The organism is Vibrio sp. 10N.286.48.F5 (assembly GCF_041469785.1).
In the GTDB taxonomy this organism is placed as follows: Bacteria; Pseudomonadota; Gammaproteobacteria; order Enterobacterales; family Vibrionaceae; genus Vibrio; species Vibrio crassostreae_C.
The window spans coordinates 1-115,343 of the sequence record NZ_JBFRLG010000013.1 but is presented as its reverse complement, the minus strand read 5'-3'; the positions used below and the strand labels follow the sequence as shown (position 1 = coordinate 115,343).

96 protein-coding genes, 5 tRNA genes and 1 pseudogene (1 of these 102 running past the window's edge) are annotated in these 115,343 nt (G+C 45.7%); 41 read left to right on the top strand and 61 right to left on the bottom strand.

All coding sequences use genetic code 11. From position 1 onward, the window contains the following. A protein-coding gene (gene lpxL, locus AB4185_RS09965; RefSeq protein ID WP_017063085.1) for an LpxL/LpxP family Kdo(2)-lipid IV(A) lauroyl/palmitoleoyl acyltransferase crosses the window boundary here: on the top strand, positions 1-903 show its 3' portion. 78 nt of this gene lie to the left of the window's left edge; the window shows 903 of its 981 coding nt (coding positions 79-981); its start codon lies off the left edge, out of view; it ends in the stop codon at positions 901-903. 91 nt (positions 904-994) lie between these two features. On the opposite strand, the gene pyrE is transcribed toward lpxL, so the two are convergent. Together pyrE and rph are read right to left on the bottom strand one after the other, a co-directional pair. Beyond that, positions 995-1,636 (bottom strand): orotate phosphoribosyltransferase, encoded by a 642-nt coding sequence (gene pyrE / locus AB4185_RS09960; RefSeq protein ID WP_017059267.1) that lies wholly within the window; start codon positions 1,634-1,636, stop codon positions 995-997. 107 nt (positions 1,637-1,743) lie between these two features. Further along, complete coding sequence (rph, locus tag AB4185_RS09955; protein WP_009847983.1) at positions 1,744-2,460, bottom strand: ribonuclease PH; 717 nt, start codon at positions 2,458-2,460, stop codon at positions 1,744-1,746. Between the two features lie 248 nt (positions 2,461-2,708). Between rph and AB4185_RS09950 the strand changes: the two genes are divergently transcribed. Continuing rightward, positions 2,709-3,575, top strand: a complete 867-nt coding sequence (locus AB4185_RS09950; protein ID WP_017059268.1) for a YicC/YloC family endoribonuclease — start codon at positions 2,709-2,711, stop codon at positions 3,573-3,575. Between the two features lie 404 nt (positions 3,576-3,979). On the opposite strand, the gene AB4185_RS09945 is transcribed toward AB4185_RS09950, so the two are convergent. The 3 genes from AB4185_RS09945 to AB4185_RS09935 form a co-directional block, all read right to left on the bottom strand. Further along, positions 3,980-4,192 (bottom strand): cold-shock protein, encoded by a 213-nt coding sequence (locus tag AB4185_RS09945; protein WP_004735656.1) that lies wholly within the window; start codon positions 4,190-4,192, stop codon positions 3,980-3,982. A gap of 310 nt (positions 4,193-4,502) precedes the next feature. Beyond that, on the bottom strand, positions 4,503-4,928 hold the full coding sequence (locus AB4185_RS09940) for a phosphate-starvation-inducible protein PsiE (protein WP_017062464.1): 426 nt from the start codon (positions 4,926-4,928) through the stop codon (positions 4,503-4,505). A gap of 221 nt (positions 4,929-5,149) precedes the next feature. After that, a complete protein-coding gene (locus AB4185_RS09935; protein WP_017062465.1) occupies positions 5,150-6,520 on the bottom strand; it encodes an NCS2 family permease in 1,371 nt (456 codons plus the stop codon). A gap of 766 nt (positions 6,521-7,286) precedes the next feature. On the opposite strand from AB4185_RS09935, the gene gmk reads away from it, so the two are divergent. The 4 genes from gmk (at position 7,287) to recG (ending at position 12,724) form a co-directional block, all read left to right on the top strand. Beyond that, the gene (gene gmk, locus AB4185_RS09930; RefSeq protein WP_017062466.1) at positions 7,287-7,910 is read left to right on the top strand and encodes a guanylate kinase; all 624 of its coding nucleotides are present in this window, start codon (positions 7,287-7,289) and stop codon (positions 7,908-7,910) included. 119 nt (positions 7,911-8,029) lie between these two features. Next, entirely contained in the window at positions 8,030-8,302 is a 273-nt protein-coding gene (gene rpoZ / locus AB4185_RS09925) for a DNA-directed RNA polymerase subunit omega (protein WP_009848003.1), read from the top strand. Positions 8,303-8,341: 39 nt separating this feature from the next. Then, positions 8,342-10,468, top strand: a complete 2,127-nt coding sequence (spoT, locus tag AB4185_RS09920; RefSeq protein ID WP_017062467.1) for a bifunctional GTP diphosphokinase/guanosine-3',5'-bis pyrophosphate 3'-pyrophosphohydrolase — start codon at positions 8,342-8,344, stop codon at positions 10,466-10,468. 177 nt (positions 10,469-10,645) lie between these two features. After that, on the top strand, positions 10,646-12,724 hold the full coding sequence (gene recG, locus AB4185_RS09915) for an ATP-dependent DNA helicase RecG (protein ID WP_372105872.1): 2,079 nt from the start codon (positions 10,646-10,648) through the stop codon (positions 12,722-12,724). Between the two features lie 293 nt (positions 12,725-13,017). Here the strand turns inward: recG and envZ are convergent, their stop codons facing one another. Both envZ and ompR read right to left on the bottom strand, forming a co-directional pair. Continuing rightward, positions 13,018-14,313: a two-component system sensor histidine kinase EnvZ gene (envZ, locus tag AB4185_RS09910; RefSeq protein ID WP_102332605.1), complete on the bottom strand. Its 1,296-nt coding sequence runs from the start codon at positions 14,311-14,313 to the stop codon at positions 13,018-13,020. A gap of 153 nt (positions 14,314-14,466) precedes the next feature. Continuing rightward, on the bottom strand, positions 14,467-15,186 hold the full coding sequence (ompR, locus tag AB4185_RS09905; protein WP_008218409.1) for a two-component system response regulator OmpR: 720 nt from the start codon (positions 15,184-15,186) through the stop codon (positions 14,467-14,469). Positions 15,187-15,364: 178 nt separating this feature from the next. Here ompR and greB point away from each other — a divergent pair, with 178 nt between their 5' ends. Beyond that, complete coding sequence (gene greB / locus AB4185_RS09900; RefSeq protein ID WP_017062470.1) at positions 15,365-15,847, top strand: transcription elongation factor GreB; 483 nt, start codon at positions 15,365-15,367, stop codon at positions 15,845-15,847. A gap of 663 nt (positions 15,848-16,510) precedes the next feature. Continuing rightward, complete coding sequence (locus tag AB4185_RS09895) at positions 16,511-18,841, top strand: Tex family protein (RefSeq protein ID WP_136974386.1); 2,331 nt, start codon at positions 16,511-16,513, stop codon at positions 18,839-18,841. Between the two features lie 127 nt (positions 18,842-18,968). Here AB4185_RS09895 and AB4185_RS09890 read toward each other — a convergent pair whose 3' ends face one another. Together AB4185_RS09890 and bioH are read right to left on the bottom strand one after the other, a co-directional pair. Beyond that, a complete protein-coding gene (locus AB4185_RS09890; RefSeq protein WP_017066129.1) occupies positions 18,969-19,442 on the bottom strand; it encodes a hypothetical protein in 474 nt (157 codons plus the stop codon). A gap of 353 nt (positions 19,443-19,795) precedes the next feature. Next, positions 19,796-20,572 carry a pimeloyl-ACP methyl ester esterase BioH gene (bioH, locus tag AB4185_RS09885; RefSeq protein ID WP_280574020.1) on the bottom strand — a complete coding sequence of 259 codons (777 nt, stop codon included), beginning with the start codon at positions 20,570-20,572 and terminating at the stop codon, positions 19,796-19,798. 93 nt (positions 20,573-20,665) lie between these two features. On the opposite strand from bioH, the gene AB4185_RS09880 reads away from it, so the two are divergent. The 4 genes from AB4185_RS09880 to cysQ all read left to right on the top strand — a co-directional run bounded on the left by AB4185_RS09880 (position 20,666) and on the right by cysQ (position 23,778). After that, positions 20,666-21,379, top strand: a complete 714-nt coding sequence (locus AB4185_RS09880) for a ComF family protein (protein ID WP_170791827.1) — start codon at positions 20,666-20,668, stop codon at positions 21,377-21,379. Between the two features lie 109 nt (positions 21,380-21,488). After that, a complete protein-coding gene (gene nfuA / locus AB4185_RS09875) occupies positions 21,489-22,073 on the top strand; it encodes a Fe-S biogenesis protein NfuA (protein ID WP_004741449.1) in 585 nt (194 codons plus the stop codon). Between the two features lie 289 nt (positions 22,074-22,362). After that, positions 22,363-22,914 carry an ADP compounds hydrolase NudE gene (gene nudE / locus AB4185_RS09870; RefSeq protein ID WP_017062476.1) on the top strand — a complete coding sequence of 184 codons (552 nt, stop codon included), beginning with the start codon at positions 22,363-22,365 and terminating at the stop codon, positions 22,912-22,914. A 36-nt stretch (positions 22,915-22,950) separates the two neighbouring features. Beyond that, on the top strand, positions 22,951-23,778 hold the full coding sequence (gene cysQ, locus AB4185_RS09865; protein ID WP_017062477.1) for a 3'(2'),5'-bisphosphate nucleotidase CysQ: 828 nt from the start codon (positions 22,951-22,953) through the stop codon (positions 23,776-23,778). 118 nt (positions 23,779-23,896) lie between these two features. Here the strand turns inward: cysQ and AB4185_RS09860 are convergent, their stop codons facing one another. The 12 genes from AB4185_RS09860 to gspC form a co-directional block, all read right to left on the bottom strand. Then, positions 23,897-24,676 carry a type II secretion system protein N gene (locus AB4185_RS09860; protein WP_048607634.1) on the bottom strand — a complete coding sequence of 260 codons (780 nt, stop codon included), beginning with the start codon at positions 24,674-24,676 and terminating at the stop codon, positions 23,897-23,899. Between the two features lies 1 nt (position 24,677). Further along, positions 24,678-25,166 (bottom strand): type II secretion system protein M, encoded by a 489-nt coding sequence (locus AB4185_RS09855; protein ID WP_065585037.1) that lies wholly within the window; start codon positions 25,164-25,166, stop codon positions 24,678-24,680. 20 nt (positions 25,167-25,186) lie between these two features. Further along, entirely contained in the window at positions 25,187-26,416 is a 1,230-nt protein-coding gene (gene gspL, locus AB4185_RS09850; protein WP_019826468.1) for a type II secretion system protein GspL, read from the bottom strand. After that, positions 26,385-27,434, bottom strand: coding sequence for a type II secretion system minor pseudopilin GspK (gspK, locus tag AB4185_RS09845; RefSeq protein WP_065585036.1), 1,050 nt, complete (start codon positions 27,432-27,434; stop codon positions 26,385-26,387). Before gspK ends, gspL begins: the two co-directional genes overlap by 32 nt. Next, on the bottom strand, positions 27,418-28,185 hold the full coding sequence (gene gspJ, locus AB4185_RS09840) for a type II secretion system minor pseudopilin GspJ (protein ID WP_065585035.1): 768 nt from the start codon (positions 28,183-28,185) through the stop codon (positions 27,418-27,420). The genes gspK and gspJ overlap by 17 nt, the downstream gene beginning before the upstream one ends. Beyond that, positions 28,172-28,567 carry a type II secretion system minor pseudopilin GspI gene (gene gspI, locus AB4185_RS09835; RefSeq protein WP_048612449.1) on the bottom strand — a complete coding sequence of 132 codons (396 nt, stop codon included), beginning with the start codon at positions 28,565-28,567 and terminating at the stop codon, positions 28,172-28,174. The genes gspJ and gspI overlap by 14 nt, the downstream gene beginning before the upstream one ends. Next, the gene (gene gspH, locus AB4185_RS09830) at positions 28,554-29,147 is read right to left on the bottom strand and encodes a type II secretion system minor pseudopilin GspH (protein ID WP_017062484.1); all 594 of its coding nucleotides are present in this window, start codon (positions 29,145-29,147) and stop codon (positions 28,554-28,556) included. The genes gspI and gspH overlap by 14 nt, the downstream gene beginning before the upstream one ends. Positions 29,148-29,225: 78 nt before the next feature. Next, positions 29,226-29,669: a type II secretion system major pseudopilin GspG gene (gene gspG, locus AB4185_RS09825; protein ID WP_004741459.1), complete on the bottom strand. Its 444-nt coding sequence runs from the start codon at positions 29,667-29,669 to the stop codon at positions 29,226-29,228. An 88-nt stretch (positions 29,670-29,757) separates the two neighbouring features. Continuing rightward, entirely contained in the window at positions 29,758-30,978 is a 1,221-nt protein-coding gene (gspF, locus tag AB4185_RS09820; RefSeq protein WP_017070113.1) for a type II secretion system inner membrane protein GspF, read from the bottom strand. Position 30,979: 1 nt separating this feature from the next. Further along, complete coding sequence (gene gspE, locus AB4185_RS09815; RefSeq protein ID WP_372105870.1) at positions 30,980-32,482, bottom strand: type II secretion system ATPase GspE; 1,503 nt, start codon at positions 32,480-32,482, stop codon at positions 30,980-30,982. Then, entirely contained in the window at positions 32,482-34,506 is a 2,025-nt protein-coding gene (gspD, locus tag AB4185_RS09810; RefSeq protein WP_372110065.1) for a type II secretion system secretin GspD, read from the bottom strand. Before gspD ends, gspE begins: the two co-directional genes overlap by 1 nt. A 41-nt stretch (positions 34,507-34,547) precedes the next feature. Then, complete coding sequence (gene gspC, locus AB4185_RS09805) at positions 34,548-35,429, bottom strand: type II secretion system protein GspC (RefSeq protein WP_017062489.1); 882 nt, start codon at positions 35,427-35,429, stop codon at positions 34,548-34,550. A gap of 331 nt (positions 35,430-35,760) precedes the next feature. On the opposite strand from gspC, the gene hslR reads away from it, so the two are divergent. From hslR to AB4185_RS09785, 4 genes are all read left to right on the top strand, one after another. After that, a complete protein-coding gene (gene hslR / locus AB4185_RS09800) occupies positions 35,761-36,147 on the top strand; it encodes a ribosome-associated heat shock protein Hsp15 (protein ID WP_017062490.1) in 387 nt (128 codons plus the stop codon). An 18-nt stretch (positions 36,148-36,165) separates the two neighbouring features. Continuing rightward, the gene (hslO, locus tag AB4185_RS09795) at positions 36,166-37,059 is read left to right on the top strand and encodes an Hsp33 family molecular chaperone HslO (RefSeq protein WP_017063067.1); all 894 of its coding nucleotides are present in this window, start codon (positions 36,166-36,168) and stop codon (positions 37,057-37,059) included. 337 nt (positions 37,060-37,396) lie between these two features. Beyond that, entirely contained in the window at positions 37,397-39,022 is a 1,626-nt protein-coding gene (pckA, locus tag AB4185_RS09790) for a phosphoenolpyruvate carboxykinase (ATP) (RefSeq protein ID WP_017062492.1), read from the top strand. 154 nt (positions 39,023-39,176) lie between these two features. Further along, a complete protein-coding gene (locus AB4185_RS09785) occupies positions 39,177-41,147 on the top strand; it encodes an AsmA family protein (RefSeq protein WP_372135391.1) in 1,971 nt (656 codons plus the stop codon). Positions 41,148-41,191: 44 nt separating this feature from the next. Here AB4185_RS09785 and AB4185_RS09780 read toward each other — a convergent pair whose 3' ends face one another. Genes AB4185_RS09780 through AB4185_RS09770 form a run of 3 tightly spaced genes read right to left on the bottom strand, consistent with a single transcriptional unit; the run spans position 41,192 to position 43,491 of the window. After that, the gene (locus tag AB4185_RS09780) at positions 41,192-42,127 is read right to left on the bottom strand and encodes a bifunctional GNAT family N-acetyltransferase/hotdog fold thioesterase (RefSeq protein ID WP_102332597.1); all 936 of its coding nucleotides are present in this window, start codon (positions 42,125-42,127) and stop codon (positions 41,192-41,194) included. A 16-nt stretch (positions 42,128-42,143) separates the two neighbouring features. After that, complete coding sequence (gene dtd / locus AB4185_RS09775; RefSeq protein ID WP_004735590.1) at positions 42,144-42,578, bottom strand: D-aminoacyl-tRNA deacylase; 435 nt, start codon at positions 42,576-42,578, stop codon at positions 42,144-42,146. Continuing rightward, positions 42,550-43,491, bottom strand: coding sequence for a virulence factor BrkB family protein (locus AB4185_RS09770; protein WP_032546762.1), 942 nt, complete (start codon positions 43,489-43,491; stop codon positions 42,550-42,552). The genes dtd and AB4185_RS09770 overlap by 29 nt, the downstream gene beginning before the upstream one ends. 204 nt (positions 43,492-43,695) lie before the next feature. Here AB4185_RS09770 and AB4185_RS09765 point away from each other — a divergent pair. Further along, positions 43,696-44,336 (top strand): annotated as a pseudogene (locus AB4185_RS09765) (DUF2959 domain-containing protein). 31 nt (positions 44,337-44,367) lie between these two features. Further along, positions 44,368-44,898 (top strand): AAA family ATPase, encoded by a 531-nt coding sequence (locus AB4185_RS09760; protein WP_372135390.1) that lies wholly within the window; start codon positions 44,368-44,370, stop codon positions 44,896-44,898. Between the two features lie 162 nt (positions 44,899-45,060). Here AB4185_RS09760 and typA read toward each other — a convergent pair whose 3' ends face one another. Beyond that, entirely contained in the window at positions 45,061-46,896 is a 1,836-nt protein-coding gene (typA, locus tag AB4185_RS09755; RefSeq protein WP_017059220.1) for a translational GTPase TypA, read from the bottom strand. 562 nt (positions 46,897-47,458) lie between these two features. On the opposite strand from typA, the gene glnA reads away from it, so the two are divergent. The 5 genes from glnA (at position 47,459) to AB4185_RS09730 (ending at position 55,113) form a co-directional block, all read left to right on the top strand. Further along, entirely contained in the window at positions 47,459-48,868 is a 1,410-nt protein-coding gene (gene glnA / locus AB4185_RS09750) for a glutamate--ammonia ligase (RefSeq protein ID WP_017059221.1), read from the top strand. Between the two features lie 214 nt (positions 48,869-49,082). Beyond that, positions 49,083-49,652 (top strand): DUF4124 domain-containing protein, encoded by a 570-nt coding sequence (locus AB4185_RS09745; RefSeq protein ID WP_017059222.1) that lies wholly within the window; start codon positions 49,083-49,085, stop codon positions 49,650-49,652. A gap of 168 nt (positions 49,653-49,820) precedes the next feature. Continuing rightward, complete coding sequence (glnL, locus tag AB4185_RS09740) at positions 49,821-50,897, top strand: nitrogen regulation protein NR(II) (RefSeq protein ID WP_017079339.1); 1,077 nt, start codon at positions 49,821-49,823, stop codon at positions 50,895-50,897. Positions 50,898-51,018: 121 nt separating this feature from the next. Then, entirely contained in the window at positions 51,019-52,422 is a 1,404-nt protein-coding gene (gene glnG / locus AB4185_RS09735; protein WP_004735581.1) for a nitrogen regulation protein NR(I), read from the top strand. A gap of 108 nt (positions 52,423-52,530) precedes the next feature. Then, positions 52,531-55,113: an EAL domain-containing protein gene (locus tag AB4185_RS09730; protein ID WP_372105863.1), complete on the top strand. Its 2,583-nt coding sequence runs from the start codon at positions 52,531-52,533 to the stop codon at positions 55,111-55,113. 83 nt (positions 55,114-55,196) lie between these two features. Here AB4185_RS09730 and hemN read toward each other — a convergent pair whose 3' ends face one another. The 5 genes from hemN to AB4185_RS09705 form a co-directional block, all read right to left on the bottom strand. Continuing rightward, positions 55,197-56,588, bottom strand: coding sequence for an oxygen-independent coproporphyrinogen III oxidase (gene hemN, locus AB4185_RS09725; protein WP_017065810.1), 1,392 nt, complete (start codon positions 56,586-56,588; stop codon positions 55,197-55,199). 284 nt (positions 56,589-56,872) lie between these two features. Then, positions 56,873-57,361: a DUF2489 domain-containing protein gene (locus tag AB4185_RS09720; protein WP_017060164.1), complete on the bottom strand. Its 489-nt coding sequence runs from the start codon at positions 57,359-57,361 to the stop codon at positions 56,873-56,875. A gap of 6 nt (positions 57,362-57,367) precedes the next feature. Further along, positions 57,368-57,925 carry a Der GTPase-activating protein YihI gene (yihI, locus tag AB4185_RS09715; RefSeq protein ID WP_017060163.1) on the bottom strand — a complete coding sequence of 186 codons (558 nt, stop codon included), beginning with the start codon at positions 57,923-57,925 and terminating at the stop codon, positions 57,368-57,370. Continuing rightward, positions 57,925-58,563 (bottom strand): class I SAM-dependent methyltransferase, encoded by a 639-nt coding sequence (locus AB4185_RS09710; protein WP_010433503.1) that lies wholly within the window; start codon positions 58,561-58,563, stop codon positions 57,925-57,927. The genes yihI and AB4185_RS09710 overlap by 1 nt, the downstream gene beginning before the upstream one ends. A gap of 557 nt (positions 58,564-59,120) precedes the next feature. After that, positions 59,121-59,738 (bottom strand): cytochrome c, encoded by a 618-nt coding sequence (locus tag AB4185_RS09705; RefSeq protein ID WP_012602993.1) that lies wholly within the window; start codon positions 59,736-59,738, stop codon positions 59,121-59,123. A gap of 148 nt (positions 59,739-59,886) precedes the next feature. On the opposite strand from AB4185_RS09705, the gene yihA reads away from it, so the two are divergent. Both yihA and AB4185_RS09695 read left to right on the top strand, forming a co-directional pair. Beyond that, a complete protein-coding gene (gene yihA / locus AB4185_RS09700; protein WP_017060162.1) occupies positions 59,887-60,546 on the top strand; it encodes a ribosome biogenesis GTP-binding protein YihA/YsxC in 660 nt (219 codons plus the stop codon). 218 nt (positions 60,547-60,764) lie between these two features. Beyond that, entirely contained in the window at positions 60,765-61,370 is a 606-nt protein-coding gene (locus tag AB4185_RS09695; RefSeq protein WP_102428481.1) for a GTP-binding protein, read from the top strand. 507 nt (positions 61,371-61,877) lie between these two features. On the opposite strand, the gene polA is transcribed toward AB4185_RS09695, so the two are convergent. The 3 genes from polA to hemB all read right to left on the bottom strand — a co-directional run bounded on the left by polA (position 61,878) and on the right by hemB (position 66,911). Next, positions 61,878-64,676, bottom strand: a complete 2,799-nt coding sequence (gene polA, locus AB4185_RS09690) for a DNA polymerase I (RefSeq protein ID WP_372135389.1) — start codon at positions 64,674-64,676, stop codon at positions 61,878-61,880. 680 nt (positions 64,677-65,356) lie between these two features. Beyond that, positions 65,357-65,791, bottom strand: coding sequence for a GNAT family N-acetyltransferase (locus AB4185_RS09685; protein WP_017063054.1), 435 nt, complete (start codon positions 65,789-65,791; stop codon positions 65,357-65,359). Positions 65,792-65,867: 76 nt separating this feature from the next. Then, positions 65,868-66,911: a porphobilinogen synthase gene (gene hemB, locus AB4185_RS09680; protein ID WP_017060158.1), complete on the bottom strand. Its 1,044-nt coding sequence runs from the start codon at positions 66,909-66,911 to the stop codon at positions 65,868-65,870. 208 nt (positions 66,912-67,119) lie between these two features. Here hemB and AB4185_RS09675 point away from each other — a divergent pair, with 208 nt between their 5' ends. Beyond that, positions 67,120-67,881, top strand: a complete 762-nt coding sequence (locus AB4185_RS09675; RefSeq protein WP_017063053.1) for a TatD family hydrolase — start codon at positions 67,120-67,122, stop codon at positions 67,879-67,881. Positions 67,882-68,169: 288 nt separating this feature from the next. Here the strand turns inward: AB4185_RS09675 and tatC are convergent, their stop codons facing one another. The 7 genes from tatC to rmuC form a co-directional block, all read right to left on the bottom strand. Then, positions 68,170-68,925, bottom strand: coding sequence for a twin-arginine translocase subunit TatC (gene tatC, locus AB4185_RS09670; RefSeq protein WP_017060156.1), 756 nt, complete (start codon positions 68,923-68,925; stop codon positions 68,170-68,172). A 148-nt stretch (positions 68,926-69,073) separates the two neighbouring features. Continuing rightward, complete coding sequence (gene tatB / locus AB4185_RS09665) at positions 69,074-69,481, bottom strand: Sec-independent protein translocase protein TatB (RefSeq protein ID WP_017060155.1); 408 nt, start codon at positions 69,479-69,481, stop codon at positions 69,074-69,076. 3 nt (positions 69,482-69,484) lie between these two features. After that, a complete protein-coding gene (tatA, locus tag AB4185_RS09660) occupies positions 69,485-69,739 on the bottom strand; it encodes a Sec-independent protein translocase subunit TatA (RefSeq protein ID WP_017060154.1) in 255 nt (84 codons plus the stop codon). 53 nt (positions 69,740-69,792) lie between these two features. Next, the gene (gene ubiB, locus AB4185_RS09655; RefSeq protein ID WP_372135388.1) at positions 69,793-71,427 is read right to left on the bottom strand and encodes a ubiquinone biosynthesis regulatory protein kinase UbiB; all 1,635 of its coding nucleotides are present in this window, start codon (positions 71,425-71,427) and stop codon (positions 69,793-69,795) included. Then, positions 71,424-72,029 carry an SCP2 domain-containing protein gene (locus tag AB4185_RS09650; RefSeq protein WP_019350537.1) on the bottom strand — a complete coding sequence of 202 codons (606 nt, stop codon included), beginning with the start codon at positions 72,027-72,029 and terminating at the stop codon, positions 71,424-71,426. The genes ubiB and AB4185_RS09650 overlap by 4 nt, the downstream gene beginning before the upstream one ends. Positions 72,030-72,127: 98 nt before the next feature. After that, a complete protein-coding gene (gene ubiE, locus AB4185_RS09645; protein WP_029235100.1) occupies positions 72,128-72,907 on the bottom strand; it encodes a bifunctional demethylmenaquinone methyltransferase/2-methoxy-6-polyprenyl-1,4-benzoquinol methylase UbiE in 780 nt (259 codons plus the stop codon). A gap of 65 nt (positions 72,908-72,972) precedes the next feature. After that, a complete protein-coding gene (gene rmuC / locus AB4185_RS09640) occupies positions 72,973-74,505 on the bottom strand; it encodes a DNA recombination protein RmuC (protein ID WP_171732309.1) in 1,533 nt (510 codons plus the stop codon). 138 nt (positions 74,506-74,643) lie between these two features. Here rmuC and AB4185_RS09635 point away from each other — a divergent pair, with 138 nt between their 5' ends. The 3 genes from AB4185_RS09635 (at position 74,644) to AB4185_RS09625 (ending at position 78,642) form a co-directional block, all read left to right on the top strand. After that, the gene (locus tag AB4185_RS09635; RefSeq protein WP_372135387.1) at positions 74,644-75,552 is read left to right on the top strand and encodes a DMT family transporter; all 909 of its coding nucleotides are present in this window, start codon (positions 74,644-74,646) and stop codon (positions 75,550-75,552) included. A gap of 328 nt (positions 75,553-75,880) precedes the next feature. Continuing rightward, entirely contained in the window at positions 75,881-77,053 is a 1,173-nt protein-coding gene (locus tag AB4185_RS09630; RefSeq protein WP_372135386.1) for an amidohydrolase, read from the top strand. Between the two features lie 56 nt (positions 77,054-77,109). Next, positions 77,110-78,642 (top strand): AbgT family transporter, encoded by a 1,533-nt coding sequence (locus tag AB4185_RS09625; protein ID WP_372135385.1) that lies wholly within the window; start codon positions 77,110-77,112, stop codon positions 78,640-78,642. Positions 78,643-78,652: 10 nt separating this feature from the next. Here the strand turns inward: AB4185_RS09625 and AB4185_RS09620 are convergent, their stop codons facing one another. The 4 genes from AB4185_RS09620 to ftnA all read right to left on the bottom strand — a co-directional run bounded on the left by AB4185_RS09620 (position 78,653) and on the right by ftnA (position 82,432). Further along, entirely contained in the window at positions 78,653-79,543 is an 891-nt protein-coding gene (locus tag AB4185_RS09620) for a LysR family transcriptional regulator (protein WP_017079352.1), read from the bottom strand. Between the two features lie 526 nt (positions 79,544-80,069). Then, complete coding sequence (locus AB4185_RS09615) at positions 80,070-81,263, bottom strand: NAD(P)/FAD-dependent oxidoreductase (protein WP_372135384.1); 1,194 nt, start codon at positions 81,261-81,263, stop codon at positions 80,070-80,072. Between the two features lie 249 nt (positions 81,264-81,512). Next, on the bottom strand, positions 81,513-81,836 hold the full coding sequence (gene uspB / locus AB4185_RS09610) for a universal stress protein UspB (protein ID WP_009848060.1): 324 nt from the start codon (positions 81,834-81,836) through the stop codon (positions 81,513-81,515). A 68-nt stretch (positions 81,837-81,904) separates the two neighbouring features. After that, on the bottom strand, positions 81,905-82,432 hold the full coding sequence (gene ftnA, locus AB4185_RS09605; protein WP_004735556.1) for a non-heme ferritin: 528 nt from the start codon (positions 82,430-82,432) through the stop codon (positions 81,905-81,907). 189 nt (positions 82,433-82,621) lie between these two features. On the opposite strand from ftnA, the gene uspA reads away from it, so the two are divergent. Both uspA and AB4185_RS09595 read left to right on the top strand, forming a co-directional pair. Beyond that, complete coding sequence (gene uspA / locus AB4185_RS09600; RefSeq protein WP_004735555.1) at positions 82,622-83,056, top strand: universal stress protein UspA; 435 nt, start codon at positions 82,622-82,624, stop codon at positions 83,054-83,056. A gap of 52 nt (positions 83,057-83,108) precedes the next feature. Continuing rightward, positions 83,109-83,987 (top strand): carboxylate/amino acid/amine transporter, encoded by an 879-nt coding sequence (locus AB4185_RS09595; RefSeq protein WP_372135383.1) that lies wholly within the window; start codon positions 83,109-83,111, stop codon positions 83,985-83,987. Positions 83,988-84,099: 112 nt separating this feature from the next. On the opposite strand, the gene AB4185_RS09590 is transcribed toward AB4185_RS09595, so the two are convergent. The 3 genes from AB4185_RS09590 to AB4185_RS09580 form a co-directional block, all read right to left on the bottom strand. Continuing rightward, positions 84,100-84,690 carry a hypothetical protein gene (locus AB4185_RS09590; protein ID WP_372135382.1) on the bottom strand — a complete coding sequence of 197 codons (591 nt, stop codon included), beginning with the start codon at positions 84,688-84,690 and terminating at the stop codon, positions 84,100-84,102. A 141-nt stretch (positions 84,691-84,831) separates the two neighbouring features. Then, positions 84,832-85,611 carry a class I SAM-dependent methyltransferase gene (locus tag AB4185_RS09585; protein ID WP_017063046.1) on the bottom strand — a complete coding sequence of 260 codons (780 nt, stop codon included), beginning with the start codon at positions 85,609-85,611 and terminating at the stop codon, positions 84,832-84,834. A gap of 112 nt (positions 85,612-85,723) precedes the next feature. Next, positions 85,724-88,846 (bottom strand): EAL domain-containing protein, encoded by a 3,123-nt coding sequence (locus tag AB4185_RS09580; protein ID WP_372135418.1) that lies wholly within the window; start codon positions 88,844-88,846, stop codon positions 85,724-85,726. A 126-nt stretch (positions 88,847-88,972) separates the two neighbouring features. Here AB4185_RS09580 and asnC point away from each other — a divergent pair, with 126 nt between their 5' ends. Beyond that, positions 88,973-89,437: a transcriptional regulator AsnC gene (asnC, locus tag AB4185_RS09575; RefSeq protein WP_008218581.1), complete on the top strand. Its 465-nt coding sequence runs from the start codon at positions 88,973-88,975 to the stop codon at positions 89,435-89,437. A gap of 91 nt (positions 89,438-89,528) precedes the next feature. On the opposite strand, the gene prlC is transcribed toward asnC, so the two are convergent. Beyond that, the gene (gene prlC / locus AB4185_RS09570; RefSeq protein WP_017071475.1) at positions 89,529-91,571 is read right to left on the bottom strand and encodes an oligopeptidase A; all 2,043 of its coding nucleotides are present in this window, start codon (positions 91,569-91,571) and stop codon (positions 89,529-89,531) included. Between the two features lie 279 nt (positions 91,572-91,850). Here prlC and AB4185_RS09565 point away from each other — a divergent pair, with 279 nt between their 5' ends. From AB4185_RS09565 to AB4185_RS09555, 3 genes are all read left to right on the top strand, one after another. Then, positions 91,851-92,690 carry a 23S rRNA (adenine(2030)-N(6))-methyltransferase RlmJ gene (locus AB4185_RS09565; RefSeq protein WP_017060143.1) on the top strand — a complete coding sequence of 280 codons (840 nt, stop codon included), beginning with the start codon at positions 91,851-91,853 and terminating at the stop codon, positions 92,688-92,690. A 188-nt stretch (positions 92,691-92,878) separates the two neighbouring features. After that, on the top strand, positions 92,879-94,234 hold the full coding sequence (gorA, locus tag AB4185_RS09560; protein WP_372135381.1) for a glutathione-disulfide reductase: 1,356 nt from the start codon (positions 92,879-92,881) through the stop codon (positions 94,232-94,234). Positions 94,235-94,364: 130 nt separating this feature from the next. Continuing rightward, positions 94,365-94,616: a DUF6482 family protein gene (locus AB4185_RS09555; RefSeq protein ID WP_102332574.1), complete on the top strand. Its 252-nt coding sequence runs from the start codon at positions 94,365-94,367 to the stop codon at positions 94,614-94,616. A gap of 92 nt (positions 94,617-94,708) precedes the next feature. Here AB4185_RS09555 and AB4185_RS09550 read toward each other — a convergent pair whose 3' ends face one another. The 11 genes from AB4185_RS09550 to AB4185_RS09500 all read right to left on the bottom strand — a co-directional run bounded on the left by AB4185_RS09550 (position 94,709) and on the right by AB4185_RS09500 (position 104,270). Beyond that, positions 94,709-95,950, bottom strand: coding sequence for an NADH:ubiquinone reductase (Na(+)-transporting) subunit B (locus AB4185_RS09550; RefSeq protein ID WP_372104130.1), 1,242 nt, complete (start codon positions 95,948-95,950; stop codon positions 94,709-94,711). A gap of 198 nt (positions 95,951-96,148) precedes the next feature. After that, positions 96,149-97,111, bottom strand: coding sequence for an SPOR domain-containing protein (locus tag AB4185_RS09545; protein ID WP_372135380.1), 963 nt, complete (start codon positions 97,109-97,111; stop codon positions 96,149-96,151). A gap of 187 nt (positions 97,112-97,298) precedes the next feature. After that, positions 97,299-98,237, bottom strand: coding sequence for an ABC transporter permease (locus AB4185_RS09540; protein ID WP_017060135.1), 939 nt, complete (start codon positions 98,235-98,237; stop codon positions 97,299-97,301). A gap of 2 nt (positions 98,238-98,239) precedes the next feature. Continuing rightward, a complete protein-coding gene (locus AB4185_RS09535) occupies positions 98,240-99,217 on the bottom strand; it encodes an ABC transporter permease (protein ID WP_008218600.1) in 978 nt (325 codons plus the stop codon). 178 nt (positions 99,218-99,395) lie between these two features. Beyond that, positions 99,396-100,949 carry an ABC transporter substrate-binding protein gene (locus AB4185_RS09530; protein ID WP_017060133.1) on the bottom strand — a complete coding sequence of 518 codons (1,554 nt, stop codon included), beginning with the start codon at positions 100,947-100,949 and terminating at the stop codon, positions 99,396-99,398. A gap of 94 nt (positions 100,950-101,043) precedes the next feature. Beyond that, positions 101,044-102,771, bottom strand: a complete 1,728-nt coding sequence (locus tag AB4185_RS09525; RefSeq protein ID WP_017060132.1) for an ABC transporter ATP-binding protein — start codon at positions 102,769-102,771, stop codon at positions 101,044-101,046. 890 nt (positions 102,772-103,661) lie between these two features. Further along, positions 103,662-103,738: transfer RNA gene (locus AB4185_RS09520), tRNA-Pro, on the bottom strand. A gap of 55 nt (positions 103,739-103,793) precedes the next feature. Then, positions 103,794-103,869 (bottom strand) — tRNA-His (locus AB4185_RS09515). Between the two features lie 45 nt (positions 103,870-103,914). Further along, positions 103,915-103,991, bottom strand: a tRNA-Pro gene (locus tag AB4185_RS09510). A gap of 77 nt (positions 103,992-104,068) precedes the next feature. Then, a tRNA-His gene (locus tag AB4185_RS09505) sits at positions 104,069-104,144 on the bottom strand. A 49-nt stretch (positions 104,145-104,193) separates the two neighbouring features. Beyond that, positions 104,194-104,270 (bottom strand) — tRNA-Arg (locus AB4185_RS09500). A gap of 298 nt (positions 104,271-104,568) precedes the next feature. Here AB4185_RS09500 and AB4185_RS09495 point away from each other — a divergent pair. Next, positions 104,569-104,982: a cytochrome c5 family protein gene (locus AB4185_RS09495; protein WP_017063036.1), complete on the top strand. Its 414-nt coding sequence runs from the start codon at positions 104,569-104,571 to the stop codon at positions 104,980-104,982. Between the two features lie 81 nt (positions 104,983-105,063). Here the strand turns inward: AB4185_RS09495 and rep are convergent, their stop codons facing one another. Then, a complete protein-coding gene (gene rep, locus AB4185_RS09490; RefSeq protein WP_017061960.1) occupies positions 105,064-107,082 on the bottom strand; it encodes a DNA helicase Rep in 2,019 nt (672 codons plus the stop codon). 180 nt (positions 107,083-107,262) lie between these two features. On the opposite strand from rep, the gene AB4185_RS09485 reads away from it, so the two are divergent. The 4 genes from AB4185_RS09485 to ubiK all read left to right on the top strand — a co-directional run bounded on the left by AB4185_RS09485 (position 107,263) and on the right by ubiK (position 112,474). Continuing rightward, entirely contained in the window at positions 107,263-107,844 is a 582-nt protein-coding gene (locus AB4185_RS09485) for a TetR/AcrR family transcriptional regulator (RefSeq protein ID WP_017061961.1), read from the top strand. 18 nt (positions 107,845-107,862) lie between these two features. Beyond that, the gene (locus tag AB4185_RS09480) at positions 107,863-108,969 is read left to right on the top strand and encodes an efflux RND transporter periplasmic adaptor subunit (protein WP_372135379.1); all 1,107 of its coding nucleotides are present in this window, start codon (positions 107,863-107,865) and stop codon (positions 108,967-108,969) included. Positions 108,970-108,980: 11 nt separating this feature from the next. Next, positions 108,981-112,103 (top strand): multidrug efflux RND transporter permease subunit, encoded by a 3,123-nt coding sequence (locus tag AB4185_RS09475; protein WP_372135378.1) that lies wholly within the window; start codon positions 108,981-108,983, stop codon positions 112,101-112,103. A gap of 119 nt (positions 112,104-112,222) precedes the next feature. Next, positions 112,223-112,474, top strand: coding sequence for a ubiquinone biosynthesis accessory factor UbiK (gene ubiK, locus AB4185_RS09470; protein WP_009848085.1), 252 nt, complete (start codon positions 112,223-112,225; stop codon positions 112,472-112,474). 274 nt (positions 112,475-112,748) lie between these two features. Here the strand turns inward: ubiK and ilvC are convergent, their stop codons facing one another. Then, a complete protein-coding gene (gene ilvC / locus AB4185_RS09465; RefSeq protein WP_017055697.1) occupies positions 112,749-114,233 on the bottom strand; it encodes a ketol-acid reductoisomerase in 1,485 nt (494 codons plus the stop codon). 146 nt (positions 114,234-114,379) lie between these two features. On the opposite strand from ilvC, the gene ilvY reads away from it, so the two are divergent. Continuing rightward, positions 114,380-115,270: an HTH-type transcriptional activator IlvY gene (ilvY, locus tag AB4185_RS09460; RefSeq protein WP_017061966.1), complete on the top strand. Its 891-nt coding sequence runs from the start codon at positions 114,380-114,382 to the stop codon at positions 115,268-115,270. Positions 115,271-115,343: the final 73 nt, after the last annotated feature.

Sequence of the window (115,343 nt, the reverse complement as noted above, 5' to 3'; positions counted from 1 at the left end):
CACCCTAAATATTGGGGTGTATGGTTTGGTTTTGGGTTATTGGCGCTTATTGTTAACGTTCTCCCTTATCGCCTCTTACTGCTGTTAGGCCGATCGTTAGGCTCTTTGGGTGCTCGCTATGGTAAAAAGCGCGTCGCGGTAGCAACACGTAACTTGGAGCTCGCCTTCCCAGACAAGCCAGCAGATGAAGTCGCGGCAATGGTCAGTGAGAACTTTAAGAACACAGGTATGGCACTCATCGAAACCGGCATTACCTGGTTTTGGCCTACGTGGCGCTTCAAGCGCATCCTAGTAGATAAAGACACCCAAACACTGCGTACGCACAAAGCTAACGGTAAAGGTGTTCTTCTATGCTGTGTGCATGCCTTAAATCTAGAGATCACTGCGCGAGCAATGGCTGTTCTCGGTATTTCAGGTTTAGGTGTTTATCGCCCGCACAACAATCCGGCTTATGAATTCATTCAATACCGTGGTCGTACTCAAAACGGCAACCGCCTGATTCACCGTAAAGACGTGAAGCGTATGATTCGAATCCTGCGTCAGGGTGAGATCCTTTTCTACCTACCGGATCATGATTACGGTCGTAACAAGTCTGTGTTTGTGCCTTTCTTCGCTGTAGAAGATGCATGTACTACAACAGGCACTAGTATTCTGGCTTATACGAGCCGATGCGCACTTGTTCCGGGTTCTGGTTTTAGAAATGCCGATGGCAAGTATGAGATCATGGCCGATGAATCGATCGAAGATGACTATCCACAGAAAGATGAGAAAGCGGCTGCCGCCTACATGAACCGCTACCTTGAGAAGATTATCTTAAGAGCACCAGAACAGTGGATGTGGCTGCACAAGCGCTTTAAGACCATGGAAGACCCAGAAGTGGAGCGCGGCATTCGTTATAAATAATGAATACTGAATACTGAATACTGAACCAAAAGAAAAGGGGCTGATGAATCATCAGCCCCTTGTGCATTCTATAGTCTAATTACGAGTAGTATTAGATGCCGTATTGAGCGCGGTACGCTTTTACTGACTCTAGGTGTGCTGCGTCTGTGCCTTTCTCTTCAAGGAAAGTCACCAAGTCAGTCAGGCTAACGATTGAGATAATCGCACAACCGAAGTCACGCTCAACTTCTTGAATCGCAGACAGTTCGCCTTTGCCCTTCTCTTGACGGTCGATAGCAACAAGCACGCCCGCTAAATCAGCGCCATTTGCTTGGATGATTTCCATCGACTCACGAATCGCAGTACCTGCAGTGATCACGTCGTCCACTAACATGATGCGACCTTCAAGCGCGCTACCGACAAGGTTGCCACCTTCACCGTGGTTTTTCGCTTCTTTACGGTTGAAGCAGTAAGGCGTGTCTACATCGTGGTGATCCGCTAGTGCAACCGCTGTCGTCGTTGCAATTGGGATACCTTTGTATGCAGGACCAAATAGTACATCAAACTCAATGCCAGAATCAGCCAATGCTGCTGCGTAGAAGCGACCTAAGCGCGCTAGGTCACGACCTGTATTAAACAATCCAGCATTGAAGAAGTAAGGGCTCTTGCGGCCAGACTTTAAAGTAAACTCACCAAACTTAAGTACTTCTTTCTCTAGTGCAAATTCAATAAATTCACGTTGATATGCTTTCATGCTCATCCTCTATGTTTACTCAATAAAACTTAACTTACGCCCTGTACCACCCTTTCAGGTTTTACAGACAAAAAAATAGCCCCCAAATTGGGAGCTATTAAAAATGACTAGTCGGCCAACGCAGCTTTCTGCGCTTCGACGATATCGGCAATGCCCTTATTAGCCAGGGCTAAAAGCTGCATCAGCTCTTCGTGGCTGAACGGTTCGCCTTCTGCGGTACCTTGAATCTCAATCATCTTACCGTCTTCCGTCATTACAACGTTCATGTCGGTATCGGCTGCTGAGTCTTCAACGTACTCAAGGTCACACAGTGCTTGTGCACCAACGATGCCCACTGAAACTGCCGCTACGTGGCCTTTCATTGGGTTCTTTTTCAGTTTGCCGCTTGCTAGTAGGCTGTTGATAGCATCAGCCATTGCAACGCTTGCACCTGAGATAGAAGCAGTACGAGTACCGCCGTCTGCTTGGATAACATCACAATCGACAGTGATCATAATTTCACCCATTACTTTCAGGTCAACAACAGCACGTAGGCTACGAGCGATCAGACGTTGGATTTCCATCGTACGACCACCTTGCTTGCCGCTCGCCGCTTCACGACGGTTACGAGTGTGCGTTGCACGTGGCAGCATGCCGTATTCAGCCGTTACCCAACCCTTTCCTTGGCCTTTTAACCAACGCGGTACGTTTTCTTCTACCGTCGCATTACATAGAACTTTAGTGTTGCCGAACTCAACTAATACAGAACCTTCAGCATAAGCTGTGTAGTTACGAGTAATTTTAATTGGACGAATTTGATCTACAGCGCGGTCATTTGGACGCATTGGTATCTACCTTATTAACAGTCTGAAGTGATTTACTATCGAAAGAGTGCATCACCTAAGAAAGGGGTGAGACAGTTTTGATTGGGGCAAGATTATATAGCAGTTTATCGTGCAAATCTATTTACCGTTCAAAGCTATTTATCACGAAAGGCTATTTACAGTGAAAAGCGACAGGCTTCGAGAGCACACCATATCGTGATACTATGCGTGCGCGTTATTTTCAGAATGATAAAAGACAGGAAAATTCGATGATTTATAGTATGACCGCGTACGCACGCAAAGAAGTAAAAGGCGATTGGGGCAGCGCAGTATGGGAAATCCGTAGTGTAAACCAACGCTACCTAGAAACTTACTTCCGTATGCCTGAACAGTTCCGTGGTTTAGAGCCAATCTTGCGTGAGCGTTTCCGTAAGCGTCTTGCACGCGGTAAGGTTGAATGTAACCTACGCTTTGAAGCAAACCCTGCTGCAAAGGGCGAACTAAGCATTAACGAAGGTTTGGCTCAGCAAGTAATCAATGCTGCGAACCAAGTAATGACGATGACAGGTGAAGACAGCCGTTTGAACCCATTCCAAGTCATGAATTGGCCTGGTGTGATGGAAACGCCAGAGCAAGACATGGATGCCATCAACAAAGACCTACTTGAAGCATTCAACGATGCTATCGCAGAGTTCATTGATGCTCGTGCTCGTGAAGGTGAGAACATGAAGGCGCTAATCGTACAGCGCTTAGATGCAATCACTGAAGAAGTAGTGAAAGTTCGTGCACGCATGCCTGAGATCCTAGAGTGGCAACGTGAGCGTCTTCTTACCAAATTTGAAGATGCGAAAATCGAACTGGAAGGTTCTCGTGTTGAGCAAGAGCTTATCCTACTTGCGCAGAAGTCAGACGTAGCAGAAGAGCTAGACCGTCTAGATTCTCACGTGAAAGAAGCAAATGCAGTACTGAAGAAAGGTGGCGCTTGTGGCCGTAAGCTAGACTTCATGATGCAAGAGTTCAACCGTGAGTCAAACACGCTAGCGTCTAAGTCTATCAGCACAGACATCACAGCATCAGGCGTAGAGCTTAAGGTTCTTATCGAACAGATGCGTGAGCAAATTCAGAATATTGAATAACAGTTTGTCAGTAACACGCTGAATAGCCATTAACTGAATCAGTGTTGATTAACTAACAGTGTTGATTAGATCAAGATAAGCTCCTAGTTTTAGGGGCTTTTTTTGTGGATACAATAATGCCAATCACCGTAAGTAAATGAGCAAAAATCGGAGATCAGAGAGTTGAACCGGAAAAGTAACTTAGAACGAAGTATAGATTGTGGATTGCGATAAGGGGGTAACGAAGTAGTGGGTATAACGAAATAATGGGATAACGAGAGTAAAAAGGTATTAAGGGTATTTCAGAGGGAAATAAAAATTTCTAAACAGGAGATAAGAAGTTAAAGCAGAAGAGGTATAGAAAGTGAAGATTAAGCTGGGAAAGTGACGCAAGTTGCTGTTGCAACTTGCGCCGACTTAAAATCTTATAGAGCTACAACGTTTGCAGCTTGAAGACCTTTTTGGCCTTGCTCTACTTCGAAAGACACTTGTTGGCCTTCTTTAAGAGTCTTGAAACCTTCAGAAGCGATTGCACGGAAGTGTACGAATACGTCAGCGCCGCCGTTGTCTTGAGTTAGGAAACCGAAACCTTTCTCTTCGTTAAACCATTTTACTACGCCGTTTGTTTTGTTAGACATGATGTGTCCCTTATATAAAAATAAAAAATTAATCGCCAAAAGTGCGATGCGCTGAAAGCTTGAATTATTTAATGTATCTATGAAGCCAAGGGAAACACTGAGAATAACAATGAAGCAATACTAAGGGTTTTACTTTACAACTGATGTTTCATTTAATAACTCTGAAAACAGAGCGACGCCATTCTTGGTGATCTGGGTCGGGTTGTAAAGCTTTATTTGAAAATAATTGATGTTTTTTTGTTCGGTTGGCTTGAATTCAAGCCCAGCTAGGTCGCCGGGCTTGATTTGTAAGACTTTGATCTCAAAAAATTTACTCGTCCGGCTGCTTAGTTCTGAGATCGACATATGGCCAGTAATGGTGACCGACTCGAATCAACAGAGTTGCTGCTGCTAAGATAAATGCCGCTAAAGATAACCAAACGATCAATACCGCATCGAGTTCTTTCATGCCCAAAGTGATGTAACGAGCAATCGCCATCATCGCGATATAGATTGGGTATCGCACTGGGATCTTACCGTTCATCACAAACTGCTGAACCATCGCCAACACTTCTAAATAGATAAACATCAGCAGAATGTCGGTCAATTGCACTCGGCGTTCAGCGAAGACATGCATGAACTCTTCGACCATCGCAAACAAGGTCGCGAGCGTGATCGCCACCAGCAATACCGCTTCCATAATGTGGAATACTTTTAAAAACGGCTTACTAAAAGATTTAGGTAAGTGAGAAGGCATAGTCACTCTTCAAAAAATAATTAATCCAGTCTCTACAATAGCATGCATCAATATAAGTCGCGTACTGTCAAAGCACCGACTTTAGGCTAACGCCATCAACTCATCGGTAACCAACATTAAGAAGCAACGGTAAAAAGCAACAAATACAAAAATGGCCCCGCATTCACTGCAGAGCCATCTGTTTGTCTTTTACTTAGCGACTTCTTAGTGACTAATTAGCCTTAAAGCAGAATCAGGTAAGTTAAGAACACCACACACAGTCCGTAGATAAGCGGGTGTACTTCTTTGCGCTTACCTGCCACAACCATTGTGAATGCGTAGCTGATGAAGCCCATCGCCATACCGTTCGCTGGAGAGAAGCTTAGCACTGTGAACATGATGGTAAAGAAGGCTGCAATGCGTGACTCTTTCTTTTCCCAGTTGATCTGACCAAGACGACCTACCATGTAGATGCCGACTACTACCATCGCCGGTGCAACCATTGCAGCCGAGAAGATAGAGAAGATTGGGTATAGGAATAGCGAGATTAGGAACAGACCAGCCACCATGACTGCTGCCAAACCCGTTTTTGCACCTTGAGAAGAAGCGATGCCAGACTCAGAGAAAGCAGTGATCGATGTGGTACCAAGAATTGAACCAATCACAGTACCGCCCGCATCTGCTACTAGAGCCGATTTCGCGTTTGGCACCTTGCCGTCTTTATCGATGATACCCGCATCACGGCCAACGCCGACAATGGTGCTCAAGCCATCAAAGAAATCGACAATCAAGAAGATAAGTACGATGAACAGTAAGTCGAACATTTTCTCTGGCGTGAAAGCAGAGAAATCGAAGATAGCGCCGAAGCTGCCAGCCATACTTGGTGGCATAGCAATGAACTGCTCTGGGATTGGTGCGTTTGAAGTGCCCATGAAGACGTCAGCAAGAATCGTCAACACGATAGCAGAAACGAATGAGATGAACGTTGCTAGCTTGATGTCACGAACCATACAACCCAGTGCGATGAAGATGCTCACATAAGCAATGATCACTTTTGGATCGGAAATGTCGCCTAAGCCAACCAATACGAATGGGTTAGAAACGATGATGCCCGCATTCTTAAGACCTAAGAAAGCAATGAACAGTCCGAGAGACACGGTAATCGCCAACTTCAAATCTTCAGGAATCGATTCAATCATCGATTTACGGATATTGGTCAACGAGAACGCGAGGTACAGGATACCTGACAGGAAGATGCCGAACAGCGCCTCATTCCAAAGTACCGCGACTGAACCGCTTAATAGTAAGCCTTTGAAGAAGCCGTTCATGCTCATGCCCGGCGCAAGCATCACTGGGTAGTTACCCCAAATGCCCATGATTAGGGTTGCGATAGCCGCAGACAGAGCGGTTGCAGTAAACACGGCACCTTTGTCCATGCCTGGAATATCACCCAAAATTGCTGGGTTAACCGCCAGAATGTAACTCATCGCCAAGAAAGTAATGAAACCCGCATACAGCTCAGTGCCAATCGTGGTTTTTCTTTCAGTGATTTTAAACATCGAATCAAGCGAGCCAGAGGTGTTCTGGGCTTTCAGGGTGGAATCGGTACTCACAACAAAACCTATGCAATAAATTAAGAATTTGGTGATTCAAATGCTGTGAGAATAGAGAGGTCTCTACACTAAAAACTGTAGTCACCAAGGTAGGCTCGGTAGTAGAAACATCTAGTCTAGTAGGGTCTGTTGGCCCTTCGAGATGATTTTTGCAGCGAGTTGTTGGGGATTTCTACAAGGCAGAGACTTTGAAGTGTAGCTAGCCTACATAAGAAGTCGATAACGCAGTAGAAATCACCAACAAACGCTGCCCGAAGGGTTCGGCTAAAATCGTTTTATGCTTTGTTAAGGAGTCTTTACTTAGAATACTAGGCTACAAACTCCTTGCCGCGCCTAAAACGATTTTTTCTCGAACAAAACTCCATCGCGAAAGGTCAACAGACCCTAGATATATACAGCATTTAATCGTTTGCGCGGATTGTAAGGATTGAGATTAAAACTTCAACAAATTTTGTCCAGATCACATAAAAAAGTACCGATGACGAGTCATTACATTTATACAAAGATCTTTGAGAAGATCATTTGCTGATAAATAACGATCAAGCCAGTTGTTCTCAATCATCTAAATATGCTACTCTTCGCCTCCATTTTTCTGACCTAATTTTCACCAGTTGCTTCTATTAGTTTTACTCGTTATCTCTTTATAGACGTAACCAACGGCACAATTAGTAGATGCGCCATCGGAACAAAAATTAGAGTCAGTGCTATCTTTTAAAGTGTAGGTTTATTGCCTCCACTCAATCCAACCAACAGTGGAAATATACAGATGGGCAAAGGTACTCTTTACATCGTATCTGCACCTAGTGGCGCAGGTAAGTCGAGCTTGATCTCAGCAATGCTAGAAACCAATCCAACCTACGCAATGAAGGTATCTGTTTCACACACCACTCGCGGTATGCGCCCTGGTGAAGAAAATGGTGTTCACTACCACTTCGTAGAGAAGCATCATTTTGAAGACCTTATTACTAAAGGTGAATTCCTAGAGTACGCTGAAGTGTTCGGCAACTACTACGGTACTTCACGCGTTTGGATTGAAGAAAACCTAAACCGCGGTATCGATGTGTTCCTAGATATCGACTGGCAAGGTGCTCGTCAGATCCGTGAACAAATGCCTCAAGCGAAGAGTGTATTCATTCTTCCACCATCAAATGGTGAGCTAGAGCGTCGTTTGAATGTTCGCGGTCAAGACAGCGACGAAGTTATTGCGAAACGCATGAGCGAAGCAAAATCAGAGATTTCTCACTATGCAGAATATGATTATGTGATCGTGAATGACGACTTTGATGCAGCCCTAATGGACTTCAGAGCTATCATTCGTGCGGAGCGCTTAAAAGAAGATAAGCAAGCAGCGAAATACAGCGGCATGCTTACTGCTTTATTAGCGGAATAATCTAGATCCCCTAGATTTTCTATTGAGATAAGTATACGGTGATCTAGAAAGTATCTAGTTAAACTTGTATACTTTCTCGTCATCAAAAATTTATTAGTTAATTACTATTTGGAGTCCTCATGGCACGCGTAACTGTTCAAGACGCTGTTGAAAAAGTTGGCAACCGTTTCGACCTAGTTCTTATTGCGGCTCGCCGCGCACGTCAAATGCAAACTGGCGGTAAAGATTCACTAGTGCCTGAAGAAAACGATAAGCCAACGGTTATCGCTCTTCGCGAAATCGAAGAAGGTCTTATCACTAAAGACGTACTAGATGCTCGTGAGCGTCAAGAGCAACAAGAGCAAGAAGCAGCTGAACTTGCAGCAGTAAGCAGCATCGCTCACACTCGTTAAGAACGTCATTCGAACTAATTAACCTTCCGGGCCTTTAATTTGTATCTATTCGATAGCCTCAAAGACGTTGCCCAAGAATACCTAACAGAGCCTCAAATTGAGGCTCTGCGTCAATCTTATGTGGTAGCGAGAGACGCCCATGAAGGGCAAACCCGCTCAAGCGGTGAACCATACATTATCCACCCTGTAGCTGTTTCAAGAATCCTGGCAGAAATGCGTCTGGATATCGAAACCCTGCAAGCTGCTCTGCTTCATGATGTCATCGAAGACTGTGATGTCACTAAAGAAGATCTAGAGGAAAAATTTGGCAATACCGTTGCTGAATTGGTTGATGGTGTATCTAAGCTGGATAAGCTTAAATTTCGTGATCGCAAAGAAGCGCAAGCAGAGAACTTCCGCAAGATGGTTCTCGCCATGGTGCAAGACATCCGCGTTATCTTGATCAAATTAGCTGACCGTACTCACAACATGCGCACGCTTGGGGCACTTCGTCCTGACAAAAAGCGTCGTATTGCTCGTGAAACCCTAGAGATTTATTCTCCACTAGCTCACCGTCTTGGTATTCATAACATCAAGACCGAACTAGAAGAGCTGGGCTTTGAAGCCCTCTATCCTAACCGTTATCGCGTACTTAAAAACGTAGTGAAAGCTGCGCGTGGTAACCGTAAGGAAATGATCCAACGTATCCATAGCGAAATTGAAGGCCGCCTTGAAGAGGTCGGTTTGCCTGCTCGCGTACTTGGTCGTGAAAAAAACCTGTTCTCCATCTACAACAAGATGAAAACTAAAGAGCAGCGCTTCCACACCATTATGGACATCTACGCTTTCCGCGTCGTGGTTGATACCCCAGATACTTGTTATCGCGTACTTGGTCAGGCTCACAGCCTGTACAAGCCTCGCCCTGGCCGCATGAAAGATTACATTGCGGTACCAAAAGCCAACGGCTACCAATCTCTGCACACGTCAATGATCGGCCCTCACGGGGTGCCAGTTGAGGTTCAGATCCGTACTGAAGATATGGATCAAATGGCAGACAAAGGTGTCGCAGCGCACTGGTCTTACAAAGGCAACGGCTCACGCAGCAGTAATGGCACAACCGCACAGGTTAAAGCACAACGCTGGATGCAGAGCTTACTTGAGCTGCAACAAAGCGCGGGTAACTCATTCGAATTCATTGAAAACGTTAAGTCTGATCTGTTCCCAGATGAGATCTTCGTGTTCACGCCGAAGGGTCGCATTGTCGAGCTTCCGGCAGGCGCAACAGCGGTCGATTTTGCTTACGCGGTGCATACCGATGTCGGCAACATGTGTGTAGGTGCTCGTGTAGACATGAACCCTTACCCACTCAGCAAATCGCTGAAGAACGGTCAAACTATTGAGATCATCAGTGCTCCGGGCGCACGTCCGAATGCAGCATGGCTCAACTACGTGGTGACATCACGTGCGCGTACTAAGATCCGTCAGGTTCTGAAAACGATGCGTCGTGAAGAGTCGATCACGCTAGGCCGTCGTCTACTGAATCATGCACTTGGCGAACACTCTATTGGCGATATCGGCCAAGAGAATATCGACCACGTATTGTCTGATCTTCGCCTAGACAATGTTGAAGACTTACTGGCATCGATTGGTCTTGGTGAGCTGATGAGTATCGTTATTGCTCGTCGTCTACTGGGTGATGCTGACGAACTGACTGAAGTGGAAAACAACAGCGACACACCAAGGAAGAAATTGGCTATCCGTGGTGCTGAAGGTCTACTACTGACGTTCGCTAACTGTTGTCACCCAATTCCAGATGATCACATCATTGCCCATGTATCGCCAGGTCGTGGCCTTGTGGTTCACCGTGAAACGTGTCCAAACGTTCGTGGTTACCAGAAAGAACCAGACAAATACATGGCGGTTGAATGGTCTGACGATTACGACCAAGAGTTCACTGCTGAACTTCAGGTTGATCTGCAGAATCACCAAGGTGCACTGGCTGAGTTAACTAACGTTATCTCGAAAACAGGCTCGAACATTCACGGTATTTCAACTGAAGAACGTGATGGACGCCTGTACACAGTGACTATCTTGCTGACCACCAAAGATCGTGTTCATCTTGCAAGTATTATGAAAAAGCTACGTGTGATGCCACACGCGCTGAAAGTAAGACGTCGTAAGAACTAACGTTTAAACTTGATAATAGTTTTGCCAAGAATTTAAATCCCCTTAATGCTTTATCGCTTAAGGGGATTTTTATAACCGTAATCCTAGTATTTACCGCGCTCCCTCCCATTCCTGCCTGTACAAAAATCCAGTAAAATGCTTGAATAGATCATCTCTCTTACGTTTATGAGCCTTGTTATGTCACAGCTTTTATCTGCTATCCCTCTCAACTCTTTATCTGGAGTCGGCGCTAAAGTCGCAGAGAAACTAGAGAAGGTTGGGCTTAACAATGTACAAGACCTGCTATTTCACCTGCCTTTGCGCTATGAAGATCGAACGCGTATCTATCCAATCGTAAAACTGCATGCTGGTTTATGGGCAGCAGTGCAAGGCAAGGTAATGCACGTCGATACCATTTTCGGTAAACGTAAGATGCTCGCAGTAAAGATCAGTGATGGTAATGGCACTATTACACTGCGTTTTTTCAACTTCACTGCAGGCATGAAGAATAACTTTACCGAAGGCAAACAAGTGCATGCTTATGGTGAGATCAAGCGCGGTAATATGGGGCTTGAGATCGTCCACCCTGACTACAAATTCTTTGCGCCGAGGCAACAGCCAGACGTTGAAGCCAATCTGACTCCGGTGTACCCAACCACCGAAGGGCTAAGACAAGTCACGCTGCGTAATCTTACCGATCAAGCCTTAGAGCTAATCGACAAGGCCGCAGTTAACGAGCTTCTCCCATCAGGTTTATACGACCACCAAATTACCCTCGCACAAGCACTGCATACCATTCACAGGCCGCCCCCGGGCATTGACCTAGAGCTGTTTGATGAAGGCAAGCACCCTGCGCAACTGCGCCTAATTATGGAAGAGTTACTGGCTCAAAACCTGTCTATGTTGTCTGTTCGTAGCAAAGGGCAGCAAGACAAGGCAATGCCTTTTCCTCCAGTAAACACCCTTAAAGATAAGCTACTGGCTCAGCTGCCGTTTTCACCAACCAATGCCCAAGCACGAGTGACCAAAGAGATCGAAGCTGACTTGGAAAAGCCGCATCCTATGATGCGTTTAGTGCAAGGTGATGTGGGCTCTGGTAAAACCTTAGTCGCTGCACTGGCGGCGGTTCGCGCATTGGAACACGGTCAACAAGTAGCACTTATGGCACCCACTGAACTACTCGCAGAACAACACGCGATTAACTTTGCCAACTGGTTTGAGGCAATGGGTATTCAAGTTGGATGGCTAGCAGGTAAGCTCAAAGGCAAAGCTCGTGAAACTGAACTAACACGTATTGCCAGTGGCGAAGCGCAAATGGTGGTCGGTACTCATGCCCTGTTCCAAGAGCATGTCGAGTTCAAAAACCTTGGTTTAGTGATCATTGATGAACAGCACCGATTTGGTGTCCACCAGCGATTAGAGCTACGTGAGAAAGGCGCAAAGCAAGGCTACTACCCCCATCAGTTGGTCATGACCGCTACCCCAATCCCACGAACGTTAGCAATGACGGCCTATGCCGACCTCAAAACTTCGATTATTGATGAACTGCCACCGGGACGAACCCCAATTCAAACCGTGGCAATTCCTGATACCAAGCGCGATGACATTGTTGAACGTGTGAAAAATGCGTGTCTCAATGAAGGCAAACAAGCCTACTGGGTATGTACGCTGATTGATGAATCGGAAGTACTGGAAGCTCAAGCTGCAGCTGATACAGCAGAAGAGCTACAACGCAAACTGCCTGACGTAAAAATTGGTTTAGTCCATGGCCGTATGAAACCCGCCGAGAAACAAGCGGTGATGCGAGAGTTCAAAGAGAACAAGCTGCATCTATTGGTTGCGACAACCGTGATTGAAGTTGGTGTGGATGTTCCGAATTCGAGCTTAATGATCATCGAGAACCCAGAACGTCTTGGCCTAGCGCAACTGCACCAACTGCGTGGCCGTGTCGGCCGAGGTTCGGTCGCAAGTCATTGTGTATTGTTGTATCACTCTCCGCTGTCTAAAACCGCTCAGAAACGCCTAGGTGTGCTACGTGAAAGTAACGATGGCTTTGTGATTGCACAGCGCGACTTAGAAATCCGTGGCCCCGGTGAATTGCTCGGTACCAAACAAACTGGCTTGGCTGATTTCAAGATCGCCGATCTAATTCGTGACCAACGTTTGATACCTGAAGTGCAGCGTATTGCGCGTCATATTCACGATAGCTACCCAGACAATGCTAAGGCGATCATCAACCGTTGGTTGGGTGAACGCGATGTTTACTCTAAGGCGTAGTTAACACTAAGGCGTAGTTAACACTAAGGCATAGTTAACACTGAGACCGTATTCAAACGTAAAAAAGGCTTCCTCAAGGAAGCCTTTTTAGTGTGCGTTACTTTCATCAAGCAAGAGCGAGATTCCCTATTCGCTCGTTCCTCACGATAGGGAATGACGATCAAAGTAAACTTTCATCATCAAAGTCCATGGTTAGCAATTCGTCATCCTCGGAGAGGGAAGAATGACCGAGTCGGGGATCTCTTAACCGTTCCCCGAACCGAACTTATCGTCATCAAACGGACCGATGATAACTAGGGCTTAACCGGGAAACTGATCTGCGCTTTTAAGCCACCTTCACTGCGGTTATTGACCACAACAGCACCTTGATGCTGGCTAACGATACGTTTCACAATTGCTAAGCCCAAGCCCGTTCCTTCGCTACCACGAGCCGTGTCACCACGCGTGAAAGGTTCAAACAGCTTTCCGATCTGGTCTTGTGGAATACCCGGCCCGTTATCTTCTACCGTCACCCAAGCAAGCTTGTTATCCGCCGTCATACCAGTTGATACCTTGACCCAACCATTACCGTAACGCAGCGCATTCACCACCAAGTTGCTCACAGCACGCTTCATCGCGATCGGATTACCTAGCGCTGGCTTCATCGATTCTGGAATATCGGTTTCAATCTGAACCTCGTAGCCACCCTCAGAGCTCGATACCTCACGAGCAATATCATCGACAAACACCGCTTGGAATGAATCTCGGTCGACAGGCTTTAGGTAATCCATGAACTGGCTGATGATTTCATTACACTCTTCGGTATCACTGATAATCCCCTCAGCTAAGTAGGCATCCTCTGGTGACATCATCTCAGTCGCTAAGCGAATACGCGTTAACGGAGTACGTAAATCATGGCTGATACCCGCCATCAACAAGGCGCGGTCTTCTTCTAGCTCTTGGATGCCTTTCGACATCTGGTTAAAGGCTCGAGTTACCGAGCGAATCTCTTGTGCGCCTTGAACTGGCAATGGCGGTGGAATATCACCTCGCCCGACACCTTGCGCCGCTTTCTCTAGCGCTATCAACGGACGGTTTTGCAATCGGATAAACAGCCAACCACCTGCGACAATCAACAGCGCCATGATCAGACTGTTACGAAACAGTGGTGCAAAATCCTCTTCTTGCAGCTCTGATAACGGAATACGAATTAAAGAGTTGGGTAACTGCGCAATGTCCATCCAAAGCACATAGCTCTCTTTACCCAAGATCAGCCGCACTTCAGTTTCAGAACCCAGCTCCTTGGTCATCTCCTCACTCATCAGGTCGATTGCGACCGCATGGTAATACTCACCCGCCGCTTCGCTGTCCTTGGCGTGAACGGTTACCCCGAGCTGTTCAAGCACACGCTGACGCAATGGCGCATCGATCTCGATATCACTGCCTTGGTCCAATACCAGGTTTAGCTCGTGAGCCAAAATCTTATTAAACTGCTGCAAACTTGGCATCAACGCATAGTTAAACACCGCGTAATAAGAAAAAATTTGGCTAGCGACCAATAGCGTTAAGAAAAGCACTATCGACTGAGTAAAGGAGCTACGTATACGCATGGGGTACCCGAGATGTAGAAAGATAAAGAAAGTGTTATATGACTATAACTCTAAACCATTGTGCTGAATAGAAAACGGGCCATCGCATATTAATGAGATGACCCGTAAGATTCACAGAATCGATAAAGCTACTGTAGAGCTTATTAAGCTGAATTACACAGCTTTGCCATCTGGAACGAATACATAACCCAAGCCCCACACCGTTTGGATGTAGCGAGGTTTGCTTGGATCTTCTTCAACTAGACGACGCAGACGTGAAATCTGAACATCGATAGAACGTTCCATTGCTGAATACTCACGGCCACGAGCCATGTTCATCAGCTTATCGCGAGACATTGGCTCACGAGCATTCGTTACCAAGGACTTAAGAACCGCAAATTCACCCGAAGTAAGCGGCATTGGCTCTTCACCGCGGAACATTTCGCGAGTACCTAAGTTCAAGCGGAACTCACCAAACTCAACCACAGACTCTTCTGTGCTTGGTGCACCCGGTGCTTCAATGACTTGGCGACGCAGTACAGCTTTAATACGAGCAAGCAGTTCACGTGGATTAAATGGTTTTGGCAGGTAATCATCAGCACCCACTTCCAAGCCCACAATGCGATCCACTTCATCACCCTTTGCAGTAAGCATCAGGATTGGTAGCGAGTTGTTTGCGTTTCGTAGACGACGACAGATCGATAGACCATCTTCGCCCGGCAACATTAAATCCAATACCATCAAGTGAAAATTTTCACGGGTTAACAGGCGGTCCATCTGCTCACTGTTTGCCACGCTACGCACTTGAAAGCCCTGCTCTGACAGATAGCGCTCTAACAGTGCACGTAAACGAGCATCGTCATCGACCACTAAAATTTTGTAGTTTTCTTGCATGTAATGGTTCCACCTATTAAAGCTTAAACCTAAGGTTAAGCATTCTTGGTAAATTGTATATTGGTATAAGACATTAAAAATGTAACATTATTGGAGAAAAAGTCGCCTAAATAATTGTTAACGTATGTTGCCTTTCTATATATTCTATCTTAGATCATCATTTCATTAAGTCAGATTTATGAAAACCAAACTTATTACTCGAGAAGGTTATAACAAGCTCAAAGCAGAACATGACCACTTATGGCACGAGAAACGCCCTGAAATTACTAAGATAGTCACTTGGGCGGCAAGCCTTGGAGATCGCTCAGAAAACGCAGATTACACCTTCAATAAGCGTCTACTTCGTCAGATCGATCGCCGAGTGCGTTTTTTAAGAAAGTTCCTACCTGATGTCACGATCGTTGATTACTCGCCACAACAAGAAGGTAAGGTATTTTTCGGTGCTTGGGTCGAAATTGAGAATGATGATGGGGAAATTAAGAAGTTTCGAATTGTCGGCCCAGAAGAGATCTACGGCGATGCTAAAGGCTATATCTCTATCGACTCACCAATGGCTAGAGCTCTGCTCAAGAAAGAAGTAGATGACGAGTTTACGGTAAAAACACCGGAAGGCGACAAAGAGTGGTTCATTAACTCGATTCGCTACGCAGACAACGAATAACCAAACTTAATAAACACTTAGCGATAAACTGAGTGTTCAGCAAACCCAAACTCCAGATAAAAGAAAACCCCGCAAGGCTTTCGCCTAGCGGGGTTAAGTCTCTATCGCAGCAATCCGGCTACTGTTTATCTCTTCGAGATAAGGTGCTCCCTGCATCTTTCCTTGATAGTGGCTAAATCCTTTAACCAATTTCCTTTTTGTTCATCGCCATCCTAGCGGTGTCCATTCTAGCCTGTCATCCTGACTGGCGAATCTCATCCAGAGATTATCACTTCCTTGCTGACCACTCATCCTAAGTAATCAAATCTTCATCCTGAAGATACCTAGTCCATTAGGCTTTTTCCTGTTCCTGCCAACTCCCTGTCGACAAGTTAAATATTACGGCAAATGGCCGTGTTTCCTAGATAGTCTTAAAAAACATTTCAGGTGAGAAATACGCCCACAAACACACAATCAAATAAAATCAGCAACTTAGTGTAACATCAAGACGATTTCATCGGTCTAAAGCGACTTACTCTCACATCACTTGTAAGAGATCTCGCACAAAGCGGGTATCAGAAACGGAAATTCGACTTCTGACAGGATAATTACACAGCCAAAGCTAGAAAAAGCGTACGCTCACCCCCATGTATTTGTCATGATATTAAATAAGAGATTCATCGGATGAGCCAAGCTATCTGTCGACTGATCGCTGAAGAACTGAATGTCCGTTCTGAGCAAGTCACTGCCGCAGTAAACCTAATTGACGACGGTAATACCGTTCCCTTTATTGCCCGCTACCGTAAAGAAGTTACGGGTGGCTTAGACGATACCCAGCTACGTAACCTTGATAGTCGCCTTTCATACCTTCGTGAGCTTGATGATCGTCGCCAAACGATTCTTAAGTCGATTCAAGACCAAGGTAAACTCACGCCAGAACTCGAGCGTGATATCACTCAAGCCGACAGCAAGACTCGTCTAGAAGATTTATACCTACCTTACAAACCAAAGCGTCGCACTAAAGGCCAGATCGCGATTGAAGCGGGCTTAGAACCACTTGCCGACACACTGTGGAATGAACCGCAGCACGATCCAGAAACGGAAGCGGCGAACTTCATCAGCAACGATAAAGGCATTGCCGATACCAAAGCTGCTCTCGATGGTGCTCGTGCGATCATCATGGAACGCATTGCGGAAGACGCAAACCTACTAGAAAAGATTCGCCAACACCTAACACGCAACTCAGAGCTAGTCGCTCGTGTAGTGACAGGTAAAGAGCAAGAAGGCGAGAAGTTCAAAGACTACTTCGAGCACAACGAAACACTCAGCAAAGTGCCGTCTCACCGTGCACTTGCCATGCTGCGTGGCCGCAATGAAGGCTTCCTAACACTGGCGATGAATGCCGATCCTGAGCAAGAAGAAGGCGCTCGTGGTTCTTACTGTGAGAACATTATCTCTGATCACTACGGCATTACTCTGAGCAGTGCTCCTGCGGATGCTTGGCGTAAGCAAGTGATTAGCTGGGCATGGCGCATCAAGGTTTCTATGCACATGGAAACTGAATTGATGGGCGCAATGAAAGAGCGTGCAGAGATCGAAGCGATTGAAGTATTCGCAACCAACCTAAAAGACCTACTCATGGCAGCGCCAGCTGGTCCTCGAGCAACCTTAGGCTTGGACCCAGGTTTACGTACCGGTTCGAAAATCGCTGTCGTGGATTCAACCGGTAAGGTTTTGGCAACAGAAACTATTTACCCTCACCCACCTCAAAAGCAATACGACAAATCGGCACACGTGGTTGAGCAGATGGTTCGTCAATTCAATGTTGATTTGATTGCGATTGGTAACGGTACGGCTTCACGCGAAACCGACAGCTTTGTGGCTGACGTAATTAAACGCGGCAACCTAAAAGCGCAAAAGATCATTGTTAGCGAAGCGGGCGCATCGGTGTATTCCGCGTCTGAACTAGCTGCAAAAGAGTTCCCGAACATGGATGTATCAATTCGTGGTGCGGTGTCTATTGCTCGTCGTCTGCAAGATCCACTGGCAGAGCTAGTGAAGATTGACCCTAAATCGATCGGTGTGGGCCAATACCAACACGATGTGAGCCAAACTATGCTCGCTAAGCGCCTAGATGCGATTGTCGAAGACTGTGTAAACGCGGTTGGTGTTGATGTGAATACCGCTTCGGCTGCGCTACTGACTCGCGTAGCCGGCCTTTCTAGCACCATCGCTCAGAACATCGTGGATTTCCGTGATGAGAATGGTCGCTTCGAAGCACGTACTACGCTAAAGAAAGTCGCTCGCTTAGGGCCAAAAGCCTTTGAACAGTGTGCTGGTTTCCTACGTATTATGGATGGTAAGAACCCGTTAGATGCATCATCGGTTCACCCAGAAGCTTACCCAGTAGTGAAAACCATTGCTGAGAAAAACCACAAAGACATCAAATCTCTGGTGGGTAACACCGACTTCTTACGTGGTTTGCACGCGGTTGATTACACCAATGAAAACTTTGGTGTTCCAACGGTCACCGACATCATCAAGGAGCTGGATAAGCCGGGACGCGACCCTCGCCCTGAGTTCAAGACTGCAACCTTCGCCGATGGCGTAAACAGTGTTTCAGATCTAGAACCGGGCATGATTTTAGAAGGTGTGGTATCGAACGTGGCGAATTTTGGTGCCTTCGTTGATATTGGTGTTCACCAAGATGGCTTAGTGCATATTTCAGCGCTCACCGATCGCTTTGTCTCTGACCCACGTGAAGTGGTTAAAGCGGGCGACATCGTGAAAGTGAAGGTGATGGAAGTGGATGTTCAGCGTAAACGTATTGCACTGAGCATGCGTATGAAGGACGAGCCTGGACAAGACAACCGTGCTCAACGTTCAAGTGCACCTCGTACACAAAACCGCTCGAATCAAAACTCGCAAGGTGGCCAACGCCGTCGTGAAGAGCCGCAACAAAACGCTGCAATGGGTGGAGCATTCGCTGCCGCTTTTGCTAAAGCGAAAAAGTAATCCGTTAGCTCACCTAAAAAACGGATTAGCTTAAAAACAGAAAACCTGCATCCCTTAGGGTATGCAGGTTTTTTTATTATGTGTTCAAAAAAGACATCGAAGCTTGGTTGACTCGTAAAATTTTGATTTATAAGACCACCAACATCTCTGATGGAGCATGAGGCGCAACAGCATGACCATAATGATACTTTATGACCTTACGTCGTTTCTCCATCTGTCCTTCCTGAATCGCCGCATCTAAAACATGCTTTGGCAGGCGGAAACGCATGGTATAACCTTTGCCTTGATCAGCACTGTATGTTTTCAGTGCCAATAAGCTGAACAGCCGATCAAAAGGGTCTTGTGGCTCTTCTTGGCTAACCGAATTGGCCTCTGACTCGTTCTCCATTTCATAACCTGGATGGTCTGAAGGATCCCAAGCCGACTGCTGCCTTCGTTTATCGTCTGATTTTACCTTACGCTCTGCATTGGTTCTCGCCAATGCTACTGCGGGAGCAATAGGTTCTCGGACTCTATTATCACGCGCAACTTGCTCTGTTTGCACATTAACGGACGGGGCGATTAGTGGCACACTCACTGCAGTTGCAGGTGACACAATCATCGCGAACTCTCCTCAAGAATCGCCCATCAATATTGCCATAACACTGTTGTACCGAGAACGCACAACAGGCATAGCCCAACTTAGCGCAATCAGCTCTGGAGAGAGTTAGGTCTGAGTATCATGCAACACGTTGGTGTTATACCAATCGTAGTAAATAACTGATCATCCTAGCTTGTTAAAATGCTCGATAACGGCGTTAGATTTTTTGATTGTAGGATAACTACTTATCGAAACTACTTGTCAAAAAAAAGCTGCCTTGTTCTCAAGCCTTTTACCTACGCTATTTTTGAACACTTACTTACTGTGATTGGTATTAGGTTATATATCGACCAAGCCAGCGATAAATTTAGCGATTATTTTTGCGCGAAGCTGACCAGTTCACTGCAAAAGGCATCGGCTTCTGTCATAAACGGCGCATGGGACGACTGTGTGAAGATGTATTGCTCGGTATCGGGTAGCGCATTTCCCAGATCTTTGGCCACTTTCACTGGCACCAATCCATCTAATCGACCGTATAAACGCAGCATAGGCACTGAAATCTCAGGGAGCTGTTCACGCAGGTCGACGTCCGACAGCATCTTTAGGCCCGCCAATAAAGAATCTGGATTCGGCAACGGACGTGAAAGCACTGCTTGCTTGAGCTGTTTTACATCTTGCCTTGCTGAAGGGCTGCCCATGGCTTGCAATGCCATAAAGCGTTCGATGGTGGTCTGAAAGTCTTCCACTAACTGTTCAGTGAAAGCCGTTAATACATTGGGTTGAATACCTCGCCACAAAACAGGTTCTTTTGCAGCGGCGAATTTGGGAGAACTGGCGACCGTCACTAATTTGCTTACATAATCTGAATGATGCAGAGCCATATGCGTCGCGATCAAGCCACCGAGTGACCAACCGACCCAAATAGCTTGCTTAGGGGCATCGGCCAACAGTTGCTGAGCTATCTCTTCAAGATCTTGAGCGTGGCAGTGAGAGCTGTGTCCATAACCCGGCAGATCGACAACATGAACTCGGAAATCAGACTCTAACGCAGTGACCGTTTGTTGCCATACCGCACCGTTCATTCCCCAGCCGTGAACCAGAACCAAATCAGGACCTTGCCCTGAAACATGCCAATACAACGCGTCACTCATTCTCAATATTCCCTACTTTTTCCATCAGCGATAATCCGCGCTTTTCAGTATGGTGAGCAAAAGGAACACCCTAACCCAAAAGCATCACGAGCTATGTTATCTGATTGGCTACAAAAAAACACACCACGCCTGGTCACATCTCAGTGCCACCTATGCAAGCTAGACAAACTCCCCAATGATACTCATCCTCGATGGTGTCAGTCTTGCCTCGATCTCTTTTGCCAACAGCCACGCTGCCAACGATGTGGGTTAAAAACACTGCTCACAGTCGAGCAGTGCGGACAGTGCTTATCTCAACCTCCACCTTGGCATCGCCTCTACTGTGTCGGCGATTACACCTTCCCTACAGCAGGTTACATTCAGCAAATGAAGTACGCTGATAAGTTTTGGTTTGCACGTGATCTATCTAAGCTATTGGCATCACGTATCGAATATCCTGCTCCGCTGATCACCAGCGTGCCGCTGCATTGGCGTCGATATACTCATCGCGGCTTTAATCAAAGTAAGCTGCTAGCCGACTACACGGCTCAAGAGCTTGGCGTTGAAAGTGATGTGCTCTTTCGTCGAATTCGCTCAACGGCTTCCCAGCAGGGGCTGACTAAATCCGCACGATTACACAATCTAAAGAGCGCTTTTGCGCTGCGAAAACAAGACGTTCAAGGAACTATCCCCTCTCACGTCGCGATAATTGATGATGTTGTAACCACCGGCAGTACTGTGTATCAATTATGCCAATTACTACTTGAAGTGGACGTTAAAAGGATTGATATTTACTGCATCTGCCGCACTCCTGAGCCCTCTGGATAAAAGCTGTGAATCACTACTTGTACAGCAATCCAACAAAAAAGGGCTGAATTACAAATCTGACAGGAGTAGAATGGCGCTAATAACCTACAAATCTACTCAGGTATTCGTCGTGTCAAATATTACTATTACAGAAACAGCTCAAACTCATTTTGCCAATCTGCTGTCACAGCAGCCTGAAGGTACAAACATTCGTGTGTTCGTGGTAAACCCGGGTACACAAAACGCAGAGTGTGGTGTTTCTTACTGCCCAACAGATGCTATCGAAGCGTCTGACACAGAGCTTAAATTCGAAGCTTTCTCTGCATACGTAGATGAGCTAAGCCTACCGTTCCTAGATGAAGCTGAAATTGACTTCGTTACTGACAAAATGGGCTCTCAGCTAACGCTTAAAGCACCAAACGCTAAGATGCGTAAAGTCGCAGACGATGCACCACTTCTAGAACGTGTTGAATACGCAATTCAAACACAAGTTAACCCGCAACTTGCTGGTCACGGCGGTCACGTTAGCTTGGTAGAAATCACTGAAGACGGCGCAGCTATTGTAGCATTCGGTGGTGGTTGTAACGGTTGTTCTATGGTTGATGTAACGCTAAAAGAAGGCATCGAGAAAGAACTTCTTCAACAGTTTGAAGGTGAACTGACTGCTGTTCGTGATGCAACTGAGCACGATCGTGGTGAGCACTCTTACTACTAATCACTGATTTAGTGTTAGTTGTTATTTGAAAGGTTGATGCGCAAGCATCAACCTTTTTTGTTATGTGGATAAGCAAGTTAGGACTATCGCGTTCTCTCTATACTCTCTTGCTATACAACCATATTTTCACCTCGTTACCATCTTGAGTAAGGTATTCAAGTGATCGTAATCGATTCCTGCTTCAATAATTTTCGGATATGAAAACTCGGATCTAGGAACTCAAGGTCATTTCCCCTATATTAGAATGACTTTATAAGAAAGAATTCCAATGAGCTAAGGAGCGAGCGCAATGACGAAAAGGACCAAGCCAGAGATTTTGGCTAAACAAACTGTCGCTCAATCAAGACTATTCTCTATCGAGTCTCTCGACTTACGCTTTTCAAACGGCGAAGAGCGCACTTACGAACGCATGAAGCCCAGCGGGCGCAACGCAGTGATGATGGTTCCTATTACTGAGCAAGGCGATATTCTATTAGTACGTGAATATGCAGCGGGAACTGAACGCTACGAACTTGGCTTTCCAAAAGGGCTGATTGATCCAGGTGAGCAGCCAAACGAAGCCGCCGTTCGCGAACTCAAAGAAGAGATAGGCTTCGGTGCCAACAAGCTTACTCCGCTGAAGGAAGTGATCCTTGCACCCTCTTACTTCTCTAGCAAAATGACGCTGTTTATTGCAGAAGACCTCTACCCAGAAAAGCTAGAAGGTGATGAGCCAGAGCCTCTCGATATTGTGCGCTGGCCACTTGCTCAAGCCGAAGAACTGTTAACACATCTCGATTTCTGTGAGGCTCGGAGTATTACAGCCCTGCTTTTAAGCCTTCGTGTATTAAACAATAACTAGAACATTCAGGCTCGCTCTAAGAGTAAGAGAACATTTATGCCAATAACAAAAGATTTGTCTCACCTCCTACCCTCTGTCATTGAGATTGCTCGCTCTGCTGGTCAACTCATCTTAGAGATCTACGAGAAAAAGGATTACGAAGAGTTCATTAAGAGTGATGACACTCCAGTAACCAGTGCCGATCTTGCAGCACATAAGCTGATATTAAAAAAACTCAGTGAATTGACGCCTGATATTCCCGTATTATCCGAAGAAGACGCCGACATCAGCCTAGAGCAACGCTCTCAATGGGATCGCTACTGGTTAGTTGACCCACTGGACGGCACCCAGGAGTTCATCGCACGAAGTGGTGATTTCGCGACAATTATCGCCCTAATCGAGCATAACAAGCCAGTGATGGGCGTGGTATACGCACCCGTTTCAGGTGTGAGCTATTACGCTTACAGTGGCAAAGGCGCTTGGAAGATCCCAGACCTTAATGACAGCGTGAAAATCAAAACGCATCGTCACGAGCTGCCAAACCAGTCAATCGCCATGGCGATCAGCCGTCGCCAGGACATCAATCGCATCACTAGCCGTATGAGCTCAGCATGGAATTATGATTTGGTTCCTCTAGGCTCAGCAGCGCTTAAGGCCTGTTTAGTCGCAGAAGGCGCTGTGGATTGTTATCTGCGCCTTGGACCAACCGGAGAGTGGGATACCGCCGCAACGCAGTGCATTGTTGAAGAAGCTGGCGGACGTATCTTAAGTACTCAACTAGAACCGCTTTCGTACAATGAAAGAGAAACGCTTGAGAATCCAAACTTCATTGTGCTCGGTGATGCCGACTTACCGTGGGTAGAAATTTTGCAAGGCAAAGACTAGGCGAGTTTGCTCCCTTTAACCGTCAGATATCCTCTAGATTCTCAGAACAAACAAAACGGGCACCTCAGTGAGGTGCCCGTTTTTTATATCTCGTAATTTAGTGACCCTAGCTGTTTAGCTAAAAACGACCTTGATAAGTAAACTGGTACTTACCTTGGCTATCAGGGTTGCCCAACCACTTAAGCTGACTCTGCATTGCTGGCGGGAATTCCGCCCCCGGCTTAAACCATGCCGCCGACGTATAGCGTTGGTTGGGTGTTACGCTCGCTGAAAACTCACTGTCTACCTGATCGCTCTTCTGAGTGCCTTTCGCTGCAATTGTGCTGTCTTCACAGGTTATGTCTGCAATCACAGGGCCAAGGTCTAGCGAGCCAACAGGAGAGTCGACTGCGGCACCAGACCAAGCCAGTGTACCTTCGCCAGATTGACACCAAGGCTGAGCGTGAACCGCATGCTTGATCGTCAGTTCAACTTGTCCACCAATAGAAACCGGTACTGGAATAGCTGGAGCGTATTTCATCACGTTCATAGCAGGCATTGAAGCTACTAAGTTCTCTGCGTACGCGCCGCTCATGCTGTACCCGACACGCCCTTTACCTGATAAGTTCATGTCACTGTTACGACCAAAACGAACCGCCAGTTCTGCTTTGGCTTGAAATAGCTTAGAAAACTGGAAATCCCACTGCACTGAACCGTAATTGATGCGCTGCCACACGATGTTGTTAGCGCTGCCTTGCCAAACGGTGCCCTCCACGCCTTCGATACTCAAGCCGCGCACAGCAGGAGCCTGCTTGAGAGCAAAAGAAGCCGGCAAGTGCAGCAACAAGCTGACCGAGAAAAAGACGATAAAGATGCTACTGAAGAGCAGGCCATACTTAAAAGATAAACCGCGTTTCACATTAACCTCGTTTAAACTGTAGTCGGTTGACGTCAATAACCCCAGGGTTATCAGAGCGATCAATATCCATAAACTCGACCTCAACACCCTGTTTTTCTTTCAGATATGTTAGCCAGTCAACGAACTTATTAAAAGGCACTGGTTTTACCCACACTTGCAGCATCTCGCCCCGTGGTTGCACACGTATCAGCTCGATATTAAAGCGACGCATAGAAGCAGGCACAGATTGGTTCAGAGGTTGACTGGCATTAATGCCACCACTGCCTCGTAGTTCAACCACTTCATTGGCTTTATTGGTTACCCAAGCCAGTAGTTGCTTCTCGCTTTGAATACGGGTCTGCGCGAGTTCAGCTCGCTGACTGAGTGGCTGGATTAGCCCCCAATAAACGACACCGACCACCAACAGAATTGAGCAACCAATAACTAATCGTTGCTCTCTTTGACTTATTGAAGTCCACCACGCTTGGAGTGGCTCAATCATATTTCTCATCACTGATCTCCTTACGCAGGTTATTGATGGGGTTTAAGAGTAAAGCTGCCAAATACGGCATCGCCATTACGGTTTAACGGACCTTGTTCGACGGTAAATTTCTCTTCGAGCTTCACTCTCGCGGTCTCAAAATGTTGGAAGTCAGAACTTTTCGCCTGTAGTCGAATCTCAGAACGATTGCCATCGTAGCGAATGCTTTCGACTTCAATTGACTTCACCTGACCTAAGGTTTCCGGCAGCAATGCTAACCACCCCAACAAAGAGTCACCATCGCCCGAGCCGCCATATTTCTTGGCTTCATCGTTCATCTGGCGCTTAAGGTAGCTGACTGTCGGAATACGTTGTTTACCAGGCAGCACAGCTCTAAAGATACGCTCACTCTCCATGCGGTAGGCTTGTGCTTGAGCTTCGAATTGCTGAACCTTCAACACTTGCTGAGTCACGATCACAGCCACCAGCAAACAAGCAGCAATCGCCACTTTCTGCCAAACACGCCAATATTTACTGAATGAAGATTTGGTTTTAAAGGTGCCAGTCAGTAAATTTACGCCGCTTGTGATCGCTTGTTGGCTCAGCAAAGACATCACCAATTCCGCAGGCTTTGCTTGCCAATTCGCACCGCTTTGCTGTTGAACGTCATCGCTCGGCATCGCGGTGTAGCTGAAGATAGTCGTCGCTTGCTCTTCGTCATCAGCAACAACCCAATCACTTTGCAAAAACATCGGTAACCATGCTTCGCTGATCGATACAGCTTGATAGTTACCTTGACGTAATAGCCAATGCTGGTCGATCTGTAATGCACTGATGCCTTGCTCTTCAAAAGGCACGGCCAGTGTATCTGGCAACACCTTACGGAAGATAATATTGGCTTCGCGGAACAGGTCTAACGCTTGCTTTAACCATTCACGATCGACACCACACACTGTTGCGTGCGTTGCGTCTTTATCTAAAATAGTCAGGTGTAAGTCTTCGATATCTTGTGCCACTTCGTCTTCTAATAAAAACGGCAGCATAGAGTCGAACTGGCGAGCAGCACCTTTCGGGATCTCAACACGCTTAATTAAGCATTCATTTCCCGGCAATAAAGCGATACAGCTGCGCTTTTCAGCGTAAGGCGTTAACTCATCCAGCTGCTCCCAGCTAGACAGTTCGCCACTTGCTATCACTTCTTGTTGGCTTGTCGACCAAACTAACCACTGCACAGGGCTTTGTGGTTCGCTACTCAGTCGAACGGTCAGAAACTCGCTCACTGATTCCTCCAAAACGACGGCGTACTACCGTCACTGTTTCTCGATTACTACTATAGAAAAGCGTCCGTATACGTACACGTGACTGCTCAACTAATACCTCTGCATCAAGCTCAAAATAGGCGCTATCTACAGTTAAATATGCTTTCGCTTTCTTGCTGACTTCGGCACTCACACCCACAATGGCCGGTTCAGCCATAAACGCATCCACCGTATCCCAGCCATCGAATGGGCGTTTGTCTATCAGCTGTTTGGCATCCGATTCACTTAAGCCGGGGGCAAACATCGCTTCCAATAACGGCGCCTGCTTTTCCGTAAGTGTATTCACGTTCAAGCGAAAATCGTCACTCGGCAGAGCACAAACAAAGGGGCGAACCTTATTCATCACCTCACCGGTAACTTGATAAACCGCTCGTAGTTCGGACTCATCGGCCATTAAGCCATTCGCCGCCAAATAAGGTGGCTTCATCGCCTCATAAGTACTGTCTTCTACACCTGCTGAAGAGGTGGTTCGGGTATCGCTATCAACAAATTCCCAGCTTGAATGCGCGATAACCTCGGCCTGATAAGGCTCAACATCTTGGTTTTCCAATAAGGTTTGCCAAACCGTAATTAAATAAGGTGTTTGGTTACTTGAAGTCGCCGTCACACCAGCCAACGCATTGATATTAAAACATGCCTGAGCATCAACAATACGGCCTTTAACTTGACCATAATCCAACGGGTATACCTGTTCTTCTAACGCCCATGGTTGACTCAAGTTGACGGTATCACTGTCTTTGTAGCTTTGCCTAATGCCGTCTTGCACCAGCGCTTCGACACCAATGCTGTACCAGTAAGCCTGTTGGTAATTCAGTTGATTGCCCACGCGCTTAAATTGAGTAAACAGGCGTTCCGACATACTGCCTGCGATGGTTGCCATTATCGCCAGTAGCATCAGGATAATGATCAGCGCAACACCTCGCTGCTTGCGCCCCATGGCAGACCTTGTCAGTGCAAACTTATTAGTTCGATGAGTCATTATTCCCCTCATTACTACTTGAAGAGTCACTGTTTGAAGAATCATCGGCCTGATCTAGCGTGCCACCAGGGGTGAGATAAATACGCTCTATCTCACCATAATCTTTCAAGGTTAGCTTTAACCTTACCGCTTTCGGTAGCGATTTGTCGGCTTGCCACTCTTTCCCCCAGCGGCTTCCGTCATAAAACTCGAATTCCAAGCTTTCAACATCATCAAGCAAAGGCGTAATCACACCTTCTTGTCCTGCAGGAGTATCGGGGTAGCGCCACCACACACGCTCAAGCGTTTCTTCTTTAATGCGGTAACCCACTTTGGTGACTTCTCCGCGAGGAAACTGCTGCTGTGGGTTATGCCAGCCAAGGCGAGTAAACATGATGCCAACGCTGTCGGAATCCAGTAAATACTCTTTAATTAAGATCAGCTTAGATGATGCTTCTTCACCGTTGGTACGAAATTGTCGCACCGCCATCTGGCGAAAATCATTATCTAAAATGACTAAGCTACGTTGCAGTTGATTTAAACGAGCACTGCGCTCGATTGAAAGCTCGTTGCTGCGCTGAACCTGATTTACTACCTGATAAGCCGCCATGCTTAACGTGGCAAAGATAGCGATCGAGACCAAAACCTCAATTAAGGTAAAGCCTCTCCCTTTCGAAGATAGTCCTTGTTTACGAGGCACACGCTTATTGGCGGACATGCTCTTACTTAGCGACTTGCTCTTAGCTAACGCCACGCTTTTACTTGACCACATAGCTGCGCACCGTGACCACTGGAGAAGCTTGTTTACTGGTTGCCACACTCACATCAAACGCCTTTAATAAATCATCGCTAGTATCGATTGGCGTGACCTTCCAAAACCACTCTCTCTCGGCCAACTCTTGTGTGCCCTGCGCTTTTTTTAGCTTCTCAGGATGCAACATCACCAAAGCCATTTGATTATCAACGACCATAGCCGCGAAGGTTTTTTCTTCTAGATAACTGAGGGTATTGATGTGCTGAGTGACAGCACGAATCACACTGATCGCCGCAGTCGCAAAGATAGCGAGTGCAACCAATACCTCAAGCAGCGTCATTCCTCGAGAACCAAGGGTCATACCACGAGAACGATAAGGAGAACGGTTATTCCTCTTCATCTTCTTCTCCCGGTTCTAGCAGTCGAATCACACCATTGTCCAATACTCGAATACGCCAACCATCTTGTATGGTGTCTCCGGTATTTGGATAAAACGACAATACAAATGGCGTCATTTCAGCACTCGACAAGATGTAGATCTGTGGTGGTTTCGGCTTCTTTTCCTCTTCAAGATCAGCAAACATATCTTCATCAAACAAGCTTCCTGGGTTGAACAACCGATCATCGTCTTCCCATGCGCCACCACCTAAGGTCAGTGACAATGCGAGTTCTTCCGGTAGTTCAGTTAAAGAGGGGATTTTTTCAAAATCGACTTCTTGCCAGCCTTCGGACTTAAGCGCCATCAGTACATAGGTCGATTTCTTTTCATCAACACGAACGCCAAAATCCAAACCACTCAAAATAGCCTCTTCATTGAGTAATTGAACTCGCTGATAAAAGCTTTGAGCGTATTTTTTAGCAACATCTTTGCTATTGGTAGGAATGGTCGCGATCACCGCGACCGCCGTTACTGACAGTAATACCAACACCAAAAGAATCTCAATTAAGGTGAAACCTGGCTGTGTTTGCTTAGTTTTCACCTTTAGACTCCATCTGTTTACGTCCTACCATCAATAACGTATCAAGCAACAATAACGAATCAAACAATAAGCTGATGCTTATTGGAAATCCTGCATGTTCCAGTTGCCGATATCCGCAGCAATACCTTCACCACCTTCTTGGCCATCAGCACCAAGAGTGAAAATATCAATAGTGCCGTTATCACCAGGGCTTAGGTATTGGTACTCGTTACCCCATGGGTCGTTTGGCAGACGCTTGATGTAGCCACCGTCGCGGTAGTTACGAGGCTCTGGGCTGCTTGGCTTAGAAACCAATGCATCAAGACCTTGATCCGTTGTTGGGTAAACGCTGTTATCCAGTTTGTACATATCTAGCGCGTTCTCTAACGCCACGATATCAGTGATGGCTTTTTGTTGGTCTGCCTTCTCTTTATTACCCAATAGGTTAGGTACAACAAAGCTCGCCAATACGCCAAGGATAACCACAACAACCATCACCTCGAGTAGAGTAAAGCCTGATTGTTTCTTCATTTTATTTTTCATTATTTTCTCCAAATTACAGACAGCGAGTTGAAGGTAATAATGTCCTTCTTCTCGTTAATCCAAAAACTAACGTCTTATAAGCGGTAGGTTAGCCGCTCATCAAATTATTCATTTCAAGCATCGGCATCAGAGTCGCCATCACAATGAACAGTACTAAGCCTGCCATCAAAGCGATAAGTGCTGGCGTAAAGATACCTAATGCGATATTCACGGTAGATTCAAAGCTTTGGTCTTGGTTGTCCGCCGCTCTTGTCAGCATCTGTTCCAACTGACCACTCTGCTCACCACTGGCGATCATATGCAGCATCATTGGAGGGAAGAGTTTGGTTTGATCGAGCGCTTTACGCAGGCTTGCCCCTTCTCTAACACTGTCTGACGCCTGCAGTACTTGTTGCTTCACATGGTGATTCGACATTACATCAACCGCAACCTTCATCCCCTCAAGGATAGGAATCGCACTCGAGGTACAGATAGAGAGTGTTCGAGCAAAACGAGAGGTATTAATTCCTTTCGCGATCTTGCCGATCAGTGGAATGCTTAATAGCTTGCGATCCCAACTCATGCGAACACCCGGCTTTTTCAGAGCGGTCTTAATCAACACAATCACACCGATGATCAACAACAGTAATTGGATGCCCCAATTCTGGATAAATTCACTCGATGCCAATAAAAATTGTGTCGATTGAGGAAGTTCTTGGCCCATTTGGATAATCGGTTCAACGATCTTAGGTACCACGGTTGCCAGCAGGAACGAAACAATCGTCACCGCAAACACCACCAGCACCACAGGGTAGATCATCGCTTGCAGCAACTTAGAGCGCATCTTCTGACGGTTTTCTGCGTAATCAGCCAGTCGCTCCAATACCGCATCTAAGTGACCCGATTTCTCACCAGCCGCGACCATGGCTCTAAACAGTTCATCAAAGATATGTGGGTAATCAGCCAAGCTATCGGCTAGCGAATAACCTTCCGTTACCTTCGAACGAACCGCCAGTAACATGGTTCGAATACGTGGCTTTTCAGATTGCTCCGCCACGGCTTTCAAGCACTCTTCTAGCGGCATGCCTGATTGCACCAAGGTGGAAATTTGGCGAGTAATCAAAGCAAGGTCTGGCGTGCTGATACCACGCTTAAAGCTGGTCGAAGGCTGTGCACCTTTCGTCGTTTTAGCTTTAGCTTCGGTCATCTCAACCGGCATCAAGCCTTGTTCTTTGATTCTTTGGCGAGCCTGACGAGCGTTATCCGCTTCAATCGAGCCTTTTTTACTTTTGCCTTTGGCATCCAGTGCTTTGTATTCAAATGCCGCCATACTAGACTTCCTTGGTCACTCGCATCACTTCTTCTAGGGAAGTTACCCCTTTCAGAACTTTGCTCAAGCCATCATCTCGAATACTTGGTGTTGTGCCACGAATTGCTTTTTCAATCGCCTGTTCACCTGCTTCGCTATGAATCAGCTCTTGGACTGAATCATCAATCATCAACAGTTCATGAATACCGGTACGGCCTCGATAACCTTTATGGCCGCACGCTTCACAACCTTTCGCATGGTAAAGCGTCAGGCTCTCTTTCTTCTTCAATCCAAACAGTTTTTTCTGTTCTTTGTCGGCTTCATAAGGCTCTTTGCAGTCGTTACACAAAGTACGAACCAAACGCTGAGCCAAAACACCCAGCAGCGAAGAAGAGATTAAGAAAGGTTCAATGCCCATATCACGTAGACGCGTGATCGCACCAATTGCTGTATTGGTGTGAAGGGTCGACATAACTAAGTGACCCGTCAAAGAGGCTTGAACAGCGATCTCAGCGGTCTCTAAGTCACGTATCTCACCAATCATAACCACATCGGGATCTTGACGAAGAATGGCACGTAAACCGCGCGCAAAGGTCATATCAACCTTAGGGTTCACTTGTGTTTGGCCAATACCATCAATATCAAATTCGATTGGGTCTTCAACGGTAAGGATATTTCGCTCATTGCTGTTGAGCTCTTGCAGGCCAGCATACAGGGTTGTTGATTTACCCGAACCCGTAGGGCCGGTCACCAAGATAATGCCATGTGGGCGCTGAATCAGCTTACGGAAGTTTTCATGGTTTTCTGCTGTCATACCTAAACTGTGCAAGTCTAGACGAGTGGCGTTTTTGTCCAACAGACGCATTACCACACGCTCACCGTGTGATGAAGGCATGGTTGATACACGAACGTCGACCGCTCGACCACCAATACGCAGAGAAATACGACCGTCTTGTGGCACGCGTTTTTCTGCAATATCCAACTTCGCCATAACCTTTACACGTGACACGAGCAGCGGCGCCAGTTTACGGCTTGGCGCTAGAACATCACGCAGCACACCATCAACTCGGAAACGGATACAAAGTGACTTTTCAAAGGTTTCGATATGAATATCCGAAGCACCTTCTTTGATCGCCTCACCCAGCATCGCATTGATTAACTTGATGATTGGTGCATCATCCTCTGATTCAAGTAAGTCTTCGTCTTGAGGCAGTTCTTCCGCTAGTGAGAAGAAGTCATCACTATCAGCACCAATGTCTTCCATGAGCTGACGAGCTTCTGACGAGTCACGCTGATAAGCATCGGTCAGTTTTTTATCAAACTCATCGAGAGTAATCGCTTGTGGCGTGAAACCATTTTTCACAACACGACTCACTTCAATGATCGCCGCCGATTTCAGTGGCTCAACATAATAAAGTATCGGTGCGCGCTCTGGATGTTGATACTCCAACACCATCTTATAGCGATTCGCAAAGCTAAACGGCAAGCGCTGATAAGTACGTGCCGCCCCTACCAATTCAGCCATTATTCTGTTTCCATCTGATCAATGAAGGCTTGAAGTTCAGCCGGGTAATTCATGCTTTCGCCAAATTTAGGCAGTACTGGAATATTATCGTCATCCATCAGCTTCAGGCCCTGCTCTGACTTATACAACTGCTCAGCACGGATGAAGTTGTATTTACGCTGCGTGATACCATCGGCTGTCATACCATCACGAATAATGGTTGGTTTGATGAAGACCATTAGGTTCTTTTTCTCAACCTGAGTACTGGTTGATTTGAACAGGTGTCCTAGAACAGGGATATCGCCCAAGAACGGCACCTTAGATTCACTTTCCAGCGCTCGCTCGTCAATCAAGCCACCCAGCACCAGCATTTGACCGTCTTGAACAATCACTGACGTATTTAGCTGACGCTTAGCAAAACGAACATCTACTGCCCCGTTTGCGCCTAATACGTTCGATACTTCTTGTTCTATTTGCAGCTGAACTGAGTCACCTTCATTGATTTGTGGCACGACTTTTAGCTTGATACCCACTTCTTTACGTTCAACCGTTTGGAATGGGTTATCGTTACTTGAGCCTGCGGTCGAGCCAGTTAAAACAGGCACCTCTTCGCCCACAATGAACGACGCTTCGCCGTTATCCATCACGGTGATACTTGGAGAAGATAGGATATTTGAATTTGAATCGGTCGCTACTGCACTGATCAAGGCAGTCCAGTCACCCATCACTACGCTCATTGCCGCGCCATTAACGCCAGAAAGAGCAGAAGCTAACGTTGAGTAGTCACCGGATTCTGTGGTCGTTTCATTACGCAAAAAGGCGCCATTATCATCATAGACTGCGGTGGTCGTTTCAGTGTCTTTCGCTTCTTCTAAACCAACCATTACGCCACCGATTGACGCACCTGTGTTGCCATACTGAATCACAGCACCAGTATCAAGGTTACCCCATTGCACACCAAGGTTAATGCCATCACCCTCTGCCATCTCGACAATTAGGGCTTCAATCAATACTTGAGCACGACGAATATCCAACTGTGCGATCACATCTTGAAGCGCATTCATGATGTCCGGTTGTGCGGTAATCACCAACGAGTTGGTATCACTGTGAGCGGAGATCATCACTTGGTTACGTTGCGATGAGCTGCCTTTGGTTGAAGATTGCTTTTCTGATTGCAGGTTGTCCGACACGCCTTTCAGCACATCGACTAAATCTTCTGCTTTGGCGTATTTAAGGTAAATTACTTGGTTGTTGCCCTTGGTTGCCATTTCCACATCAAGCTGTTCAATCAACCTTCTTAAACGGCTACGTACCTTAGGGTCACCTGAGATAAGAATCGCATTGGTACGTTCATCGGCAACTAATTTAGGTTGTAGGAAGGCTGGTGTGTTTTGGGCATCTGTGGTTTTGCTTAGTGCATCAACGATACGTACCATTTCTGCCGCAGAAGCATTCTTTAGCTCAACGACTTCAATCTCTTTATCACCCGCTTGGTCAACACGCTTGATGATTTCAGCTAAACGGTTTACTACCGCCGCTCGGCCTGTAATAAGGATGATGTTGGCTGGGTCGTAGTGCACAACGTTACCCGCGCCTGCATTGTCGTTTAGTTGACGAAGCAGAGGAGAAAGTTCACGAACCGATACATTACGAACCGTCACTACACGCGTCACTACGCTATCACCAGTGATTGAATCACGGTCACCAACAACGGGGATCGCCGAAGTTTTAGAGTCTTTGGCTTTGATGATCTTAAGAACACCCGAGTCCATTTCAACGACTGCGTAGCCATACACCTCTAGTACGTTTAAGAAGAAGCTGTAATATTGCTCTTCATTCAATACGTCGTAGCTGCGTACATCGATTTTTCCGCGCACCGATGGATCAACGATGATGGTCTTCTCTAGGTTACGACCAACAATATTAATAAACTCTTGAATATCAGTGCCTTTAAAGCTGGCACTAAAATCACTCGCGATGGCTGCGGGTGTGCAGATTAAGCTTCCTGCCAATAACCATGCACTTTTCTTAAACCAATGCTTCACGTACTTCTCCTACACTTTCGTCCTTCGTTAGACGCAAAGTTTTAAAATTCAATAAACACTTCATGTTGTTGACCATCTCTCTCGACCACCAGATTTAGCTCTGTTAGTTCTGAGATGGAACGGAATATGTTGCCCATAGCAGCAGGGTCTGTCAGGTCTTGTCCATTTAACTGAGTGGCAATATCTCCGTTTTGGAGCCCAACAGAGTTAAAAAGTTCTGAATCTTTGCCAGGGCTCACACGATAACCGATCACTTTATCGTCACGCTTCACCTGAGACAGTCGAACATATTGGAAGATTTGTTGCGGATCTTTCATTATCTTCGCTTTAATTTCATCAAGCTTCTCTTCTGCTGAAGCCGGATTATTACCACGAACCGAAGAAGAGCTACGAGGTGGCGCAGGCGCTGATACAGCCAAACGCTTGTACTCAATACCTTCAAGCATCAAGGTTTCGTCTCGTCCTGAGTTATCAATGATAACGCGGTCGATTAATACCGCTTTTAACTTGGCTCGAGTGCCTTCAATCTCTTCATTAATTCCGTAGGTCGCTTGCGTGCCGCGATTGGCGATCACCGCTAAGCTCAGTTTTGGATTCGAGCTCGCGACTGCACCCACTAAAACGAGGTTTAATCGCGTCTTAGGCGCATCTTGGATAACTTGCTGTTCAACCACAGCGGGCGTGCTTGGGTTGTAAGCACCAAACATGTTGCTCTGCTGCAAAGAAGAGATATCAAGGGTCGATTGAGGTGCTGAAGACGATGAAGCCGTTGCTGTCCAAGGCGCGATAGTTTGCTCAGCAGGTTCGATAAACCATGCAAGCTGCCCTAAGATCCATGCGGAAGCTGCAATCAATACACAACAGGTCGCTAAGCTTAGTTTCTGCTGAAGTACAAATCCATTCTCTAATAAGCGGCTCAACATAGGAGAATTCCCTACGCGATTTTTGAGCTCTAAAAAGTTCACTTTCCTAGTCCCTTTTCATGACGACAAACGCTGCAAATCATTAAACTTTCAGCTTTTTTATTCATTCGTTCGATACCAAGCTTATTTAAGCAATAAGATCCTGAACTATATCATAGCAAATCGATAAATCGGCATAACATGGCTATTTTGTATTATGACTTGAAAAAAATGCCAACCGCCTCCACTTTAAGCTTCTACTTAATGTGATAAGCATCATCAAAAACATGTTGCGCACTGTTCGTTACAGTTAAACCGCATTCATTTCTCACTTAATAAGGCACAGCCCTATATGAAAACTGCTAATGAAGCTGTCAGACTCGATAAATGGTTGTGGGCAGCTCGTTTTTACAAAACCCGGTCTATTGCTCGCAACATGGTCGATGGTGGCAAAGTCCACTATAATGGTCAGCGCAGCAAGCCAAGTAAAATTGTCGAACTTGGGGCTGTGATTACACTGCGCCAAGGTAATGAAGAAAAGACGGTAACGATCGAGAAAATCTCAGCCCATCGTGGTGGAGCCCCGATCGCTCAAACCCTCTATGAAGAAACCACCGAAAGCTTGGCAAAAAGAGAAGAGTTTGCACAACAGCGCAAGCTAAATGCTCATAGCCCAGCACCAGAACGTCGCCCAGATAAAAAGCAACGTCGTGACATCATCAAGTTCAAGACTCAATAAGCTAGAAGGAATAGCCAAATGGCAGACCCAATGTCTACAAGTAATGTTTTAAATCGCTACCTATTTGAAGACCTATCAGTACGTGGTGAATTGGTACAGATGGACGAAGCGTACCAACAGATTATTTCTAGCAAGGAATACCCAGCTCCAGTACAAAAGCTGTTGGGTGAGCTACTGGTTTCAACGACGCTACTAACGGCGACCCTAAAGTTTGAAGGTTCTATCACGATGCAGCTGCAAGGTGACGGCCCAGTATCTCTAGCAGTTATCAATGGCGATCACGATCAGAAGATCCGTGGTGTTGCTCGCTTTGAAGGCGATATCGCAGACGACGCAGGTCTACACGCCCTAATGGGTAAAGGTCATCTAGTGATCACTATCGATCCTAAGAAAGGTGAGCGTTACCAAGGTATCGTTGGTCTTGAAGGTGACACGCTTGCACAAGTGCTTGAAGGCTACTTCGCTAACTCTGAACAGCTTAAGACTCGTCTATGGCTGCGCACTGGCGAGCATGAAGGCAAAGCACACGCTGCAGGTATGTTGCTACAAGTAATGCCTGACGGCACCGGTACTCCAGACGACTTCGAGCACCTAGAGCAACTAACAGACACCGTGAAAAACGAAGAGCTATTCACTTTAGAAGCTAACGAACTGCTTTACCGTTTGTACAACCAAGAGAAAGTACAGCTATTCACACCACAACCGGTTGAGTTCTTCTGTGGCTGTTCACGCGATCGAAGTGCAGCAGCAATCATTACTGTTGCTCAAGAAGAGATCTACGACATCCTAAGCACCGAAGGAAGCGTTGGTCTACACTGCGATTACTGTGGCACAAACTACTCGTTCGACAAGAATGATGTTGATGCACTGTACGCAGAAGCAGCAGATAAAGGCAGCAATACGGTTCATTAATTTACGGCGTACCAAAAACACGTAATTTACCCCAAAAAGGTCAGCACTCAGCTGGCCTTTTTTGTGATCAAAATAGCGCAAACTCCGTAACATCTCGTAATAAAATCACCGCTTAATTTTAATCAATTAATAATGTTCTCGCCCCTAGCGCAAAGGTTTGCGTACAGGATAGACTAGTCGGGCCAATATGTGACGAGACGCTTAAAACCCCATGGCTAATATGGATATTTTTTGAGCTATATCCCTGTTTCCCCCGAGTCTCGTTGCTAGCATGGTGAGCAGATAACAATAAAAAATTAATACAAAATCCCTACAAAATATCCTACAAGGAGCACCTATGACCGTTATGGAACATACAAAGGCTGCACAAATTGATCTAACTAAGCACGGACTGACTGGCGTTACTGAAGTTCTTCGTAATCCTAGCTACGAGCAGTTATTCGTTGAAGAAACACTGCCAGGTTTGGAAGGCTACGAAAAAGGCGTAGTAACGGAACTAGGCTCTGTTGCGGTAGACACTGGTATCTTTACTGGCCGCTCACCAAAAGATAAGTACATTGTTAAAGATGACACGACCCGCGATACCATGTGGTGGTCAGATCAAGGCAAAAATGACAACAAACCGATTACAACTGAAGTATGGAATGAGCTGAAAGAGCTTGTGACAACTCAGCTATCTGGCAAGCGCCTGTTTGTCATCGACGGTTATTGTGGTGCTAACCCTGATACGCGCTTAAGCGTGCGTATTATCACTGAAGTAGCGTGGCAAGCGCACTTCGTTAAGAACATGTTCATTCGTCCAACTGACGAAGAGCTAGCAACGTTCGAACCTGATTTCGTGGTAATGAACGGTGCTAAAACAACTAACCCTAACTGGGAAAAGCAGGGTCTAAACTCTGAAAACTTCGTTGCTTTCAACCTAACAGAGCGCGTTCAAATCATCGGTGGTACTTGGTACGGCGGTGAGATGAAGAAAGGCATGTTCGCAATGATGAACTACCTGCTTCCTCTGCAAGGCATTGCTTCAATGCACTGTAGTGCAAACGTCGGCGAGAAAGGCGATGTAGCCATCTTCTTCGGTCTATCTGGTACAGGTAAAACTACGCTTTCAACCGATCCTAAGCGTGAGCTAATCGGTGATGATGAGCACGGTTGGGATGACGATGGTATCTTCAACTTCGAAGGTGGTTGTTACGCGAAGACGATTCGTCTATCTAAAGAAGCAGAACCTGAAATCTACAATGCAATCCGTCGTGATGCACTACTAGAAAACGTAACAGTTCGTGGTGATGGTTCTATCGATTTTGATGACGGTTCAAAAACTGAGAACACTCGTGTTTCTTACCCAATTCACCACATCGATAACATCGTTAAACCAGTATCAAAAGCCGGTCACGCTCAAAAGGTTATCTTCCTGACTGCTGATGCATTCGGTGTACTGCCACCCGTTTCTAAACTGACTCCAGAGCAAACGAAGTACCACTTCCTATCTGGCTTCACTGCAAAACTAGCGGGCACTGAGCGTGGTATTACTGAGCCAACGCCAACGTTCTCTGCTGCATTTGGTGCGGCATTCTTAACTCTCCACCCAACTCAGTACGCTGAAGTGCTTGTGAAGCGTATGGAAGCAGCTGGCGCTGAAGCTTACCTAGTGAACACAGGTTGGAACGGTACTGGTAAACGTATCTCTATCCAAGATACGCGAGGCATCATCGACGCTATCCTAGATGGCTCAATCGACAACGCTGAAACTAAGGTTATCCCTATGTTTAACCTAGAAGTGCCACTAGCGCTGCACGATGTTGACCCAGCGATCCTTGACCCACGCGATACGTACACTGACCCTCTACAATGGGAAAGCAAAGCGAAAGATCTAGCCGAGCGCTTCATCAACAACTTTGATAAGTACACAGACAACGCTGAAGGTAAGTCACTGGTTGCAGCTGGTCCTCAACTGGACTAATCCAACCATCTGCTCGGGCTTAGCCAAAAGCAAACGCCCAATTTAAAATGATATTTTTGTAGCAAGCCCCTCTTTTGAGGGGCTTTTTTGTTGATGCTTGACCCTTTTTGTTCCACTCTGTTTTAAGACTATTGAAATTTAAGGCTTTCAGGGAATGAAAAAGGTATTCATGGTGTTCGGCATTGTGTTGGCTATCGCCGTTGCAACTATCGCAGCGCTGCTATTAAGCCTGCAGACCCAATACCGTGCGGATGTTGCCAACTTTTTTATCAAACATACGATTGAACAACCTGTATTCATTGAAGATGTTGAGTATCAGGCGCCTTATCACATCACCTTAATGGGCATTACCCAAAGCCAACCAGAAAAGCAAACACCTCTGTATATCGACAAGATCGATCTTTGGTTCAGCCCCAGCTCGATGACAGAGGCCAAACTGGTCTTTGAATCTGTTTTGATCAGCGGCCTACAATTAAAGGCAGACGATCTAAAAATACTGACTTCTTTATTTACCCAACCAAACATCAAGCTCCACCAGCTGGCCATCAACAATCTCGACTTTTCGACGCCAGAGTTTAATGCGCGAGGCATCGACCTACAGATCTCCGCCCCAACGTGGAACAACGATAACTCGCTGCTACCTTATGGAAAAACCCAACTCTCTGCCTCACAACTGTATTGGCAAGGTGAGGCATTCGATAATCTGTTGATTGACCTAGACTTAAAACCTAGCGACAGCACCCTTTATGGTGCTTCGTTTGACTGGCGTGGCGCCAAGATTTCTGGGCAAGCTGAACAATATCAACAAGATTGGTCGTTGGTGAATGTGACCGTCGATGGCTTACGACTCAATCAGAAACAGACCCAAAACCTACTAAGCAAAGAGTGGGATGTTGCAGGCATTAAGATTAATCACATCAATAGCTTAGATATTCTGCGTAGCGACGTAGAGTGGCAAGATGGCCACCTCGCTGCCTTTGATGCCTCATTAGAAAATATCCAACTGCCTTTTGAACTTTGGAAACAACAGAAAGCCATTTTTTCTCTACAGGCAGAAGGAGTGACCATTGATGATGACATGTTCATCGAGCCAAGCCTAAAGCTCAACCTAGAAGCAAACCGGATTCTGATTGAGGATTTCTATACTCAATTGCTGCAGGGCACTGTTCAGCTCAATGGCGAAGTTACCCCTAGCAGCATTCAATTAGCGCAGCTCGACCTGCAAGGCATCAAGTGGATTACCGAAAACCAAGATAGCCCTCTACCGGCCGCTCGCCTATTACCTTGGCTCACACAGCTCCAGAACGTCGAGATTAACCGACTTAACATAGAACGCAGTCAACTTATCCAACTCGCACAACAACCTTACTGGCAGGTCTCAGGATTACATGTCGAGGGGCATCAAGTTCAACTACTGCAAGATAGAAAACTGGGTCTGTGGCAAGGGAAGCTGATGGCGAGCGCCAATGATGCCAGCTATCAAAATATTCTCAGCGCACAGCCTGTGGTTGAGATGAATAGCGAACAAGGGAAATGGACGCTGACACGTCTGTTTGCGCCACTCAGGAATGGCTACATTGAAGCCAATGCAACGCTCGATTTTAACCAAATCAGCAAGCCATGGAGCTTAGATATTTCTGTCGATGGGTTACCGATAGCACCCATGCTGCAGCGACTTGAATTACCACTCGATGCAACCGGCTATGGCGAGTTTGAACTTCAAGCCGCAGGTTTATATGGCGACTCACTGATGCTCGGTTACTCAACCACAGGGCAACTCACTGGCAGCGTTCGCCAGGGTGTGATGACCTTTAATGACAAGCTTTCTGAAACATCGACTGATAACGTGTTTGAAATTCCAGAGCTTAATGCGCATTTTGACCGTGGGCGCTTCACTCTCGAACCGATGCACATTATTGGTGCGTCAGCAGCAGAGCAAGGCGAACAAAGGGTTCAAACGCTCAATGGCGAGGCTTCTGGAGAACTCGACTTGCTTAAAGCCGAGCAACACACCCTCTCGATTACCCTATCGGACCCATGTCATCAAATCTCAGGAAAGCTCACCCAAGCTGAGTATTCGGAGATTAACGACTGCCAACAAAAAAACGCCACTCCTCAGGAGTAGCGCTTTCAGTCAATAATTCTATCTATCATCAAGCGAGCGTGAAGTTATTCACTCGCCTTGCTATCCGTCGATAGTATTTTCTTATAATCAGGGATCAGCATATAGGTTCCCGTAAACTCTACCGCTTCCACATCGCCGCTATGAATGGTCACGTGAATGATGATACGTGCCTTTCTTCCTGACGCAAGGCGGTCCAAGTCACCACTGATCCCATCCAATGAAGTAGAGGCAACAGGGTTTTGCTCAACCGGGTGACGATAACGAATATTACTGTCTGCCAGCACGATATCACCGGTCAGCCCGCGTTCTTTCATCAATAACCAAGTCATCCCCCAACCAGTTAAGGTCGCTAAGGTAAAGGCAGAGCCTGCAAACATGGTATTATGCGGGTTCAAGTTGGGATTCAGCTGAGCACTACACTCAAATTGGTAACCCGTGTATTGGTTGATCTTGATGCCCATCTTGTCACTGATCGGGATCTGATGTTCCCAGCGCTGCTGAAGCTCATTACACCACTCAGGCTTACGCAGAACGTCTGCCATTGGGTCAAGATGCTTAACCATCTGTTGGTGACGCACAGGGCCACGTTGATCGTTAATCTCACCGCGACGTTCAAATTCATTCTTCTCATAGAATGAGATCGCATCTTCACGTGCATTACACACCAAGCGCTTAGCACCCTCTTGGCGAGCCAATGACTCAAGTGCGACTAGAATCAACGAACCCATGCCTTTACTTTGGCGAGATTTCTTCACCGCCATATAGCGGATCTGACCTTCCAGATCTGGGGTGATATACAGACGACCAATCGCCATTGGGCGACCACGACCATCAACAATCATGCGATGGTGACTCATTGGGTCATATTCATCGCGCTCAGAACCTACCGGCATTCGCCAAGGTTCACGGAGCATCTGCCAACGAAAATGGTAATACTTGTTTAGCTGATTTTCGGTGGTTGGTGTTATGAGTTTAAACATGCTTATTCCTTTAAGCCTAAACCTGCAGCCAGAATGTCACTGGGCCATCATTAACCAAAGACACTTTCATGTCGGCTGCGAATCGGCCACGTTCCGTTGGTAACACTGATTCACACTGGTCAGAGAAATAGTTATAAAGACGCTCAGCATCTTCTGGGTGAGCACCACGAGAGAACCCTGCTCGAGTCCCTTTCTTGGTATCGGCCGGCAGAGTGAATTGAGACACCACTAATACCTTACCTTCTACTTGCTTCACGTTGAGGTTCATTTTATCGTCTTCGTCTCCAAAGACACGATAAGTGGTCACTCGTTCCATCAAACGTTTGGCTTTGGCTTCGTCGTCACCTTTTTCTACGCCTAACAAAACTAATAAGCCTTGTTCAATCTCACCAACTACTTCGCCATCAACACGGACGGCAGCTTCACTTACTCTCTGGATCAGTGCTATCACTGTTGTTTCCTTGCTCTGTGATTTTGTCTTTATCCGACGAGTGTACCATTTCTTTCGAGTCACTCCACTGTTCCTGCTCACCCAATGCAGCGGTCACCTCAGCACCCACCAGCACAATCAACCAGCACAAATAAACCCAGACAAAAAGAATTGGTATTGCCGCCAATGCGCCATAAATCAACTGGTAAGAAGGGAATTGAGTAATGTAGGCCGCGAAGCCTTTCTTACTGAGTTCGAACAACAGAGCCGCCACTAGAGAACCTGCAGCCGCATGAGAAAAGTGTATCTTTTTGTTGGGAACCAACAGGTACAGACCGAAAAACGCAAAGAAAGAGAGAATCAAAGGCAGTTTGCGAATTACGGTATTAAAGGCGCCAGATACGACTTCATTTTGTAGCAGACTGAGCGATGTCACATACGAAGTGGCAGCAATACTCGCCCCAACCAAGATCGGCCCAAGTGTTAGCACCATCCAGTACATTGAGAACGACAATACCGCACGTCGCTTCTCATTAACACGCCAGATGTAGTTTAGGTTCTTATCGATATTCGAGATCAACATCAGTGCCGCAATGAACAAGAACACACTACCGACCGCCGTCATCTTACCCGTGTTGGCAACAAACTCGAGCAAGGCACCGTGCACCGCATCTCCTGACGCTGGAACAAAGTTGATAATAACGAAGTTTTGAATCACGATACCAACATCAGCAAAGATGGAAAATGATGACAAGATAGAGAGCAGAACCGTCAACATCGGTACGATCGAGAGCAAAGTAATGTACGCCAAGTAGCCCGCATTCACGTTGACTCTATCGTGCGTCATTCGCGCCAAAAGATAGCGAGAAAACTGAATACTGAGTGTGGCGACCTTTTTTATCTTCAACTTGTAACTCCCTTGTAACTCGTTCATAGTCCTAATTAATATTCCGACATATTAATCACAGTAAGTAAATGTTCAAAAATAGCGCAGGAAAAAGGCTTGAGAACAAGGCAGATTTTTTGATAAGTAGTTATTCTACAATCAAAAATTCTAACGCCGTTATCGAGCATTTTAACAAGCTAGGTTGGGCAGTTATTTACTACGATTGATATTATTTAACTATAGGAAACTAGGATGCCTTATTTAATAGTTATAGTCCTCTCTATTTTTACTCTTACTGGATGCCAATCAGCTTATTACTCCGCAATGGAGCAAGTGGGCTATCACAAGCGTGACATTATGGTTGATAGAGTGGAAGACGCTAAAGAGTCACAGCAGGATGCTCAGGAAGAGTTTACCAGCGCACTTGAAGCCTTGAGTAGCCTGACTAATTTCAGTGGCGGCGACCTTGAAGACATGTACAACCAAATCAACGATAAATACCAAGACAGCGGAAAGCCGCGCAAAATGTCAGTGACCGCATTGCTGCGATTGAAGATGTGTCGGATGCGCTGTTTGAAGAGTGGCAGAGTGAGTTAGATCTCTACACCAGTGATTCACTGCGCCGCTCGAGCGAGCAAAAGCTTCGTGAAACTAAATTGTCTTACCAAACGATGCTGTCAGCAATGAAGCGCGCCGAGAAGAAAATGGACCCAGTGCTCAATACCCTTCGCGACAACACGCTTTACTTGAAGCACAACCTCAATGCGAGCGCTGTCGACTCGCTGCAAGGTGAGTTTATGAGCTTAGAAAAAGACATCGCCTACGCAATAGAACAGATGAATGCTGCGATCGCCGAATCGGATAAGTTCCTTGCTCAACTAAACCAGAAATAACGCCCGTAGGCACAAATAAAGATAAGCCCGTATGAACCCAATCATTATAACTGGCGGCCCTGGTGCCGGAAAAACCATACTGATAAATGCGTTGGCTGGTGCGAGTTACCCCACCTTCGCAGAGTCCTCTCGCCAGTTAATAGAACAGCAAAGTCAGCTTGAAAACGGTATCTTGCCTTGGCTAGACCTTCCCGGCTTTGCTGAGCTTTGTTTAGGTGTGATGAGCGAGCAAAAAGACCAAGCCAATCAACATCCGATTGCCTTTCTCGATCGCGCTATTCCAGACATTTGTGGCTATTTGGCTCAGGCGAAACTAGAGATAAACACAACCTACCGAGAAGCGAGCCAAGGTTATCACCCCCAAGTGTTGTTCTGTCGCCCTGAGGCTTCAATTTATGTACAAGATGATGTGAGACCTTATCCGTTTGAGGAAGCGCTAGAGATTCACCACGCTTTAGAAAGAGTCTACCAAGAACTTGGCTATGAGGTGGTTGAAGTGCCGTTTATGCCAGTCGAAGAACGGCTTCAATTCGTTGAGCGTTACTTAGGTATCAAAAGCTAGATCCCCAACTCGGTCGTTCCTCCCTCTTGAGGATGACGAAATCTCGTTTAACCGTATCTAAACAAACTAAAAAACAAAAGCCCCGAGCAGCTAGGCTACTCGGGGCTTTCTTACTTATTCTAAAACGTATTGCTTGTTAGCTAGAAGCTAGTCAGCTGGCAATTAAGCCTTAGCTGGACGTGCTGCACGCTTACGTTCGTTTTCCGTAAGAAGCTTCTTACGGATACGAATGCTTACTGGCGTTACTTCTACTAGTTCGTCTTCGTCGATGAACTCAAGAGCTTGCTCTAGAGTGTGACGGATAGGTGGCGAAAGAACCTGTGCTTCATCAGTACCAGATGCACGAACGTTCGTTAGCTGCTTACCTTTCAGACAGTTTACTGTTAGGTCGTTTGAACGGTTGTGAATACCGATGATTTGACCTTCGTATACTTCATCCGCGTGCTCAGCAAATAGACGACCACGTTCTTGTAGGTTGAATAGTGCGTAAGTCAGAGCTTTACCAGTTGCGTTCGAGATTAGAACACCGTTGTTACGTTGACCGATTACGCCGCCTTTGTGAGGACCGTAGTGATCAAATGAGTGGTAAAGAAGACCAGAACCAGACGTTAGAGTTAGGAACTCAGTTTGGAAACCGATAAGACCACGAGAAGGCATCATGAAGTCCATGCGAACACGGCCTTTGCCATCTGGAGACATATCAGTTAGCTCACCTTTACGTAGACCGATGTTTTCCATGATGCCACCTTGGTGCTCTTCAAGCACGTCGATAGTCACAGTTTCAAACGGTTCAGTTAGGTTGCCATCTTCGTCTTTCTTGATGATAACTTCTGGACGAGATACAGCTAGCTCGAAACCTTCACGACGCATGTTTTCGATCAGGATAGATAGGTGAAGTTCACCACGACCTGAAACACGGAAACGATCTGGGTTATCAGTTTCTTCAACACGTAGTGCAACGTTGTGTACTAGTTCTTTCTCTAGACGCTCAAGGATGTTACGTGAAGTAACGAACTTACCTTCTTTACCCGCGAACGGAGAAGTGTTTACTTGGAACGTCATTGTTACTGTTGGTTCATCAACAGAAAGCGGAGTCATTGCTTCAACATTGTTTACGTCACAGATAGTGTCTGAAATTTTCAGCTCACCAAGACCAGTGATTGCAATGATGTCGCCAGCGTTAGCTTGCTCAACTTCGTGACGGTCAAGACCTAGGTAACCAAGAACTGTACCTACTTTACCGTTACGTTTTTTGCCTTCTGCATTTACGATAGTTACTTGTTGGTTTGGTTTAACAGAACCACGAGTAACACGAGCAACACCGATAACACCTACGTAAGAGCTGTAATCAAGTTGCGAAATTTGCATTTGTAGTGGACCGTCAAGGTCAACTGCAGGCGCGTCTACTGTATCAACAACAGCTTGGAACAATGGTTCCATGTTCTCGCCAGTTTCGCCTTCAGTCATTGTTGCCCAACCGTTCAGAGCTGAAGCGTAAACAACTGTGAAGTCTAGTTGCTCATCAGTAGCACCTAGGTTGTCGAAAAGGTCGAATACTTGATCCATAACCCAATCAGGACGAGCGCCTGGGCGGTCAATCTTGTTGATTACAACGATTGGCTTAAGACCGTGTGCGAATGCTTTTTGCGTTACGAAACGAGTTTGAGGCATTGGGCCATCAACTGCGTCAACGATAAGCAGAACAGAGTCAACCATAGACATGATACGCTCAACTTCACCACCGAAGTCCGCGTGTCCCGGAGTATCTACGATGTTGATGCGGTAATCATTCCAGTTGATTGCTGTGTTCTTAGCAAGAATGGTAATGCCACGCTCTTTTTCGATGTCATTCGAATCCATGACACGCTCTTCAGCTTCACCACGAGACTCAAGAGTGCCTGACTGTTGTAGCAGTTTATCAACCAAAGTCGTTTTACCGTGGTCAACGTGCGCGATGATCGCGATATTTCTTAACTTATCAATCTGTGGAGTAGACATGGATTCTCGATTCACTCATAAAAGTAGCCGTCACTTATCTCAAAAGTTTGGATAATAACCGCTAGCTTGATTTAAAAAACGGTCAATAATATACCAGATTCTAGACAAAAACCCAGAAATATGTGATCTGAACCGGGGCTTTTTTCTTTATTAGCGATTCATATCCGCTTAACTTTGATTCAGTACAGTGTTGAACAGCCCAATTCGTAGGACTCTAAAAAAGTATCACCTGCGAGTGGCGAACCAAATCTCCCGCAAAATAACAAAAGTGGATTGACAACTTAGGCAATTCATTGCTGAATGGTGCTCGCTTATGTCTCATATTGGTGCACAGACAAACAATTGCACCAATAAGGTGCGCCCGGAGATCATTTTGGTGCAAAAACCAAATTAAGCAAAACCGAAAAACAAGTAAATCATTGAAATTAATGGAATAATTTTTTTGGCACGTTTTTGGCTATAGATAAATCAGCATCGATTAATGCACTTATAGACATTAATCAATGCTAGTTTCAACCGAATCGAGCTAATACCGAATTAATAACACTGGAGGTTATCCAAGATGTCAGTAGAAAATGTACTATCCCTGATCCAAGAGAACGAAGTTAAATTTATCGACTTACGTTTTACTGATACAAAAGGTAAAGAGCAGCATATCTCTATTCCTTCTCACCAAGTTGATGCAGACTTCTTCGAAGAAGGCAAAATGTTTGACGGCTCTTCAGTAGCTGGTTGGAAAGGCATTAACGAATCTGACATGGTAATGATGCCAGACGCAGCATCTGCTGTACTGGACCCATTCACAGAAGACGCAACACTAAACATCCGTTGTGACATCCTTGAGCCTGCAACAATGCAAGGCTACGACCGTGACCCACGCTCTATCGCTAAACGTTCTGAAGAGTACCTACGTTCTACAGGTATCGCAGACACAGTTCTAGTTGGTCCAGAGCCAGAATTCTTCCTATTTGATGACGTTAAGTTCTCAAACGACATGTCTGGTTCTTTCTTCAAGATCGATGACGTAGAAGCAGCTTGGAACACAGGTTCTGACTTCGAAGGCGGTAACAAAGGTCACCGTCCTGGCGTTAAAGGCGGTTACTTCCCAGTAGCTCCAGTAGATTCATCTCAAGACATCCGTTCAGCAATGTGTCTAGTAATGGAAGAGATGGGCCTAGTTGTTGAAGCTCACCACCATGAAGTAGCAACTGCGGGTCAAAACGAAATCGCTACTCGCTTCAACACGCTAACAGCGAAAGCTGATGAAACTCAAATCTACAAGTACGTTGTACACAACGTTGCTCACGCATTTGGTAAAACAGCGACATTCATGCCTAAGCCACTAGTTGGTGACAACGGTTCTGGTATGCACGTTCACCAATCTCTAGCAAAAGACGGCGTTAACCTGTTTGCTGGTGATAAGTACGGCGGCCTATCTGAAATGGCTCTTTACTACATCGGTGGTGTAATCAAGCACGCTCGTGCAATCAACGCGTTTGCTAACCCATCAACTAACTCGTACAAGCGTCTTGTACCTGGTTTCGAAGCACCTGTAATGCTTGCTTACTCAGCACGTAACCGTTCTGCTTCTATCCGTATCCCAGTAGTACCAAGCCCTAAAGCACGTCGTATCGAGCTACGTTTTGGTGACCCAGCAGCTAACCCATACCTATGCTACTCAGCAATGCTTATGGCTGGCCTTGACGGCATCAAGAACAAGATTCACCCAGGCGAAGCTATGGATAAAGATCTATACGACCTTCCTGCAGAAGAAGCAGCTGAAATCCCAACAGTTGCAGAATCTCTACAAGAAGCTCTAGCAGCGCTTAGCGAAGACCGTGAGTTCCTAACAGCTGGCGGCGTATTCTCTGACGATTTCATCGATTCTTACATCACTCTGAAATCTGACGACGTACAACGCGTGAACATGGCTACACACCCACTTGAGTTTGAACTGTACTACTCAGTTTAATCTCCTGTAGAGATAAGCCATTTCTTACTGCAACCTTGTAAGAATCGCTGACTAAATATTAGGCTCGCCTCGCAGGCGGGCCTTTTTTATATTCTCCCTCCCCCCGCTTCCTCGTACCATACCTTAGACAAAAGCCCTCAGAGGCTGTCGCGCTAAATACAATAAAACCAACGCCAAACGTGAAATCACCTAGCGGTGAAAAGAGGCTAAAGATATGAAAAACATACTGTTCCTAATCGGGTTAACAGTCGCGCTCTCGTGCTCTGCTCAAACAGTGTATACCTGGATAGATGAAGATGGCGTGCTCCACTTTAGTGATAACCCTAGCGCTCAAGATGCCGAGGCTCTTCGCCTGCCAGATGTGCAAGCTTCAGCACCCGCCCCTAAATTTGAGGCCTCAACTCCGGTTGACGCTGCTGCTTCCTCTACAACTAAAACGGCAACGCCAGCCAAAACTCAGGCAGAAACCGAAACCACAAAGCGCGAGGTTCCTACTCAATTAGCCCTCACCATGTTGACTCCAGTTCATGATCAAACCATTCGTAGTAATCGCGGCTTAATCCCGATTCAGATAGAACTCAACCGAAAGCTTGGTATAGGTGAGCAATTACAATTGATGCTCGATGGCCGTCGATATGGCGCCCCACAGACCCAACCTATTTGGGAATTAAAAGGTATCGATCGAGGTACTCACACCATTGCAATTCAAGCACATAGAAGCGGCAAGCTTATTGCATCTACTAGTCCAGTCACCGTGTATTTACATCGAGCGACGCTCAAGTAGGCCAATGTGTTAAAAGAGGCCAAATAACCTCTACTTTTCACCTAATCGAAGCAGCTTTCAGCGACTCTAATGAATTATCTTTAGCTTCTGGTTGATATGCGCCATACTTGAACTTAGCTACGCACCAATTTGGTGCAGTGAGAAAAACACCAGTTCAAGGACGAAATAGTGAATCGATCAGCCAAAAGCGACAGCATAGATACACACCATCTTTCCAGCGCCATTCTCGACAATATGGTGACTTCGACATTAATGCTCGATGAGCAATTGTATGTCCGATACGCAAATCCGGCGGCTGAGCAGCTCTTTTCACAGAGCGCACGACGCATCGTTGATCATCCACTGAGCCAACTTATCCAACACGCTTCACTTGATTTGGCGCTTCTGACGCAACCGCTACAAAGTGGCCAGAGCATTACCGACAGTGACGTTACCTTCGTTGTTGATAACCGCCCACTGATGCTTGAAGTCACGGTTAGCCCAATCTCTTGGCAACGAGAGACGCTGTTATTGGTTGAGATGCGCAAGATAGACCAGCAAAGACGCCTCAGCCAAGAGCTCAACCAACACGCACAACAACAAGCAGCTAAGCTGTTGGTGCGCGGGTTAGCACATGAGATTAAGAACCCACTCGGTGGCTTAAGAGGTGCGGCGCAGTTACTTGGAAAAATGCTTCCTGATCAGTCTCTTAATGAATATACACAGATCATTATTGAGCAAGCCGACCGCCTAAGAGCTTTAGTTGATCGCCTGCTTGGCCCTCAGAAACCGGGGACGAAGTCAGAAGAGAACCTACACCAGATACTTGAGAAAGTCAGACAGCTCGTGGAACTCGAGTCGGGTTCAACGCTCGCCATCGAACGAGATTACGACCCGAGCTTACCGGACATTCTGATGGACTCAGCACAAGTTGAACAAGCGATGCTCAATATCGTGAGTAACGCGGCACAGATTTTAAAGGCCCAAGAATCAGGGAAAATCACCATTCGCACCAGAACGGTGCATCAAGCCAATATTCATGGGCAGCGACACAAACTCGCAGCGCGCATTGAGATCAGCGATAACGGCCCCGGCATCCCCGATGATTTAAAAGATACGCTGTTTTACCCAATGGTCAGCGGACGAGAAGGTGGAACAGGGCTGGGGCTATCGATTTCTCAAAACCTGATCGATCAACACAATGGGAAAATTGATGTTGAAAGCTGGCCAGGCAACACCACATTCACGATTTATCTACCGATTTAGGTCATAAGAACCTCGCTATTGGACAGCGAGATGAAAGGCTTAGCTCGGTAACACAAAGATTAAGACATCATAAAAACAACAATGATTATCACAATAGATTTGGCTGCAAAGGAATTGAATTATGAGTAAGGGATACGTTTGGGTCGTCGATGACGACAGCTCTATCCGCTGGGTAGTAGAGAAAACACTTTCATCTGCGGATATTAAGTGTGAAACATTTGCTGATGCTGAGAGCGTGTTGCTTGCGCTTGAGCGCGAGACACCGGACGTATTGGTGTCTGACATTCGCATGCCCGGCATTGACGGGATTGAGCTATTGCATCAGGTTCATCAACGCTCTCCCGACCTGCCCGTGATCATTATGACCGCGCACTCAGACCTTGATGCGGCGGTGAATGCTTATCAAAAAGGCGCCTTTGAATATCTTCCAAAGCCGTTCGATATTGATGAAACACTGACTCTAGTCGAACGAGCGATCGCGCACAGCCAAGAGCAGAAACGCGAACAAGCCAGTGAGGTCGCTGAAGACACCAACGCGCCAGAAATCATCGGTGAAGCACCGGCAATGCAGGAGGTTTTCCGAGCGATTGGCCGTTTGTCTCGCTCATCCATATCCGTGCTGATCAATGGTGAATCGGGTACCGGTAAAGAATTGGTCGCTCACGCTCTGCATCGTCACAGCCCAAGAGCTAAGAAGCCCTTCATTGCCTTGAACATGGCAGCAATCCCCAAAGATCTGATCGAGTCTGAACTGTTTGGCCACGAAAAAGGTGCCTTTACCGGTGCTAACAGCGTTCGCCAAGGACGCTTTGAACAAGCCAACGGCGGCACCCTATTTCTGGATGAGATCGGTGACATGCCACTCGATATCCAAACTCGCTTGTTGCGTGTACTTTCTGATGGTCAGTTCTATCGTGTCGGCGGTCACTCTGCAGTTAAGGTAGATGTTCGTATCGTTGCCGCAACCCACCAAGATCTTGAGCGCTTGGTGCATGACGGTGGTTTCCGTGAAGACCTTTTCCATCGACTGAACGTTATCCGAATCCATATTCCGGCACTGCGCGAACGTAAACAGGACATTGAAAAGCTGACTCACCACTTCCTAGCATCCGCCGCTGAAGAGCTTGGTGTAGAAGTGAAGACACTGCACTCAGAGACCATCATGAAGCTCAATCAGCTAAATTGGCCGGGTAACGTACGTCAGCTTGAGAACATCTGTCGTTGGCTCACAGTCATGGCGAGCGGCAGTGAAATACTCCCTTCAGACTTGCCTCCAGAACTGTTGGAAGAAAAAGTGGTGACGACCTCAGGGACAGGAGACAACTGGCAACAACTGCTGGCTAATTGGGCAAAATGTGCGCTTGATTCAGGAGAAAAAGAGCTACTAACTTATGCGCTGCCAGAGTTTGAACGTATACTGCTAGAGGCTGCACTCAACCATACCAATGGTCATAAACAGGATGCAGCCAAGGTTTTAGGTTGGGGAAGAAACACCCTAACTCGTAAACTAAAAGAACTGTACTAGACCTTATATGACTCTCGATGCAGCTACTTTTTTAACCAAAAAAGGTCGCTTGGTTTGAATAGTGTCGGTACAATTAAAGTATGCCATCCACTAAAGTTGTAGCTAAAGATGTCTTTGAAAACACAAATTACCTTGAGAACTGCTGTGGTTCTGCCATTCGTGATGATTTTTCTGTTCACTATGAGCGTAATGGTTTTCACTCAAAAGCAAAGCTACAAAGAGATGGTGAGTGATGTTAGTGCACGCCAACTAACATCACTTACTGACCATGTTCATCAAAGCCTGTCCAACTTTTTAGAAAAGCCATTTCACGCGAACCTCTCGCTCAGCCATAACATCGGCTACCACCACCTTTACCAAGCGGGAAACCTTAGCAAGGTCCAAGACTACATTCTTTATACGTTTTCAGACCATTTCACTGCTATACCTCAACTCGATGTGATCGGCTTTGGTTCTGAAGATGGTAACTATGTCGGTTTTCGTAAAGAAGCTAACAACGGCTATACCTTGATGGTACAAGACGAGCGTACTAGCGATCAGCTGGTCATTTACCGTGGCAGCAAGATCAGCGAAGACATTCGATCTGTGATTTCAGGTTACGACCCGAGAGTCCGCCCTTGGTACACACCCGTTGCGACGCAAAAAAAGGCTGCATGGTCGCCAATTTATGCCAATGCAGATGAACGCCAAGAGATCACCTTATCTGCCCTCGCCCCTATCTATGATGACAACGAATTCAAAGCCGTCGTCGTTAGCGACATTAAGATCAATACCTTCAATGCATTTCTCAAAGAACTCAAAGATAAAACGGATGCCTCTGTTTATATCATTGATAAACAGCAACGCTTGGTCGCTCACTCGGGCGGAGGTAGCGTGGTCTCTTGGGGAACAGGGAAAACTAATAAGGGCCAACGCTTACTGGCATCAGAGAGTGCTAACCCGGTAATACGTGAAAGTGCGAGCTACGTAGACCAATTTCACCTAATCGATAATTTGGGCGTGCAGCGCTTTAGCTTTCGCCTAGACAACGAACGATACTTCAACCAGATCACCCCTTATGAAGATGAGCACGGCATCACTTGGTTTATTGGTATGTCGATCCCTGAAAGCAACCTACTCGGTGAATTACCTGAAAACCAAAGAAACAGTTGGTTGCTCGGGCTAGCGCTGAGTTGCATTGGTGTCATTGCTGGGTTAATTGCCTTTAATCGCGTAACCCAACCCATCACTTCAACAGCGGATGCGGCAAAGCGTCTTGCTAAAGGCGATTGGGACACGAGCATGCCAAAGACAGGGCATATCTATGAAACCAGCATGTTGGTGGCGTCATTCAATGAAATGGCCAACAACTTAAAGGCTTCCTTTCAAGCATTACAGTCTCAGCTTACCTATGACTCATTAACCAAGCTATACAGCCGCGAAGGCTTTATCGACGCTGCCAAGAAAAACCCTGCAAACGAAAAAGGCACACTTTATTTAGTGGGTATTGATCGCTTCCGAGACATCAATGACAGCCTTGGTCATTACAATGGTGACCAATTGCTTATCATTGCGGCCGCTCGTTTAAGAGGCACATTGCCATCCGAGTACCTATTAGCTCGCACTGGTGGTGATGAGTTTGCCATCTACGCGCCAAACGTAACGCAAAGCGATGATGTTCAGCTGCTGACTAACCGCTTACTTCAAACCTTCGCTTCCCCATTTTCAATGGAATCGGAAAGCGTGGTGATTAAGGTATCGATGGGGATAGTGAATGTCTCGAATCTTCACGACATTACACTCCTGCTACGCAGCAGCAGCATTGCATTGAGCAATGCGAAACAAGACAAAACCAGTGTCTGTATTTATAGCCTTGAAATGGGCAAAGCATCGAGACATCGCACCAAGATGTTAGCGCGGATGAACCGAGCGATTGAGCTTCAACAGTTCGAACCGTTTTATCAACCTATTATTGATCTGGAATCTGGCTCGACCATAGGAGCAGAAGCTTTAGCTCGCTGGATAACGGATGAAGGGGTGATCTCGCCACTCGAGTTCATTCCTCTCGCGGAAGAGAGCGGGCTCATTGACGATATCGGCAAGCAAATTCTACATAAGTCGTGTCGAGATACTGCCATCGCGATTGAATCAGGAAAGTGGAGCAAGGACTTCTCGATTCACGTCAACCTGTCGGTCGATCAACTGAGTGAAAGTGGCTTTGTGGAACAAGTAAAAGGCACGTTGCGAGACACAAATCTGCCAGCAAGCAACCTGACACTAGAGATCACCGAATCACGCATCGTCGACAACGACCCGACCATCATCGATAACATGCTGACTCTAAAAGCACTAGGGATATCAATTGCGATTGATGACTTTGGTACCGGCTATTCGTCACTGGCTTACTTACACAAACTGCCATTCGACTGCCTTAAGATCGACCGCAGCTTTGTCAGCAAACTTGATAAAGAGAACCTAGATAGCTCCATCGTCGCGGCCATCGTTAACATCACTAAGGGCTTCAAAGTAAGCTTGGTGGCAGAGGGCGTTGAAACACAGCAACAGGCTGAACTTCTCAAGCAGCTGCAGTGCCCGCTTGCTCAAGGCTTCTTATACAGTCGCCCAGTTCCGTTTGACCAATGGCCTACCGACCTCATCAACTCCAAGCAAAGTGCCAAGGTCAAACAAAATACCACTGAGAGTCTCACCTAAACCAGGCAGAAATCGAATGAGTCAGATACAAAAATGCCAGCATGATGCTGGCATTTTTTATTGTTCTATTCTCTATCGAGCGATTAGATAACGCGAGAGAATTGCTGTTGGCGAGCCTTGGCACGTAGGTATTTATCAAAACACATACAGATGTTACGGATCAGCAAACGGCCACGCAAAGTCACGCGGATTTCTTTATCATCGACTTCAACCAACTCATCGTTGATAAAAGTTTGTAGAAGCTCTAAATCTTCTTTGAAGTAGCGATTAAAGTTAACCGAGAACTCAGATTCGATCATTGTTTTATCAAGCTTGAAGTTACAAATCAGCTGCTTGATCACTTCACGACGTAGAAGGTCGTCACTGTCTAGAGCAACACCTTTCCAAAGTGCATGACGCAGGTCATTCACCTGAGCGTAGTACTTCTTCAGCTCTTTCTGATTTTGTGCGTAAGCATCACCAACCATAGAAATCGCAGAAACACCGAAACCAATTAAGTCAGCTTCACCTTGGGTGGTGTAGCCTTGGAAGTTACGATGCAGAATACCTTCACGCTGTGCTACGGCTAGCTCATCTTCAGGTAGTGCGAAGTGATCCATACCAATGAACTGGTAACCCGCTCCCGTTAGCGTCTCGATGGTATCTTGCAAGATAGCCATTTTCTCTTTCGCTTCAGGTAGATCTTCGTCTTTAATCTTACGCTGCGCCGCAAACAGCTGAGGCATGTGTGCGTAGTTAAATACCGATAAACGGCCCGGCTTCATTTCTAACACTTGCTTCAATGTTTCAGCGAACAAAGCTTGAGTCTGCTTTGGTAGGCCGTAGATCAAATCCAGATTAGTTGAACGGAAGCCTAGCTCTTTCGCTCGTTTAACCATCGCAATGATGAACTCTTCATCTTGCTCACGGTTAACCAGTTTCTGCACTTCTTTATTGAAGTCTTGCACGCCAATGCTCAGGCGGTTGAAGCCTTCGTTACGCAGGTGGTCAAGTACGTCTAGCTCAATCTCACGCGGGTCAACTTCAATACTGATTTCAGCGTCAGCGGTGAAGTTAAACTCTTCACGCAAAATACTCATCAAACGAGTGATTTGTGTTTTGGTCAAGAACGTTGGCGTACCACCACCGAAGTGCAATTGCGTCACTTCACGGCCATTCAATAAAGAGGCGCGTTGGCGGATTTCATGTTCAATCACATCAAGGTACTCATCCGCTTTATGCGAGTGACGAGTAATGACTTTATTACAACCACAGTAGTAACAAAGCTTGTGGCAGAACGGGATATGCACGTAAAGAGAGAGTGGACGCTCAGGATATTGAGTACACGCCATGTCGTAATCAGCGACGGTAAACGCTTCATGAAACTCCAACGCAGTTGGGTATGAGGTGTAACGAGGTCCCGAATAGTTGTACTTGTTTAAGATCTCTTGATCCCAAACGATTTGCTGATTCGTTGTTACTGGCTTGCTCGACATAGCGGTATTTCCAATTTAGATCCGCGAGAACCTAAGGTCTCTCAAATCATTTTACATACATTAAAATATAGACGGGTTATTTTGCCACACGACCTGTAAGGTCGTTCCAAGACAAAATCAATTTTTTAGACAAAAACTCAGAACTGCTAGCTTGATCACTAACAAAGCGTCGGGATTAACGAAACGCAAAAGGTAAGAAGGCTCATTTAACACTATCTATAAAGATAAGGTGTCTCAAGAACACCCTGTATTAAACAAGCCTCTATTTTAAATAGTCTTAGCGACTAGATCATCTGAATGTTGATTTGGTTGTTGAGAGGTTTAACCTTCTCTTGCAACCTTTTCAGATCTTCAATGACCGCATCATTCAAGCGAGTCTCTGCCTTATGGCGCGTGAGATTCTGCTGCATGCGCTCTTTCTTCGTCAGTTCCTGTCTTGCCTCTCCGCGAGCCATATCTTTTACGATATGGTACAGCTCAGAAAGAGCAGGATACTCAGAATCAAAATCGACACGCTCATCACCCTGAACATTATCCATAATGATACACACTCGGATACTGATCTCAGGTAAGTCACATTGCCCTTGAATGCCCGCTAAGCACAAAGTATTTACGTTTTCGTAAATCGTCGCGTTGCGTTTTTCAATGGCTAGTGCTTGATGCTGCTTTTGCAACTCCGTCTGCTTCTTCACTTGAAGTAGAAGGTAACCTGCGTAAGAGCCCAAGCCGAGAATGATAATTCCACCAGCAATTGCTAATAAGGTTACGTTCACTGGCTATTAACCTTTAAAGCTGTCTAAATCGAAATCTTCGAATTGAGATAGCAAGTCTTCGTCAGAGCTCGCTTTCTTCTTAGAGGCAACCGGTGCTTCTTCGAAGATCTCTTCTTCATCGTCTTCTGGCTCTAGTAGACCTAAGCGTCCCATTAGGTGTTCGATACGATCAAGTTTCTCATCAACAAACTTCTGTAGACCAGCACCTAGGTTTTCACCATTTTCGATACGATCTAGGAGTGTGTTCAGTTGAGCGTCATTCTCAAGCATCTCTAACTCTTGTTCGTTAGATAGCTTGCGCTCTTGTTTAGTCGGCTTCTTCGCTGGTTCAACGATCAGCGGAATTTTTTTCTTGCTGCCTAAACGTGGATCACGAGCTTGTGCAGCTTTACGCTGTTTTGCTTCGCTACCATCTGAGTGACGGCTGCCAGACTTAAGGCCTTTACGCTTTTTAACACGCTTACGTTCACGACCTTCAACATCAGATTCACTACGGTTACGAGTAACCATAGGCTCCGGAGCGCCAAGTGCTCCCGGCTTTCTTGATTTCTTACTACGACCCATTACTGCACTTTCCTCAGTAAAATTACATCATTTCCAAAAAATTCTAGTTCGAGCTTATCCCGCTCTGCCAAAAACTGGAATGTTTGACGACTAAAGAAGACGACATGTGTCGGGTCATTCTTGTAGTGCCAACCAGCAAACGCGTCTACGTCTATTACTAGTTTAGTCATAAGACCAATCCAGCCCTTGGGTTTAACTAAATTCAACCATTGCTGCCACACTTTGTCTGGGTGGTAAAGATGCTCTATCACCTCCGTGGCAGTCATAAAGTCATACGTTTTTTCCAACACAGAGGGTTCTGGGTGGTAATAGATATCGTACAACTCCATGGTGTGTCCGGCTTCTTCTAACATAATAGATAGCGTAGGGCCTGGGCCACAACCAAAATCCAACCCGTGTGAGTTAGATGAAATTTTGTCTGTTAGTGGATCCGCGATGCGAGATAAAAAGCGGCGATAGCCTGCATCACTAGGATCGTTCTCATGGAGATCATAGTGTGCTTTTTCTTCTTTTGCTTCTAACCTTTGTTCAGGTTTAACAAATACCAGTTCACATTGCTGACACTGCAGATAGGCTCTGCGTTTGTCTTCAAAATAGTGATTCACGCCTTGGTGATGGCATAAGGGACAAGTATACATAGCACATCCTTAAACAGGGATGCGAAACATACCAGAAACTGAGTTTATAGTGGAGAGGTATTGGGTGTTTTTTCATCAAATCAATAAAAAAAGCGATAGGAAAACCTATCGCTCTCTAAATCTGCCTATATCGGCCAAAATTTGCATACTCAACTTGGTACACAAATCTCCATTTGTTATTGGTGCTTTCCATGCCAAATTTGTTTGTTGTTCATCGTCCTGATGAGTTTTGGCTATCCTTTTCTAACACCTTGTTGCTGGGCTGTCCTAGCCTGATCCATTTCTGTCTATACCGTTAGACTAGATGATCATCCATATCTAAGTCAGCTCCTAGCTGATGGCGGTTACTTTACCGTGTTACAAAAAGACTACAAGAGTGCGACTTCACACTTTTGTACACAAATCGATCACACATTGATAAATCAGACATAAACACAAAACGCATTAATAAAACCAATACAAAAGAAAACGCCCCGACCATTACTGATCGGGGCGTCTCTTCAATCTCGCTCGAACGTACATTCCTTTACTCTGGCTAAGAGCAAGAAACCGACAAATTAGTGTAAACCACCAACGTACTTCGATAAGGTATCAATATCAGCGTCTGTTAACTTTTTAGCTACATCACGCATCATCGCATTCATGTCGTTATTACGGTCACCATCGCGGAATTTTTCAAGTTGAGCCTTGATGTAATCTGCGTGCTGACCTGAAATCTTAGGGAAACCAGAAAGTTCGGTACCATTACCACGAGGGCCATGACAAGCAATACACGCCGTTACGCCGCGTTCTGCGTTACCCGCTGTGTAAAGAACCTTACCTTCATCTACTACATTTTCAGGAGTAGAGTTACTAGAGATAGGTAGAGAGGCGTAGTATGCCGCTAGGTCAGCCATATCTTCTTCAGATAAAGGCATCGCCATTGCACCCATTACAGGTTCGTAACGACCTTGCTTACCACCACTTGTCATACCTAGCTTAAGCTCTTTTAACTGCTTCTCTAGATACTTCTCATGTTGACCAGCCAGCTTAGGGTACTGAGTGATCAGGCTGTTGCCGTCAGCACCGTGGCAGGCAACACATGTTTGTGATTTGGCTTTACCAGCTTCAATACTACCTTGAGCCCATACTGAGCAGCTGGCTAAAAGACTCAAAATTAGCGCTAATTTCTTCATGACATTCCATTATAATTATCAAGCTTCCAGTACCACTCTATGTTGCCACTCATGGTACAATAGGCGACCTTATGCCGAGCACGGTTATTTTACACAAATTCACAAAAAAGTAATCAATCGACTACACAAAGTCGAGATGGAGTTAACAGTGAGCGTAAAAATTCATTATCAAAACACGCATTTCATTACCAGTGCACCTGATATTCGTCATTTACCAGAAGACGAAGGGATCGAAATTGCGTTTGCAGGACGCTCCAATGCTGGTAAATCTAGCGCGCTAAATCGCGTTACAAACCAAAAAAGCTTGGCGAAAACCAGTAAAACACCCGGTCGAACTCAGCTAATCAACCTATTTAAGGTAACGGACGGTTGTCATATCGTCGATTTACCTGGATATGGCTTTGCTCAAGTACCACTTGAGATGAAGAAAAAATGGCAGAAGTCGCTAGGTGAATACCTACAACGACGTGAAAGCCTGAAAGGTTTAGTGGTATTGATGGATATCCGTCACCCAATGAAAGACCTTGACCAACAAATGATCTACTGGGCTATCGATAGCCGCATCCCAGTACAGGTTTTGTTAACAAAAGCAGACAAACTGAAAAGTGGTGCGCGTAAAGCACAGCTACTGAAAATCCGTAACGATGCAAAATCTTTCGGTGGTGATGTTGCGGTTGATGTCTTCTCTTCAATGAAGGGCATCGGCGTTGACCAACTGCGTGCCAAGATGGATGAGTGGTTTGCGCCTGCGCTTGCTGATCAAATCATTGATGAGTTAGCAGACGAAGAGCACAACGACTCAGAGTAGTTCCTCTACTTATCGCTATAGGTTAGAGCACTTACAACACGTGATTTAGCCTTATCAATGCCCCTCCTTATATAGGTGGGGTATTTTTTTGCCCAAAAATGAGTGAGTTAAGCATAAGTTTTTAGTGTTAAAAATCGGATTTAGCCACTAAAACCAATAGAAGTGAACCATACTAAAAGACACATCTAAATAATCAGAACAATGAGAAAGGAATACTCATGTGGAAAACACCATTGGCCATCATTGCACTTATGTTGGTCTCACTGACAGGGTTTGCCTCTGAAGCAGAACAAGAACAAGAACAAGCCCCACTGATCAATGTCGATATGACCTTAGACCTCGATGGCATGGAAAAGTACGCCCAAGACGCGAGTGAGTCTCTTGAGGTGATATCGCAATCTTTGCAGGCGATAGTCAACAACCCCAACCTAAGCGACGACCAGCAACAAGCCCTCAATCAAACCGTTGAAAGTATCAATAAGCTTGCGAGCTCCACCAAGACATCACTCAATCAACTGCCACAAGCCTTAGACCAATCTCGACTCGCCTTTAAACAAACCAGTCAAATGCTGTTGGATGACATTCAGACCAAGATCATCATTGCGCTGGCGGCCGTTATCGCCGTCATTATTATCGCTTTGACCGCTATCTATCTGCTTATCCTGAAACCAATGCAGCAAACCTTGGTAAAAGCGACCAACAATATCTCTTCAATGGCGCAATCCATCCAGATCACCGCCGAAGCTCTGAAATATAGCACCGAGAAACAACAGAAAATCATGGATTACATTGAGCATTCACCGACTCAATACACTGATAAATAAGGCGTGATCCATCAATCCTTTATCGATAACTTGTAAAATAAAAGTTATTTCAAGTGATAAAACAATCGACTTAGAGACGGATTTAAATTACCAAAAGCTGATCGAATTTCAGATCTAAGGCAAATCAGGGGTTTATCACTGTGCTTGAGAAAGTGTAATAAAAGGCACTAAAAATGAGAGGTTTTACGGGGGAATGATAGGTTGGAAATATTTTTCTTTCGCACAAGAAAAAACGCCCCAGTCAAATACTGACTGGGGCGGCTGAATCAGCCTAATCCAATAACGTGAAACAAAAGGTCTGAAAGATAGAACATCTTACCTCTGTACCCTACGAGATTTAATGTACAACAATTGCTCAGAAATGAAAACAACTTTTGTAGTTTTTTTTCATGAATGTTTTATTAAAACACCTAAATTCTTATTACGACTTAACTTTATTTGAGACAAAAAAAAGCCAGTGTTTGTGCACTGGCTCATACTAATTTGCTTATTAAGGTCAAAAACTGATTAGTGGGCTTGATCCCAGTTGTCACCGTGGCCAGCTTCCGCGACAAGCGGCACTTCTAGCTCTGCAGCGGATTCCATCAATTCTTGTACTTTACTTTCAATTTCGGCTAAAGATGACTCTTCCACTTCAAACACCAATTCATCGTGTACCTGCATAAGCAGTTTTACACGACCATCGCCTTCCGCTTGAATCCACTCATCCACCAACAACATCGCTTTCTTAATGATGTCCGCTGCTGTACCTTGCATTGGCGCGTTGATCGCCGCACGCTCAGCAGCTTTACGACGCATGCCATTACGAGATTGAATTTCAGGAAGGTGCAAACGACGACCGTAAATGGTTTCAACGAAGCCCTGCTCTGAAGCAGCACTGCGCGTGTCTTCCATGTACTGCATCACACCAGGGTAGCGCTCGAAGTAAGTATCCATGTAGTGCTGTGCTTCGCCACGAGGAATACCTAGCTGCTTAGCCAAACCAAAGGCACTCATACCGTAGATAAGACCGAAGTTAACGGCCTTAGCACGACGACGTTGTTCCGTCGTTACATCCTCAATATTAACGCCGATGATCTCAGCCGCAGTTGCTGCGTGGATATCTTTACCTTGTTGGAATGCTTCCAGAAGCGCTTTGTCACCCGATAAGTGCGCCATGATACGCAATTCAATTTGAGAGTAATCGACCGCTAGAATCTTCCAACCATGCTGTGCAACGAATGCTTGGCGGATACGACGGCCTTCTTCATTACGAATTGGGATGTTCTGTAGGTTTGGATCAGTAGAAGACAAACGACCCGTCGCCGTTACCGCTTGGTGGTAAGACGTATGAACACGACCCGTTTCAGCGTTGATCATCTTCGGTAGTTTATCTGTGTAGGTCGACTTTAGTTTCGCAAGGCCACGATACTCAATGATCAGCTTAGGTAGCGGGTAATCAAGAGCCAACTCTTGCAGCACTTCTTCGTTGGTTGAAGGTGCACCTGATGGCGTTTTCTTGATAACAGGCAGACCCATTTTCTCAAACAGGATCGCTTGCAGCTGTTTTGGCGAGTTCATGTTGAACTCTTGCTCTGCAATCTCGTAGGCTTTCTGTTCTAGCTCATCCAGACGAACCGCAATCTCTTGCGATTGAGCGCCCAGCAACATGTCATCGATGAATACGCCGGTACGTTCAATGCGAGACATTACAGGGATCAGTGGTACTTCGATTTCTTCATAGATGGCTTTTAGCTTTTCATCTTGTTCAATGTTTTCCATCAAACGGTTATGAAGACGCAGTGTTACGTCAGCATCTTCAGCCGCATATGGAGACGCTTCACCCAACTCAATCTGGTTGAACGTCAGTTGTTTCTTACCTTTGCCCGCAATCTGCTCAAACGAGATGCAGCTGTGTTGTAAGAATCGTAGCGCTAAGCTGTCCATGTCATGTTTACCGCCAACGCTATTAAAAACATAAGACGCTAGCATGGTGTCGTGCTTGATGCCTTTCATCTCGATACCGTAGCGCGCTAAAACGCTCATATCGTACTTCAGGTTTTGACCGACTTTAGCCTGTGCGTCATCTTCAAGAATCGGCTTAAGCTGTTCAAGTACCCAATCACGGTCGAGTTGTTGAGGTGCATCTAGGTAATCATGGGCAACCGGTACGTAAGCGGCAACGCCTTCTTCGGTTGCGAATGATAGACCAACAAGGTTAGCCACCATGTAGTCCAAGCTATCTGTTTCAGTATCAAAGGCAAACACCTCTGACGCTTTCAGTTTCTCTAGCCACGCATTAAAAGAGGCTTCATCTAAGATGGTTTCGTAGTTGCTGCGATCAATCGTCACTGCAGAGGTGTTCATTTCTACGGTAGAAGTGGTTGATGCCGTGCTGCTGCGCACTGCACCCGACTTCTCATCCGCCTCAACCACACCGCTGCCGCCTTCAAGTAGCTCGTTCAACCAAGATTTGAAGACCAGTTGACCGTATAGCTTAATCAGCTCATCCGTATTTGGTTGTGCTTTTACAAGCGACTCAGGTGTCTCTTCTAACTCGACGTCCAGTTTGATCGTTGCAAGCTCGTAAGACATCTCAGCGTTGTCTTTATTATCAATCAGCTTCTTAGCCATGGTTTTTGAACCACGGAAGCCAAGAGCGGCAATATCATCCAGGTTTTGATACAGCTTTTCGATGCTACCAATGCCTTGTAGTAGAGCAGTTGCTGTTTTGTCACCAACACCTGGAACGCCAGGAATGTTATCCACTTTATCGCCCATCAGTGCAAGGTAGTCGATAATCAGCTCAGGTGGGATGCCAAACTTCTCTATCACGCCTTCGCGATCCATAACCACGTTGGTCATGGTGTTGATCAAAGTAACGTTGTCATCAACCAGCTGCGCCATATCTTTATCGCCAGTACTGATCAAAACCGGCATGCCCGCTTTAGATGCTTGAGAAGCTAGCGTACCAATCACATCATCCGCTTCAACGCCTGGGATCGAGATAAGTGGTAGACCCATTGCGCGAATCACGTTGTGCAAAGGTTCGATCTGACAACGTAGATCATCCGGCATAGGTGGACGATTAGCCTTGTACTCTGGGTACATGTCATCACGGAACGTCTTTCCTTTTGCATCAAAAATAACCGCAATACGATCAGAAGCAAATTGACGCATCATGCTGCGCAGCATGTTAACTACACCGTAAACCGCGTTAGTCGGGATATCACCATTGCTCATGGTGCCAGGGTAAGCATGAAACGCGCGATATAGGTAAGAAGAGCCATCGATCAGAATCAATGGATTATCAGGAATACGAGCCATAATGTTTGTGTATCCAGTAAGTACAGAAATTATCTGTTAAGAATGCCACGTCTGTTGGTTGGATTCCACGTTGTCGATCTGTATCCGTTCACTCGGTTGTGTTCGTTATAATCGATTTGTTGTTATTTTTTGTTCTTAGACGCAAGCGTTCTGTGGATAACTCTGTTTATATTATTTATCCACCCTGTTGAGAACTACGGTGAACAACTCAAAAAACACCAATAAACAACTGAAAATAAAGAATAATTTTACAGATCGAACAGATGATCAACGATCTTTTCTCGATCTTGCGTTGTGGAAAAGAATGCTGATGGCGTTTTATTCATAAAAATACGTGCCACTAAATATGCATCTTGTTGAAATGGTAGGTATAAAAAAAAGCGACACCCGAAGATGTCGCCTAGCAAAAACCGGTAAAGCCATTCAAATTGAATACCACAGCTTTACCTAAAAGCTATAAATTACACTGGAAGCAATGTGAGCAATGTCGTGTCAAAAAGAACTTAGTACAAGTTCGCGAGAATTCTGTTGGGTAACCAAGTAGATACTTGAGTACTTAACATCCTTGTGAACATTTCCTCATTCCCTAAGACGAAGTTAATAATAATGATTCTCATTTAATAGTCAACAATTAAATGAGAATAAATCTCATTTAATTTATAAACCGTTAACAGCAGTGCTTAAATTTGCTTCAAAAAATGGATTCTATGGTCATTAATGTCTTCTTTTTCTTCAAATCTTTCGATTAGGTAACCGTTTCTCAATAACAGGCGCAACATTGCAGGGAACTGGTTACGAGACTTAACCTTTAACTGTCTGTAGCCCTGCTCTTTCGCCCACTGTTCCTGAACGTCTAATTGCGCCTGTGCAACGCCTTTGTTCCTCGCGAGCGGTGACACGCCACCAAACCAGCTGTAAAAAGTATCTTGATCCAATTCATAGCCGATCTTAAAGCCAAGCAACACGCCAGCTTCTTCAGCCACTAAGATAAGGCTCTTTTTCCCTGCCAGCCGCTCTGACAGAGAAGCGACACTCTCTTTTTTAGCGAACTCAGAGATCTGCTCGACCACAGACACCACTTCTTCTAAAGAACCTTCACGTACGACAACTGACATCTTATTCATCCTTATAAACGAAAGGGCTGGCACAATGGCCAACCCTTTACTGATCACTTAAGTGAGATCTACACGGTTACTTTTCTTTTAAATGCTCAGCAGCTTGTGCGTTATCTTCAGCAAGCCACTCTGCGACATCTTTAGCGAAGTAAGTAAGAATGCCATCAGCGCCAGCACGCTTAAAGCACAACAGTGATTCCATGACGGTTTCGCGCTCTTTCAGCCAGCCGTTTTGAATCGCCGCTTTGTGCATCGCGTATTCACCAGATACTTGGTAAGCAAACGTAGGCGCTTGCAGTTCGTGCTTAACACGACGAACAATATCAAGGTAAGGCATGCCTGGTTTCACCATCACCATGTCCGCACCTTCATTAAGATCCATCGCGACTTCATGAATCGCTTCATCGCTGTTGGCTGGATCCATCTGGTAGTTCTTCTTGTTACCACCTTTCAGGTTCGAAGCACTGCCAACTGCATCACGGAATGGGCCGTAGTAGCACGATGCATATTTTGCAGAGTACGCCATAATCTGAGTATGAATATGGCCCGCTTCTTCTAACGCTTCACGGATCTTACCAATGCGACCATCCATCATATCCGATGGGGCAACTACGTCAGCACCCGCTTCAGCGTGTGATAATGCTTGCTTGATCAAGACTTCAGTCGTCTCGTCATTCATCACGTAACCATCTTCATCGATGATGCCGTCTTGGCCGTGAGTGGTGAACGGGTCTAGTGCTACGTCAGTAATAACGCCAATGTTTGGCACATGCTCTTTTAGTAAACGTACAGCGCGCTGCACCAAACCTTCTGAGTTATGAGCTTCAGCTGCGCATAAACTTTTAGCATCTTGGTTCACGACTGGAAATAGAGCAATCGCAGGAACACCCAGCTTTGACAGGTAATCTGCTTCCTCAAGCATGTAGTCGATCGACAAGCGTTCAACACCTGGCATTGACTCGACAGGCTCGCGGCGGTCTTTACCCATCAGGATAAACATTGGGTAGATTAGATCATCCACAGACAATTGATTTTCTGCCATTAGGCGACGGCTAAAGTCGTGCTTACGCATACGGCGCATACGGCGACCTGGGAATTGACCTTGAATTGAAACAGACACTAGATTCTCCTTGCCTAGTCTAAGCACCGAAATACTTAGATATGAAAAGTGCTAAATACAGGCAAAAGCATATCACTGATGGCTCAGGACGCTAGCAGTAAAATATGAAACCCACTCAAAAATAGGGATAAATGGCAAAAAATGACCTTCTCCTCACACTGCCGTATACTCATGACAACTCAGTAAAGACCGCTTTCAGGACAAAACAATGATCGACACCCATGCTCATATTTACGCTAGTGAATTCGATGAAGACCGCGAACAAGTTGTGCAGCGCGCACTGGCTCAAGGGATTGATACCATTCTATTGCCGAACATCGATTTAGAATCTATCGAACCAATGTTAGCAACGGAAGCGCAGTTTCCTGATGTGTGCCGTTCAATGATGGGCTTACACCCTTGTTATGTGGATGCGAATATCGAGCAAACCCTCAAAACCATTCGAGCTTGGTTTGATAAGCATGACTTTATCGCGGTGGGTGAGATTGGTATCGACTTGTACTGGGATAAAACCTTCAAGGCTGAACAAGAGATGGCGTTTGTGACTCAACTGCAGTGGGCAAAAGAGCTTGATCTACCTGTGGTGATCCACACTCGTGATTCCATTGAAGAGACACTTGCCCTACTTCGTAAAGAACAAGATGGCAGCTTACGCGGGGTATTCCACTGCTTTGGTAGCAGCTTAGAGGAAGCTCAAGCGATCAACGAGCTAGGCTTTCATTTAGGTTTAGGCGGCGTTTCGACCTTTAAGAACTCTGGGATGGACAAGGTGATCCCACATCTCGATATGGATTACGTCATTCTAGAGACAGATTGCCCATACTTGGCACCAACACCGAATCGCGGTAAACGCAATGAACCAGCCTACACAGAATTAGTAGCAAAACGCATCGCCGAATTACGCGGAATTACCCTTGAAGAAGTCGAAAACATAACCACCAAAAATGCTAAGGCATTGTTTAATTTATGACAAATCTATTAATAAGTAATTATTACGGATTTTTCCTGAATTTATTTGAGAAAGCTAAGTGACATGTATAGTATCAACCACCTGCATATAGAGGTAGTTGATTATGTGTGACCATTCACAACACTTACAACGTCAACATCGAACCCTATGGCATAAAATTTTGGGCATCAAAGAGCTCTATATATGTCAGAACTGTGGCTATCAGTTAAAGATTCGATAAACAGACATAATAAAAAAGCGGCCCTAGGCCGCTTTTTTATTATGTGATTTTTACTGAAGCATTCCGAATCAAGATTCAGCTTCTTCCTCTTCATCCGCATCTGGCTTACGTGTATAAAAGCGTGCGAAAAACAGACCAATCTCAAACAGAATACACATTGGAATCGCCAACAGTGTTTGCGAGATCATATCTGGTGGTGTCAGCATCATACCGATGATGAAAGCACCCACCACAATGTAAGGACGCTTTTCAGACAGAGATTGAGGCGTTGTTGCCCCCGTCCAACACAACAAGATAATCGCAACAGGCACTTCAAAGGCAATACCAAAAGCAAAGAACAGCGCGAGTACAAAATCAAGATAGCTTGAGATGTCGGTTGCGAACTCTACTCCCCCTAATGATATGGCCGTAAAAAAGCCAAATACCAACGGGAATACAATAAAGTAAGCGAACGCCACACCACAGTAAAACAGCAATGAACTTGAAGCCAATAGCGGCATGATCAAGCGTTTTTCATGCTTGTATAAACCCGGAGCAACAAAAGCCCACACCTGATACAAAATAAACGGAACCGCGAGGAATATAGACGCGATCAAGGTTAATTTCAGCGGTGTGAAAAATGGCGATGCAACATCGGTTGCGATCATCGTCGCCCCTTCCGGTAGACGATCTACCAAAGGTGCTGATACGAATTCATAAATATCATTAGCAAAATAAATTAGCCCGACAAATATCACTAGCACCGCGACAATCGCACGTAGTAGGCGATTACGTAGTTCTAGAAGGTGGCTAATTAAAGGCTGTGTCTGCTCAGTCGAAGACATGTCAAACCTCTTAAACAGGAAGATCGAAAAGGAGCCGCGCGTGTATCTATCCAGTTGAATTGGTATCCACTTGAATAGTTATTTACTTGAATAGATATCTATTTAAACATCTAGCGAATCAAGTATCCGGCGACTCCTCCTTGCGAGACTATTCGGCTTTCTTATCTGACGGTGCTGAAGCTTCGCTGTTGACCTGAATGGTTTCAGATTCCACAGTTTCCATGACACTAGGTTTAGTCTCACTTGGCTTATCAGACTCAGGCTTAGCATACGGACGTTGAACCTCAGCAGCGGCCTGCTTGAGTTCATCGACTGACGCTTTAAGGTCTGGAGATAAATCTTCCATACCCATTTTTTCCGCCTTGCGTAGGTTTTCTTGCAGCTCTTGCACCTTAAGCTCATGAGAAAGTTCATCTTTCACACTGTTTGCCATGCTTTTCGCTTGTCCAACAAACTTGGAAATACTGCGAATCGCCACGGGCAAACGCTCAGGCCCTAAAACCACTAACCCAACGACAGATATTAATACCAGTTCCCAAAAACCGATATCAAACACGATTTACGCCTGCTCTTTGTCTTTCTTTGTTTCAGCAGTTGTTTCAGCGTGAGCTTCTGTCTTCTGCTGTTCAATATTCTTTGGTTCGAAGTCTGCATCTTTCTTATCTGCAGGCTTGTCTTCATCGCTCATCGCTTTTTTGAAGCCTTTAACCGCTGAACCTAAGTCACCACCCATACCGCGCAGTTTCTTTGTTCCGAATAGCAAAATTACAATTACAGCAATGATTAGAAGTTGCCAAATACTGATACCACCCATTGTCATTGTCCTCGGGTCTGTCTACACATAAAAATATTAAGAGAGTCTACTGTCTAACGACGGTAAGCTCGCCAACTAAGCAACCAAAATGTGACACCTGCGATGCCACAGCCCATAGATAGCTGCTCATAAGGGCTTGAAACTAATATTGCGGAGCATACGACTAAAGTGGCTCCAACGCCAAACAAAAACTTTCCAGTTGCTTGCTGACGCTTACTATCTCGGTAACCTTGATAAAGCTGATCCATTCTGTGGTTCATCGCTTTACCTTGGCGCAAGCTGTCATAAAGTAGCTCTGGCAGCTCTGGCAGTTTTTCTGCCCAGAATGGCGCACGCTCTTTTACTGCGTTGATCACAGCTTGCGGCCCCACCTGATTCATCATCCAGGTTTCAAGGAAAGGCTTCGCCGTTGCCCACAAATCAAGTTGCGGATACAGCTGACGACCTAGGCCTTCGACATACAACAAGGTCTTTTGCAGAAGCACCAACTGAGGTTGAACCTCCATGTTGAAACGTCTTGCTGTATTAAATAAGTTTAGCAACACATGGCCAAATGAGATCTCGCCAAGTGGTTTTGCAAAGATTGGCTCACACACCATACGGATCGCGAACTCAAAATCATTGACGTTAGTGTCGTGTGGCACCCACCCCGAATCAACGTGTAGCTCAGCAACTTTACGGTAATCTCGATTGAAGAAAGCCAACAAGTTCTCTGCTAAATAGCGCTTATCTTCGCTATTGAGCGTACCAACAATGCCACAATCCAAACCAATCCACTGAGGGTTATCTGGATTCTCTGGGTTAACAAATACGTTGCCCGGGTGCATGTCTGCATGGAAAAAGCTATCTCGGAATACTTGGGTGAAGAATACCGTCACACCGCGTTCCGCGAGCAATTTCATGTTGGTGCCGTTGGCTTCTAGCGTCTCAATATCGGAGACTTGAATACCATAGATTCGCTCTGACACCATCAGGGTTTCGCTGCTTAGATCAGGGATAACCTCTGGAACATACAGCTCTTCACTGCCTTCAAAATTACGTCGCAGTTGAATGGCATTGGCCGCCTCACGGCGCAGGTCGAGTTCATCAAGTAACGTTTTCTCGTACTCGTGAACCACTTCAACCGGTTTCAAACGACGTGCTTCAGGAAGCGACTTAGCGACTATACGCGCCATTCGGTGCATCAGTTTTAGATCTGCGTCAATCACCGGGCGAATATCAGGTCGAATTACCTTCAGAACAATCTCACGACCGCTCTCTTTAAGCTTTGCGGTATGCACCTGAGCGATAGAAGCAGAAGCCAGTGGCTCGATGTCAAAGTCGGTAAACCAGTTATCTAAACTGCCACCCAGTGCCTTTTCCATATCTTGCTTGGCCAATGCACCATCAAATGGAGCGACTTGGTCTTGCAACAACGCCAATTGATCAGCGATATGAGGAGGGAACAGATCACGACGTGTCGACATCATTTGACCAAACTTGATCCACACTGGCCCAAGTTCTTGCAGCGCAAGGCGTAAGCGATGACCCAACTCTTTATCTTGATGCTTGTTCTTAAGCCAAAACAGTGACTTTCGCGCCAGTAAAGGAGCTTTAGTCAAATGGTGCTCAGGCATCAATTCATCAAGGCCGTACTCTAACTGTACCTTGATAATATGATAAAGACGTTTCAGTTCTGTTGGGGTCATATTTTCTCCAACAGAGCGTTCAACTTAGCTTCAAGGCGAGCTACCGAGCTTTTTACGTCATCAACCTGATCGCAAAAATGCACCACTTCTAACGGAGCCGGTGCAATCTTCCACTCTTCTGTCAGAACCTGAGCAACATGGTTTTGATGCTTAGTTGCTTGCTTCGCCACAAAACCACCGACGTTTTTAACGCCTTGTACCAAGGTATGCGCAACCACATCGCCCGTTACGCGCGATAGCCACTCTTCTAAGTCCGGCTTGCAGTCTGTCATCAGCTGAGCAAATTTTTGTGCGAGTTGAATGTCACCCTCTAAGATCAGCTTATCTTGCTTGATCAGCTTGGTGATGTTCGATTGCTCACGCAGTTCAGGCAGTACCGATAGGTTCAAAGATAGGTAGCAATCAGGCTGCCCTTCATATTCAGACAACACATCAATCTGTTGGCTGAAAACGAAAGTGAGAGTTTTATTCAGCTCTTTCAAATTAACTTGAATGATCTGCCCCTTTAAACGAGACAAACGACGAACCAAGGCTGGATCATCGTTCACGAAAGTATTTAAAGAGGTTTCAATAACCGCGGTGACCAATGGATCAAATGGCATGACTGTCCTTACCTTTGAAAACGGATAAGCCTTAACCTATCCGTTCTGTCTTTATTCTTATTGTTTAGCACGCCCTAAGAGCCTACTACCAAGTTCGACTAGAACTTGTAACCGCGGTGCAGCGCAACAATACCGCCCGTTAGGTTGAAGTATTTAGTATTCTCGAAACCCGCGTCTTGCATCATGCCTTCCAAGGTTTCTTGGTTAGGGTGCATGCGGATTGATTCTGCAAGGTAACGATAGCTGTCTGCGTCGTTGGCAATCAGCTCACCCATTTTTGGCAACAGGTGGAAAGAGTAGGCATCGTAAACCTTTGATAGTGGCTCAAGCACTGGCTTAGAAAACTCAAGAACCAACAGACGGCCACCCGGCTTAAGTACGCGGTACATAGAACGCAGCGCTTGGTCTTTATCGGTTACGTTACGCAGACAGAAGCTGATCGTAATGCAATCGAAGTAGTTATCTGGGAATGGCAACTCTTCAGCGTTCGCTTGTACGTAGTGTACGTTGCCAACAATGCCGCTATCACGCAGCTTATCACGGCCAACATTCAGCATTGAGTTGTTGATATCAGCAAGAACCACGTGGCCTTTTTCACCAACGATACGCGAGAATTTCGCAGTAAGGTCGCCAGTACCACCACCAAGATCTAGGATACGCTGACCAGGGCGAACGCCACTGCAATCAATCGTGAATCGCTTCCACAAGCGGTGAACACCACCCGACATTAAGTCATTCATGATGTCGTATTTAGCGGCTACAGAGTGAAATACCTCTGCTACTTTCGCGACTTTTTCGTCTTTCGCGACTGTTTCGAAACCAAAGTGTGTGGTTTCTGACTCTACTGCTGAATTTGTCTGCACGCTTGTGTCCATAATGCTGTTATCTACCATGGTAAGTTCTCATCGACAGCGCTCTTTGTGTTTAGAGGCGCTGCGGCCGATTAGTTTACTTTATCCTCAGCAGGTTGTCTTTCTACTAAGGAGGCATTTTCTGAAAAAGCCTCATTTTGCGCCATTTCAGCCAAACCAATCGAGATCGGTTTCTTCACTTCAACACCCAATTGCTTGAAGCTTTCGGCCTGACGAATCACGTTGCCACGGCCTGTTACTAGCTTATTCATCGCACCTTGATAGCTTTGGTTGGCTCTATCTAACGAGCTACCAAGGCCTTCCATATCGTCCACAAACAAGCGCAGTTTGTCGTAAAGCTTACTTGCACGCTCTGCGATGACTTGAGCGTTCTGGTTCTGTCTTTCATTACGCCACAGGTTATCAATGGTACGCAGTGCCACCAGCAAAGTGGTTGGGCTGACCAAGATGATGTTTTGCTCCATCGCGTCTTTCACCAAGCTAGGGTCGGCTTGAATAGCGACTTGGAATGCTGGCTCAACCGGGATAAACATCAACACGTAATCCAAGCTTTGGATGCCTTTGAGCTGATGATAATCTTTCTGGCTCAAACCTTTGATGTGCGCTCTTAACGACACCAAGTGATCACGCAATGCAGCATCACGCTGCTGGTCGGTTTCGGCATTGAAGTAGCGTTCAAATGCCACCAGCGCCATTTTTGAATCGACCACCACTTGCTTGTCTTGTGGCAGATGCACAATCACATCCGGTTGATAACGCTTGCCCGCATCGTTTTGCAGGTTCACTTGCGTTTGGTATTCGTGGCCTTCGCGCAGTCCTGATTCAGCAAGCACGCGAGCCAGCACCACCTCGCCCCAGTTACCTTGTTGTTTGTTGTCACCCTTTAGCGCTTGAGTCAGGTTCACCGCTTCACGCGTCATACTCTCATTAAGACGCTGCAGGTTTTTAAGCTCATGCACCAAAGTATGACGCTCTTTGGCTTCTTGGCTGAAGCTGTCGTTAACCTGCTTTTTAAAACCTTCTAGCTGTTCTCTCAAAGGTGACAACAAACCTTCTAGGCTCTGCTTGTTCTGCTGATCAACCTTGGCGGTTTTGGTTTCAAACAGTTGATTCGCTAACAGTTCAAACTGCTGCTTAAGTCGTGATTCAGCTTGCTCTAGCAACTGCAGCTTTTCGCTATTGGCGAGGTTTTCTTGGTCATGCCTTGCTTCTTGCTCGCGCAGCTCGGCTTCTAATTCAGACTTATGATCTTTAAGCACATTGATCTCATCAGCGTACTGCTGGCGCTCTTGCTTTACCGCCTCAAAGTAACGCAGTTTTTCCATTGCAGCCATCACCTTACCGTGCGCCTGCTTGAGCTCGAATGCCGCTTTGTCTCGGTCATCATCTAACTCATCGAGCTCTTGTTGCGCCTCTGCGAGTGATGCTTTGAGCTGAGCTTGCTGAGATTCATGCAACAAACGATCGGACTCTAGCTGCTGCTCGAGCAATCGCTGCTGAAAAGAGAGCTTCTGTTTAATCCACCAACCCACGACACCGCCGCTGACGAGCGCGCCAGAAATTGCAGCAATAAGCGTTGCCTGATGTTCGATAATCCATTGCATGATAATGATTTAGCCTAATTTGAAATAACTCATTAAATGGTATTTTGATACTGGATAAATGTCCAGTTTGCCGTATTAAAATTCGACAGATAGACTAGGCGCTCCGTATTCTGTCCCATCAAATTAGAATGAGTTGCCATGAACGAACGTCGTGCCTTGGGCTTTGGCCTTTCCGCAGTACTGCTGTGGTCAACGGTCGCTACTGCTTTTAAGCTGACCCTTGCTGAGTTTTCACCGATTCAAATGCTGACCATTGCCAGTATTGTGTCGTCGATGGCGCTGATCGCAGTCTGCGCCTTTCAAGGTAAGCTCTCTCAGCTGAGTACAACGTTCCTTTCAAACCCTTGGTATTACCTGCTGCTCGGCTTGGTTAACCCATTGGCTTATTACCTGATTCTATTCAAAGCCTACGACCTGCTGCCCGCTTCTCAAGCTCAAGCCATCAACTACAGCTGGGCTATCACGCTAACCTTAATGGCGGCGGTTTTTCTGGGGCAAAAGATTCGTAAGCAAGATTGGATTGCGTGTACCTTCAGCTATGCGGGTGTGGTAGTTATTGCCACCAAAGGCGATGTGTTAGGCATGCAGTTCGATAGCCCACTCGGTGTGGCACTGGCGCTGCTTTCTACTCTGCTTTGGGCAGGATATTGGATTCTCAACACCAAAAACAAGGCTGACCCAGTGGTTGGCGTACTGCTTGGTTTCTTAGTGGCATTACCTTTCGCGATCGGTTTAACCCTTTTTGAAGGCGAGAGCTTTAGCCAAATCACAGCGAAAGGTTGGATGGCCGTAACTTATGTTGGCCTGTTCGAGATGGGCATTACCTTTGTCTTGTGGCTATCAGCACTGAAGCTGACCAACAACACAGCGCGTATCAGCAATCTGATTTTTGCGTCACCGTTTATCTCGTTGATGCTACTTTCGACCATCATTGGTGAAGATATTCACCCAGCGACCCTGTTTGGCTTGGTACTTATCATTGCCGGCCTTGTTATCCAGCAGATCAAATGGGGAAAGAAGAAAAACAACCTCAGCCCTGAAAGTTAATGCCCAGAAAGATTAGGATTATCGCACTACGCGACTTCCCGAATTATCAACGATAACAAGCTTTGAATACAAAAATGGCGAGTCCTATGACTCGCCATTTTTATTTTAATTATTAAGCATCTACCTCTAGAGTCATGTTAGTTCCCTAATATTTCACTGAAGTCATTTTCAGCGAATAACCCCAACACCTCCGATATTCAAAAACACCACATCAAAAAGTTCGATATAGATTGCTATAAGTTTTACTAATAAGACTATTACGCATCCAACTAGGTAATACGACACCGTCATGATTATATGTTATAAAAATGTTACCTAAGGAAATGACGTGTCCCTATTACAAGAACTAGAAGAGTGGCTACCAGAAATGGTAGAAATTAGACGAAATATTCATCAACACCCAGAACTGGGTTTTGAAGAGCACAACACACAAAGTATGGTAATCGCCAAGCTCAAGGAATATGGCGTTGAACAAATAGACTCTCGCTTTGGAGGAACAGGCGTTGTTGCGGTTATCCAAGGGGAACTCGGTGACGGAAAAACTTTAGGTTTAAGAGCCGATCTGGACGCATTGCCGATCCACGAAGAAAACAACTTTTCTCACCGTTCTTGTCAGGCCAGAAAAATGCACGCATGTGGGCATGATGGACATACCACAATGCTGCTATATGCAGCAAAATACCTCGCAAAAAACCGTCAATTTAATGGTAAAGCCGTACTCATTTTTCAACCCGCTGAAGAAGGCGTTGGTGGCGCGCAAAAAATGCTTCAGGATGGCTTACTTGAGTGCTATCCATTAGATGCATGTTACGCACTTCATAACATGCCAGGAATACCAGAAGGGCATTTCGCATTCAAAGAAGGACCGATCATGGCAAGTTCCGATCGTCTCTTTATTCAGATTAATGGCAAAAGTGGGCATGCGGGCCTACCACAAAACACTCAAGATCCTTTATTAGTTGCGACCCATATCTATCAAGGTATACAAGGCTTAGTTAGTCGAACTTATAGCCCGTTTGAACCGCTTGTCGTTTCAGTCACACAGTTACATTGCGGTGAGACAACTAACGCTATCGCTGATACCGCTCAAATGAGTGGCACCTTCAGAACTCTCTCCCAAAATGTGCGAGACCGCTTGGTCTCTCAACTTGATACTTTGGTTTCTCACACTGCCATGGCTTTCGACATGACCGCACAATTCTCCCTAGGTCCAATATCTCACCCACCCACCGTCAACAGCTTCCCCGAAGTCGAGACAGCAGTGAAAGCCGCCTCTTCAGTCGTTGGTAATGATCAGGTTAACGCAACATGTGAGGCTTTATTAGCCAGCGAAGACTTTTCTTTTTTTCTAGACCAAGTACCGGGATGTTATGGGTTCATCGGCAACGGATTAACCATCAATGGAGAAACGATAGGCTTGCACCACAAGAACTACGATTTCAATGATCGAGTGTTACCGACCGGAGCCGCATACTTCATCTCTCTACTTCAACAAAACTAGCTCATAAAAATTAGCACAGGGGTCACGGTGACCCTCAATAATCACAGGAGTGTGAAATGTCAGGTTTACTAGATCAAAAACAACTCCCTCAGAAAGTCAGCATAATTGATCGTATTGAGAAGTTTGGTGACCGAATACCCCATCCATTCTATATGTTTATTACCTTATGCTTAGCGGTCATATTCTTGTCTTGGATAGTGTCGACTTTTGGTGGGAATATAGCGCACCCTTTGAGCGGAGATGAAATCAAAGTAAAGAACCTGCTCAGTGGCGAAGGGTTTGTGTACATTCTAAATTCAGCTGTATCAAATTTTATCGCGTTTAAACCTCTTGGTTTGGTACTTTGCATGATGCTCGCGGTAGGGCTTGTTCAAGAAGTAGGATTAGCAGACTCAGCAATTAAACAATCGCTTTTAAACGCACCCAAAAATTTCGTAACTGCCTCTATATTTCTAACCGGGATCATCGGTAACTTAGCATCTGATGCGGCGTTTATCTTAGTGCCTCCTTTAGCTGGCATCATTTTCTCTGCGACCAATCGAAACCCTGTCGTAGGAATTGCTGCTGGCTTTGTTGCTGTGGCCGCAGGCTTTACTGCCAACGTATTTATCGCAGGAACGGATGTTTTACTCTCCGGTATTTCAACAGAAGCTGCCCGCATTGTTGAACCTGTAGAAGTTAGCCCCGCGGCTAACTGGTACTTCATGCTTCTTTCGGTACCTCTCTTGGTCATACTTGGAACACTTATAACAGACAAATACATAGAACCGCGATTTGATAAGCAAACAAAACGCTCTGCCGAAGAGTCTCCACTGAGCACTGAAAAACCTGAGAAATATAGTGTCACCGACATTCAAAAACGAGCTTTAAAATGGTCTGGGTACGCATCAATTGTTTTTATCCTAGGAATGGTGGCGCTACTACTTCCAAGTGATTCGCCATTGAAAAACGCCGATGGCGGCTTAGTTCCATCTCCCTTCCTTGCTGGCATAATCCCAATAATTATGGCGTTTTTCATTATGAATGCCGTGGTTTACGGTGTAAAAGCTGGAGAGATAAAGAAAGCGAGTGATGTGCCCGATCTGATGGCGAAGTCATTGCATGGTATTGGGGGTTACATCGTCTTAGTTTTTGTTATTGCCCAATTTATTGCTTGGTTTAATTGGTCTAACTTGGCTATATTTTTCGCTGTGAATGGCGCTGAAATGCTCGCTCAGGTTGAAGTGCCAAAGCTATTAATGTTAGCCATGTTTATGATACTTGCAGGGTTCATGAACCTGATTGTTTTCAGTGGTTCGGCTCAATGGGCAATCATGGCCCCAGTCTTTATTCCACTATTCATGCTACTGGATATATCACCTGAATATACTCAGATGGCTTACCGAATCGCAGACTCAACAACCAATATTATATCTCCAACAAACCCTTACGTGCCGATGGTATTAGCGTTGATAGCCAAATATAACCCCAACGTAAAATTCGGTACATTTCTAGCTATGATGGTCCCATATGCATTCTTTCTATTTACAATCTGGGGAGCTGTATTCTTGACCTACACTATGCTAGGTCTACCTGTTGGACCTATGTAGACCGCGTAAACTACAGTTTGAGACTGACTTGCTTTCTGAGCATTAGATTAAACTCATCGATGATCTGTCGGTGAGTTTCTTTTCTTGTAATTAGCCCAATTGAACGATATTGAATTGGTTTTACTATTGGGATAAATCTCAAGTTCTCATGAGCATGTAATGAAGCGATGGTTGAGGATAAAATAGCAGAACCTAAACCGCTATCGATCATACCAAGCAATGTTGAAGTGTGTGACGCACTAATTTCAGGATCATAGGTAAGACCTGCTCGCATAAATGCCTGGTCAGCAAGTGTTCTTAAACTATTTCCTGGACTGATACCAATAGAAGCATACTGATGAGCCTGCTTCCAGTTAACCTCACTCTCTGCACTCAAGTGATGAGCCTTATTACAGGTAAAGCATAAGTGATCACGAAACAGCAGTTCAAAATTTAGTTCCGAGTTATTAGGGGGAGTACCAATACCTATATCCGCACGTCCTTCTAGAACTGAATTATGGATATCATTAACTCGCTCCTCAATTAACCGAAACGAAAAAGATGGGTGCGTTCTTTTCAGCTCACTGATGGTTTTCGGAACCAATGAAGAACACATTGAATACAAAGACGAGATAACCAGCGTTCGATGGTAGCCTTGCTGACGAGCTTTATTTTCCAACTCCCACTTATCCAAACGGTTAACAATGAACAAAGCTTCTTGATAGAACGTACGACCAGTTTCAGTTAGCAGTATTTTTCGGCCTCTTTTCTCAATAAGTTCTGAGGCAGTTTGTACCGCAAGTTTTTGCATCATTTGGCTCAATGCAGATTGCGTAATGTGTATTTGTTCAGCCGCGGCTGTAAAACTTTTAGTTTCAGCAAGAGTAATAAACGCTTTAAGTTGTCGATAACTCACATCCATAAGACTGACACCACCTTAAGTATTTTCTTTGCACAAAGTTATCGATTACGAAACATCAATAAGAAGACTCACAATATAAGATTCACACAAAGCGATAGAGTCAGTTCAGCGTCATGGGTTGCTACAATGTGTGTGGCTTCTCATTAAAAATCATATCAAGCAGAAAGTTTTACAACCGTTCTGTGCCCTTCCAATTTAGAGTGCGAAGTGACTAAGGAGTTGGACTTTACTGATGCTTATGGTTGTTCAGTGTTCCATGAGATGTGAGGTGCGTTAACAGTTTAGCGTTAGATAGGAAATTATTGCGGGTTTAGATTTGAAAGTTAAATTAACCGTGAAGCATATATGTTATCCAAACTAGGCTCTAACAACTCAGAGCCCAATAAAGACGATTACAAATTGAGTTTTGGTTTGAAAGTTGAAATTTAGTCACCAAAGAAACTAAATGTAAGAATGCAAAATAGCTACTCTCGAGGGATAATTAGTGGCTGTCACTATTAAGAGACAAACCTGTTGTCTGTCACTCTTAAACCCACTGGCCTGCTGCAAAGCCAGAGCTCCAGCACCATTGGAAGTTATATCCTCCTAACCAACCTGTTACGTCCATTACTTCACCGATGAAGTAGAGGCCAGAAACCGTCTGACATTCCATGGTTTTTGAAGATAGGTGATTGGTGTCCACGCCACCTAGAGTTACTTCGGCAGTACGGTAACCTTCGGTGCCGTTTGGCGCGATTTTCCAGTTCTCTAAATGCTCTACAATGTCATTCAGCTGTTTTTCATTGAACTGCTTGAGCGGCTTGTCTTCCAGCTCTTTGCGGTCAATCAACACTTCAACAAAACGCTTCGGCAGTGCTTTCGCCAAGGTGTTTTTCAGGCTCTGATTTGGGTGCTTCTCGCGAGAGTTAGCCAGCAGTTCAGCTACATCGACTTCTGGTACTAGATTAATCGAAACCGACTGACCCGCCTTCCAGAAAGAAGAGATTTGCAGTACCGAAGGACCCGATAGGCCGCGGTGGGTAAACAGCAACGCTTCTTTGAACAAGGTTCCGTCTAGCGCGGTGATCTCGGCAGGAATTGCGATACCAGAAAGCTCTGCGAAAGCTTCTTTATCTTCTTTATGCAGAGTAAATGGCACCAAACCCGCAGTAGTCGGCATCACAGACAAACCAAACTGCTCGGCAATCTTATAGCCAAATGGCGTCGCGCCTAGTTTCGGCATCGATAAACCGCCCGTCGCCACGACAAGTGAGTCACACTCAACTTCGTCGGTATTAAGGTGCATCTTAAAGCCAGCGTCTGTTTTTTCGATGGAGTGAACATCACAACGGTAGCGCTGTTCAACTTTCGCTTGCTTACACTCTTCAAGCAACATGCTCACGATGTCTTTTGCAGTGTGGTCATTCACACAGAACAATTGGCCGTGGTCTCGCTCTTCGAACTCAATACCGTACTTGCTCACCATCGAGATAAAATCCCAGTTGGTGTATTGAGATAAGGCTGACTTCACGAAGTGAGGGTTGTTACATAGGAAGTTGTTGGCTGAAACATCATAGTTAGTGAAGTTACAACGGCCGCCACCTGAGATTAAAATTTTTCTGCCTGGTTTCTTTGCATGATCAACCACCAGCACTCGTCGGCCACGTTTACCCGCTTCCGCAGCACACATTAAGCCCGCGGCGCCCGCACCAATTACGATTACATCAAACTTTTCACTCATTGGGGTTCTGCTTTCTTCACTTTTGCACCTCGAGTACGCCCTGTTCTCGAAATGCCATCAATAAAAAAGGATGTGCATAAACAGCACATCCTTACTAATTGCTCGCTATTCTAGCGGCAATTTTAAACTTTGCAATTGATGTTCAATTGTACAATTTGCAGACAGCAGCAAAACCACTACTTGGCTTAGCGAACCAACAACCAAAGCTTCACACCAAAACCTAAACTCTACTTCACACGTACTAAAAACTTAGACGATGAAAGAAGAGAGCAAGGTTACACCTAGCAGAGCGGAAGAGAGTATGAATAACTGTCTTACACGATCGCACTTCGAAGTAAAAACTTCGTCATGATGATGGTGATATTCTTTACTTTTGATGTAACTGAACAGGCGAACCTGTTTGGTCATATTGCCATGGGTTGTGAAAAAACCGCCTCCGTCTACTTGTTGATAAAGTAGAGGATGCGCTTCTCGCATAATATAAATGAGCGTTCTTAGCGCAGTAAAATAACGCGCCCAGTTCACGCAAGTCACAACCATTAGTGCAAATAGAATAGTGTCGCCGCTGATCATCCTTTCCTCCCTACATCTTCATAAGAAAACTCAAAAGAAAAAGATAATCAGTGTCTTTCTCGTACTACCTAAACGGCAGGAGCTTCCATAATTGAAGATGAACCATCTTTTGCCAATTGCGCTAGGTCTTTATCAATAAAGAACAGTGCTTTACCGTCTTCACCAACAAGTTCTAGCTTATCCAATACACCTTTAAACAACTTCTCTTCTTCGTGTTGCTCTGCAACGTACCATTGCAGGAAGTTAAAGGTTGAGTAGTCTTGTGTGCTGAAAGCAACGTGAGCCAGTTTGTTGATCTTTTGAGTAATCATTTGCTCATGTTCATAAGTTTCACGGAACACAGCACCAAGGCTATCAAATTCATGTTTTGGCGCTTCAATCGCACCTAGAATTGGCATTGCACCTGTTTCACTTACGTAAGTGAAAAGACGCTGCATATGTTCCATTTCTTCTACTGCATGAACACGCAGAAACTCTGCTGCACCTTCAAATCCTTTGTCTTCACACCAAGCACTCATTTGTAAGTATAGATTGGATGAGAAAAATTCTAGGTTAATTTGATCATTCAGTTGCTCAACCATAGTTTTTGACAGCATTTAAGACTCCTAATTACATCCTCAATTTTCTCTACTATATCACTATTTAATGAATATCTCGCAGGCCATTAGTTAACCAATATTTCGAGCTGTCATTACGCAAGACAGTGGATATGAGATCACTTCAGCAAAAAAAGCCATCGCATAGTGCTAATCTTAAATCAGACAATGAATAAAGGAGGTAGCGATATGAGTTACAAACATATTTTGGTCGCGGTCGATTTATCAGAAGACAGCAAATTAATTGTGGATAAAGCGGTAGCATTGGCTAAGCCATTGGAAGCCAAAGTCTCTTTTATCCATATCGATATTAACTACGCGGAGCTGTATACCGGCCTGATTGATATCAACATGGCAGAAACCCAACATAACGCGATGGAAGCATCTCGAGTTCAGCTGCAAAATTTTGCTGAGCATGCTCAATACCCAATCACCCATACCTTAGTGGGCAGTGGCGATTTGAGTCATGAGCTGTGTGACACCATCAACGAGTTTAATGTTGATTTAGTGGTTTGTGGTCACCATCAAGATTTCTGGAGCAAGCTACTTTCTTCAACACGACAACTGATCAACGCCTCTCCGGTTGATATGCTGGTCGTGCCTCTAAGAGATTCAGAAGACTAATGAATTAAGGTTAGGTAACATACGGCTCATATCTTATTAACGAAGTTTTACTATGAGCTATTTAGCTGGTGTTACCCTCCTATGGGCCTTCTCCTTTAGCCTGATCGGCGTTTACCTTGCTGGTCAGGTTGATTCTTGGTTCTCTGTACTGATGCGTGTTGCCCTTGCCGGTATCGTGTTTCTTCCTTTCCTTAAGTTCCGTGGCGTCTCGCGTAAGCTGATCGCCAAATTGATGGCCATTGGTGGCATCCAGCTTGGCTTAATGTACTGCTTCTACTATCAGTCTTTCTTACTGCTATCCGTTCCTGAAGTCCTTTTGTTTACCGTTTTCACGCCAATTTACGTCACGCTTATTTATGACTTTCTCAAAGGGCAATTCTCTCCGTGGTACCTAGTGACAGCGGCAATTGCGGTATTGGGCGCGGTATTCATTAAGTTCGCAGGTATTAACGAAAACTTTTTAGTCGGCTTCCTCGTCGTGCAAGGCGCGAACCTGTGCTTTGCTATTGGTCAGGTGGGCTACAAGGTGGTGATGGAGAAGGAATCGACCGAGTTGCCTCAGCGAACCGTATTTGGTTACTTCTACTTAGGGGCGCTATGCGTCGCTTCCGTTGCTTTCATGCTACTAGGCAACCCAGAGAAACTGCCCACCACCACACTTCAATGGGGAATCCTGATCTACCTTGGCTTGATTGCGTCGGGGCTGGGTTACTTTATGTGGAATAAAGGCGCGTGCATGGTGAATGCTGGCGCGCTGGCAGTGATGAACAATGCCTTGGTTCCTGCTGGTCTGGTGGTGAATATCCTGATTTGGAACAGAGATGTCGATTTGGTTCGCTTGTCTATTGGTGGCGCCGTTATCTTATTCTCTTTATTCGTCAATGAGACGTGGGTGAAGAAGCGCGTAGCAAGATCCGCAAGCAACGCTTAGCTGATTTGAACGAGCTACATGAGTCAGCTCGGATAACCCCAAAAAGCAAAAGAGCGACCTAAGGTCGCTCTTTTTAAATCATCGCTGTAGCAATAAACCATTCAAATCAACTTCAGTGGATTTGATTGTGGCTCACTACCTGAGTCTTGGTTTCAGTGAAGGCAACATCATCAAGTTGTAGGTTGATTCGTTCCAATTCACTTTCCAGCTTCTGACTTTTCTTAAACAGCTTTTGCTGCTTCTTAATCATCTTCGCCAGTTTCTTATTGTACTTCTCTTGTTTCTTAGCCGCTTTCTTCGCTTGTTTGAGTTCAGCTTTCTCATCACCGCTCGCCTTCGCCATCAGTTTTTTCAGCTTGGCTTTTTTCTGTGCGGCTTCTTTTTTGGCAAGCTCAGGGGCCATATCAGCGGCGGCTGGATCGAACATTTGTACGCTCGGTTCAATTGCCTCGTTGATTTCCGCAAGCGACAGTTCTGGTGCAGGTAATGTTTCCGCTAGCAGGCCGCATGCGACTTTCTCTTCAACGGGTTTGTTTTGACAACCAAGAGGTGGAATTGCGGTGGGTTTGCATAGATTCGCTTGATCCGCCGAAGAACGCGCGCAAGAACGACACAAGAACTTAGGCTCAGTCACCAAGCTGTGGATCTCGCCCAAGTGTTCGGTGATATCTCGACGGTTTAACTTACAAAAGCGTTTAGCCATGCTTCAACTCCAGCTAAGAATAATAATGATTCTTAGTTAGATATACATCTGTAACGCGACTATCGCAAGTGTTAAATGGCAATTTATCGTATTTATGACGGGAAATTTTCTTAGCGTGTATCTAAGTTATTGATGCTTCAATTAAGTCATTGATGCTTTCACATAGACGTCAAAACGGTTCTTTTTGGTTTCGATCGCCATGCTCGGTTTTTGCTCGTCTAACCAAGCTGCGTAATCCGGTCTTTTAACCACAACTCGCTTCGATGCCAACTTCATCGCTGGCTCAAATAGGCCATCAGCATCCAGATCGGCACCCACCAAAGATTGGAATACGCGCATCTCTTTTTTGACCAGAGCCGATTTCTTTTTGTTCTCTGGGTGTGGGTACATAGGGTCGAGGTACACCACATCAGGTTGTTCAAAGTCAGGATCGTTACTGAGCTTGTCTAAAGCATCGTGACTGGATGCGTGAATCAACTTCATGCGTTCAGTTACCCAACCACCGATATCTGGGTCTTGTTGCGCTCGCTGCAAGCCATCATCAAGCAGTGCGGCCACAACGGGGTGACGCTCGACCATTTGCACCTTACAACCTAGAGAAGCCAACACAAACGCATCGCGCCCTAAGCCTGCAGTACCATCAAGAATAGTTGGCGTTGCGCCTTTGTTTAAACCAGCTGCTTTGGCAATCGCCTGACCTTTACCACCGCCAAACTTACGTCGGTGACCAACTGCGCCTCCCACTAAATCAACAAAGATAGCGCCAAGCTTGGGCTCATCGACTTTACGTAGCTCAAGTCGCTCACTAGTCAGTACCAAAGCAAAATCGCTGCTTTCATCATGAGATAAGTTCCAGCGGGTCGCTAAGTCATTCAAATGATCGATTTGGGTAGCATCTTCGCAAATCAGTTGTAGTTGCAAGGTCGTCTCCAACAGACAGTAGTATTCAAAACAAAAGAGGCAACCAGTTTACCTGATTGCCTCAACAATACATATTAGCGGTGAAAAGTATTCCCAGCTAAAGTCGGCTTACCTAAACCAATGGCTCTGTCTCTCGCTCTTGTCTTAACTCTTCAACAAGCTCTGCGAGTGGCTTAGGTCGCCCTATGATGTAGCCCTGCGCGTAGTTCACACCCAGTTCGATAAGCTTGTCGATAATCTGGGTATTTTCAACGAACTCAGCCACGGTGTGCTTGCCCATCTGCTTGGCAAGATCATTGATCGAGCGAACCATCACATGGTCCATCTCATTCACATCAATATCACGTACAAACAAGCCATCGATCTTCACAATATCGACAGGCAGCTTTTTCAGATAGCCAAATGACGATAGCCCTGAGCCAAAATCATCCAATGCAATCATGCAGCCAAGCTCTTTGATTCGAGTGAAGAACTTGATCGCCTGCTTCATGTTACTCATGGCCGCTGTTTCGGTGATCTCTAAACAAATCTTATGACACGGTATCGATGAATCGCTCAGGCTATCTATCAAAAATTCGACAAACTCACGGTTACCCATCGAGTGACCGGAAAGATTGATTGAACACATCCCCAGTTCCTCAATAACCTTAGGGCGTTGCTCCAACCAACCCAAGGTTTGACTGACGACTTGGCGGTCAATCAAATGCGCGATGTTATAACGCTCTGAGGCTGGCATGAAGATCCCCGGGGAGATGTATTCCCCTTGGATGTTCTTGATGCGGACCAAGATTTCAAAGTGCATTTTATCGCTGTCTTCATCTAGGCCAAGAATTCGCTGCGCAAACAACTCTAAGCGATCGTTAGCCAAGGCCTCATGCACTAGGTTAACGCACTCCATCTCAAGATGGCGACGACGCAGGTCTTCATCATCTTGATGGTAAAGATGATAGCGATTGCGACCTTCTTCTTTAGCGGCATGACAAGCTGCATCCGCCTGAGCGTGCACCATCTGTGGTGAAGCTGCTGTATGGTCGATCAATCGAATACCGATAGAGCACGTCAGGTTGAGTCGAATATCATCCCACAAGAATGGATTCTCACTCATCATCGAGATAATACTGCGACACACATTCACCGCATCTCGTTCAGTACAGTCTTTCATCAGCACAGCAAACTCATCACCACCCATTCGCGCTAACACCGCATTGTAAGGCAGTACGTCTTCTAGCAGTTTGGCGCTAAACAAGATCGCAGCATCACCCGCTTCATGTCCTGCGGTATCGTTCAGCACTTTCAGCTGATCCAAATCTAGGAACAACATTGCGTGAGTTCGCATGTGGCTCTCAACCTCTTTCAGCGCCTTTTGCAGCTCTTGCTCAAAGTGGTTGCGGTTAAAGGTGTCAGTCAGTAGGTCATAGCGAGCCTGATACTCTAGCTTTTCAGAAAGCTCGTGCGTTTCGGTGATGTCTTCACCCACAATCAACAGCAGATCAGACTCCACCAACGGGCGGATATTTTCACGAATCCAGCTCTTGCTGCCGTCGGCATGGCGATATTCGATATCACGACGCCACACACCACGAATCTTATGCTGAGGTTGCAGCAAGATATGACGAGGAATCATCGCGTTCTCATCAACATAGAATTCTCTAGGGCGATGGCCCAACAACTGATCGAGAGGGTATCCCAAAAGCTCTTCGGCAAACTGGTTCACTTGTTGAATGCGATTATTGCCATCGAGCGTAATCATCATCACCGGCTGTTTGTCGTAATACAGCTTCAAGTTTGCTTCACGTTGGAACAGCTTATTCTCAGCAAGCTTACGTGAGGTCACGTCGCGCGCCTCAAAGAGAAACTGAATGTCTTCGTCTTCACTGCCCGGCATCGGCTTCAATGAAATATCCAACACCATCGCACCGCGATCTCGACACCACACCTCGGCTTCAAATCGTAAGGCTGGGTGCTCACTTTTTGCGATGAAATATTCGGCTAGCACTTCTCGCGCAGAACTTTCCCAATGTTGGTGTTGTTGCAGCGGCGTTCCCAGTTTATAGCCTTGATTATAAAGCAGCTCATGTAACTTGCTGTTACTCGACAGCAGCACGCCACCCTTATCAATGATGCCCATAAATTGCAGGCTCTGATCAAATATCGACTCCAACAGTCGTTGGCTTTGGCGACTTGCACGTTCGCTCTTCTTCAGACGGTTAAGGTAATACACCAACACCGCGATAACACACGACATGCTCAAGAACATTAAACCGATGGTGCGAATTTCATCGCGATAGCGCATTAAGAATGACTTCGGCTTATTAAGGAAGGTTACTGAGGCTTCATTCTCTGCACCCAAATCCCAACGTGAGATCTGTTGGTAATCGAGTTTGATTTCTGGCGCGCCAGCAACCACCAATGGCAATGGAGCCTTAGGATTGTTCAGCACGCTCAACAGCACGCGCCCCGTGTCTCGACCTTGCGTTTCTCCACTGTGGATCACGCCACCAATCGCACCAAACCCAAGTCCTAAATCATGCACAATATACAATGGCATCTGAGTTTTTTTGTTGAGCTGACGCCAGTCTTCTTTGCTGCTGACCCGACCATTGATGTCGCGGTAGTAGGCCCAGAACAACAAGCTTTTAGTTAGATCAGCGCGTTGCGCGAACGTCATCAGTTCTTGATAAGAATCAGGCGTATATTGCTCCACCATCCCAGAAAACTCAGGGCGTTTTTGTAGAAATAAATCCACTTGAGCGCGAATAGCTTCACCCGTTACCGAGTGATCGGTAACCACGTAAACTTTTTTAACCGTCGATTGAAGTCGATTGATCAGCTCAATATTGCTCGCCATATCAATATCTTCAGTGATACCGGTTGCGTGCAAGCCTTCAATCATTTGCGGAGAAAAATTGTTGATGCCACCAAAAATAACGGGCGTGCCATTGAGTTCGGGCGCTAAGCGTTTCATCAGATTGAGGGCGTTATTATCACTGACGACTACAGCGGCAAACTCTTCATGCGACAGCTTAGTGCGGTATAGCTGATAAATTCGCTCTAAGTATTCAGCGTTTTGAGTTCGCTTGGTATCGAGATAAACAACCCGGTAAGATAACCCATCGCGATCGAGCTCATCAGATAGTCCTTTATGGAAATCATCTGTCCAGAAAAAGCCTTGATGATAAGAGTGAATAACCAACACATCTTTTGCCTGAGCTGAAGCAAAAACACTCCAACACATCACAATAAAAAATAACGAAAATCGCACTGAATTCACCCTAACCCTATAGTTACTGCTAATATTATCACCCTTGGCTATGATGTGTACTCAAGCCGGTATGTTTTTCATTCAACCTAAGGATTATGCATGTCCACAACCACAGCTCGTCTAGATGATCTAGACCGTGCCATTCTCAAAACCTTGATGGAAGATGCACGAACTCCTTACGCTGAAATGGCAAAGCAGTTCGATGTCAGCCCTGCGACGATTCACGTTCGCATCGAAAAGATGAGATCGGCAGACATTATCGAGCGAACGGAAGTTGTGGTAAACACCAAAAAACTGGGTTACGACGTGTGTTGCTTTATTGGCATCAACCTTAATGCTGCCAAAGATTACCACTCGGCGATCGCTAAGCTGAATGCCTTAGACGAAGTGGTTGAGGCGTACTACACCACTGGTGCTTACAATATCTTTGTAAAGCTGATGTGTAAGTCGATAGAAGAGCTGCAGTTTGTATTGATCGATAAGCTGCAAGCGATCGATGAAGTTCAGTCGACAGAGACACTGATTTCATTGCAGAACCCTATCAACCGCAATGTGAATCCATAACATTGATTCGCCTTGCTTGGCATAACGCACAGACAAAAAAAGAGCCTCTAACTAGAGGCTCTTTTCGCAATAAACTAGATAGTTACCGTGATTATGCGTTGATTCCCGCGTGGCGCAGCATTGCGTCGATTTGTGGCTCACGACCACGGAAGCGTTTGAACAGCTCCATTGGCTCTTCACTGCCACCCATTTCAAGGATGTTGTTCAGGAAGCGATTACCCGTTTCAGTGTTGAAGATACCCTCTTCTTCAAATGCTGAGAACGCATCTGCCGATAGCACTTCTGCCCACAGGTAGCTGTAGTAGCCCGCGCTGTAACCACCAGCAAAGATATGACCAAAGCTGTGTGAGAAACGGTTCCAATCTAGGCTTGGCAGTACCGACACCTTAGACTTAACATCCGCTAGCGTTTCTAGTACGCGAGCACCCACTTCAGGGTCGTATTCTGTGTGTAGCGTGAAATCGAACAAACCAAGCTCTAGCTGACGCAGGATAAACATCGCAGATTGGAAGTTCTTCGCCGCTAGCATCTTCTCTAGCATCTCTTTTGGTAGCGCTTCACCCGTTTCGAAGTGACCAGAGATGAACGACAGCGCTTCTTCTTCCCAACACCAGTTTTCTAGGAACTGACTTGGTAATTCAACCGCATCCCAAGGCACGCCATTGATACCCGCAACTGCGCCCGCTTCTACTTGCGTCAGCATGTGGTGGATACCGTGACCGAATTCGTGGAACAAGGTCACCACTTCATCGTGAGTAAACAGTGCTGGCTTATCACCAACTGGCTTATTGAAGTTACACGTTAGGTAAGCAACCGGGGTCTGTAGCTCGCCAGATTCGGTAATGCGACGACCACGACAGTCATCCATCCAAGCGCCACCACGTTTGTGTTCACGTGCGTATAGATCTAGGTAGAAGCTACCACGCAGTGTTCCAGTCGCATCAAAGATATCAAAGAAACGCACTGACTCATGCCAAGTGTCTACGCCTTGACGCTCTGTTACCGACATACCAAACACGCGGTTCAGTACCTCAAACAGACCTGAAACCACATTAGATTCTGGGAAGTAAGGACGAAGCTCTTCATCAGAGATCTCGAACAGTTTCTGTTTTTGTTTCTCACTGTAGTAAGCGATGTCCCACAGGTTTAGCTCAGAGACACCAAATTCTTTCTCAGCAAACTGGCGTAGCTCTTCAACTTCTCGCTCACCTTGTGGTTTGGCTTTTACTGCTAGGTCGTTTAGGAAGCCAAGCACTTGGTCTGGCGTTTCTGCCATCTTAGTCGACAGTGATTTTTCGCTGTAAGTACTGAAACCAAGCATGCGCGCGATCTCGTGGCGCAGCTTAAGTTGCTCGGTGATGATCTCAGTGTTGTCCCACTTACCTGCGTTTGGACCGCGATCTGAAGCGCGCGTTACGTACGCTTCATAAAGCTCTTTACGCAGTTCTTGGTTATCACAGTAGGTCATCACAGGTAGGTATGATGGGATATCTAAAGTCAGTAGGTAGCCTTCTTGCTCTTTAGACTCAGCCGCCGCTTGAGCTGCCGCCAGTGCTGATTCAGGCATACCTGCCAGCTCAGCTACGTCTGTGATCTGCTTGCTCCAACCCATGGTTGCATCAAGCACGTTATTTGAGAATTGAGAGCCTAACTCAGACTGGCGCTTGCTGATCTCGCCGTAACGATGCTGTTCATCTGCAGGTAAGCCAATGCCCGACAATTCAAAGTCGCGCAGTGCGTCGGTAATAGTTTTTTGTTGAGCTCGGTTCAGTGCAGAGAATGCTTCACTCGCCTTGATCGCTTTATACGCTTCGAACAAGCCTTTGTGTTGGCCAACCCAAGTGCCGTATTCAGATAGCACAGGTAAGCAGCTCTCATACGCTTCACGCAGTTCGTCACTGTTCACGACAGAGTTCATATGGCTTACAGGTGACCAAATGCGACCTAAACGATCATCCACTTCTTCAATTGGAGCAACTAGGTTGTCCCAGCTTGGTGAAGTATTACCTTCAAGTACTTGTTCTATCTTGTTGCGACACGCTTCAATCACTTGCTCAACTGCAGGCTTTACGTGCTCTGGCTTGATCTGTGAAAACGGAGGTAAGTCCGTGAAGGTTAATAGCGGATTAGACATATAAACATTCCTTTGGCTTTAGAGACTTTCGTCTTTTTTGTAATGAGGTCGTCTTACAGTCATCAGGCTAAAGTTCGCCCTAAAAAATCACCTGCGAATAGTTATTAAATAGTGCCCATAAAGGCAAATTTCAATAGTAGAACCAATAACTAACTGCAGATAGCTGACGACTGTCCCTGAATTGTTCGAGAATTTATGGTCCATTGAGGGTTATAATAGTCTGATTAACCCCACCTACACTAACCACACTCTAATTCGAGAGTGTTACGAGAGTTTAATTTGTTAAGTTATCGCCACAGCTTCCACGCAGGTAACCATGCCGACGTAGTAAAGCATATCGTACAGAGCCTTATTCTTAATTCTTTGAAACAAAAGGATAAGCCTTTTGTTTATCATGACACTCACTCTGGTGTAGGTCGTTACGACTTAACGCATGAATGGTCTGAAAAAACCGGTGAATACAAGCAAGGTATTGCTCGTGTGTGGGAGCAAACAGACCTTCCTGAAGACATTCAAAGCTACCTTGAGTCTATTTCCATTCTCAATAATGGCGAGAAACTGCGTTACTACCCGGGTTCTCCACGTGTTGCACGTGCACACCTGCGTGACCAAGACCGCATGGTACTGACTGAGCTTCACCCAGCCGATCACCCGCTGCTTGAGCAAGAGTTCCACCGTGATCGTCAGGTATCTATCTACAAAGAAGATGGTTTTAAGCGCTTAAAGGGCAGCCTGCCACCAAAAGAACGTCGTGGTTTAGTACTGATCGACCCGCCTTACGAGCTGGCAAAAGAGTACCGTGATGTCGTGACTGCAATCGCTCAAAGCCACAAGCGCTGGGCAACCGGTATCTACGCAATTTGGTACCCGGTAGTAAATCGCTGTGATATCGAAGATATGATCGAAGGTCTCGAAGGCTTAGGCATCAACAAGATTCTACAAATCGAACTTGGCGTATCACCAGACACCAACGAGCGTGGCATGACGGCATCAGGCATGATCGTGATTAACCCGCCTTGGAAGCTAGAAAGCCAAATGAAAGAGATTCTTCCATTCTTGAAGGAAGCAATTGCGCCGGCGACCGGTCACTTCAAAGTAGAGTGGATCGTACCCGAGTAATCTCGAACTTAACGTCATGCTCTGACAAATATTAAGCAGATTGTGACGTACACGAATAAATTTTAAACAGGGAGATTGAGTTCAACCGATCTGCCCTCAATATAATAATTATACAATTTAAGAATCTATAGGACGTAGGTGTTCAGTGCGCTCACTGTACCCACAGCCTTCAATAAATGGAGAAAGTAATGGCGACTCATTTTGATTACATCTGTATCGGCGGCGGTTCAGGCGGCATCGCATCAGCAAACCGCGCAGCTATGCACGGTGCAAAGGTTGCACTTATCGAAGCTCAAGACCTTGGTGGTACTTGTGTAAACGTTGGTTGTGTTCCTAAAAAGGTAATGTGGCACGGCGCTCAAGTTGCTGAAGCGATCAACCTATACTCTGAAGATTACGGCTTCGACGTTGACGTAAAAAGCTTTAACTGGAGCAAGCTGATTGAAAACCGCCAAGCGTACATTGGTCGTATCCACCAATCTTACGACCGCGTACTAGGTAACAACAAAGTAAACGTAATCAAAGGCTTTGCTAAGTTCGTTGATGAAAAGACAGTTGAAGTGAACGGTGAACACTACACAGCAGATCACATCCTGATCGCGGTAGGTGGTCGTCCAACCATTCCAAACATCCCTGGCGCAGAATACGGCATCGATTCAAACGGTTTCTTCGACCTAATGGAGCAACCTAAACGTGTTGCTGTTATCGGCGCGGGCTACATTGCTGTTGAGATCGCAGGCGTACTAAGCGCACTTGGCACAGAAACACACCTGTTCTGCCGTAAAGAATCTCCACTACGTAGCTTCGACCCAATGATCATCGAGACATTGGTTGAAGTAATGGAAGCGGAAGGCCCAACACTTCATACACACTCTGTTCCAAAAGAAGTAGTGAAAGAAGCGGATGGCACACTGACTCTACACCTAGAGAACGGCAACACTCAAAACGTTGACCACCTAATCTGGGCTATCGGTCGCCATCCAGCAACTGACGCTATCAACCTAGCATCAACTGGCGTTGAGACGAACGATCGTGGCTACATCAAGGTAGACGAGTTCCAAGCGACTAACGTTCCTGGCATCTACTGTGTTGGCGACATCATGGAAGGCGGTATCGAGCTAACTCCTGTAGCGGTTAAAGCAGGTCGTCAGCTTTCTGAGCGTCTATTCAACGGTCAAACTAACGCGAAAATGGACTACAACCTAGTTCCTACTGTTGTATTCAGCCACCCACCTATCGGCACGATTGGTCTAACGACTCAAGAAGCTGAAGAGAAGTACGGCAAAGACAACATCAAGGTTTACACATCTGGCTTCACTGCGATGTACACAGCAGTAACCAAGCACCGTCAACCTTGTAAGATGAAGCTAGTATGTGCTGGCGAAGAAGAGACTGTCGTTGGCCTACACGGCATCGGTTTCACGGTTGATGAGATGATTCAAGGCTTCGGCGTTGCAATGAAGATGGGCGCAACCAAAGCAGACTTCGACTCTGTTGTGGCGATTCACCCAACGGGCAGCGAAGAGTTCGTAACGATGAGATAATCAACGTCTTAGTTGAGCTCTCTTTAGAAGCAGGCCTTGTGCCTGCTTTTTTTATGCCCGCTTTGAACCTTGGTTCTCGATTCGACGTAACACAAATATCCACCTATCTAGATCAGCAATGGAGTTTGTGATGAATCTACTAATCGAATCATTTGAAGGCGGGATTTACTTGGCTTACCAAATCGTTGGCGAGCAAAAGCAATTAATTAAAGATGACCACCAGCATCCTATGAAGTTTTTGAGTGTAAACCAAGCACGCGATCATTTTAGTGACCAAGGCGTAGCATCAGCAATGCTGGTTCATAACAGCGCCTACGACGAGATGTGCGGTGAGCATTGTGGTAGCACACAGCCTTTCGAGATTGATTTGAAGTGGAGTTAAATCAACCTCAAATCAATCGCGATAAAAATTGAAAGGCTTGCATCAATGCAAGCCTTTCTTATGGGAGTCACTTTCACTTTTAATCACCTAGATTAGCGCGATGTCCGTTTAAGTCTTCGTTTAATGTTCTGCTCTTTCACTACAAAGTCGAATAGCGGAGCGAACAGGTTGGCGAACAAGATAGCCAGCATAATGCCCTCTGGGTAGGCTGGATTAAGCACTCGAATACCGACCGTCATCACGCCGATCAAAATCCCATAGGCCCATTTACTCTGATTGGTAAACGCGGCAGATACAGGGTCTGTTGCCATGAAGAAGGTACCAAAGGCAACACCACCCAACACAAAGTGCCAGTAAAACGGCATCGAAAACATCGAGTTAGTATCCGACCCTATCCAGTTCAGTAAACTCGAGGTCGCCACAAGCCCAACAATCACACCGGCGACAATGCGCCAAGACGCTATCTTCATCACAATCAAAATCAACCCCGTCAGCATGATAAGCAGTGACGACACCTCACCCATCGAACCTGGAATATTACCGATAAAGGCATCCATCCAGGTGATCGCCTCGCCAGTCATATTATTGATGAGTGACGGGCTGCCCCCCTCATACCATTGGCTCAGTGGGGTCGCGCCTGAATAGCCGTCAGCAGCAACCCATACCAACCCACCGGACATGTTGGCGGGATAGGCAAAGTAAAGGAACGCGCGTCCTGCAAGGGCTGGGTTAAGGAAATTTCGCCCTGTGCCGCCGAATAACTCTTTGGCGACAACAATACCAAAGGTGATACCTAACGCGGCTTGCCAAAGCGGGATGGTTGGCGGGAGGATGAGTGCAAACAGCACAGAGCTAACAAAAAAACCTTCATTAACTTCGTGCTTACGAACGACAGCAAACAGTACCTCCCAGACGCCACCTACTACAAACACCGTGGCATAAACGGGTAGGAAATAGAGTGCACCAAGCAACATCTGACTTGCCCAGCCACTTGCCATCAATGACTGCGCATCACCAAATGCCCACGACAGACGCCAGCTACTCTCGATAACCGAGGCAAGTTCATTTAATTGATAACTGGATGTGAGTGCGAGAACGCTTTGGTGTCCGACGTTATACATTCCCCAGAACATTGCCGGGAAGGTCGCCAACCACACCAAAATCATAATGCGCTTTAGGTCAATGCTGTCACGAACATGGGTTATGCCGCGGTTTACGTTTCCGGGTGTATAGAATATTGTCGCGAAAGCTTCATACACTGGGTAGAGCTTTTCGTACTTACCACCGGCTTCAAAGCGTGGAGCCACGTCTTCTAATCGTTTTTTTAAACTCATAATCTCAATCACCTTATTGCTTGAGTTATGGTTTTCTACGCATCAGCCGCGCTATTTGAACAATTTTTAACGATTTTTAATCAAATTCGTCTTGAAGAACGAGTGTCTAAAAGTCGAACCGATGTCGAAAAAGAGAGGCGTATAAACAACAAAGCCCCAGCAATGGCTGAGGCTTATTTGGTTTGGTAACGGTCGTCGTTACTTAACGCACATCACATTAAGCAATGAAGAACCTTTCAACTGGTTGACGTTACCGTTGGTAAACATACCTTTCTTATCTGCGCCCCAATAAGGGAGATGCATTGGCCAGTTCTGTTTTTCCATAACCTTTGAGCTCAAGATGCTCTGCCATTGCTTCTCACTCATCAGCTTCATGTTGACCTGATTACACACCAATTCAGCGCTATCGTAATCTAGGCGGCTCCAAGGCTTACCTTGCTCCATGTAGAACTGTTGTTGATGATCTAGAAGGTAAGGAATAGCATATTGGCTACCCGCAATGTCTGCTTTCACGCGAATCTCGATCTCTAGATCATTGTCTGAACTCGCGTTACCGCTTGGTAGCGTCTGAATTGCTGCAGCGCTCGCTACCGCCGCCACTTGCTTAGTAGCCACAGGTTTCGGTGCAGGCTTAGCTTCTACTTTTGCAGGAGCCTTGTGCGTCACCGCTTTTGGCTCTGCTGGTTTTGCCACAATAGGCTGTGATGAGGTTTTCGACTTATCGACCATACGAATAAAGGCTTCACCGTAACCAGAAACCTTACGCACCTGAGCTAGGTCTTTTCTCGCATCAGAGAAGGTAGAATAAGGTCCGATTAAGCAACGGTAGTCTCCGCCTTCCGGCTTCATCCAAACGTTGGTCGAGATCTTCTCATACAGAGGCTTTGCTCGGCTCAGTGACAAAGGCTTGTTCAGCAGGCCACATTGAACCCAAAACAGTTCGTTATCTGAATGACGTTTTGGTGCTTTACTGCCCCACACGCCCTTACCGATCGGACATGATTGCTCTAGCTGTGGTAATTGGTTGGTGCTTGCCTGAGTTGCATCACATAGAACCGACTCTGCATTCACTTGGCTCGATACCAAAAGAGATGCAGCGATAAGTCCCATACGATAATTTCTCGTCACAGCACGACATACAGCATTCATTGTCAATTTCATAACCACCACTTAAACCCTTGCGGGCTAATTATTACCGAATCTATGTCGATAAAACATGAATTCCATTTTAACTATTATTGACACTGTCAATAATACTAAGTTCCAGATCCATTAAGCAAAAAAAGAGCCGTAATTGCTTACGGCTCTTAATTTAGTGACTTTTTTTACTAAAAATCAAACCGGGCTATCACCCTTTATAAATTTTCGGGTTAAACACGTCACGTAACCAGTCGCCTAATAGGTTAATAACGAGAACCAATGTTACCAAAAGCACACCTGGGAATGCTGTGATCCACCATGCTCCTGAGAAAATGTAGTTAAAACCAGTACTGATCAGGGCACCGAGTGATGGTTGGTCTACCGGAAGACCTAAACCTAGGAAAGAAAGTGCCGCTTCTGACATGATGGCATTTGCCACCTGTACCGTAGAGATAACCAAAATCGGTGATAAACAGTTAGGCAGAATATGGCGGAACATGATGCGAGGCGCTCTAAAGCCCATCACACGTGCCGCTTCTACGTACTCTTTCTTCTTCTCTGCCAATACCGATGCACGAATCGTACGAGCATACTGCGGCCATTCAGCAATACCGATGATCACCACCAGCATAACAACCGCATATTGCGCGTAGAAGTCACTACCGAAACTCGCCTTAAAGATGGCCGAGACAATGATCGCAACCATCATGGTTGAGAACGAAAGCTGAACATCGGCAAAACGCATCAGGAAGCTATCAATACGACCACCGAAGTAACCTGCAGACAAGCCAATGATGATACCGAGAGTCAGCTGAAGACCTACCGCTAGGAAACCGATCGTCAATGACAGACGCGAGCCGTAAAGCATCGTAGATAAGATGTCACGACCCTGCTCATCAGTACCCAGTAGGAAGCGTTCTTCGCCGTCTTCCATCCAAGATGGTGGCAACTCAGAATCCATGATGTCGATAGACGTCACGTCATACGGGTCTGTTGGCGCTAGAATAGGTGCCGCTAATGCCATAACAAGGAAAGCTGCAAAGATAGCGAAGCTCACCATTGCCACTTTGTCACGTAAGAAGTAGTACAGAATGTCTGACTGCTTGAATCGCTCCCAACGAGATGGAGCTGTTGTTGTTTGTTCCATGATTATGCTCCTTTCCCTGTGATGTTCACTGTTGGGTTAATGATGCCGTAAAGCAGGTCAACAATGGTGTTAGTTACTACGAAGATCAGGCCAACGAAGATAACGTATGCGGTAATCAGTGGTGTATCCACTCGGTTAATCGCTTCAAGGAATAGGAAGCCGGTACCCGGCCACTGGAATACAGTTTCAGTAAGAATGGTGTAAGCCACCATAGTACCGATTTGAACACCGCCTACCGTTAGTACTGGCAGCATTGTGTTTTTCAAAGCGTGTTGGTAGTAAATCTTGTTCAGCGCTAGACCTTTTGCTTTACCAAACTTGATATATTCAGAGCTAAGAACCTCTAGCATTTCAGAGCGTACTAGACGAATGAACAGAGGCAGCATGATAGATGCTAGAGCAATACTCGGCAGCACTAAGTGTGCAAGGCCATCTATCGTTAAGAAACCAGACTCCCAGCCAAACCAGTTTGCGGTCTCACCACGTCCAAACGACGGCAGCCAACCTAACTCAATAGAGAATACATACATCAACATGATTGCGGTTAAGAAAACAGGCACAGAAATGCCGATACTACTGCCCGCCATCACCAGTTTAGTGAAGAAGCTTTTTGGGTGTATTGCAGAATAAACGCCAAGTGGAATCGACAGACAAACAATGATCAGAGAAGCGCCGAACACAAGCTCAAGCGTTGCGACTAGTTTATCTAAGATTACGTCCACAGCTGGGCGTTTAAAGAAATATGAAGTACCAAGATCACCTTGTAGAGCTGCGCCCACAAAGCGAGTGTATTTTGTAATGAAGGGATCATTTAAGCCGAGTTCATCACGCAGCGCTTGACGCTCCGATTCTGAAACAGATTGACCGACTAACTCACGCAACGGGTCGCCCAGGTTATCCTGAATGGCAAACGCCACCAAACTGATCACAAACATCACTATCAGTGCCTGAAACAGGCGCTTGACCAGAAACGTAACCATTCCTTGCCCCTTATCTATCCATGACTATCTAGTCGAAATCCGCGACTAGATAACAAAATTCAGTCTTCAAAAAGGTATTTAGCCAGACTGAAGGAAGACCAAATACCGAAACTTAAATCTATATCTTAATAATTTGAGAGCCTGAAAAGCTTCAGGCTCTCGATTCTAGCAAGCTAGATTATTTTACAACTAGGTCGCCGAAGTAAGGCATAACCATTGGGTTTACTACGTCTGCTGCACCTACGTTAGACTTCGCGCCCCACGCTTCACTTTGCCAGTGTAGCGGTACGAATGCTGCGTCGTTGTAAAGTGTTGCTTCAACGCCTTTCAGCATTTCAGCACGCTTAACTGGGTCAGTTTCAGTGTTAGAAGCTTCTACGATCGCATCCATTTCTGGGTTTGAGTAGCCAGAACAGTTGTATTGACCACGGCCAGTCTCTTCGTTACGAGTCATAGTTAGGAACTCGTTGAAGTTAGCTGAATCTTCTGTATCTGAGTGCCAGCCGATCATCATCATGTCTGCTGAACATAGGTCAAACTCAGGCCAGTACTGTGCTTTAGGCATAGTTTTTAGATCAACTTTGATACCAATCTTAGACAGCATTGCCGCAGACGCTTGCGCTACTTTCGCATCGTTCACGTAACGGTTGTTTGGAGCCATCATAGTTAGCGTAAAGCCATCTTCGTAGCCCGCTTCTTTCATCAGCTCTTTCGCTTTTTTCAGATCGTAACGAGGAACTAGGTCTTCGTTGTGACCCGCGTAGCCTGTTGGGCTTTGCTGACCAGCTGCTGTTGCGAAGCCTTTCATGATCTTCTTAACGATACCTTCGTTGTTGATTGCGTGAACAATCGCCTGACGAACGCGAACATCTTTAAGTGCTTCGTTGCTGTTTTGGTTCATTTGGAACGTGATGATACGAGTACCAGGTAGCGTCACTAGATCGATGTTCTTAGCGTTTTTAACACGCTTGTGATCGTTTGGTGCTACTGGGTGAATCATATCAACGTCGCCAGAAAGAAGTGCTGCAACACGTGTCGCGTCTTCTTTGATTGGCACAAGTGTTAGCTTGTCTACGTTGCCTTCAGTTTCTGTGTCCCAGTAATCGTTGAAACGCTCGAACGTTACTTTAACGCCTTGCTCACGCTGCGTTACGATAAATGGACCAGTACCTGAAACGTTAGTCGAAGCAAACGAGTTACCGTGCTTAACTAGCTCAGACTTGTCTTTACCTTCCGCTGTTTGGCCAGAGTAGAACTTGCTGTCCATTGGGAAGATGTAAGTTGCTGTTTGTAGTACTAGTGGGTAAGCCGCTTTTGATACTAGCTCAACTGTGTAGTCATCCACTTTTACCATTTTTTCGTATGGCGTAAAGATAGACTTAAAGTCTGGAGAAGCTTGTAGACGTTCAAAAGTCCACACAACATCATCAGCAGTCAGTTCGTTACCAGAGTGGAATTTCACACCTTTACGTAGGTTGAAGCGGAAAGTCGTTTCATCAACACGCTCCCAGCTAGATGCTAGGCGGCCTTCAAAATCCATCTCTTGAGTGAAACGTACTAGAGGGTCAAACACCATGTGAGACATTTGCAGTGTGCCACCAGACAGCTGCTCGTGCGGGTCAAGTGATACTGGGTCAGCTGCGTAGCCAACGGTAATATCTGCTGCTGCTGCACTAAAGCTTAGGCCAGCTGCCATTAAAGCTACTGCTAATTTGCTTTTCATGGTTTTCATTGCATAACTCCTTCATGCGGGAATCCAGATCCCTAGTTGTTGTATTTGCGTCTGTTTATTGTTGTTAGCAAGCTAAACTCCAGCCTGCTGATTTTTATACCGCGGCTTGTGCCACTGCTTTTTCTTCTCTTAAGCCTGTAAATTCAGGCATTAAAGAAATCAGTTGTTTGCTGTATTCATGCTGAGGTGATTGGAACAGCTGCTCCGTTGGCGCAACCTCCAATAATGTCCCCATCTGCATCACACCAACACGGTCACACATTTGGCGAATAACCGGTAGATCGTGACTGATGAACAGCATGGTTAGGTTTAGCTCGTCTTGTAAGTCTTTTAGTAGGTTAAGAATCTGAGCCTGTACCGACACGTCCAGTGCCGATGTTGGTTCATCACAAATCAAAAGACGTGGGCGAGTCGCCAAAGCGCGAGCGATAGAAATACGCTGACGTTGACCACCTGAGAATTCGTGTGGGTACTTCACCCCAGCCATTTTGCCTAAACCCACGTGCTCTAGCAGGTCGTTCACGATCTGACGAGTTTCATTTTCGTTGCGAGTAAGCTTATGGAATCGGATAGGTTCAGCAATGATGTCGAATATCTTCATTCGAGGGTTCATTGATGTGTAAGGGTTTTGGAAAACCATCTGCATTTGACGACGCATAGGGCGACGTTCTTTTTCAGATTTCAGACCAGTAAGATCAACGCCTTCAAACGTTACCTTGCCTGAGTTTGGTGCGTACAAGCCAGCAATCACACGAGCAATCGTTGATTTACCTGAACCTGATTCACCTACTAAACCAAACGTCTCACCTTCATGCACTTCAAAGCTCACGTTGTTTGATGCTTGAACGTACTCACGACGGCTCTCAAAGAAAGAATCTTTGGTAGTAAAGCGTAAGTTTACGTTCTCAACGTTCAACAGAGGGCCAGTGTAATCACGGTGATCTTGGCTTTGACCTAACCAGTGGTTCTTCACATCCAATGGTTCCATCTCTTGTGCTTCTTCGATGTAGCTAACAAGAGGGAAACGATCGAGTTTGCGATCCGAACGAGGAACCGCAGAGATAAGACTGTGTGTATATGGGTGCTCAGGAGTACCCAGAACTTTCGCTGTTGGGCCAAACTCAACTAAGTCACCACGATACATAACGGCTACGCGGTCGGTAACGTTAGATACCACGCCCATGTCGTGCGTGACCAACATGCAACCTACGTTCTTCTTAATACATAGGTCGCGAATCAAACCCAAGATCTGGTCTTGGATAGAAACATCCAGTGCTGTTGTTGGTTCATCTGCGATGATTAGGTCAGGTTCACCTGCCAATGCGATCGCGATAACCACACGCTGACGCATACCGCCAGAGAATTGGTGAGGGTACTGCTTTAAACGGTTTTCTGGTTGTGGGATACCCACTTGGTTCATCAAGTCTAATGAGCGCTGGTAGGCTTCTTGATCCGAAACCTTCATGTTGGCATGAATCGTCTCTTTTAACTGCTGTTCTACTGTGAATAGAGGGTTAAGAGAAGTCATTGGGTCTTGGAAGATAAAACCAATCTTTGAGCCGCGAACAGAACGCATCTGTTCAGGAGATAAACCAGAGACTTTTTCGCCATCCAGAAATACCTCGCCGCTAGCAATGCGGCCAGGAGGGCTCAGCAAATCGATCACAGCATTACCTACTGTTGATTTACCTGCACCAGACTCGCCTACAACACCAACAATCTCACCACGTTCAATGTTGAACGAAAGTGATTTAACTGCGGCGTGAACTCCATGACGAGATGGGTATTCGATACGAAGATTTTTTACTTCTAAAAGTGACATTACCAGACCTCTACTGCTTTGGCAGCTTTCTGCCCTGTCTGCAAAATTGAATCCATTCTTACCAGAATATTGTTCTGATATTTTATACGGTTGACAATTTGGCAAATAATTCACAGAAAAGCAACAAAAATAGGATAAAAAGTCGACATTAAACGCTTAGCAAGCAAAAGTGCCACATAACTATTCACCAAAAGAGCATATAGTAAGAAAAATCAACATTATATTATCGGCAAGAAATACTCACAAACTCCTTACCACTACTTACTTGTAGAGTTAAAGCCGTGCTTCAAAGCAGATCTCACTACCAGTCACTAAAAACAAATAATTATTCCAAAAAACAATTAACACTATAGAAACAAGCGCTAATTTTGTTAATTTGAACAAATAAAACAACCAGATAAACGTTAATTAGCCATACATTTAACCATCTGTATTATTTTGGTAAATACAAAACAGACAAACGAAAGGCCTAATAAATCAGAGGAGTTTTTGAACGACCAAATGCGTACAAAGCTGTCAAATTCAGGCCTTAGTGAGCAAATTTAGGGTCAGGTTTCACTTTTCATAAAAGTCTTTAGACCAAACCCATTAATATGTCGAATTATTGAGCACTCCATTTATATAAAATTAGATATAGAACTGTACATTTGATAAAGAAAGCAACTCTGTAGCAGCACCATTATCAAGCAGATCGTTAGGAATCTGTCTTATATAAGAAGGGGAGATAGATGTAAGAAGCCCCGTCATTTCTGACGCGGACGGCTAGTTGAGGCTTCTTAAGTGATCAGTGAAGAGACATTCTTTGAACATCAGGCGAACCCCACTCTGTTCAAGTTATCTAAGTTTCAGATGTAAAAAAGCCCTAGTCTTTCGACTAGGGCTTCTTAAGGTGGTCGGTGAAGAGGGATTCGAACCCCCGACCCTCTGGTCCCAAACCAGATGCGCTACCAAGCTGCGCTATTCACCGAGACGTTTCGTTTGATTTCTCAAACTGGGAACTTCAAAGAAGCTACCAAAATTAATGGGGTGGCTAACGAGATTCGAACTCGCGACCACCGGAATCACAATCCAGGGCTCTACCAACTGAGCTATAGCCACCACTAATTTTTTATATAACCGCTTAACAAGCGATTATTGAAATAGTGGTCGGTGAAGAGGGATTCGAACCCCCGACCCTCTGGTCCCAAACCAGATGCGCTACCAAGCTGCGCTATTCACCGACTAATTTTGTATCGACTCTTGGGAATAATGAATCAACACTGGAAGCCGAAGCTACCGATATTTTGTAAAGAAAGAATGGGGTGGCTAACGAGATTCGAACTCGCGACCACCGGAATCACAATCCAGGGCTCTACCAACTGAGCTATAGCCACCATTATTTCTTTTTTGCCAATTTCTCACTTACCGAAGTAAGAGACCGGATGGCGCGCCTGAAAGGATTCGAACCTTCGGCCTTTGGCTCCGGAGGCCAACGCTCTATCCAGCTGAGCTACAGGCGCATGCCCTGTCGGCGGAGTGGAATAATACGTATATCACCCAATGCCGTCTAGTACTTTTTTAACTTTTTTTTCTGTTTGGTCTCTTTTTCGACAGTTAATATGTGATAAACCCCTTATTTGAGTACTACAACCCGCCACAGCTTATAAGTTGTTGTTTATTGCAACAACTTATCGGGATATAATCACCCATTATTTACATTGGTTTAACAGTTGCTCTTTGCTGGTTAAAGCCAAAACACCCTTCCAACACTATAAATTGGTAAGCATGTACTTACCTTGGGAATGTAAAGTGAGTTTAATGGATATGTCTCGTCGAATTTTAAGCGTTGTCATCGCAGTTTTAACCTTTTCAACTGGCGCAATGGCTGCAGGCCTAAGCGAAGCGGAGCACGATGCAATTGCTGAACGCATCAAACCAGTTGGCCAAGTTTACCTAGTCGGCAGCGAGCCAGTAGCCGCAGAACCAACAGGCCCTCGTGATGGCGCAGCAGTTTACGGTACCTTTTGTATCGCTTGTCACGCATCTGGCGTAAGTGGCGCACCTAAAACAGGTGATGCTGGTGACTGGGGTCCTCGCATTGCTCAAGGTCGCGACATTCTAGCTGACCACGCAATCAACGGCTTCAATGCGATGCCAGCGAAAGGTTCATGTATGGATTGTTCAGACGACGAAATCAAAGATGCTATCGAGCACATGATTGCCGGTCTGTAATTAAAAATGCCAGATTCAGAAAAGGTGACCTCATGGTCACCTTTTTTATTGGCTTCTATATAGTGCGATTAAAGTAGGGCATTACTTCTTGTTGAACATCGCTCGAATATTCGCAATGTGCGCCTGCCCTTTTTCCATTCTTTCTTCAGCGGATTGAGGCTTCTTAACGCTTTCCCACTCCACATCATCGTGCGGCAGCTCATCGAGGAAGCGGCTTTGTGTTGGCTTTATTAATTCACCATATTGACGACGTTCACGACACTTAGTAAAAGTCAGCTCTTTCTGCGCTCGAGTAATCCCCACATACATAAGACGACGTTCTTCTTCTACGTTGCCTTCATCGACACTGGTTTGGTGCGGCAAGATGCCCTCTTCTGCACCCATCAGGAATACATATGGGAACTCTAGACCTTTCGATGCATGCAATGTCATTAATTGGACTTGATCTGCATCGTCATCATCCTCACCACGCTCCATCATATCGCGCAGCGTTAAACGTTGAACCACCTCGCGCAGGGTTTTCTCTTCTTTATCGTAGTTGTCACCCTCAAGATCGGCCACAATCCAGCTATACAGATCAGAGACGTTCTTCATTCGCATTTCAGCGGCTTTCGGGCTCGCTGAGGTTTCGTACAACCAATCTTCGTAGTTGATGTCACGAACCAAAGAACGAACGGCTTCAACCGTATTACCACGCTCGGCATTGTCTGAGATACGAACAATCCAGTCACCGAAGCGGCGCAAATTTTCTAAACCACGCCCCGTCAGTGTCTGCTCTAAGCCCATCTCGAAGCTGGCCTCAAACAAGCTCTTACCACGCATATTGGCATAGCTACCTAGCTTTTCTAGCGTAACCGGGCCTATCTCACGGCGAGGCGTGTTTACAATACGCAGGAAGGCGTTGTCATCATCAGGGTTCACCAACACTCGTAGGTAAGCCATGATGTCTTTAATTTCGGCTCTAGCGAAGAAAGAGGTTCCGCCAGAGATCTTGTAGGGCACGCGGTTCTGCATCAGCGCTTTTTCAATTAAGCGCGATTGGTGGTTACCACGGTAAAGCACCGCGTAATCTTTGTACTCAGTACGGTTCAAAAACTTGTGGGCGATGATCTCGCCGGTAATACGCTCTGCTTCATGCTCTTCATTCTTAGCATTTAGTACCTTGAGCTTTTCACCGTCTGGGATCTCTGAGAACAGTGACTTTTCATAAACGTGTGGGTTGTTGGCGATCAAGATGTTCGCCGCACGTAATATTCGGCTGGTTGAGCGATAGTTTTGCTCGAGTTTGATCAAGCGAAGATTTGGATAGTCCTCACCCAGCAACACCAAGTTTTGCGGTTTTGCACCACGCCATGAATAGATAGATTGGTCATCGTCACCTACTACCGTCAAGCGACCACGCTCTCCCACCAGTAAACGAACCAACTCATATTGGCTGGTGTTGGTATCTTGGTATTCATCGACCAGTAAATAGCGGATACGCGACTGCCAGCGCTCACGCACCTCTTGATTGGTTTTCAGTAGTAATACAGGCATCGCGATCAGATCATCAAAATCGAGTGCGTTGTATGCCTTCATCTGTTTCTGGTACATCTCAAAACAGAATGCAAACAACTGCTCTTGTTCGCCTTGAGCACGTGCTTTCGCCTGATCTGGCGTCAGCATGTCATTTTTCCAATTCGAAATGGTGCTCATTAAAGCGCGTAGCAAATCCTTATCACCATCGATCTGTCTCTCTGTTAACTCTTTTAACAAAGCTAACTGGTCTTGGTCATCAAACAGAGAGAAACCCGCTTTCAAACCCAGCGCTTTGTATTCACGGCGAATGATGGTTAAGCCCATGGTATGAAAAGTCGAAACAATCAGCCCTTTCGATTCGCCCTTACCTAGAGTTTGCCCAACACGCTCTTTCATCTCGCGTGCCGCTTTATTAGTAAAGGTCACCGCCGCAATATTACGCGCCTTATAGCCACATTCCTGAACCAGATAAGCAATTTTATTGGTGATAACACGTGTTTTACCGGATCCAGCGCCCGCTAATACTAAGCAGGGGCCCGAAACATATTTCACGGCTTCATCTTGTCTTGGGTTCAGTTTCATTTGATTCTCAGTTTGGTCTAGAGGGGCGAATTCAATTGCGCGCCTATAATAATGCTGCAACAGCACGAATGCTACGTTCTCTTATACAAGATTTTTACGCTGATTATGTAAAACTTTGTTGCACATGTGTGTGGTTATTAGGCTATAATGAATGAACGTTCATTCATTGGTGGTTGAAATATGACAACTCATGCACCTCGGGATAAACGCCAGCAAATACTTTCTGCAGCTGAAAAGCTAATTGCAGAGGTCGGTTTCCAAGGCCTTTCAATGCAAAAATTAGCCAAAGAAGCGGGAGTGGCTGCAGGCACTATCTATCGCTACTTCGATGATAAAGAGCATTTGATAGAAGATGTTCGAATGCTCGTGACTCAAAGAGTAGCTGATGCTGTTCAACAAGGGGTTAATGATTCGGATCCAATTAAACAACGCTACCGTACTATGTGGTTGAACATATGGAACTTAGCAGGAACGAATTTAGCCGCAATAAAAAATCGGGTTCAGTATGACTCTCTACCCATCACAAATAGCCTAAACTTCAGGGAACTAGAACGTAAAATGTTTGCCCAAGTTGAGCTGCTATTTAATGAGGGGAAAGAACAAGGATTGTTTAAACCACTTAACAATGAAGTATTAGGTGGATTGAGCTTGGCGGCTAGTGTTTCTTTAGCACGCAAGCATTCTTTAGGATTTTACCAACTTGATGAGGCAGAACTAGAATCTGCAATCGAAGCCAGTTGGGACGCAATAATTAAACACTAGATCGGAGTTTTGACCATAATGAAAAAGTGGACTTTCTTCATGTTACTCATCGCTGTACTACTTTTCGGCAGCGTTATTGGGTTTAACATGTTCAAACAACAAAAAATTGCTGAGTATATGGCCAACCGCCCTGAACCCGAGTTTCCCGTAACGGTAACTGAAGTTCAGCCGATCGACTGGGTTCCCGTAATTGAAGCTATCGGCTTCATCGAACCAAATCAAGGTGTGACACTAGCGAACGAAACCAGCGGTGTTATTGACCAAATTTCTTTCGAATCGGGTACTGATGTTAAGAGTGGTCAGCAACTGGTACGTCTTGATTCTGACGTAGAGAAAGCCAACCTTAAGAGTTCTGAAGCTCGTTTGCCTGCTGCGAAAGCAAAATACAAGCGTTACCAAGGTCTATTCAAGAAAGGCTCTATTTCTAAAGAAGCGTACGATGAAGCAGAAGCTAACTACTTCTCTCTTTCAGCTGATATTGAAAGTCTAAAAGCGTCTATCGATCGTCGCGAAATTCGCGCACCATTCGATGGTACCGTTGGTATCCGCAATGTTTACCTAGGCCAATACCTACAATCAGGTACTGATATTGTTCGCCTGGAAGACACCAGTGTAATGCGCCTTCGCTTCACGGTTTCTCAAACCGACATCTCTCGTATCAATGTAGGCCAAGCTGTCGACATCTTTGTTGATGCTTACCCAGAAACACCGTTTGAAGGCTCTATTAGTGCAATTGAACCCGCAGTTAGCATCCAAAGTGGTCTTATCCAAGTTCAAGCAGATATTCCAAACAATGATGGCAAACTTCGTAGCGGCATGTTCGCTCGCGCTAACATCATTCTGCCTAAACTAGAGAATCAAGTAACGTTGCCTCAAACAGCGATTACTTTCACTCTATACGGTGACAATGTTTACATCCTGACTGAAGAAGACGGCGTTCAGCGTGTTGCTCAACACGTCGTGAAAGTTGGTGAACGCACAGCAGATATCGCGCACATCCTTGAAGGCGTTAAAGCTGGCGATACGGTTGTAACTTCTGGCCAAGTACGTCTAAGTAACGGCGCCAAAGTTAAGGTTGTTGAAAGTGATGCAATCACTCCACCATCTGAAACACCTAAGCTGTAACTGGAGGCACAATGCGCTTTACTGATGTTTTTATTAAACGTCCAGTTCTAGCGGTATCCATCAGCTTTTTGATTGCGCTGCTTGGCTTACAAGCAATCTTCAAAATGCAGGTGCGTGAATACCCTGAAATGACGAATACCGTTGTAACCGTAACCACGAGTTACTACGGTGCAAGTGCCGATCTTATCCAAGGCTTTATCACCCAACCCCTCGAACAGGCTGTGGCGCAAGCGGATAACATCGACTATATGACTTCCTCTTCTGTACTCGGTAGCTCGACGATTACGGTGAACATGAAGTTGAACACCGACCCGAATGCAGCGCTGTCTGACATACTGGCCAAGACAAACTCGGTGCGTTCTCAGCTTCCAAAAGAAGCGGAAGATCCAACCGTAACCATGTCGACTGGTTCAACAACAGCTGTACTCTACATTGGTTTTACTAGTGATGAGTTGGTGTCGAGCCAAATTACCGATTATCTAGAGCGTGTAATTAACCCGCAGCTATTTACGGTAAATGGTGTATCGAAAGTTGACCTATACGGTGGCATGAAATACGCACTACGCGTATGGCTAGACCCGTCAAAAATGGCTGCAGTTAACCTAACTGCTAGTGATGTAATGACGGTATTGAATGCCAACAACTACCAATCGGCTACAGGTCAAGCAACCGGCGAGTTTGTTCTTTATAACGGCAGTGCCGACACGCAAGTATCGAACACTGAAGAATTAGAGAACTTAGTCGTTAGAAGTGGTGAAGGTGAGATTATTCGTCTGTCTGACATCGCTAAGGTTTCTCTAGAGAAAAGCCACGACGTTTACCGTGCAAGTGCAAACGGTCAGGAAGCGGTTGTTGCTGCGATCAATGCGGCACCAAGTGCCAACCCAATCAACATCGCTGCAGATGTACTTGAGCTTCTTCCTCAACTAGAGAAGAACCTACCAAGCAACATCTCTATGAACGTAATGTACGATTCAACTATTGCTATTAACGAGTCAATTCAAGAGGTTATCAAGACAATCCTTGAAGCTGCATTAATCGTATTGATCGTAATCACCTTGTTCTTAGGTTCATTCCGAGCGGTACTGATTCCTATCGTTACTATCCCACTGTCTTTGATTGGTGTGGCAATGGTAATGCAGGCAATGGGTTTCTCTTGGAACCTGATGACACTCCTGGCAATGGTACTCGCCATCGGTCTGGTGGTTGATGATGCGATCGTAGTACTTGAGAACGTCGACAGGCATATCAAGCTCGGGGAGTCCCCTTTCCGCGCTGCAATCATCGGTACTCGTGAAATCGCGGTGCCAGTTATTGCAATGACATTAACACTAGGCGCGGTATACGCTCCTATCGCAATGATGGGTGGTATCACAGGCTCGCTATTTAAAGAGTTTGCGTTAACCCTTGCAGGTTCGGTATTTGTATCCGGTATCGTGGCATTAACGCTGTCGCCAATGATGTGTTCAAAGATGCTGAAAGCTCATGCTGAGCCAAGCAAGTTTGAACAAAAGGTACATAGCGTACTGGATGGTATGACTAACCGTTACGAGCGTATGCTTGGTGCGGTAATGAACCACCGCCCAGTATTCATTGGTTTTGCGATCATCGTATTTGCAAGCTTGCCGATGCTGTTTAAGTTCATCCCTAGTGAATTAGCACCTTCAGAAGATAAAGGTGTAATCATGCTGATGGGTACGGCACCATCTAATGCGAACTTAGACTTCATGCAAAATACCATGAACGACGTAAACAAGATTCTGTCTGATCAGCCAGAAGTAGCTTACGCGCAGGTGTTCACAGGTGTTCCTAATGCAAACCAAGCGTTTGGTATTGCATCTATGGTTCCTTGGAGTGAGCGTGAAGCAAGCCAATCTGAGGTAGCAAACCGGGTTGGTGGTTTGGTGAAAGATGTACCTGGAATGGCAGTAACAGCCTTCCAAATGCCAGAACTACCAGGTGCGGGTTCAGGTCTTCCAATTCAGTTTGTTATTACAACGCCAAACAGTTTTGAGAGCTTGTTCCAAATTACCACTGACATCTTGACTGATGTAGCGACAAATCCACTATTCGTATACTCGGATCTCGATCTAAACTACGACTCAGCAACGATGAAAGTACACATCGACAAGGATAAAGCGGGCGCATACGGCGTAACCATGCAAGATATCGGTATCACGCTAGGTACCATGATGTCAGATGGCTACGTAAACCGTATCGACTTGAATGGTCGTTCTTACGAGGTTATCCCTCAGGTTGAACGTAAATTCCGTTTGAACCCAGAATCGATGAATAACTACTACGTACGTGCTGCGGACGGTAATGCTGTACCACTAGGCAGTTTGATTACGATTGATGTTGTGGCAGAGCCTCGCTCTCTTCCTCACTTCAACCAATTGAACTCAGCTACGATTGGTGCAGTACCTGCTCCAGGCGCTGCAATGGGTGATGCAATTGCATGGTTTGAAGACACGGCGGCGAATAAGCTTCCAAGTGGCTACAACCACGATTACATGGGTGAAGCTCGTCAATACGTAACAGAAGGTAGCGCACTTTACGCGACCTTTGGTCTAGCACTGGCTATCATCTTCTTGGTACTAGCGATTCAATTCGAATCTCTGAAAGATCCATTGGTTATCATGGTATCTGTTCCACTGGCGATCTGTGGTGCCCTAATTGCTCTAGCTTGGGGTGCGGCAACGATGAACATCTACTCACAAGTAGGTTTAATCACGCTGGTCGGCCTGATTACCAAGCACGGTATATTAATCTGTGAGGTTGCAAAAGAAGAACAACTGCATCACCACAAGACTCGTATTGAAGCGGTGATGGAAGCAGCAAAAGTTCGTCTTCGTCCAATCCTGATGACAACAGCTGCGATGATCGCGGGTCTAATCCCACTGATGTACGCAAGTGGTGCGGGTGCAGCTCAGCGCTTTAGTATTGGTATCGTAATCGTTGCTGGTCTAGCGATTGGTACTATCTTCACGCTATTTGTACTGCCAGTGATTTACAGCTACTTGGCTGAAAAACACAAACCTCTACCTGTATTTGTAGAAGACAAAGACCTAGAAAAGCTAGCTCGCGTCGATGAAGCAAAAGCGGCACACAGAGAATTAGCTGATAATAAGTAATCGCTAAGTCGTATTAACAATAAAAAGGCTACTTCGGTGGCCTTTTTTTATACGCCATAGGCGACATCTCAAGTGTGATTAAATAGAATAGTGGTAAATATTCAGGAGTTTTAATTGATATGTTTGATCCAAAAAAACTAGAGCAGATTGCTAAGCAGATCCACGATTCTATGCCTCAACCAGTAAAAGAGCTTGGTTCAGACGTAGATCAAAAAGTTCGCCAAGTTATCCAAGGCCAACTAAACAAGCTAGACGTTGTGAGCCGTGAAGAGTTTGATGTTCAAACACAAGTACTGCTTCGCACTCGCCAAAAGCTAACTGAAATGGAACAAAAGCTAGCTGACTTAGAAGCAAAGATTGCCGATAAGTAAGCGCAAAGCAAGAAAACTGAAAGGGTTGGTGTGAAAACGCCAACCCTTTTGTATTTCTGAGGATCAATCAAGACCTGAAAGTCGACGAAGACTGATCAAACAATGTTCATTTGATTGATTTTTAAGACTTTGTTACTAAAAGCAAAAAGGCTTGGTCAACGGCGACCAAGCCTTTTTATTAGATGTTGTGTTGCTTATTTATAACTCAAACCTGTAAGGAGTTAGTGATACTGCTTCGCTTTTTCTGCAAATTTATCAGTATCTAAGCGACTAATTAACCGCCTACAGCGATACGCTTCATGTCGCTCATGTAGCTACGTAGCTCTTCACCAATGTACTCTACAGGGTGGTTACGGATAGCTTCGTTTACTTCAATTAGCTTAGCGTTATCAACTTGGTTAGATGCTTCACCTAGACCGCGGCCGATTACGTCAGTTGCTACTGAAGGCATGAACTTCTCACGTAGTAACGGTGTTGCTACGTTAGCGAATAGGTAGTTACCGTACTCAGCAGTATCTGAGATTACAACGTTCATTTCGTAAAGACGCTTACGAGCAACTGTGTTTGCGATTAGTGGAAGCTCATGTAGAGATTCGTAGTAAGCAGACTCGTCGATGATACCTGATGCAGTCATAGCTTCGAATGCTAGCTCAACACCTGCACGAACCATAGCAACCATTAGGATACCGTTGTCGAAGTACTCTTGCTCTGAGATTTCTACGTCAGAAGCTGGGTAGTTTTCGAATGCCGTTTCGCCTGTCTCTTCACGCCAGCCTAGTAGGTTCACGTCATCGTTCGCCCAGTCAGCCATCATTGTGCTAGAGAAGTGACCAGAGATGATGTCATCCATGTGCTTGTTGTAAAGCGGACGCATTAGATCTTTAAGCTCTTCAGAAAGCTCAAACGCTTTAACTTTAGCTGGGTTAGATAAACGATCCATCATGTGAGTTACGCCACCAAACTTAAGTGCTTCAGTGATCGTTTCCCAACCGTATTGTAGAAGTTTGCCTGCGTAGCCTGGTTCGATACCGTCAGCAATCATCTTCTCGTAAGATACGATAGAACCCGCTTGTAGCATGCCACAAAGGATAGTTTGCTCACCCATAAGGTCAGATTTAACTTCCGCTACGAAAGAAGACTCTAGGCAACCTGCACGGTGACCACCAGTACCTGCAGCCCAAGCTTTAGCGATATCCCAGCCTTCACCTTTAGGGTCATTCTCTGGGTGAACAGCGATAAGTGTTGGTACACCGAAGCCACGTTTGTACTCTTCGCGAACTTCAGAGCCTGGACACTTAGGTGCAACCATTACTACAGTAAGGTCAGCACGTAATTGCATGCCTTCTTCCACAACGTTGAAGCCGTGAGAGTAACCAAGAGCAGCGCCTTGCTTCATTAGAGGCATTACTGTTTCAACAACGTTTGTGTGTTGCTTATCAGGAGTAAGGTTGATTACTAGGTCTGCTTGAGGGATTAGCGTTTCGTAGCTACCCACAACAAAGCCGTTTTCATCAGCATTTTTGAATGATTGACGCTTTTCATCAATTGCCGCTTGGCGTAGAGCGTAAGATACGTCTAGACCAGAATCACGCATATTTAGACCTTGGTTTAGGCCTTGAGCACCACAACCAACAATTACGATTTTCTTACCTTCAAGGTATTCAGCTTCTGTCGCGAATTCTTCACGATCCATAAAGCGGCAACGACCTAATTGGTCTAGTTGTTCACGAAGGTTTAATGTATTGAAATAGTTAGCCATTCTAGGGCACTCCTTTAAAAATAAGTCCGTAAGGTCGATATCTCTCTATCGAATGACTTCATACTAAAACAGACACTCCGTTGCTGAAAGTGATATATTCACAATTAGTTATTGCAATAAATGCAACATGGAAACGATCGCAGAACATGAACATAAAATCTCTACAATTATTTATACATTTATGCGACAGCAAGAGTTTCAGCAAAACCGCTGCTGCTATGCACGTCAGTCCTTCAGCGCTGAGCCGTCAGATACAAAAGCTTGAAGAGGAAACAGGACAAGAACTGCTAATCAGAGACAACCGCAGTGTTGATCTTACCCCAGCAGGAAAACACCTATTGCCTGTAGCATTGAGCATCGTGGGAGAGTGGCAGCAATATAACCTTCACCTGAAGGGCGGAGAGCAAGAACTTAAAGGTGAGATCCGTATATTTTGTTCAGTAACGGCTAGCTACAGTCACCTACCTGAACTCATAACCGAATTTAGGGCTATTCATCCGTATATTGAATTTAAGCTCTCTACTGGTGATCCAGCTCAATCCATCGACAAGATCTTAAACGATGAAGCGGATATCGCGATTTCAGCAAAGCCAGACATCCTTCCTTCAAGGTTAGAATTCGAAACCATCAGCGATATTCCACTGTCAGTCATCATTCCATCTGGTGTGAGTAGCTTTAGCCAACAACTGCAATCCGATAAGCCAAACTGGAATGAAGTGCCCTTTATCATCCCAGAAGCAGGAACAGCGCGTGAACGAGCCAATGCATGGTTTAAAAAGATGAAGATAAAACCCAACATATACGCGCAAGTTTCTGGCCATGAGGCGATTGTAAGTATGGTGGCACTAGGATGTGGAGTTGGCATCGCACCTGATGTGGTCATAAACAACAGTCCAGTAAGAGATAAAGTTAGCCGCTTAAAGATAGAACCTATCAAGCCATTTGAGTTAGGCGTATGTTGTAAGCGAGCACAGCTAGATAACCCTCTAATTCGAGCGTTCTGGCAAGTTGCAGAAGGGAAATATTTAGCGGACTAGTCGTCATTGTTTTAAATACAAAAAAGGGAAGAGCACGTCAGTGCCCTTCCCCTTTTATACCAATTAAAGTAAA

Coding starts and splice junctions, on each gene's coding strand:
- typA (WP_017059220.1), bottom strand. CDS start 46,896: ATGTCTACTCCACAGATTGATAAGTTAAGAAATATCGCGATCATCGCG.
- gspF (WP_017070113.1), bottom strand. CDS start 30,978: ATGGCGGCATTTGAATACAAAGCACTGGATGCCAAAGGCAAAAGTAAA.
- AB4185_RS09785 (WP_372135391.1), top strand. CDS start 39,177: ATGAAAAAGGTATTCATGGTGTTCGGCATTGTGTTGGCTATCGCCGTT.
- rmuC (WP_171732309.1), bottom strand. CDS start 74,505: ATGCAATGGATTATCGAACATCAGGCAACGCTTATTGCTGCAATTTCT.
- AB4185_RS09730 (WP_372105863.1), top strand. CDS start 52,531: ATGTCTTTGAAAACACAAATTACCTTGAGAACTGCTGTGGTTCTGCCA.
- hslR (WP_017062490.1), top strand. CDS start 35,761: ATGAAAACTGCTAATGAAGCTGTCAGACTCGATAAATGGTTGTGGGCA.
- AB4185_RS09695 (WP_102428481.1), top strand. CDS start 60,765: ATGTGGAAAACACCATTGGCCATCATTGCACTTATGTTGGTCTCACTG.
- AB4185_RS09580 (WP_372135418.1), bottom strand. CDS start 88,846: ATGTGTTGGAGTGTTTTTGCTTCAGCTCAGGCAAAAGATGTGTTGGTT.
- ftnA (WP_004735556.1), bottom strand. CDS start 82,432: ATGCTGTCAAAAACTATGGTTGAGCAACTGAATGATCAAATTAACCTA.
- hemN (WP_017065810.1), bottom strand. CDS start 56,588: ATGTCGAGCAAGCCAGTAACAACGAATCAGCAAATCGTTTGGGATCAA.
- gmk (WP_017062466.1), top strand. CDS start 7,287: ATGGGCAAAGGTACTCTTTACATCGTATCTGCACCTAGTGGCGCAGGT.
- AB4185_RS09780 (WP_102332597.1), bottom strand. CDS start 42,127: ATGTTTAAACTCATAACACCAACCACCGAAAATCAGCTAAACAAGTAT.
- ubiB (WP_372135388.1), bottom strand. CDS start 71,427: ATGACCCCAACAGAACTGAAACGTCTTTATCATATTATCAAGGTACAG.
- gspI (WP_048612449.1), bottom strand. CDS start 28,567: ATGAAGAGGAATAACCGTTCTCCTTATCGTTCTCGTGGTATGACCCTT.
- AB4185_RS09770 (WP_032546762.1), bottom strand. CDS start 43,491: ATGAACGAGTTACAAGGGAGTTACAAGTTGAAGATAAAAAAGGTCGCC.
- AB4185_RS09540 (WP_017060135.1), bottom strand. CDS start 98,237: ATGGAACAAACAACAACAGCTCCATCTCGTTGGGAGCGATTCAAGCAG.
- AB4185_RS09625 (WP_372135385.1), top strand. CDS start 77,110: ATGTCAGGTTTACTAGATCAAAAACAACTCCCTCAGAAAGTCAGCATA.
- AB4185_RS09480 (WP_372135379.1), top strand. CDS start 107,863: ATGAAAAAGTGGACTTTCTTCATGTTACTCATCGCTGTACTACTTTTC.
- recG (WP_372105872.1), top strand. CDS start 10,646: ATGTCACAGCTTTTATCTGCTATCCCTCTCAACTCTTTATCTGGAGTC.
- prlC (WP_017071475.1), bottom strand. CDS start 91,571: ATGTCTAATCCGCTATTAACCTTCACGGACTTACCTCCGTTTTCACAG.
- gspE (WP_372105870.1), bottom strand. CDS start 32,482: ATGGCTGAATTGGTAGGGGCGGCACGTACTTATCAGCGCTTGCCGTTT.
- AB4185_RS09895 (WP_136974386.1), top strand. CDS start 16,511: ATGAGCCAAGCTATCTGTCGACTGATCGCTGAAGAACTGAATGTCCGT.
- AB4185_RS09635 (WP_372135387.1), top strand. CDS start 74,644: ATGAACGAACGTCGTGCCTTGGGCTTTGGCCTTTCCGCAGTACTGCTG.
- ubiK (WP_009848085.1), top strand. CDS start 112,223: ATGTTTGATCCAAAAAAACTAGAGCAGATTGCTAAGCAGATCCACGAT.
- envZ (WP_102332605.1), bottom strand. CDS start 14,313: ATGCGTATACGTAGCTCCTTTACTCAGTCGATAGTGCTTTTCTTAACG.
- AB4185_RS09555 (WP_102332574.1), top strand. CDS start 94,365: ATGAATCTACTAATCGAATCATTTGAAGGCGGGATTTACTTGGCTTAC.
- glnG (WP_004735581.1), top strand. CDS start 51,019: ATGAGTAAGGGATACGTTTGGGTCGTCGATGACGACAGCTCTATCCGC.
- AB4185_RS09705 (WP_012602993.1), bottom strand. CDS start 59,738: ATGAAGAAATTAGCGCTAATTTTGAGTCTTTTAGCCAGCTGCTCAGTA.
- hslO (WP_017063067.1), top strand. CDS start 36,166: ATGGCAGACCCAATGTCTACAAGTAATGTTTTAAATCGCTACCTATTT.
- greB (WP_017062470.1), top strand. CDS start 15,365: ATGAAAACCAAACTTATTACTCGAGAAGGTTATAACAAGCTCAAAGCA.
- AB4185_RS09620 (WP_017079352.1), bottom strand. CDS start 79,543: ATGGATGTGAGTTATCGACAACTTAAAGCGTTTATTACTCTTGCTGAA.
- AB4185_RS09650 (WP_019350537.1), bottom strand. CDS start 72,029: ATGCCATTTGATCCATTGGTCACCGCGGTTATTGAAACCTCTTTAAAT.
- AB4185_RS09940 (WP_017062464.1), bottom strand. CDS start 4,928: ATGCCTTCTCACTTACCTAAATCTTTTAGTAAGCCGTTTTTAAAAGTA.
- ompR (WP_008218409.1), bottom strand. CDS start 15,186: ATGCAAGAAAACTACAAAATTTTAGTGGTCGATGACGATGCTCGTTTA.
- AB4185_RS09485 (WP_017061961.1), top strand. CDS start 107,263: ATGACAACTCATGCACCTCGGGATAAACGCCAGCAAATACTTTCTGCA.
- polA (WP_372135389.1), bottom strand. CDS start 64,676: ATGGCTCGTATTCCTGATAATCCATTGATTCTGATCGATGGCTCTTCT.
- AB4185_RS09495 (WP_017063036.1), top strand. CDS start 104,569: ATGGATATGTCTCGTCGAATTTTAAGCGTTGTCATCGCAGTTTTAACC.
- rep (WP_017061960.1), bottom strand. CDS start 107,082: ATGAAACTGAACCCAAGACAAGATGAAGCCGTGAAATATGTTTCGGGC.
- pyrE (WP_017059267.1), bottom strand. CDS start 1,636: ATGAAAGCATATCAACGTGAATTTATTGAATTTGCACTAGAGAAAGAA.
- AB4185_RS09710 (WP_010433503.1), bottom strand. CDS start 58,563: ATGTATACTTGTCCCTTATGCCATCACCAAGGCGTGAATCACTATTTT.
- AB4185_RS09745 (WP_017059222.1), top strand. CDS start 49,083: ATGAAAAACATACTGTTCCTAATCGGGTTAACAGTCGCGCTCTCGTGC.
- yihI (WP_017060163.1), bottom strand. CDS start 57,925: ATGGGTCGTAGTAAGAAATCAAGAAAGCCGGGAGCACTTGGCGCTCCG.
- AB4185_RS09550 (WP_372104130.1), bottom strand. CDS start 95,950: ATGAGTTTAAAAAAACGATTAGAAGACGTGGCTCCACGCTTTGAAGCC.
- tatC (WP_017060156.1), bottom strand. CDS start 68,925: ATGTCTTCGACTGAGCAGACACAGCCTTTAATTAGCCACCTTCTAGAA.
- AB4185_RS09675 (WP_017063053.1), top strand. CDS start 67,120: ATGATCGACACCCATGCTCATATTTACGCTAGTGAATTCGATGAAGAC.
- rph (WP_009847983.1), bottom strand. CDS start 2,460: ATGCGTCCAAATGACCGCGCTGTAGATCAAATTCGTCCAATTAAAATT.
- rpoZ (WP_009848003.1), top strand. CDS start 8,030: ATGGCACGCGTAACTGTTCAAGACGCTGTTGAAAAAGTTGGCAACCGT.
- ilvC (WP_017055697.1), bottom strand. CDS start 114,233: ATGGCTAACTATTTCAATACATTAAACCTTCGTGAACAACTAGACCAA.
- ilvY (WP_017061966.1), top strand. CDS start 114,380: ATGAACATAAAATCTCTACAATTATTTATACATTTATGCGACAGCAAG.
- AB4185_RS09615 (WP_372135384.1), bottom strand. CDS start 81,263: ATGAGTGAAAAGTTTGATGTAATCGTAATTGGTGCGGGCGCCGCGGGC.
- AB4185_RS09945 (WP_004735656.1), bottom strand. CDS start 4,192: ATGTCTAACAAAACAAACGGCGTAGTAAAATGGTTTAACGAAGAGAAA.
- pckA (WP_017062492.1), top strand. CDS start 37,397: ATGACCGTTATGGAACATACAAAGGCTGCACAAATTGATCTAACTAAG.
- AB4185_RS09685 (WP_017063054.1), bottom strand. CDS start 65,791: ATGTCAGTTGTCGTACGTGAAGGTTCTTTAGAAGAAGTGGTGTCTGTG.
- AB4185_RS09890 (WP_017066129.1), bottom strand. CDS start 19,442: ATGATTGTGTCACCTGCAACTGCAGTGAGTGTGCCACTAATCGCCCCG.
- gorA (WP_372135381.1), top strand. CDS start 92,879: ATGGCGACTCATTTTGATTACATCTGTATCGGCGGCGGTTCAGGCGGC.
- AB4185_RS09950 (WP_017059268.1), top strand. CDS start 2,709: ATGATTTATAGTATGACCGCGTACGCACGCAAAGAAGTAAAAGGCGAT.
- gspC (WP_017062489.1), bottom strand. CDS start 35,429: ATGTTGAGCCGCTTATTAGAGAATGGATTTGTACTTCAGCAGAAACTA.
- gspG (WP_004741459.1), bottom strand. CDS start 29,669: ATGAAAAATAAAATGAAGAAACAATCAGGCTTTACTCTACTCGAGGTG.
- AB4185_RS09530 (WP_017060133.1), bottom strand. CDS start 100,949: ATGAAAACCATGAAAAGCAAATTAGCAGTAGCTTTAATGGCAGCTGGC.
- glnA (WP_017059221.1), top strand. CDS start 47,459: ATGTCAGTAGAAAATGTACTATCCCTGATCCAAGAGAACGAAGTTAAA.
- uspA (WP_004735555.1), top strand. CDS start 82,622: ATGAGTTACAAACATATTTTGGTCGCGGTCGATTTATCAGAAGACAGC.
- AB4185_RS09545 (WP_372135380.1), bottom strand. CDS start 97,111: ATGAAATTGACAATGAATGCTGTATGTCGTGCTGTGACGAGAAATTAT.
- bioH (WP_280574020.1), bottom strand. CDS start 20,572: ATGAGTGACGCGTTGTATTGGCATGTTTCAGGGCAAGGTCCTGATTTG.
- AB4185_RS09855 (WP_065585037.1), bottom strand. CDS start 25,166: ATGAGAAATATGATTGAGCCACTCCAAGCGTGGTGGACTTCAATAAGT.
- AB4185_RS09475 (WP_372135378.1), top strand. CDS start 108,981: ATGCGCTTTACTGATGTTTTTATTAAACGTCCAGTTCTAGCGGTATCC.
- gspK (WP_065585036.1), bottom strand. CDS start 27,434: ATGACTCATCGAACTAATAAGTTTGCACTGACAAGGTCTGCCATGGGG.
- AB4185_RS09595 (WP_372135383.1), top strand. CDS start 83,109: ATGAGCTATTTAGCTGGTGTTACCCTCCTATGGGCCTTCTCCTTTAGC.
- AB4185_RS09760 (WP_372135390.1), top strand. CDS start 44,368: ATGAACCCAATCATTATAACTGGCGGCCCTGGTGCCGGAAAAACCATA.
- AB4185_RS09880 (WP_170791827.1), top strand. CDS start 20,666: ATGTTATCTGATTGGCTACAAAAAAACACACCACGCCTGGTCACATCT.
- AB4185_RS09590 (WP_372135382.1), bottom strand. CDS start 84,690: ATGGCTAAACGCTTTTGTAAGTTAAACCGTCGAGATATCACCGAACAC.
- asnC (WP_008218581.1), top strand. CDS start 88,973: ATGTCCACAACCACAGCTCGTCTAGATGATCTAGACCGTGCCATTCTC.
- uspB (WP_009848060.1), bottom strand. CDS start 81,836: ATGATCAGCGGCGACACTATTCTATTTGCACTAATGGTTGTGACTTGC.
- tatA (WP_017060154.1), bottom strand. CDS start 69,739: ATGGGTGGTATCAGTATTTGGCAACTTCTAATCATTGCTGTAATTGTA.
- cysQ (WP_017062477.1), top strand. CDS start 22,951: ATGCCAATAACAAAAGATTTGTCTCACCTCCTACCCTCTGTCATTGAG.
- AB4185_RS09525 (WP_017060132.1), bottom strand. CDS start 102,771: ATGTCACTTTTAGAAGTAAAAAATCTTCGTATCGAATACCCATCTCGT.
- AB4185_RS09535 (WP_008218600.1), bottom strand. CDS start 99,217: ATGGTTACGTTTCTGGTCAAGCGCCTGTTTCAGGCACTGATAGTGATG.
- gspJ (WP_065585035.1), bottom strand. CDS start 28,185: ATGTGGTCAAGTAAAAGCGTGGCGTTAGCTAAGAGCAAGTCGCTAAGT.
- nudE (WP_017062476.1), top strand. CDS start 22,363: ATGACGAAAAGGACCAAGCCAGAGATTTTGGCTAAACAAACTGTCGCT.